Raw genomic sequence first — 104,283 nt, forward strand, 5'->3', positions numbered from 1 at the left:
GTTCGCGGCGCCGAGCCACGGAAGCAGGTCGTGCACCGCCGGCGGCGTCGGCAGCCGGCCGGACGGCGGGTCCGGCAGGCACGCGGCGCCGAGGTCGAGCAGGTCCACCTCGGTGTCGTCGCCCCGGGCGTGGATCCGGCCGGTGAGCCATTCGGCCACCGCCCGGTCCGCGTGGTCGTCGGCGCCGGCGATGATGATCGCGATCCGTGTCATCGGTCCCTCCCTTCGAGAAGCACAGTGCGCGAACGCGCTCCAGAAGGACTCAGGGCGGACTCAGGACCGGCTCAGGGCGACTCTCGGATAGATTCCGTCCATGCGTTTCGGGGTGCTCGGTCCGCTCGCCGTGTGGACCGCCGAGGGCGGTCAGGTGCGGATCCCCGAGGTCAAGGTGCGTTCTCTGCTGATCCAGCTGCTCGTGGACCCGGGCCGGGTCGTGCCCGCCGACCGGTTGATCGACGTGCTGTGGGGCGGCAACCTGCCCGCCAACCCCGCGGCCTCGCTGCAGACGCGGGCGTCCCAGCTGCGGCGTGTCCTCGACGCCGCCGATCCGGGCGGGCGCAAGGCGCTGGTGTCACAGCCGCCCGGCTACCTGCTGGACGTGGCGCCGGACGCCGTGGACAGCGGCCGGTTCCGGCTCCTCGTGGAGAGGGCGCGCGCCACCGACGATCCCCAGGCACGCGCCGACCTGCTCGGCGAGGCGCTTGCGCTGTGGCGCGGACCGGCACTGCTCGACTTCGCCGACGAGGAGTTCGCCCGGGCCGAACGCACCCGGCTGGACGAGCTTCGCCTGACCGCGTGGGAGGAGCTCGCCGAGGCCAGGCTCGACCTCGGCGAGCACGGCATGCTCGCGGACGAGCTCGGTGATCTGGTGGCCCGCCATCCGCTGCGGGAACGGCTGCGCGCGGCCCACCTGCGGGCCCTCTACCGGGCCGGACGCCAGAGCGAGGCGCTGGACGGCTACCGCGAGCTCCGCGAACGCCTGGCCGACGAGCTGGGCGTGGACCCGGGCCGCGAGATCGCCGCGCTCTACCAGTCGATCCTCGAACAGGACGCGTCCCTGGGCTCGCCGCCCGCGCCCGCGCCGCGTACCAACCTGCCCGTTGCCCTCACCGACCTGGTCGGACGCGCCGAGGCGGTGCGGGAGATCGGCTCGCTCCTGCGCACCGGCCGGCTGGTGACGCTGACCGGTCCGGGCGGCGTCGGCAAGACCAGCCTCGCGCTGGAGACGGCCCGCCACGTCACCGGCGGTTTCCCCGACGGGGTGTGGGTCGTCGAGCTGGCCTCCGCGACGTGCGGGGACGACGTCGCGGAGCTGGTCGCGGCGGCCCTGGAGATCCGGGACGAGAGCGCCGACGGCCTCCCGGCGCGGCTCGCCGCGGCGTTGCGGGACAAGCGGACGCTTCTCATCCTGGACAACTGCGAGCAGGTCGTCACCGAGGCCGCCGAGCTGACCGCGGCACTGCTGCGTACCGCTCCCGGCCTGCACGTCCTCGCCACGAGCCAGCGTCCCCTCGGCACCACGGGCGAGCTGCTGTGGAACGTGCCGCCCCTCACCGAGCCCGGCGCCGTGGAGCTCTTCGCCTCCCGGGCCGCGGCGGGCAGTCCCGGCTTCCGCGTGACTCCCGAGAACGAGGCCGCCGTCGCCGCGATCTGCCGGCGGCTCGACGGCCTCCCGCTCGCCCTCGAACTGGCGGCCACCCGCGTCCGCGTCCTCGGCGTTCACGAGCTCGCGGCCCGGCTCGGCGACCGGTTCCGGGTGCTGGGCCGTGGCTACGGCGACGCGCCCGCGCGGCAGCGCACGCTGCGCGCGATGATCGACTGGAGCTGGGAGCCGCTCGCCGAGGACGAGCGCACCGTGTTGCGGCGGCTGGCCGTGCACGCGGACGGCTGCACGCTCGACGCGGCCGAACGGGTCAGCGGCGAGGACGGGCTCGACGTGCTGGACCTGCTGGCCGGGCTGGTCGACCGTTCCCTGGTCGTGGTCTCCGCCGGTCCGGACGGGACGCGGTACCGCCTGCTGGAGTCGGTCGCCGCGTACTGCTACGAGCGGTTGCGGGAGACCGGCGAGGTCGAGGAGATCGAGCGCCGGCACCGGCGGTACTACACCGAGCTGGCGGCGCTCGCCGACTCCTACCTGCGCGGCCCCACGCAACTCGAATGGCTGCGCCGGCTGGACGCCGAGACGGCCAACCTGCGGCTCGCGCAGGAACGCGGCGGCGGCCTTCCGCTGGTCAACTCGCTGGCCTGGTACTGGGTGCTGCGCGGCCGGCTCGGTGAGGGCCTGCGTGCCCTTACCGCCGCGCTGGCGGCGGCTGACGGCACCGATGACGACGAGGCGGGAACGGCTCGGGTCTGGCGCGCCGCGTTCAACCTGCGCATGGGCCAGAGCCAGGACCCCGCTCAACCGGCCGTGCCGCCGTCGCGGCCGGACGGCCTGGAGGCGCTCACCCGCCGGGTCCGTGCCGAGGTGTTCCGGACCGTCGCCCACCTCGCCATCGGTGAACGGGCGGCCGAGGAACGGCTGGCCATCGAGCTGCTGGAGGTGACGCGGGCCATCGGTGACAGGTGGGGAACGGCCGCCGCCCTCAGCTCGCTGGCCAGGCAGGCACTGGTACGCGGCGACCTGACGGCGCTCGCCGAGCACGGCCGGCGCAGCATGGAACTCTTCACCGAGCTGGGCGACCAGTGGGGACGGCTGCACGCCACGTTCGCGCTCGGCTTCCATGCGGAGATCACGGGCGACTACGCCGAGGCGGGGCGCCTGCACCGGGACGGGCTGCGGATGGCCGAGGAACTCGGCGTCTGGACCGAGGTCAGCGACCGGCTGTCGCTGCTGGGCCGGATCGCGCTGCTCACCGGCGACCATGCCCGAGCCGACGAACTGCACGAACAGGCCCGTGACCGCGCCGCCGAACAGGGCTACACGGTCGGCCGGGAGTTCGCCGACCTCGGGCTGGCACTGAGCTACCGGCGGCAGGGACGGCTCGACGAGGCCGGCTCCCTCCTGCGGCACTGGCTGGACTGGAACCGCGAGCTCGGCTCCCCGCTCGCGCAGGCGCTGATCCTCGCCGAGCTCGGCTTCGTCGCCGAGCTGCGCGGCGACGCGGAGGCCGCCCGCTCCCTGCACGAGCAGAGCCTGGAGTCGGCCCGCGACGCCGGTGATCCCCGTTCGGTGGCGCTCGCGTACGAGGGACTGGCCGGCGCCGCCGCCATCGCGGGCGACGCTTCCCTCGGCGCGCGGCACCTGGGCACCGCGGCAGCGCTCCGGGACGGCGTCGGCGCGCCGCTCCCGCCCGCCGAACGCGGCGACGTCGACCGCGTCACGGCGGCGCTCCGCACGGCTCTGGGCGACGCGGCGTTCGACGCGGGGTTCGCGGCGGGCCGCGCCGCGGCCGACGGCGCGACCCCGGCCGGCCTGGCGGATGCCTGAGCCCGGTCGGCAGTACGCTCGGCTCGTCGGCGCGCGGGGAGGCATGTTGATCACTGATGACGTCCGGGAACGGGCGGTCGCGCTCATCGAGGACGAGGGGCTGCCCGCGTTCGTCTACGACCTGCGGACGCTGCGGTCGCACGCGGCGGCGATCCGGGAGGCGCTGTCGGTGCCCGGCGCGCCGGAGCTCTACTACGCGGCCAAGGCGAACGCCGAAGCGCCCGTCCTGCGGACGCTGGCGCCGTACGTCGACGGCATCGAGGTCGCCTCGGGCGGCGAGCTGGAGCACGTGCGCCGAGTGCTGCCGGACGCGAGGCTGGCCTTCGGCGGCCCGGGCAAGACCGACCCCGAGCTGGCCTCGATCCTGCGGCTGGGCGTCGACCGTGTCCACGTGGAGAGCCCCTACGAGCTGGCCCGCCTCGCGACGCTCGCCCGCGAGACCGGACGCGAGGTCGACGTCCTGCTGCGGGTCAATCTGGCGAGACGGCGTGACGGCGTGGCGCTGGCGATGTCCGGCCCGTTCGGCATGGACCCCGAGGCGATCGAGGACTGCCGCGCGACCCTGGCCGCCGCGCCCTGGGTCCGCCTGAAGGGTTTCCACGCGCACCTGGCGTCGGGGCTGGAGGCCCCCGGCATGCTCCGGCAGTCCGAGGAGATCGTGACCTGGGCGCGCGGCCGGTTCGGCCTGACGGCTCCAGAGATCAACCTCGGCGGCGGGATGGCCGTGGACTACGCCGATCCCGGACGCCTCTTCGACTGGGACGCGTACGCGAAGGGCGTCGCGGAGCTGGGACTGCCGGGCGAGACGCTCCGGATCGAGCCGGGCCGCGCGGTCAGCGTCTACTGCGGCTGGTACGTGACCGACGTGCTCGATGTGAAACGGGCCCACGGCGCCTGGTACGCGATCCTGCGCGGCGGGACGATGCACCTGCGCACACCGGTCACCAAGGGCCATGACCAGCCGTTCGTCGTGATCCCGCAGGGCGGGCCGGGGCCCGCGACCGACGAGCCCGTGACACTGGTCGGGCAGCTGTGCACGCCCAAGGACGTGTTCGCGCGGACGGCCCCGGCCGGACGGATCGCAGTGGGCGACGTGGTGGCGTTCGCCATGGCGGGCGCGTACGCCTGGAACATCTCGCACCACGACTTCCTGATGCACCCCAAGCCGGGCTTCCACTACCTGAACGGCTGACGCTCAGTTCTCGTCGCGGGTCAGCGGGCTCGGGTCAGCGGGCTCGGGTTTCGGCGCGCTGGAAGAGGATGTAGAGCCACGTCATGGAGGGCACGAGGATGAGGGCGCCCACGGCCAGCGCCACGAAGACGACCTGGAGCGCGGCGTCGTGGGCGGCGGCCGAGTCCAGATCGAGGTCGGCCATCTCGGCTGCGCCCCAGAGGACGGTGACGACGGCGAGCGCGCCCGTGACCCGTACGGCCAGGTAGTTACGGCGCAGCACGAGGGCCAGGGAGACGATGCCCGCCGCGGCGGAGACCAGGATGAGCGGGGAGCGCACGCCCAGCGCGGCGGCGCCGGGCAGGGCGAGGAGGCCGACGACGACCCCGGCGAGGACGGCGTAGCCGCGGAAGCGCAGCGTCGCGTCCGCGTCGGCCAGGCGCCGGGCGTCCCAGATCAGGTACACGGCGGCCAGGTACGCGCAGAGCGCGGTCGTGAGGACGCCTCCGTAAAGACCCGGCGGGCTGAGCCAGGTGGATTCGCCGGTGGCGACCGTGGTCGCGACGGCGCCCAGGCAGAACGGGGTCACGATCGATGAGACGCCGAAGAGCCAGGCGTAGGCGGGCTGGTCGGGCACCGCCTTGCTGAAGACGAACGTGCTGCCGCGGGCGACGATGCCGAGGACGGCGAGCGACAGCGGCACCCAGTGCACGGCCATGATGTCGGCGAAGACGGGCGGGAACGCGGTCCAGGTCATCACCATGACGAAGATGAGCCAGACGTGGTTGGCCTCCCACAGCGGACCCATGGCGTGCTCGATGACGTCCTTGTCGGAACGCCGCGGGGAGATCAGATGCCACAGGCCGGCGCCGAAGTCGGCGCCGCCGAACAGCAGATAGGCGGAGAGGCCCAGCAGGATCAGGCCCAGGGCGATGTCCGGATGGCTCATCGGACTCCGGCCTCCTCACGGTCGTCGTCGCGCGGTGCGGGAGCGTCCGCGGCGGTCTCGGTCTCGGGTGGGCGGCGGCGCATGCGCCGCAGGACGCTGATGGTGGCGATCGCGAGGACGGCGTAGACGACGAGCACGATGTAGAGGCCGAAGCGCAGTCCGGGGTTGGGATTGACGGCCTCTTCGGTGCGCATCACCCCGTACACGATCCACGGCTGCCGGCCGACCTCGGTGGTCGTCCAGCCCGCCTCCATCGCGATCGCCGCGCCGACCCCGGCGAGGGTCGCGGCGCGCAGGAACCAGGGCTGCCAGGGCAGGTCACGGTGCTTGGCGAGCGCTCCCGGCCGGGCCGCGGCGCGGCGCCGCAGCCACCAGGCGAACCCCCACCAGGCGGCGAGCGCCAGCAGGGCCATGCCGATCGCGATCATGATCTCGAACGAGGTCTTCACGACCTCGGCGGGCGGGTGCACGTCCTCGGGGAACGTGTCGAGCCCGCGCAGGGTGGCCTTGGAGTCGAACTTCAGCATGAGCGAGAGCGCGTTCGGGATCTCGATGAACGCGAACTTGAACGGCACCCCGTCCTGGGTGTGCTCGATGCCCTCCATCGCCGCGAACTTGATCGGCTGGTTGTCGGCGACGAAGCGGGACGCCCAGTCGCCGACCGCGACCTGCAGCGGCGCGCAGACCGCGCCGAGCGTGAACGGGATCGCGAAGCCGAGCCGGTGGTAACGGTCGACGCGGCCCGCCCGGTGGTCGCGGAGCAGGGCGACGGCGTAGACGGAGGCGACGATGAAGCCGCAGACCATGAGCGAGGCCAGGATCAGGTGGACGGCCTGGACGGGCGTCGCCGGATTGAACATCGCCGCCAGCGGGTCCACGTCCGTGACCTCGCCGTTGACCAGCTTGAAGCCGCGCGGCTGGTTCATCCAGGAGTTGACGGTGACCACGAACGAGGCGGAGAGCAGGCCCGCGATCACGACGGGGATGCCGGTGATGAAGTGGGCGCGCGGCGAGAGCCGGTCCCAGCCGTACAGGTAGACGCCCATGAAGATCGCCTCGATGAAGAACGCGATGCCCTCCAGGGCGAAGGCCGCGCCGAACACCTGGCCGTACTTGTCCATGAAGCCCGGCCACAGCGTGCCCATCTCGAACGACAACACGGTCCCGGACACCGCGCCGACCGCGAAGAGCACGCCCGCGGCCTTCATCCAGCGCCGCGCCAGCTCGGCGTAGACGGCGTCGCCCGTACGCAGCGACCGCCATTCAGCGAGGAGGGTCAGCGCCGGGAGGCCGATCCCGATGCTGGCCAGGATGATGTGGAAGCCCAGGGTGAAGGCCATCTGCTGGCGGGCGGCCATGAAGTCGGCCGGCGTCGCGGCGCCGTGCGCCGGGTCGGCCAAGGGCACGGCCGTGTCCACGGCGGAGGCGGCGAGGAGCGCTACGGAGCTCATACGACCGAATGTAGTACTACAAGCTGTAGTACTTAAGTCCGTAGTACTACCTACCGTGGTGAGATGCCTCTCAGTCGGTTAACCTGAATGCCGTGAAGGGTCTGGGAGAGCTTGAACGCACGGTCATGGAGATTCTCTGGGCGCGGGAGGACACCGGTCACGGGGCCGCCACCGCACGCGACGTGAGCCGTGCCCTGGCGGGCGACCGCGACCTCGCGCACACCACGGTCATGACGGTCCTCGACAGGCTCGCCAAGAAGGGGTTCCTGGAGCGCGAGCGCGACGGCCGCGCCTGGCGCTACAGCCCGTCCGAGAGCCGTGAGGTCTATGTAGCCGAGCTGATGCTGGGGGCCCTCAACGAGACCGGTGACCGCGACGCCGCCCTGGCCCACTTCGTCCGTTCGGTCTCCGACGACGAGGCCGCCGTGATCCGCGAGGCCCTGCTCGGCCTCACGCGCAGGGAGCCACCGGCATGACCGGCACCGCCCTGCTCGCACTGACGTCAATGGGGACCGTCGGCGGGGCGCACCTGTTGTCCAAGGCGCGCTGGACCTGGCGCGCTCCCCGTACCGCGATCGTCCTCTGGCAGGCCCTCGGCCTGAGCTGGGGCATCGCCACGATCGGCACCCTGCTCGGCATGGCGCTGCTGCCCTACGAGAAGGGCATCGCGGGCGGCCTGCCCGCGCTGTTCGCCGACCAGGCCGGCAGCCTGGACGCGGCCCACGCGACCGCGCTGTTCGCGGCGGTGAGCCTCACCGCGGTGCTGCTGGCCATGCTGATGTACGCGGTGTTCCGCGTGGTCCGGGCCCGGCGGCGGCACCGCGCGCTGCTGGCGCTGGTCTCGCGCCGCGACTCCGCCGTTCCCGGCACCCTCGTCCTCGACCACCCCGAGGCCGCCGCCTACTGCGTGCCCGGCGTGCGTTCCTCCAAGGTGGTCGTGAGCGCCGGCACCCTTGAGCTGCTCGACCCGGCCGAGCTGGCCGCCGTGCTCGCGCACGAGCGCGCCCACGCCCGCGAGCGCCACGACCTGGTGCTGCTGCCGTTCGCCTCGCTCCGCCAGGTGTTCCCGCAGATCCGGCTGGTCGGGCGATGTCTCGACGCGGTGGAGCTGCTGATCGAGATGGCCGCCGACGACCGGGCCAAACTCCACCGGGCCCCGCGCGAGCTGGCCACCGCCCTGCTCCGATTCGCCGCGGCCCGCCCCCCGGCGGCGCCGTCGGGCACCCTGGGCGCCGCGACCACCGACGGCATCCCGGTCATGGCGCGGGTGAACCGGCTGCTGGAGCCGGAGGCCCCGCGCCGGTCCACCCGGGTGGCGGCGATGGTGGCGGTGCCGATCATCGCCGGTGTCCCCATCCTGCTGTACGCGCTGCCGCACTGAGCCGCCGCCCTGGTCAGTCCTCAGCTGGGATGTCCAGGGCCGTCCCGTACAGCCGCGACACCTTGATGCTGATCACCACGCGCCCCGGGCCGTCCTCGGGCGCCGAGATGATCTCGGCGTCTCCCTCGGCCACCGCGAACGACCACACGTTCTCCCCGTTCACGTGCAGGGCGGTCCGGGGGTCGTTGCGCAGTTGCCGCACCTTCAACCGGTCCTCCGTCGAGGAGATCCGGATGACGCGCTCCTCGGGGTCCCAGGCGTAGAGGACGGTCGACAGGTGCGGATGGCCGCTGCGCTTGACCGCCGCCAGGGCCCCGAACCGCTGCTCGCCGAGGATGCGCGACAACTCCTGGTCGGTGAGGGTGCGCGGGGCGGGGCCGGTGTTCTCGTTCTCGTTCATCTCTGTCTGCCTTTCGGAGTTGTGTGCGGAGATTTCAGGCGGTCACGACGGGCTGGGCCTGGGCCGGAGTCCCGGCGGAATCGGTCGCCTTGGGCTGGCGCAGCACGATCAGGGCCACGACGAGGGCCGCGACCAGGAGGCCCGCCGAGGTGGTGAAGGCGAGGTGGTAGCCGCCGGTCAGTGCCTCGGCCTGGCTCTTGCCCTCGCTGAGCAGCCGCTCGGTCTTGGCCGCCGCCAGGGTCGACAGGACCGCGACGCCGAGGGCCATGCCGATCTGCTGGGTGGTGTTGAAGAGGCCGGAGGCCAGCCCGGCGTCGTCGGCCCTCGCGGCCGACATGCCCAGGTTGGCCAGGGCCGGGAGGACGAGGCCGCCGCCCGCGATGAGCAGCATGACCGGAAGCAGGTCGGTGACGTAGCCGGCGTTCACCGGGATGCGGGTCAGCCAGGCCATCGCGGCGAACAGCAGCACCAGTCCGGTGACGAGGACGGCGCGGGTGCCGAAGCGGGCGATGAGCCGCGCCGAGACGAAGAGCGAGATCCCGCCGATGGCGACGGCGGCGGGCAGCATGGCCAGGCCCGTCTCCAGGGCGCTGTAGCCGAGGACCTTCTGCATGTAGAGCGCGACGATGATCTGGAAGGCGAACATCGCGGACAGCGCCAGCATCTGCACCACGTTGGCGCCCGAGACGTTGCGTGAACGGAAGACGCGCAGCGGCATCAGCGGGGTCGTGGCCCGGGCCTGCCGGACGGCGAACGCGGCGAGCAGGGCGAGCGACACCGCGCCGAGCCCCAGGGTGTGGCCGGCCAGCCAGCCGTGCTCCTCGACCTTGACGACCGTGTAGATCCCGAGCATGAGCCCGGCCGTGACGAGCAGGGCACCGGCGACGTCGGCCCCGGCGGCCAGGCCGATGCCGCGGTCGCGGGGCAGTGCCCGGACCGCCAGGCCGACGGTGACGAGGCCGATCGGCAGGTTGATCAGGAAGATCCAGTGCCAGTTGAGGAGGTCGGTGAGCACGCCGCCCAGTACCTGGCCGATCGAGGCGCCCGCGGCACCGGTGAAGCTGAAGACGCCGATCGCCTTCGCGCGTTCCCTCGGCTCGGTGAACAGCGTCACCAGGATGCCGAGCACCACCGCCGAGGCCATGGCGCTGCCGACGCCCTGCAGGAACCGGGCCGCGATCAGCACTTCGGGGGTGGTGGCGGCTCCGGCCAGCACCGAGGCGGCGGTGAACACCACGTTCCCGGCCAGGAACATCGTCCTGCGGCCGATCATGTCGCCCAGCCGTCCGGCCAGGAGCAGCAGCCCGCCGAACGCGATCAGGTAGGCGTTGACGGTCCAGCTCAGCCCGGCGGGCGAGAAACCGAGGTCGTGCTGGATGGCCGGCATCGCCACGGTCACGATGCTGCCGTCGAGGATCGTCATCAGCCCGGCGGCGGACAGCACACCGAGCGCCAGGCCGCGTGAGTCGGTCGACATGGTCTCTCCCTTCAGCGCCGGCGGACGCCGACAAGAGAGACCGTAATAGATAGTTCCGTTGCAGACAATCCCTCAGGGACTTATTTGTGACGCTCCCGGGCCCGGCGGGCCTGGCCGGTCGTCTCGGCGGGCGTGGCCAGATGCCCGGTGACCAGCAGGTTCAGGGCCTTGAGCAGCGCCTTGCGGTCGCCGTCCGGCAGCGAGGCGAGCGCGGCCTCGTGCACGCCGTCGACGATCCGCTGGCTCTGGGCGGCGACCTCGGCGCCCTTCTCGGTCACCGCGATGATCCGCGCCCGGCGGTCGGTGCTGGACGGCCGCCGTTCGGCGAGACCGGCCTTCTCCAGCGCGTCGACCGTCACGACCATCGTGGTCTTGTCCATGTCGCCGATCTCGGCGAGCTGGATCTGGGTGCGCTCCTCTTCGAGGGCGTGCACCAGGACGCAGTGCATGCGCGCGGTCAGGCCGATCTCGGCGAGCGCCGCCGCCATCTTCGTCCGCAGCACATGGCTGGTGTGGTCCAGCAGGAACGACAGGTCAGGCACGGTGCGGGCGGGGGCCATGGCAGTCATGCAGCCAGTGTAACAAGATGATTTCTTACTGGATTATCTACGTAACAACGATCCCGTGCAGGATGACGTGCAGGAGGTCGTCCACCGCCTCCGGAGACGGTCCGGGCACGGTCGCCGGACCGCCGAACAGCGCCGAGATCACCGTTTCGTGGCAGAAACCGACGATCAGCGTGGCCGCCGCGTCCACCCGGGCCGCGGCGGGCAGCCGTCCCAGGTCACGTTCCGCCCGCAGATAGCCGAGCAGGCGGTCGCGCCAGTCCGCCCCGGGCTCGCTGATCTCGGCGAACCGGGCGAGGACCTTCGGCTGCGAGAAGAACCCGGTGAACGCGGGGAGCACCGACTTGTGCATGGCCAGGCCGTACGCGACGTACGCCCGCAGGTTGGCGGCGACCGTCCCGTCCCCCGCGACCGGCAGGCCGCTCAACGTCCGCTCCACCGAACGCACGTAGGCGCGCAGCGCGTAGGCGAGCAGCTCCTCCTTGTCGGCGAAGTGGTTGTAGAGCACGCCGTCGGCGACCCCGGCCTCGCGGGCGATCGCCCGCACGGTGAGCCCGACGGTGCCGCGTTCGGCGATGAGACGCGCGGCGGTGGCGATCAGGTGGTCGCGCAGACTCCGCCCGTCGCCGGCGTCCCGCAGCACGGCCGCTTTCCTGGGTGACATCACCCCGCATCGTAGTGAGCGGTACCCGCTCCCAGCTCCGCGACCTCGGCCAGGAACGCGGCGGGCTCCACGAGTTCGTCCAGATGCCGCACACCCGCCGGAAACTCGCCAGCCGCCGGACGACGAGGGCCGCGACGACGCCCGTGGCGCGACTCTGCCGCCGCCCGGTGAACGACGCGACGCGTTCTCCCGACACGGCGGTGACCGCGAAGCCGTCCTTGCCGATGTGCACCTTGCCCAGCCACGCCCTGACCCGCGGCACGGCGAGCAGCCGTGCGGCACCCGGCAGGCGCGCGGCGGCCAGGACGGCGGTCATGGCCCGGGAGTCGAGGCAGAGACCGGTCTCCGCCCGTGTCACCCCGGCCGTCCTGGGCAGCGTGTGCTGGTCGGAGAACGGGAATCCGTACACCGTGCGCGTCCCGTACGGCGCCGGAAAGGGCATCCGCCAGGACGAGCCCATCACGCGGAGCCCGTCGAGCGTCCAGCCGAGCGCCGCCGGGCCGTGCGCCTCGCCTGAGCCGATCAGCACGCCGATCCGCACGTCGGGCCCGCCGGTCATCCGGGCCAGCAGGTTCGTGATGCCGGGTGCCAGCCCGACGCTGAGCACGGCGGTCGCCCCGCGCTCGGTGCCGAGGCCGTCCAGGCGTTCGACGCCCGAGAGCAGCTCATGCGAGGCCGACACGTCGACGTAATGGACACCGCGTTCCAGGCAGGCGCGTGCGACCCGCTCGTTGTCCTGGTCGACGCACATGAGCACGGCGTCGGCGCCCTCGATCGCCCGCTCCAGATCAGCGGGTACCCGCAGGTCCGCGCGCAGCGGTGTCGTCCCCGGGACGGGGCGTGCCCGGCCGGGATCGCGACCGGCGACGACCACCGCTCCCGGGTACCACTCCGCCAGCGGCGCGGCCGCCTCGCGCCCGACCGCGCCGTAGCCGCCGACGATCACGATCCGTCTCATCGGGCCGCTTCGACCAGCAGGGCGTTCGATCGCAGGCACACGCCGTCGGCGCGCTCGAAGGGGAGGAACGCGGCTTCGAGCGCGGCGCGGACCGGGACCGGGTCGTCGTCCGCCAGGTGGAACCTGACCGGCCCCCAGCCGGCCAGGAACCGGGCGGCGTCGGCGGCGTCCCGGCCCCACCTCGACTCGCCGCCGATCAGGGTCGTACCGACGTCGTGGAAGCCCGCGGCGGTGAGGACGTCGCGCACGTGCGCGGGATCGGCCAGGGACAACGGACCCGCTCCGCCCGGCTCGGGCGGCCAGCCCGGCAGGTGCTCGGCGAGGGCTCCGACGACCGTTCCCAGATCGGTGCCGTCAAGATCGGACATGCTCAGGAAGGCCAGCCTCCCGCCGGGACGGAGGGCGCGCGCGACGTTGGCGAACGCGGCGACCGGATCGGCGAAGAACATGACCGCGAACCGGCTGATCGCCACGTCGAAGCCGCCGCCCGGGAACGGATGCACCTGTACGTCGCCCTGCTCGAACCGCACGTTCGCGACGCCCTCCGCGGCGGCCGTCGCGCGTGCCCGGGTGAGCATCGGCAGCGAGAGGTCCACGCCGACGGCCGACCCGAGCCGGGCCTGCCGCGCGGCCCGCCTGGTGGTCTGCCCGTTGCCGCAGCCGAGGTCGAGCACCCGGTCCCGTTCGCCGATCCGGGCGGCCTCCATGAGGTGGTCGTTGAACGTGCTGTTCATGGCGTCGTAACGCTCGTGGTTGTCCGCCCAGTGGCGCCCCTCGTACCCGTTCCAGGCCTCGGCTTGCTCGGTGTTGACGATCTCGGCCATCGTTCCTCCTCATTATGAACACATGTTCATGAACACTAGTTCATAATGTTGCCCGGCAGTCCGGATGTCAATGGGGGATCGATCAGAGCGGTCGCTGCGGAGAGATCGTCTGGCGGTGGACGATCGCGTCGAACCACTGCGCCGGCGAGCCACCGGTCATCGTGGACGACTCCTGCCAGACGAGACCGCGCGTGGTGGCGGGCGCCGTCAGCCACCTCCGCACGGCGGACGGGGCGTCGGTGCGCAGGTCCAGCATGAACTGGTCGGACCCGACGCGGCCGAACGGGTACTCGAACCAGTGGCGCCGCGCAGGCGGGGCCTGGAGGGGTGGACCGCCCGGTTCGCCGCTGATCGCACCATGGTCGAAGGTGAAGCCGATCGACCGGTAGCGCTGCCCGTACCAGCGGCGGAGGTACGAACCGGTGCTGGCGAACGTCATGTCCGGGCCAGGGGGAAGGGTGATCCGGAGTTTCGGGGCGTTGACGGTGTGCGGGCTCGCGGCCCAGTAGACCACCTTGTCCCGGCTGAAGGTGCGCCACCAGCGGAGGTTCTCCGCGGCCCGGACTTCGCGGTAGTTGTAGCCGTCGTTGTCCGGCAGGCTGAAGTGTTCATGGAACGACACGATCTGCCGGGCGTGGTGGAGCGTCACCTCGTGGGCACGGTCGCCGGGCCGGTGGGGGAGCCGTTCGACCAGCGAGCGGAGTCGGCGGGCGCGGCGGATGTAGGGCCGCTTGTCGTCGACCTCCTTCCAGTACCACTGGACGTACCGTCCCATGTCGGAGGTGAACGGGCGGAGCGCTCTCAGGTGCTTACGGATCGCCGGGAGCCGTTCGGGCGCGACCTTCGCGGTGTAAGCGGCTATCGCGTCGTAGGCGACGGGCCGCGTAGCGAAGTACTCGACACCGAAGAACCGCACCTTGTCGTGGTGGGAGGCGTTGTAGGCGCGCAGCCACTTCAGGAGGTCGAGCATCTCGCGTGACTGCCAGCCCGTCTCCCGCAGGATCGCCTCGGGGTCGCCCTTGCCTGTGAGGATGTAGTCGTTCAGCTGGAGACCCAGCGTCCAGTCGTCCTCCCAGGCGATGGACCGGAATCCCATTTGCTCGACGAGCAGGCGCACCACCCGGTGCTTGAGCTTGGCCTGTTCGCTCGCCCCGTGGGTGGATTCGCCGAGCCCCACGATCGTGGCGCCGCCGACCGTACGGCGCAGCGGAGCGAGGTCGCCCAGCGGAGCCCGCGGATCGACGGTGGTGAGCCGCGTCGCGTTCCGCTCGATCCAGGCGGTGACCGGCTCCGGCGGCCCGGCCGTGGCCGCCCGCGCCGTGCCGGTGAAGCCGGCCACGGCCGCGGCCGACAGCGTGAACGCCAGAAGTTTTGACGATCGCATCAGCACATCTCCCTCGTATCGATGGATGCGAGAACCGTCTCTGGCGGGTCTGTGCCGACGCGTCCCCCAGCGGGCGGCTCGTCGATTACGCCGTGCGCGGTACGGCGCCTCCGGCAGCCGGGCGTCACCACCTGGTTTGCTCGCCGCCTTCAGAGACGACCGGGCGGAACGCCGCCAGCTGCTCCAGGAGCACGGATCGCACGTCGTCGCATGTGCCGTCCCCGGCGGTGGCCGGAGGCGGCGGATCTCCTTCCGAAGTGACCGCCTGGGTCGTGCCGGCAAGGCAGACCACGGCGACGACCGGCAGGGTGAACGTCAGGAACGTCAACGATCGCATCAGCACATCTCCCCTTCGCATCGATGGATGCGAGAACCGTCTCCGGCGGGTTCGTGCCGACGCGTCCACCGATGGAAGGCAGCCGGCTTACTCCGTGCGTCGTACGGCCCCTCGCGGCAGGACCGCCGAGGGGCCGTACGACCGGTGAGCTGCCGTCAGGAGCCGTCGGCGCCGACGTACTCGCGCAGGTGCCGGGCGGTGAGCGTGTCCGCCTTGGCGACCAGGTCGGCGGGCGTGCCGGTGAAGACGATCTGGCCGCCGTCGTGGCCCGCGCCGGGACCGAGGTCGATGATCCAGTCGGCGTGCGCCATCACGGCCTGGTGGTGCTCGATCACGACGACCGTGTTGCCGTCGTCGACGAGCCGGTCGAGCAGCGCCAGGAGCTGGTCGACGTCGGCCAGGTGCAGACCGGTGGTCGGCTCGTCCAGGATGTAGGTCGCCGCCTTCTCGGCCATGCGGATCGCCAGCTTGAGCCGCTGGCGTTCGCCACCGGACAGGGTGTTGAGCGGCTGGCCGAGGCTGAGGTAGCCGAGGCCGACGTCGACGAGCCGGTCGAGGATCGCGCGGGCCTGGCGTTCGGTGAAGAAGTCGCGGGCCTCGGTCACCGGCATGGCGAGGACGTCGGCGATGTTCTTGCCGCGCAGCTCGTACGTGAGCACCTCCGGGGTGAAGCGCTTGCCCTCGCACTCCTCGCAGACCGACGCCACGCCGGCCATCATCGCCAGGTCGGTGTAGACCAGCCCGATGCCCTTGCAGTTGGGGCAGGCGCCCTCGGAGTTGGCGCTGAAGAGCGCGGCCTTGACGCCGTTGGCCTTGGCGAACGCCGTGCGGATCGCGTCGAGCAGCCCGGTGTAGGTGGCCGGGTTGCTGCGCCGGGAACCGCGGATCGCCGACTGGTCGACCACATTGACGCCGTCCCGGGTGGAGAGCGAGCCGTGGATCAGCGAGCTCTTGCCGGACCCGGCGACGCCGGTGACCACGGTCAGCACGCCGGTCGGGACGTCGACGCTCACGTCCCGCAGGTTGTGCAGCGTGGCGCCCTCGATCGGGATGTGGCCGGTCGGCTGCCGGACCTCGTCGCGCAGCCGGGCCCGATGGTCCAGATGGCGGCCGGTGAGGGTGCCGGACGCGCGGAGCCCGGCCACGTCGCCGGTGAAGCAGATCTGACCGCCGCCGGTGCCCGCTCCAGGACCGAGGTCGACGACGTGGTCGGCGATCGCGATCGTCTCCGGCTTGTGCTCGACGACCAGCACGGTGTTGCCCTTGTCGCGCAGGCGGCGCAGCAGGCCGTTCATCCGCTGGATGTCGTGGGGGTGCAGGCCGACCGTCGGCTCGTCGAAGACGTAGGTGATGTCGGTCAGCGGGGAGCCGAGGTGGCGGACCATCTTGACCCGCTGGGCCTCACCGCCGGACAGCGTGCCGGACTCACGGTCCAGGCTCAGGTAGCCGAGCCCGATCTCGACCAGCGAGTCCAGCGTCTCGCCCAGGGCGCTGAGCACCGGCGCGGCCGACGGGGCGTCGATGTCCCGGACGAACGCGGCCAGGTCGCTGATCTCCATCGCCGCGCAGTCGGCGATGGAACGGCCATTGATCTTGGAGGCGAGGGCGGCCGGGTTGAGCCGGGCGCCGCCGCACGCGCGGCAGGTCGTGAACGTCACGGCCCGGTCGACGAACGCGCGGATGTGCGGCTGCATCGCCTCCTTGTCCTTGGACAGGTAGAGCCGCTGCACCTTGACCACGAGGCCCTCGTAGTTGGTGTTCATCCCGCCGAGCTTCATCTTGGTGGCGGGCTTGTACAGGAAGTCCTCCCACTGCTGCTCGGTGTAGTCCTTCAGCTTGGCGTCGGGGTCGACGAACCCCGAGTCGGCCAGGGCCTTCCAGTACCACGAGCCCACCGCGAAGTTGGGCACGGTGATCGCGCCCTCGTTCAGCGACAGCTCCCGGTCCACCAGCTCGTCGACGTCGATGTCGGACTTGCGGCCGAGGCCCTCGCACTCGGGGCACATGCCCGCCGCGTTGTTGAAGCTGAACGCGAAGGCGGGGCCGACGTGGGGCTCGCCGAGCCGGCTGAAGATGATCCGCAGCAGCGTGAACGCGTCGGTCGCGGTGCCGAGCGTGGAGCGCGCGTTCGCGCCCATCCGCTCCTGGTCGACGACGATCGCGGCGCTCAGGTTGTGCAGCGCGTCGACGTCCGGCCGGCCCAGGCTCGGCATGAACGACTGGAGGAACGCCGAGTACGTCTCGTTGATCAGACGCTGCGACTCGGCCGCTATGGTGCCGAACACGAGCGAGGACTTGCCCGAGCCGGACACCCCCGTGAAGACCGTGAGCCGGCGCTTGGGGATGTCGAGCGACACGTCGGCGAGGTTGTTCTCGCGGGCGCCGCGCACCTTGATCACATCGTGGCTGTCCGCGGGATGCCGGTGCCCTGCGTCGTTCATCGAGTTCGACCTTTCCGCTGGGAGGCAGTAATATCCGTACAGCGTACAGAGAAAATCTCCCGGCAGCAATATAGAACGGAATGGTTCGTTCCCATACTATGAGGAACATGGAGACCAAGACGCAAGCCCCCATGAGCGGCCGGAAGGCCCAGGCGGCCAGGAACGACGAGCTGATCCGGGACGCCGCGCGAGCGGTGTTCACCGCCGACCCGGGGGCTCCCATCTCGGCGGTGGCCGAATACGCCGGTGTCGGCATCAGCGCCCTCTACCGCCGCTACAAGAGCAAGGAAGAGCTGCTCCAGCGGCTGGCCGACGACGGGATGGACCGTTATCTCGCGCAGGTCCAGACGGCGCTGGACGACGATCGCGACGCCTGGACCGCGTTCGCCGACTTCATGCGCAGCTGCCTGGACATCGGCGCCGGCTCGCTGACCATGCGGCTGGCCGGCAGCTTCCCCGTCACCGACGAGATGGCGCAGAAGGGGCGGGACATCCATATGGCGACCCAGCGCCTGCTCGATCGCACCAAGGAGGCCGGTGCCCTGCGGCGCGACATCGAGGTCGGTGACATCTCCGTGCTCCTGGAACACCTGCACACCATACGCATCGGGGACGACGAACGGATGAACCGCCTGCAACACCGCTATCTGGAGCTGTATCTGGACGCGCTCCGCATGGCGGACGCGGAGGAGCTGCCCGGCCCCCCTCCGAACTGGCAGGAGCTGAGAGGACGGTATGACGACTGAGGCGGCCGGATCGATGACGACCACCCCCGCGACCGCCGGTCCGGTGCTCGACCGGCGGTCGCTGAACCGCGCCCTCCTGGCCCGTCAGCTGCTGCTCGACCGGCACGAGCTGCCCGTCCTCGACGCCATCGAGCACCTGACCGGGATGCAGGCGCAGGCCCCCACGCCGCCGTACATCGGCCTGTGGAGCCGGCTGGCGGGCTTCGAGTTCGGCGAGCTCGCCAGGCTGCTCACCGAACGCGAGGTCGTGCGCACGGTCCTCATGCGCGGCACCCTCCACCTGGTCAGCGCGCGCGACGCGCTGGCCCTGCGGCCCCTCACCCAGGTCATCATGGACCGCAACCTCAGAACGGCGAACGGGCGTGACCTGAGCGGGCTCGATCTGCCCGCCGTCGAGGCCGCCGCGCGCGAGCTCTTCACAGAGCCCCGCACCGACAAGGAGATGCGGGCGCTCCTGGCCGCACGATTCCCCGGCGGCGAACCCGAGCTGCTCAACTGGGCCGCCCGCACCGTGATCCCGCTCGCCCAAATCCCGCCGCGCGGCATCTGGGGCAAGAGCGGCCTGGCCACCCACACCACCCTCGAAACCTGGCTGGGCCGCGCGCTGGACACCGAACCGTCCCTGGAACGCCTGGTGCTGCGCTATCTCGCCGCGTTCGGCCCGGCCACCGTCCAGGACGTGCAGCACTGGTCGGGCCTGACCGGCCTCGGCCAGGTCGTCGAACGGCTCGCGCCGCGGCTCGTCACGTTCGCCGACGAGAACGGCAGGGTGCTCTATGACCTCCCGGACGCGCCGCGTCCCGATCCCGGGACCCCGGCTCCGGTCCGCCTGGTGCCGGACTTCGACAACCTCACGCTGTCGCACGCCGACCGGACGAGGATCGTCTCCGAGGAGCATCGCAAACGCCTCTTCACCGTCAACGGCATCATCCGTGCCGCCGTCCTCGTCGACGGCTTCGTCCACGGCATGTGGAAACACGAGAAGAAGCGCGGCGTCGCCACCGTCCGCGTCGAGCTGTTCGAGCCCGTGTCCGAGAACGACCGCACGGCCCTCGTAGACGAGGCGGAACGGCTCCTCGCCGCCGCGTACCCCGAGGCCGGGTCCCGCGAGGTGGAGTTCGTCTGAGGGCGGCGTTCACGATGAAGCCGGTGGTTTCTTGACCGGCCGGAGAAGCGCCTGTGACCTGGCGCGACGTTCACTGGTGCCATGACCGCGAAGACCACTCGCCTGCCGATCCATCCGGTCGTGCGAAAGTTCGCCGAGGCCATCAACACCGGAGACCGGGCGTCCTTCCGGGAACTGCTCGCCAGGGACGCCGTCATGACCGACGACGGAAATCCCCACGACCCGGCGGCCTGGGCCGACCGGGAGATCTTCAACGCGAACGGGCACTTCGACGTGTGCCGTGAGGATCCCGGCGGCCTGGGCATGATCGTGACCTACCGCAACGACACCTGGGGCACGATGAGCACCCGCTGGGACTTCACGGTGCGGGGCGGCAAGATCAGCCGCTTCGACACCGGTCAGGTCTGATCGGCCGACTCCATCGCGGCGAATCCGAGGCGCCAGGACGGGATCTGCGGCTTCCAGCCGAGGTCGAGCGCCTTGCGGTTGGACACGGGGCGGCCCGTCGCGGCGGCGTGCCGCGCGGTGCCCGGGAGCGGAACGCCCAGCGCCGCGCTGTAGACCGGCAGCCAGTCGGCGGTGGTCGCGGGCTCGTCGTCGACGATGTTGACCGGCCCGGCGGGCCAGTCGAGCGCCGTCAGCGCGGCCGCGGCGGCGTCGTCGGCGTGCACGAACGAGGTCCACGCCGGTGACGGCCGCAGGCTTCCCGCCCGGACCCGGTCGGCGATCGCCCCGTCCGGCGCGTACCAGGTGCCCGGCCCGTAGAGCGCGCCGTACCGCAGGATGACGCCGCGCGGCAGCTCCGCGACGGCCTCCTCAAGCGCGGCGACGCCCTCGTAGGGCGGCAGCGTCGGGTCGAGGGCGTCGTCCTCGACCGCGGGCGCGTCGCCCGGCACGTACAGCCAGCCGATGCTCTGCGCGATCATCACCTCGACGTTGGCCGCCTTCGCGGCCGACACCAGGTTGCGGGTGCCTTCGATCCGCAGCCGTGAGTTGGCCTCGAAATCCTCCCCGCTGAGATCGGTGAGCTGGTGGACGATGACGTCCGGCCGCACCGCGAGGACCGCGTCGTGCACGGCCGGGGAGTCGAACGCGTCCAGGACGAGGGGCTTGGCCTGCTGCGCGGCGATGGCGTCGGCACGTTCGGCGGACCGGGTCGTCCCGGTCACCTCGTGGCCCGCCTGCACGAGCAGGGGGACCAGCCGACTGCCGACGACACCGGTCGCGCCGGCGACGAGAATCTTCAAGGGGGGTACCTCCACGACTGCACGCCTTTGTGGCCGCCTCCCAGGCAGGATAGGCAGAGACTCCTTCCAGGTCACGCCCGGCACGGCGAAACACCGCTCACCCGTGGTATTCCACCCGGCTACGCTCGGCCATCGTCGTGCTGCCTCGCGTCCCGGAGGGGCAACCGGATCCGGAAGAGCGCTCCTCCCCCTGGTGCGGCTTCCACGGTGAGCGTACCGCCCTGGACCCGCACCAGGTCACGGGCTATCGCCAGGCCGAGCCCCGCGCCGCCGTCGTCGCGGCTGCGGGCGTCGTCGAGACGGACGAAGCGCTCGAAGATCCGCTCCCGGTCGGCCGGCGGCACCCCGGGACCGTCGTCGGTGATTTCCATCACTGCCCAGCGGTCGTCCTCTACCCGCAATGTGACGTTCACCTCGGAGGAAGCGTGCCGTTGCGCGTTGTCCAACAGGTTGGTCAGCACCCGCGCGAGCCGGTCGCGGGAACCCAGGACCCGCGGAGCGGCCTGGAGGTCGAGCCCGATGGGCGGCCCGCCGGCCGGGCCGCGGCGCGCGACCTCCTCCCGGAGCAGGTCGGCGAGCGCGACCGGCCGCGGCGCGACGGCCCGCTCGCCCGCGTCGAGCCGGGCGAGCAGCAGCAGGTCGGCGGCCAGGCGCTGGAGCCGGACGACCTCCTCGGTGAGCCCGTCCAGGTCCAGCAGTTCGGGATGCGCCGCGGCGACCTCCAGCTCGGTCCGGAGCGAGGCGATCGGGTTGCGCAGTTCGTGTGAGGCGTCCGCGACGAAGCCGCGCTGCCGTTCCACGGACCGTTCGAGCGCGGTGAGCGTCTCGTTCGTGGCCGTGGCCAGCCCCGCGACCTCGTCCCGCGAGGCGGGCACCGGTACGCGGCGCGTCAGGTCGCTGGAGGCCGTGATCTCGGCGAGCTCGTGCCGGATCGCCGCCACCGGCCGCAGCGCCCGCCGGGTGACCAGCCAGGTCACGCCCGCCACGACGGCCAGCAGCAGCGGCAGTCCGGCGAGCATGGCCTTGGTGACCGTGCCCACGGCCTCGCGCGCGGTGGCCAGGTCGGTGCCGGCGTGCACGGTGTACGTCTCGCCGCCGGGCGCGGTGACGCTGACCGACGCGAACCTGTAGCCGGCGGTCTCGCCGTCCACGGTGGCGCTGCCGGTGCTGTGGCGGACGTCGCCGGAGACCTCGCCGGGCCGCGGTGCGTCCTCGTCCCGGTCGTCGTCCTCGTCCCGCTCAGGGACGGGCGAGGCGGCGGGCCGCACGGCCGGGGGGTCGGTGCCGCTAATCGCGTCCAGGTCCTCGCTCGCCGCCACCACCCGGCCGGACGAGTCCACGACCTGGACGGGACGCTCGTCGCCTTCGGGCAGGTCGAGCCGCGCGCGCTCGACGCCCGCGGCCAGCTGCGAGGCGACCTCGCGCGCGGACACCTCGGACTGGAGGCCGCTCTGCCGGTCCAGGCTGGTCCGCAGGAGCAGCACGACGGCGAGCCCCGCGACCACCAGCGCGACGGCGACGACGACGGTGGCGGTGGCGGTCGTGCGCGCCCGCACCGAGGCGAACGGCCTGTACATCGCGGGCATGTCAGCCCCCGTCGGTGGCGAGCCGGTAGCCGGCTCCGCGCACCGTGACGATCGACTTGCGGCCGAAGGGGGCATCGAGCTTGCGGCGCAGCGCGCTCACGTACACCTCGACGATGTTGGGATCGCCGTCGTAGGCGAAGCCCCAGACGTGTTCGAGGATCTGGCCCTTGGACACGACGAGGCCCGCGTTGACGGCGAGGTGCTCCAGGACGGCGAACTCCTTGGCCGTGACCTCCACCTCGGTGTCGCCGCGCAGCACCACCTTGGCCGCCGGGTCGACGGTCAGGTCACCGAGGACGATCGTGGGCGAGCCGCCCCGCGTCCGGCGGCGCAGCAGGGCGCGGATGCGGGCGAGCAGCACCACGTAGGAGAACGGCTTGGTGAGGTAGTCGTCGGCGCCGGTGTCCAGGCCCTCCGCCTCGTCGTACTCGCCGTCCTTAGCGGTGAGCATGAGGATGGGCGTCTCGTCGCCGGCCGCGCGCAGGGCCGAGCAGACCCGGTAGCCGTTCATGCCGGGCAGCATGATGTCCAGCACGACCAGGTCGTAGTCGTGGTCGGCCGCGCGCCGCAGTCCCACCGCGCCGTCGTGGACGACGTCCACCACGAAGCCCTCGGCCGTCAGCCCCTTGGCCAGGGACGCGGCCAGGCGTCGTTCGTCCTCCACGATCAGCAGGCGCATGCCTCCAGGCTGCCAGACGCACCTGAAGCGGGCTTCAGGTTGCTTCAGCCGCGCCTCAGGTCCGTCGGCCACGGTGGTGTCCACATGAGAAACCAACCAGGAGGAATCCGATGAACCTTGACGTACGCCGCCTGATGACGGGCCGCAGGCTGCTGGTGACCGTCCTCGCCGGGGGCCTGATCGCCGCCGGTGGCACCGCGACCGCCTTCGCAGCGGGTGGCGGTGACGACGACCCCGCCGAGCAGGCGGCCGAGGCCAAGGCGGTGCAGACGGCCAAGGTCAGCGCCACCGACGCCGTGGCCACCGCGCTGCGGACCGTGCCGGGCCACGTGGCCTCGGTGGACCTCGACCAGGAGAAGGGCTCGGCCGTCTGGGAGGTCGAGGTGATCGGCAAGGACGGCACGGAGCGCGAGCTGACGGTCGACACCGCCACGGGCAAGGTCCTGTCGAACGCGGTGGCCGACCAGGACACCGATGGCGCCGACGACGACGCCGACGATGACGGCGCCGACGACTGACGCCTCAGGCGGTGATGCGTTCCGGCTCGGCGGCGCCGGCCGGATCGCCCTCGCCGGTGGCGTCCACCCGCCGGAGCGTGACCACCGCGATGACCGTGACGGCGGCGACGAGTGCCGCGCCGACGGCGGCGGTGGTGTTCAGCCCGGCCGTGAACGCCTCGCGGGCGGAGTCGAGCAGGTCGCCGCCGGCCCCGGCGGCGACCGCTCCGGCGAGGGTGTCGCGGACCCCGTCCGGAGCGTCCGCCGGGAGTCCCGACGCGATCTCCTCGCGGTAGACGGCGGTGCCGACGCTGCCGAGGCCCGCGACGCCCAGCGCCACGCCCAGCTCGGTGCTCGTCTCGCCCAGCGCCGAGGCGGCGCCCGCCTTCTCCGGCGGCGCGGCGCCGACGACCAGTTCGGTGCCGAGCGCCATGGTCGGGCCGCCGCCCGCGTACACCAGGATGAACCCGGCGACCAGCAGCGGCAGTCCGGACCGGGCGTCGACCTGCGCGAGCAGCAGGTAGCCGGCCGTCGCGGCCGCCAGCGAGCCGCCGATCACGTACGCGGGACGCACGTGGCGCGCGGCGATCGGCGCCAGCAGGGACGAGACCACCAGCGCGAGCGCGGCGGGAAGCAGCCACAACCCCGCCTTCAGCGGTGACATGCCCTGGACCAGCTGCAGGTACTGCGTGACGAACAGGTAGACGCCGCCGACCGCGCCGATGCTGATCATGAGGCTCAGCAGCGCACCGGAGAAGGCCCGGTCGCGGAACAGCCGCAGGTCCAGCAGCGGATCGGCGAGGCGCCGCTGCCGGCGGACGAACAACACACCCGCCACGACGCCGACCACGGCGGCGAGGGCGGGTACGGGCTCGACACCGTGCTTGGGCAGCTCCTTGAGGCCGTAGGTGACCGGCAGCATCGTCGCGAGTGACAACAGAACGCTGACCAGGTCGGGACGGCCCGCCCGCACGTCCCGGAACTCCGGCAGCAGGAACGGGGCGGTCACCAGCAGCAACGCCATGATCGGCGTGCCGATCAGGAACACCGAGCCCCACCAGAAGTGCTCCAGCATCAGCCCGCCCACCACAGGGCCGAGGGCGATGCCCACCGAGAACATCGTCGCCCACAACCCGATGGCCAGCCCGCGCTGTCGCGGGTCGCGGAACAGGTTGCTGATGAGGGACAACGTGGAGGGCATCAGCGTCGCGCCGGCGATGCCGAGGAGCGTCCGTGCGGCGATCAGCATCTCGGTGGACGTGGCGTACGCGGCGGCGGCCGAGGCGGCGCCGAACGCGGCGGCGCCCGTCATCAGGAGCCGCCGGCGCCCGATCCGGTCGCCGAGCGTGCCCATCGTGACCAGGAACCCGGCGATCATGAAGCCGTAGATGTCGATGATCCATAGCGTCTGGGTACCGCTCGGATCCAGGTCCGCGCTCAGTTCGGGCACCGCGAGGTGGAGCACGGTGACGTCCAGGGCGAGCAGCAGGGTGGGCAGGGCCAGCACGGCCAGCCCGGTCCACTCCTTGAGCCCGGCGCGCGGCCGGGGGTCATGCGCGTTCGTCTCGTCAATGGCCATGCGGTGATGATCGGAGTGACCGCTCTCGGTGCGGTGATGGCCGGCTGATGGTCCGCCGACGGTCGGTTACGGTGATCGGCATGCGTTTCGGCGTTCTTGGGCCGCTCGCCGTGTGGACGGCCGACGGCGATCCGGTCCAGGTACCCGAGGCGAAGGTCCGCGCGCTCCTGGCCGATCTGCTCGTCGATCCGGGCCGTCCCGTCCCGGTGGACCGGCTGGCCCACGACCTCTGGGGCGACGACCTCCCGGCCAATCCGGCCAACTCCCTTCAGAACAAGGTCTCGCAGTTGCGGCGCGCCCTGGAGAAGGCGGAGGCCGGTGCACGTTCCCTGGTCGCCTTCAGCCCGGCCGGTTACCGGCTGCGGATCGAGCCCGGCGACGTCGATTCCGGGCGTTTCGCCGCGCTGCTCGACGAGGCCCGCCGGACAGACGATCTCCGCGCGAGGGCAGGACTGTTCGCGGCGGCGCTTGAGCTCTGGCGTGGCCCCGCGTTCGCCGACTTCACCGACGCCCCGTTCGCCACGGCCGCGATCACCCGGCTCGACGAGCAGCGGCTGACGGCGCTGGAGGAGCGGGCCGAGGCCCGGCTCGGGCTGGGGGAGCACGGTTCGCTGGCGGACGAGCTGGGCGACCTGGTCGCCAGGCACCCCTTCCGCGAACGGCTGCGTGCCGTTCAGCTGCGGGCCCTGTACCGCGCGGGCAGGCAGGGCGAGGCGCTGGACGGCTATGCCGACCTGCGCAGGCGCCTCGCGGACGAGCTGGGCCTGGATCCCGGCCCCGAGCTGGCCGCACTCCACCAGGCGATCCTCGAACAGGCCCCGGTGCTGGACGCGCCACCCGTGCGTGTGCCCGCGCCGACCAGCTTGCCGGAGTCACGTCTCCCTGTTCCGGCGACCGGTCTCGTCGGGCGTGAGGACGAGGTGGCCGGAACGTGCGAAGCGCTCGGTACCGCGCGGCTGGTGACGCTCACTGGCCCCGGCGGAGTCGGCAAGACCCGCGTGGCCCTGGAGGTCGCGAGGCGGCTGGCCGACGCCGGCGGCTTCCCCGACGGTGTCTGGTTCGTCGAACTCGCCGGTCGCCGGCTCCCCGACGAGGTGGCCGAGGCCGTCGGCAGGGCGTTGGGCATCCGCGACGACGCCTCGGCGGGCCCGGCCGACCGGCTCGTCGGGGCTCTGCGCGACCGCCGGCTGCTCCTCGTCCTCGACAACTGCGAGCATCTCGTCGAGCCGGTCGCCAAGCTGGTGGAGACACTGCTCCGGGACGGCTCCGGCCTGCGCGTCCTGACGACGAGCCAGGAGCCGCTGGCCATCGCCGGCGAAGTGGTGCGGGCCGTGCCGCCGCTTCCCGAGCCCAGCGCGGCGCGGCTGTTCGTCGAGCGTGCCTCCGCGGCGGCGCCGGGAGCCGATCTGGACGGGTCCGGCGCGGCCGAGGTGATCGCGACGATCTGCCGGCGGCTGGACGGGATCCCGCTGGCCCTGGAGCTGGCGGCCACGCGCGTGCGGACGCTGGGCGTACGCGGGCTCGCGGACCGGCTGGACGACAGGTTCCGGCTCCTGGCGGCCGGGCGGCGGGACGCCCCCGCGCGCCAGCGCACGCTCCGGGCGATGATCGACTGGAGCTGGGAGCTGCTTCCCGAGCCCGCGCGGATCGTGCTGCGGCGGCTGGCCGTGCAGGTCGACGGCTGCACGCTGGAGGCGGTGGAGACGGTCTGTTCGGGCGCGGGGATCGACGCCGCGGACGTCCTCGACGTGCTGGCCCGGCTCGTGGACCGGTCGCTGGTCGTCGCCGTGGACGGACCCGGCGGGCCGCGCTATCGCCTGCTCGAATCGGTCGCGGCCTACAGCCTGGAGCAGCTCGACGCGGCGGGCGAGACCGAGCGCGTGCGGCGCCGCCATCTCGCCTACTACCTCGCGCTCGCGCGCCAGGCCGAACCGCGGCTGTACGGCTCCGACCAGCGCACCTGGCTGGACCGGCTCGACGCCGAGACCGGCAACCTGCGGGCCGCCCTCGAAAGCGCGGCCGAGTACGGCGCGGCGGAGGACGCCCTGCTGCTGGCCAACGCGCTGACCTGGTACTGGTTCCTGCGCGGCCGGTACCGCGAGGCCCACCGTTCGCTGACGGTGGTGCTCGCGGCGCACCGGGGGCGTGACCATCCGGGCGTGCGCCGGGCCGCCGCGTGGCGGGCCGGGCTGGCGATGATGATCGTCGATGGGCACGCCGACCGCATCCGCACGGGAAGGGCTCTGGCGGCTCTCGGGCTTGAGGAAGGCGGAACGTCCGGCACCTGGCCCGAGGGCGACCGCGCCCGCGCCGTCTGGTTCCTCGGGCTGGCGCATCTGAACTACGGCGACGTGGCCACCAGCGAACGGCTCGTGGCGAGCGCGCTGGCGGACTTCCGGGCCGCGGGCGACCGCTGGGGGCTGGCGGCCGCGCTGGGGGTCAAGGCCGGCCACGCGACGTTCCAGGGTGATCTGGAGACGCTCCACCGCGCCGGCACCGAGAGCGCCGAGATCTTCGCCGAGCTCGGTGATCATTGGGGCCGGCTCCTGGCGATCGAGAACCTCGGCGCGTACGCCGAGATCGTCGGTGACTACGAACGGGCCGTGCGGCTGAACGAGGAGGGCGTGCGCCTCGCCGAGGAGCTCCGGTTGTGGCCGGAGGTCTCGTACCGTCTGGCAGGCCTTGGCCGGATCGTCATGCTGCAGGGTGACTTCGAGCGGGCCCGGGAGCTCCATGAGCGGGCACTGCGCCTCGCGGAGGAGCAGTCCCACACGTACGGGCGGCTGTACGCCGACGTCGGGCTCGCGCTGGTGGCGCGCCGCTCGGGACGGCTCGACGAGGCCGAAGGCCATCTGCTCCCGTGGCTCGACTGGAGCCGTCGGCTGGGGAAACACTCGGGGCTCGTGCTGATCCTGGCCGAGCTGGGCTTCGTCGCCGAAATGCGCGGAGACGCCGAGCGGGCGCTGAAGTGGCAGCGCGAGGCGGCCGAGACGGCGCGGCACGCGGGTGATCCGCGGGCGACCGCTCTGGCGCTGGAGGGCATGGCGGGGGCGCTGTCACTCGCTGGGGAGCACGAGCGTGCGGCGTCGTCGCTGGCCGAGGCCGCCCGGCTCCGGGAGTCGGTAGGGGTGCCGTTGCCGCGGGCCGAGCGTGGAGACGTCGACCGCATCGAATCACGTCTGCGGCGAGGGCTTGACGAGACGAGACGGTTCGTCTAGTTTACGTCCATGATGTTCCTGTTCCTCTGATCGCGCCCCGGCGCCCACCGCCGCGCCGCGATCCACGGCCTTCCCATCGGCTCGATGCGGCCCCGCCTTCTCCGGCGGGCCGGGAACAGGAGCGTTCTCTTGCGTACCCCATCCGCTGATTCCGCCGCCCAGCTCACCCTGCGCGAGGTGACGAAGCGCTATGGCGACCGGGTCGTCCTCGACCGGGTCTCCTTCACCGTCAAGCCCGGCGAGAAGATCGGGATCATCGGTGAGAACGGCTCGGGCAAGTCGACGTTGCTGAAGCTCATGGCGGGGCGGGAGGAAGCCGACAACGGAGATCTCACCGTCCTTGCCCCCGGCGGCGTCGCCTACCTCCCGCAGAACTTGGAGGGCCTGCTCCAGGACGCCGGTGACGTCGCCGACGTCATCGACTTGGCGCTCGCCGAGCTGAGGCGCATGGAAGCGGACCTCAGGGCCGCCGAGGCCGTGCTGGGCTCGGCCGACGAGCAGCGGCTCGCCGCCTACGGCGACCTGCTCGCGGAGTTCGAGCGGCGCGGCGGGTACGACGCCGACGCCAGGGTGGACATCGCCCTGCACGGCCTCGGGCTTCCCGGTCTCGACCGGGCGCGGCCGATCGCGACGTTGTCGGGCGGGCAGCTCTCCAGGCTCGTCCTGGCGGCGACGCTCGCGGCGGCGCCGGAACTCCTGCTGCTCGACGAGCCGAGCAACGACCTCGACGACGCGGCGATGGCCTGGCTTGAGGACTACATCCGGACCCACCACGGCACCGTCGTCGCCGTCACGCACGACCGTGTCCTCCTGGAAAGGATCACCACCACGATTCTCGACGTGGACGACCGCGGTGTGCGGCGTTACGGCGACGGCTACGCCGGCTATCTCCGGGCGAAGGCCGCGGCGCGTGCCCGCTGGGAGCGCGAGCACGAGGAGTGGAAGGCCGAGGTCGAGCGGCAGGCCCGGCTGGTGGAGACCGGTGGTGCCTGGCTCGCGTCCATCGGGCGCAAGGCCCTGCTCGCCAACACCGGCAACGGCGCGCACCGCGCCAGGTCGTCGTCGCACGGCACGGCCAACCGGGTGCGCATCGCCAACGAACGCCTGGCCGTGCTGCGGGAGAACGCCGTCCCCGCGCCGCCCGAGCCGCTCCGGTTCGCGGCGCGGATCCCGGGCGGGACGCCGGAGGGACGGGCGGTCGAGCTCTCGGAGATCACGGTGGGCGACCGGCTCGCGGTGGCCGGGCTGAGCCTCGACGCGGGCGAGCGGCTGCTGGTCACCGGTCCGAACGGGGCCGGAAAGACGACCTTGCTGCGCGTACTGGCGGGCGAGCTCTCGCCGGACACGGGTTCGGTACGGCGCCCCGAACGGGTCGGATATCTGCGGCAACAGGGCGTCGCCGGGCCGCCGATGCGGAGCGTTCTGGCGGCGTACGCGGCGGGCCGCCCCGGCAGGCCGGAGGAGTACGCCGACGAGCTGCTCGGCCTGGGACTCTTCCGTCCGGATGACCTGCGGCTGCCGCTGGGAGCCCTGTCGGTCGGGCAGCGGCGCCGGGTGGAGCTGGCCCGGCTCGTGAGCCGCCCGGTCGACCTGCTCCTGCTCGACGAGCCGACCAACCACCTGTCCCCGATGCTGGTGGAGGAGCTCGACGAGGCACTGGCGGCCTACGCGGGCACCCTCGTCCTGGTCACCCACGACCGGCTCCTGCGGCGGCGTTTCACGGGCAGCGCCCTGGAGCTCCGCGGCGGCAGGGTCCTGGAGGCGTCGACTCACTGAAAGGAGGGTGAAAGGGTTACCGGGGAGGTGAGCTCGATGCGGATCGTGTCAGTGCGGGGCGACATCACCGAGCAGGAGGTGGACGCCGTCGTGAACGCGGCGAACTCCTCCCTGCTCGGCGGCGGTGGCGTGGACGGGGCCATCCACCGCCGGGGCGGTCCGGCGATCCTGGACGAGTGCCGCAAGCTGCGGGCCTCCCAGTACGGGGGAGGGCTGCCCACCGGTCAGGCGGTGGCGACCACGGCGGGGCGGCTGCCCGCCCGCTGGGTGATCCATACGGTCGGCCCGGTCTACTCCACGTCGGAGGACCGTTCCGACCTGCTGGCCTCGTGCTACCGGGAGTCGCTGCGGGTGGCCGACGACCTGGGCGTGCGGTCGGTCGCGTTCCCCGCCGTGTCGGCCGGGACCTACGGGTGGCCGGTCGACGACGCGGCGCGCATCGCGGTCGGCACGGTGCGCGCGACGGTCACCAAGGTCACGGACGTGCGGTTCGTGTTGTTCACCGAGGACGCGTACGAGGCGTTCGAGCGGGCGCTGGCGTCCTGACCGGCCCGCGCCCCGGTCAGCCGCCGGTGTCCCCGGTGTCCCCGGCCTCGGCGGTCACGTGCGGCACGATCAGCACCGGGCGCTTGACGTGGTGCAGGACGCGGTCCGACACGCTCCCGAGCAGCACGGACCTGGCCCGCGCCAGCCCGCGCGAACCGGTGACGACGAGCGAGGCGTCGAGCTCGTCGGCGACGTCCACGATGGTCGCCCAGATCGGCCCGGTGCTCGCCTCGGCCCGCGGGGTGACCTCGGTCAGCCCCGCCTGCCGGGCGAGCTCGGCGCCGTCGGCGGCGAACCGCTCGGCCTCCTCGCGCTGCTGCCGTTCGGCCTCGGTGTCGTCGCGGACGAACGCGCCGGGCGTGGCGATCGAGGATCTGGCGAGCTGGACGAGCAGCGGCTCCCAGACGACGAGCACCACGGCCGGTGCCCGGCTCAGGTGCCGGCCCGCGAAGCCGATCGCGGCCTTGGCGTCGTCCGACCCGTCGTAGGCGATGAGGATGGTCATGATGACGTCATGTCCCGATCAGGCGAATCGAACACCCCGAACCGCGCCAGGGAGTGGCGAACCTTCAGCCCGAGGCGGCCGGACGGCCGGGTCCGGGCGGCCCGGCGAACGCCTGCGCCACGTCCAGCCACCGGTCGGCGTCCGGGCCGTCGGCGGTCACGGCGAGGTCGGCGCGGTTGCGCCGCTGCGTTACCAGCAGGCAGAAGTCCAGCGCCGGGCCGGTCACCGACTGCGCGGCGTCCTCCGGACCCCACGTCCACTCCTCGCCGTCCGGTGACGTGAGGGTGACCCGGAACTCGGCGTCAGGTGGCGTGAGCCCACGGACGTTGAACGCGAAGTTCCGCGTCCGCACGCCGATGTGGGCGACGTGGCGGAGCCTGCCGGTCGGCTCGCGCCGTAGTCCCAGCGCGTCGGCGACGTCCTGGCCGTGCGCCCAGGTTTCCATCAGGCGCGCCGTGGCCATCGAGGCCGCGCCCATCGGCGGCCCGAACCACGGCAGCCGCGTGCCCGCGGGCACCGCCGCCAGGGCCTCCACGATCCGGCGCCTGCCCGCCCGCCACCGTTCGAGAAGGCGGTCAGGATCGTCCGTGGCGCCCTTCGCCGCCCCCGCCTCCACGAACCCGTCCGGATCCGCCAGCGCCTCGGCGATGATCCCGTTGAACGCCTCCTCGTCCGTGGCCGCCGCGATCGACTGGTCGTCGGTCCAGGCGAGATGGGCGATCTGGTGCGCGATCGTCCAGCCTTCGGCGGGTGTCGGTGTGGCCCAGGCCGAGGCGGGCAGCGGCGCCACCAGCGCGTCGAGCGCGTCGCCCTCGGCGGTGAGGTCCGCGAGAAGTGAGGTGAGATCCGGCATCCCGCCAGGATTCACCCTCGCACCCCGTCGCGTACAGAGCCGGACCGAATCTCATTCTGTGACGGTGGCGACGTCTGTGGTGTCGGCGGCGACGACGGCGCGTGCGGCGGCGTAGTCGGCCTTGCCGTTGGGCAGCCGCAGGCCGCGCCCGGTCCGCAGGAACGCCTTGGGGATCTTGTACCGGGCGAGCCGCGCGGCACAACCGCCGCGGAGATCGTCGTCCGTCGGCGCCGCACCCGGGGCGGTGCGCACGACCGCGACGATCTCGGTGCCCCAGCGCTCGCTCGGCCGGCCGACGACCAGCGCGTCCGCGATCCCGGGAAGATCGCGCAGCACGGTCTCGACCTCCTCGGCGAAGACCTTCTCGCCGCCGGTGTTGATCGTGGTCGCCTCGCGGCCGTGCACCTCGACCGTGCCGTCCGCGCGGAGCCGCGCCCGGTCGCCCGCCACCACGAGCCGCTCGCCGTCGACGGCGATGAACGTCGCGGCGGTCTTGGCGGGATCGTTCAGGTAGCCGAGCGGCAGCCGGTCGCCGCCCTTGGCCAGCCAGCCCAGCTCCTCCTCACCGGGCGCGAGCCTGCGCCGGCGGTCGGCGCTCAGCACGGCCGTACCCGGCGCCGGGACGAACGTGCGGTCCGCCGCGCCGCGCCGCGTCACCGCGAAGCCGCTCTCGGAGGAGCCCAGCACGTCATGGACGCGCACGTCCGGCAGGTGGCCGAGAAGGCGGCGCTTGACCTCCGGGCTGATGCCGGCGGCCGAGTTGAGCAGCGTGCGCAGCGCGGACAGGTCGTACGAGCCGCGGTCGAGCTCCTCGACGATCGGGCGGGCGAACGCGTCGCCGACGATGGGCATGCGCGTCACCCGTTCGCGTTCCGCGGTGGCGAGCAGGTCGGCGGCGTCCAGCCCGTCCGTCCGGCCGGGAAAGACCACGCAGGCGCCGCCGCACCAGCCGCCGAGCGCCGACCACGTGCCCGCCCCGTGCATGAGCGGCGGGCCGATCAGCACGCGGTGCCGGCCGCGGGCGGCGCGTTCGACGGCCTCGTCCAGGTCGGTGATGGGGCTGCCGTCGCGGTGGGCCAGCCCGAGCGGCCCGGCCATGAGGTCGCCGATGCGCCACAGCACGCCCTTGGGGAGCCCGGTCGTCCCGCCGGTGTAGAGGATGTGCAGGTCGCCCGCGTCCGGCCGTACGTCCAGCGGATCGGGGGAGGCCGCCGCCAGCGCGGCCTCGTAGCCGAGGGCGCCGGGCAGCAGCTCTTCGCCGGAGTCGTCGGCGACCTGGAGCAGGAGCGGAGCGGCGTCCAGGCGCTTGACCACGCGGCCGATGACGGCGGCGAAGCGCGCGTGGAACAGGATCGCGGCCGGGCGGGCGTCGGTGAAGAGCTGGGCCAGCTCGTCGTCCACGTACCGGTAGTTGACGTTGAACGGCGCCACCCGGGCCTTGTGGGCGCCGAGCAGGCCCTCCAGGTATTCGGGCCCGTTGTGGAGGTAGAGCGCCAGGTGGTCGTGCGGAGACTCCCACGGCTCGGTGGCTCGCCCGTGCCGGCCCAGGCCGTGCTCGAACAGGACACGCGCCAGCCGCCCGCTCCGTTCGCCGACCTCGCGCCAGGTCGACCTGCCGCCGGGCCAGACCACGCACTCGCGGTCGGGGACGGCGGACGCGACGGCCTCGTGCAGGGTGGCCAGGTCGAGCAGGGGCATCGGCACTCTCCCTCGGATCGGCATCGTGGGATCACCGTAAACGAATACTTACCGAATCACATTCAGTGGACGCCTCCATGGAGAATCTCAGCGTGGCCCGAACGCACAAGCCCGAGGGGGAGATCACTCGCGGCACCACCGCGCCGAACCGGCTGCGGCGCGTCGACCGCTGGATCGCCGCGACCCAGGCCGGCGCGCTCCGTTCGGCCGAGTCTCCCCTGGCGGTCGACCTCGGCTACGGCGCCTCGCCGGTGACGACGGTCGAGCTCTACACGCGGCTGCGCGCGGTGTCGCCCCGGCTCGACGTCGTGGGGATCGAGATCGAACCCGATCGGGTGGCCGCCGGTCTGGCGTACCTGGCCGAACGCCCGCTGCCGGGGCTGTCGTTCCGGCGCGGCGGTTTCGAACTGCCCGTCGACCGCCCGCCCGTGCTGGTCCGCGCGCTCAACGTCCTCCGGCAGTACGACGAGGACGCCGCCTGGCGGGCCTGGGACGGGCTGCGGGCGAAGCTTGCCCCGCACGGCGTTCTCGTCGAGGGCACGTGCAACGAGATCGGCCGGCGTGCGGTCTGGGTGACGCTGACGCGCTCGGGACCAGAGACGATCACGTTCGCGGCGCATCTCGGCTCGCTGGGGCGGCCGTCGGAACTGGCCGAGCGGCTGCCGAAGACACTGATCCACCGGAACGTCCCCGGCGAACGGATTCACGCGCTGCTCAAAGACCTCGACCGCTGCTGGGCGGTCGCGGCCCCGCATTCGGCGTTCGGCCCCCGCGCCCGCTGGATCGAGGCGGTCTCGCTGCTGGCGCGCACCCATCCGGTGCTCACGCGTCCGCCGTACGGTGGCCGGGCACGCTGGCGGCTGGGCGAGGTGACGCTTCCCTGGTCGGCCGTGGCGCCGCGCCGGTGACCATCGAACGAGCCGTTCCGGCGGGCGTCAGACGCGGTGGAGTTTGTACGGGGCCGCCTGGACGCGCGGCTGCACGTCGATCCGGTCGATGTTGACGTGTGCGGGACGGGTGACCGCCCAGGCGACGCAGTCGGCGACGTCGTCGGCCACCAGCGGCTCGGGCACGCCTTCGTAGGGCTTCCCGGCCTTGGCCGCGTCGCCGCGGAACCGCACCAGGCCGAACTCCTCCGTCTTGACGAGCCCCGGCGCGATCTCGGTGACGCGGACGGGCTCGGCCACCAGTTCCAGCCGCAGGACCTCGTTCACCGCGTACGCGGCGTGCTTGGCCGCGTTGTAGCCGGCGCCGCCCTCGTAGTTGACGTGGGCGGCGAGCGAGGTGATGTTCACGATGTGGCCCGCGCCGCCGGAGATCAGCTTGGGCAGCAGGGCCTTGGTGACCCGCAGGAGGCCGAGCACGTTGGTGTCGTACATCGCCTGCCAGTCGGCGGGGTCGGCGGCGGCGACCGGCTCCAGGCCGAGCGCGCCGCCGGCGTTGTTGACCAGGACGTGGCACTCGGCGAGCCCGGCGGCGAGGGAGTCCACCGACTCCTGGTCGGTCACGTCCAGGGGCACCACCGCGACCTTGCCGGCGCCGGGCACCCCGTCGGTGATCTCCTTGGCCAGGTCTTCCAGCCGGTCACGCCGTCGCGCCGCCAGCACGACGTTGAATCCCTCCGCCGCGAGCCTTCTGGCCGTGGCCGCGCCGATTCCACTGCTTGCTCCGGTGACAACCGCCGTCTTGCGCATGCGCCTAGCGTCCCAGGCGATCGGGCGGGAGCGGAAACCGGGTGATCAAAACAAAGAACTTACTGACTGGCGGTAGGAAATGTTGTGACTACTGCCACATTGTTCATTTTGGTCACTTTCGTCTCGCATGGACGGCACCCGGCGGGAACACATGTCCCGACCGGTAGGTTGCACAACCGGAGGTGGTGTCCGTGTCGTCTCGTCGTATCAACCGGGTCGCGACGATCACTGTTCACACCTCGCCCCTCGACCAGCCGGGCACCGGCGACGCGGGCGGGATGAACGTCTACGTCGTCGAGGTGGCCAAACGGCTGGCCGCCAAGGGGATCGAGGTCGACATCTTCACCCGCGCCACCTGCCGGGCGCTGCCGCCGATCGTCGAGCTGGCCCCCGGCGTACTGGTGCGCAACATCGTCGCCGGTCCCTTCGAGGAGCTCGACAAGTCCGAGCTGCCGGCGGAGCTGTGCGGCTTCACGTCCGGGGTGCTGCGCGCCGAGGCCTCCTACGAGCCCGGTCACTATGACCTCCTGCACACCCATTACTGGCTTTCCGGCCAGGCGGGCTGGGCCGCCAAGCGACGCTGGGGCGTGCCGCTCGTCCACTCGATGCACACCATGGCCAAGGTCAAGAACGCCGCGCTCGCCGCGGGCGACACCCCCGAGCCGCAGGCGCGCGTGCTCGGGGAGCAGCAGGTCGTCGAATCCGCCGACCAGCTCGTCGCCAACACCGCCAAGGAAGCCCGGGAACTGATCGACCTGTACGGCGCCGACCCCGAACGCGTCGCGACCGTCAACCCCGGCGTCGACCTCTCGCTGTTCCGGCCCGAGTCCGCGCTGCTCTCCCGCAGCACCGGGCTGCTGCCCCATCGCACCGGCCCCGCCCGGCGCCGCCTCGGCCTCCCGCGCGACGCGTACGTGCTGCTCTTCGTCGGCCGCATCCAGCCGCTCAAGGCGCCCGACGTACTGCTGCGCGCCGCGGCCCGGATGCTCGACGACGACCCGTCGCTGCGTTCGAAACTCGTCGTGGCCGTCGTCGGCGGCCCCAGCGGCAGCGGGCGTTCGCGACCCGAGGGCCTGCAGGCGCTGGCAGCCGAGCTCGGCATCTCCGACGTCGTGCGGTTCGAGCCGCCCTGTCCGCAGGGCGAGCTCGCCGACTGGTACCGGGCCTCCGACGTCACCGTCGTCCCCTCCCACAACGAGTCGTTCGGGCTCGTCGCCGTCGAGTCGCAGGCCTGCGGCACTCCCGTGGTCGCCGCCGCCGTGGGCGGCCTGTGCACCGCCGTCAACGACGGCGAGTCCGGCATCCTGATCAGCGGGCACCGGCCGGACGACTACGCCCGCGTCCTGCGGCGCTTGTACGCCGAGCCCGGGCTGCACGCCCGGCTCGCCCGCGGCGCCGTGCGACACGCCCAGTCCTTCGGCTGGGACACCACGGTCGACCGGCTCCTTGAGGTGTATACAGGCGCCCTGACCATGTTCCCGGCCGGTCGCCACCGCCTCGCTCCGGAGGTGCCGGTCTTGTCCGCCGCTTCGCCCGCTCCGTCGCCCGCCGCCGCCCTTCCGACCGCTTCCGCCGAGGTGTCCGCATGACCACGACCGATCCCGTCGCCGTCATCGAGAAGACGCTGCGGGCGGCCGAGCTGGAGTACGAGGTGCCGCGGCCCGGCGCGTTCTTCGTCAAGCTCCCCGGCCAGCACAAGCTGGCGACCATGACCTGGCTGATCGTCGGTGACCACAGCCTGCACGTCGAGGCGTTCTTCTGCCGCCGCCCCGACGAGAACCACGCCGAGTTCTACCGGTTCCTGCTGGAGAAGAACGGGCGGATGTACGGGATGGGATTCGCACTCGACGAGATCGGCGACGTCTACATCGTGGGCAAGCTCCCGTTGCAGTCGGTCAGCACCGACGAGATCGACCGGATTCTCGGCTGCGTGCTCACCTACTCCGACGAGAACTTCGACAAGGCGCTCGAACGCGGCTTCAAAACGTCGATCCAGCGGGAGTGGGACTGGCGGGTCAAGCGCGGCGAGAGCCTGGCCAATCTGCGGGCGTTCGCCTCGTTCGCCGACCCTGACCGTCGCTGACGCCGCCTTCACCCACCCCCGATAAGCTCTGGTGCCATGGCGACCCTGGTATTGCTCCGGCATGGCGAAAGTGTGTGGAACGCGGAGGGCCTCTTCACCGGCTGGGTGGACGTGGACCTGTCCGCGAAGGGAGAGGGCGAGGCCACCAAGGGTGGCGACCTGCTCCTCGACAACGACCTCACCCCCGATGTGGTCCACACCTCGCTGCTGAAGCGCGCGATCCGCACCGCCAACATCGCGCTGGACGTCGCCGACCTGCTGTGGATTCCGGTGTGCCGCTCGTGGCGCCTCAACGAGCGGCACTACGGCGCGCTGCAGGGCAAGAACAAGGCGCAGACGCGCGAGGAGTTCGGCGAGGAGCAGTTCAAGATCTGGCGCCGCTCGTACGACACCCCGCCGCCGCCGATCAAGGACAATGACCCGCTGTCGCAGGTCAACGATCTGCGCTACGCGGGCCTGCCGTCCGAGCTGATCCCGCGTACCGAGTGCCTCGCCGACGTGGTCGACCGGCTCCTGCCGTACTGGTACGACGCGATCGTGCCCGACCTGGCCGCCGGCCGCACCGTGCTGGTCGCCGCGCACGGAAACTCCCTGCGCGCCATGGTCAAGCACCTGGACGACGTCTCCGACGAGGCCATCACCGAGCTCAACATCCCCACCGGCATCCCCCTGGTGTACGAGCTGGACGACGACTTCGCGCCGCTCAAGCGCGGCGGCGAGTACCTCGACCCGGAGGCCGCCAAGGCCGCCATCGAGGCCGTCAAGAACCAGGGCGCCGGGGCAGGGGCCAAGGCCGCCGCGCCCAAGGCACCCGTCCCGCCCGTTCCGCCCGCGCAGCCGGTTCCGCCGGTCCCGCCCGCTCCGCCCGCCCCGTCCGGCGGTCGCAGGGGCAAGCGGAAGAAGTAGGCCTCACGGACAACACGAGGGGCGCCTTCCGGTGAGGAAGGCGCCCCTTTCAGTCGTGCGGTGCCCGTCTGGCTTCGTCAGGACGCGTCATGGCTTCGCCAGCGCGCTATGGCTTCGTCAGGACGGGCCCTGGCCGGGTCCGGTCTGGGCCTCGGAGGAGTCGATGATCTCCTCAGGGCGCTGGCCGGTGACCATGTAGACCACGTCCTCGGCGACGTGCACCGCGTGGTCGGCGAAACGTTCGAAGTAGCGGCCCGCCAGGGTGATGTCGACGGCGGGCTCGACGCCGTACTTCCACTTCGGCGACAGCAGGATGTCGAAGAGCTTGCGGTGGAGCCGGTCCATGCGGTCGTCGTCGGCGTCCAGCTCCAGGCCCATCTCGACGTCCTGGGAGGCGATGACGCTGCCCGTCTTGGCGATCATGCGTTCCGCGATCTGGCCCATCTCCAGGACGGTGGCCTGCAGCACCGGCGGCACGGCCGACTCGGGATGCCGGCGTCGCGCGGTCTTGGCGATGTGCACAGCCAGGTCGCCCATGCGCTCCAGGTCGCCGCTCATCCGCAGCGCGGTGATCAGCGTGCGCAGATCGCCCGCCACCGGCTGCTGGCGCGCCATCAGGTCGAAGACCGTCTCCTCGATCTCAGTGTCGATCTTGTTGACGTGCTCGTCCGCGCTGATGACCTCCTCGGAGAGCCGCAGGTCGGCGTCCAGGAGGGCGGTTACCGCGCGGGCCATGGCGGACCGGACCAGCCGGGTCATCTCCACCAGTTTGTCGGAGAGGGCGTCGAGTTCCTCGTGGTAGGCGTCGCGCAATTGAACATCCTTGGTGCGTATGGGGTCGGGGGACGGCTCCAGGCCTCGCCGCCGGACGTACCGGTCCACGCCACAGCCTGCCTGACCTGCATGAACGAACTCACATGAAGAGGTGAACTTTACGCTAACGACACCGTGTCGGATGGCCTGTTGGTGCAGGAACGGCCCGAATGGCACTTACGATCCGATGTGTGGAGGTCGAGATAGTCGCAGGCCTGACCGGGCTTGCCGGGCTCGCGATCGGGCTCGCTACGGGATTGGCGGTGCGCGTGAGCGAGCGAGCCCAGCAGGTCACGGCCCCGGCCGCGCCCCAGAGTGGGCTGCCGCCGGGCGTCGCGTCGGTGCTGAGCGTCCTGCGGTCCTCGGCCGTCGTGGTCGACGGTGAGGACCGGGTCCTGCGTGCCAGCTCGGCCGCGCGGGCGTTCGGACTGGTCAGCGGCGACCGGCTGGTGGTCGACGAGTTGCTCGCGATGGCCCGGCTGGCCCGCCGGGACGGAGAGATCCGCGAGACCGAGATCCAGGTGGCCCCGTCCAAGGGCCGCAAGCGGGCCGAAGGGCGCTGGTTCGCCGTCCGGGTGGCGCCGCTCGGCTCCCACGGGCAGGTGCTCGTGCTGGCCGAGGACCTCACCGAGATGCGCCGGGTCGAGGCCATCCGCCGCGACTTCGTCGCCAACGTCAGCCATGAGCTCAAGACCCCGGTGGGCGCGCTGTCGCTGCTGGCCGAGACGGTGGAGAGCGCCGCCGACGACCCCGAGGCCGTGCGCCGGTTCGCCGGCCGCATGCAGCACGAGTCCGTCCGGCTGACCAATCTCGTCCAGGACCTGATGACGCTGTCGCGCATCCAGGGCGACGAGCCCCTGCCCGAACTGCACCCGGTCGCGCTCGACGAGGTGATCGTCGAGGCGCTGGACCGCTGCCAGATCAAGGCGGGCGCCAAGAACATCGAGCTGACCGGCGGAGGCCAGGACGGCCTGAAGGTCCGCGGCGACGAGGAGCTGCTGACCACCGCCATCCGCAACCTGATCGACAACGCCGTCGCCTACAGCCCCGACAACACCCGCGTGGTGGTCGCCATCCGGCAGTGCGACGAGCACCACGTCGAGATCAACGTGACCGACCAGGGCATCGGCATCCCCGAGGTCGACCTGGAACGCATCTTCGAACGCTTCTACCGGGTCGATCCGGCCCGTTCCCGCCAGACCGGCGGCACCGGCCTCGGTCTGGCCATCGTCAAGCACGTCACCACCAAGCACGGCGGCGAGGTCGTGGTCTGGAGCAAGGAGGGCTCCGGCTCGACCTTCACCATCCGCCTGCCGCTGCTCAACCCGTCCGCCCGCGAGGCGCGGGCGGAGGCGGGCACCGGCGAGGAGTCCGCCGCGCGCGCCCGGCACCCCGGCGGCGACGCGTCGATCGTTTACCCGACCCCACCCAGCCCCTGAACGGGCCGCGCCAGCTGATGACGGTCGGCCCGCAACTGACCCGTCGATGGGACCGAATTGGAAACCGCCCGGGAGGCAACACCGTGACCCGTGTGCTCGTCGTCGAGGACGAAGAGTCGTTCAGCGACGCACTTTCGTACAACCTGCGCAAGGAGGGCTTCGAGGTCGCCGTGGCGGCCACGGGCCCCGACGCGCTGGACATCTTCGACCGCAACGGTGCCGACCTCGTGCTGCTCGACCTGATGCTGCCCGGCCTGCCCGGCACCGAGGTGTGCCGCGAGCTGCGCGCCAAGTCGAACGTCCCCGTGATCATGCTGACCGCCAAGGACAGCGAGGTCGACAAGGTCGTGGGCCTCGAACTGGGCGCCGACGACTACGTGACCAAGCCGTTCTCCACCCGCGAGCTGATCGCCCGCATGCGCGCCGTGCTGCGGCGCCAGGGCGAGGTCGAGGAGCTGGCCCCCGCCACCCTGGAGGCCGGCCCGGTCCGCATGGACGTCGAACGCCACGTGGTCAGCGTCAACGGTGACGCCGTCCAGCTGCCGCTCAAGGAGTTCGAGCTCCTCGAAGTGCTGCTCCGCAACGCAGGGCGCGTGCTCACCCGCATGCAGCTCATCGACCGCGTGTGGGGCGCCGACTACGTGGGCGACACCAAGACCCTCGACGTCCACATCAAACGGCTTCGCGCCAAGATCGAGGCGGCACCCTCCACCCCCCGCTACATCGTCACCGTCCGCGGCCTGGGCTACAAGTTCGAGCCGTAAACCCCCACCTGAGCTTCCCGAACGGCCCGCCCGGCATCCGCCGCGCGGGCCGTTCGGCGTTCCGGGTGGCCCCTTGAACGGCGAACGGCCTGCCTCGGGATGAGGCAGGCCGGCCGGTCGGGTTCGGGCCGGGGCTAAGGCCAGCTCGGTCGGGTCGGGACTGGGTCAGCCGTGCGTGGCCGGGCTTTCGCTGGCGGTCGGCGGCACCGAGCCGGACGGGCTGGTCGTGCCGTGGCCGCCGCCCTGGGTCGGGGTGCCGTGCTCGGAACCGCCGTGCTCGGTTCCGCCGCTGGGCGTGGTCGCCGGGGTGCTGGCGGCTCCGGGCACCGGGACGCCGGTGGAGATCGGGGCGTACGTGGCGAATTCGCCCTGCTGCGGGACCACCGGCACCGGGATCTCGACGGAACCGGCGTTCTCGAACTGGAGCTTCACCTTGATGGTCTCGCCGCCGCGCACTTCGCGGGTGAGGCCGGACAGGACGACCAGCGGGGCCTTGCCGGTCGGCGAGGTGGCGGCGCCCGAGGCCGGGGCGGACGGCGTGCCGCTTGCCGGCGCGGAGGGCGTGTTGGAGGACGCCTGGCTCGGGCTGCTGGAGGCCCCCTGGCCGCCGGTGGCGCCGGGAGCGCCCGAGGGTGCCTGGCTGGCGGTCGCGCCCGGCGAGGCGCTGGTCTCGCCGCTGGGCGTGGACGCCGGCTTGGTGGCGTCGCCCGAGGGCTTGCCGCTCGGCTTGCCGGACGGCTTGGTGCTCGGGGACGCCGCGGCGGAGGCCGGGCCGAACAGCGACACGGCGGTGCCGATGCCGTTCGGCTGCGCGGGCGCCAGCGTCACGGCGCCGCCGGAGACCTTCGCCTGGGCGAAGTCGGGCGCGGTGACCGAGACCAGCCGGTCCTGCGCCTTGACCTGGTTGACCAGAATCCCGTAGAGCGGCAGCGAGCTCCCCTGGGGCAGCACCTTGTCGGGCTCCGGGCCCAGCAGGAACATGTTGCGGATGTCGATCTTCGACACCTTGTCGCCCTGGGGCACCGAGGCGTTGACGGCCTCGGTCAGCTGGGTCGGGGCGGCCGACTGCGGGGTCTCGCCGGCGCCGCAGCCGGTGATCACCGGCGCGATGGCGACGGCGCCCGCGACGGCGAACGCGACCACTCGACGGCTGTTACGGATCACGGCGTCGATCTCCTCGCGAAAAAGGTGTAGTCGAAGAAGGAAGAAAGGGGCGGCGCGCAGCGCCAGGTGAAGCCTAGCGAGGGTGGGCCGCCGATCCGGTATCGGGGGTGGGTTTCGCAAGGCGAGCCGCCGGGTAGCGGCAGCGGCTGAGCCGCGGGTAGCGGCAGCGGCCGAGCCGCGGGTCACTGGAGCCGCTTGACCTTCTCGGTCAGCTCCTTGCCAGGCTGCGGATCGTCCACGATGTCGCTCACCAGCCCGTCCGAGCCTACGAGGACGGCGGCGGGCTTGCCCCCGGCCCGCACGTACGTCCTGGCCATGTGCGCCTGATCGTCTTCGATGAGGCCGACCTGTCCGTCGTGGACCTTGCCCTTCAAGGCGCGCAACTTCTTGATGGAGTCGTCGCTTGAGGTGGTGTCGCCTCTGCGGTCGAACATGAGCCAGAACCGGAGCCGGTTTTCGCCGGTCATGCTCGAAAGCTCCTCGACCAGGCCGGTGCAGGCGCACGACGGCGGCACGACCGCGAAGACGCCCGGCCCCAGTGCCTGGAGGCGCTGGCGCCTGCGCTGGGCGGTCACCACGGTCACCTCGACGTCGGGCAGGGTGCCGCCGACCTGGCCGACGGGCGCGGTGGGGTGCGGCGTGACCATCGAGGTGGTGGGACGGGGCGCGGGCCGTGGGCCGAACGCCGTCATCAGGGTCCCGCTGAGGAGGGCCACCAGCAGGGCACCGACGATGATCGGTACGGCGATGCCGAAACGGGTGAGGGGGCGCAGCAGGCGGCTCGCGCGTGCCCGGCGGCGGCGCTGGCGTTCCTCGCGGCGATAGGCGACGACGTCGCGTTCGAGCTCTCGTGCGTCATCCGGCACCACCACGTCGACGCGTGGCAGGCCGTAGTCGTCTGGCTCGGGGTCGCCGTCTGGCCTCACGCCGCACCTCGCTGTCCTGAGCTCTGCGGAGCCGTCCTCTGGTCCCGCGGACCTTGTCGCGTACCCCTTTCGCCCTTTACGGGCGCTTCGTACCCGCGCGGCCCGCCGTGTGCACCTCCCAGTATGGGCCGCTTCCCGCATACTGGGAGGAGGATGTTCGGAGGTGTTCTCGGCGCCGCCACGGCGGCCTGGGCGCACCCGTTTCCGCTGCGAAATCTGGGCGGAATGCACCGTTCAAGGGCTTTGTCAAGACCCCAATTAGGGGGTTGACCTGCGGATTTGTCTTTAAGGTCGGTACAGCCATCGCCGGGTCCGTGCTACCCTGGTTGTAGCGGAAGGGGTACTTGTCACATGACTTTCCAGGTCGGCGACACCGTCGTCTACCCCCACCATGGGGCTGCTCGGATCGAGGCCATCGAGACTCGCACCATCAAGGGTGAGGAAAGGACCTATCTGGTCCTGAAGGTCGACAAGGGCGACCTGACAGTCCAGGTTCCTGTCGAGAACGTGGAGGACGTGGGCGTCCGCGACGTTGTCGGCCAGGAGGGTCTGGAAAAGGTGTTCGAGGTGCTTCGCGCACCCTACACCGAGGAGCCGACCAACTGGTCGCGTCGCTACAAGGCCAATCTTGAGAAGCTGGCCTCCGGCGACGTCAACAAGGTCGCCGAGGTCGTTCGCGACCTCTGGCGGCGCGACAAGGAGCGCGGCCTGTCCGCGGGCGAGAAGCGCATGCTCGCCAAGGCGCGCCAGATCCTGGTCAGCGAGCTCGCGCTCGCCGAGAAGACCAACGAGGACAAGGCCGAGGCCCTCCTCGACGAGGTTCTCGCGACCTGAGCGTGAGCACACGGATTCCACGGGTGGGCGTCGGTACCGACGTCCACCCGTTCGCTTCCGCCGACGCCGAGCCCCGTCCCCTGTGGGTGGCCGGTCTCGAATGGCCCGGCCAGGGCCTCGCCGGTCACTCCGACGGCGACGTGGCCGCCCACGCCGCCTGCGACGCGCTCCTGTCGGCCACCGGCCTGGGAGATCTCGGCGCCGTCTTCGGCACCGACGATCCGCGCTGGGCCGGCGCCTCCGGCGTCACGCTCCTGCGCGAGGTGGCCCGCCGCGTTCGCGAGGCCGGATTCGTCATCGGCAACGTCGCCATCCAGGTCATCGGCAACCGCCCGCGCATCGGCAAGCGCCGGGCCGAGGCCGAAAAGACCCTCAGCGAGGCCCTGGACGGCGCCCTCGTCTCCATCTCCGGCACCACGACAGACGGCCTGGGTCTCACCGGCCGAGGTGAAGGCATCGCCGCGATAGCCACCGCCATCGTCTTCCCGCGGCTCTGACCTCTTCTTGCCGCGTTAGGGAGTGGCCGGGTAGATCGTTCCCGAGACCTCGCCGAGGCTGATCCGTGAACCGGAGGCGCCGGGGGCCGTGGCGCGCATGGTGACGGTGTCGCCGTCTTCGAGGAACAAGCGCTCGGAGCCGTCGGGCAGCTCAAGGTGGTCCCTGCCGTTCCAGGTCAGCTCCAGGAGACAGCCGCGCTGGTCGCGTTCGGGGCCCGAGACCGTCCCGGAGGCGAACAGGTCTCCCGTGCGCAGAGGCGCGCCGTTCACCGTCGCGTGCGCGAGCTGCTGCGGTGAGCTCCAGTACATGGTGGCGAACGGCGGCCGGGAGATCACCTGCTCGTTGATCAGAACTTCGAGGTCGAGGTCCAGCCCCCACGGCTCGTCCACCCGGAGATAGGGGAGCGGAGCCGGATCCTGGGCGGGCTGGGGCACGCGTGCGGCCTCCAGCGCGGCGAGCGGTGTCACCCAGTGGGAGACGGACGTCGCGAACGACTTGCCGAGGAACGGGCCCAGCGGCTGTGATTCCCAGAACTGGATGTCCCGCGCGCTCCAGTCGTTCACCAGGACGAAGCCGAAGACGTGGTCGGCGAAGGCGCCGGTGGGGACGCGGGTGCCGGGGGCCGAGGGCACTCCGGCCACGAAGCCCACCTCGGCCTCGAAGTCGAGCTTGAGGCAGGGGCCGTAGGCGGGCCGCCGGTCAGGGTCCGTACGGCGTTGGCCGCAGGGCCGGACGATCGGCGTGCCGGAGGGGAAGACGGTGCCGGAACGGCCGTGATAGGCGACCGGCAGGTGCTTCCAGTTGGGCGGCAGCGGGTCGCCGGAGGGACGGAAGATCTTTCCTGTGGTGGTGGCGTGGTCGAGCGACGAGTAGAAGTCGACGTAGTCGGCCACGTCGATCGGGCGCAGGAGATCGACGTCCGCGACCGGGATCAGCCGCGGCTCGACGGCGGCGCGGTGGCCCTCGTCGGTGAGGAGCTCGGTGAGGCGAGCCCGGTTGGCCTGCCAGGCGGTGCGTCCCGCGACCATGAAGCCGTTGAGCGAGCCGGAGGCGAACCAGTGGCGGTCCTCGATCAGCCCCGCGGCGGACAGGGCGGCGAGGTCCAGCACGTACGCCCCGATGGCGACGCCCACCCGGGGCAGCTCGCCGGGTCTGGAGAAGACTCCGTACGGCAGATGATCGACGCCGAAGCCGCTGTCCGCGCTGTCCTCAACCCACGAAACCGTCGTCATGGGGATCAATGTTCCCCGTATCGCCCGATTGGACCAGGCCCAGCCCGGTGAGCTCCGTACGCGGCGAGTCGATGTCACACGAGCTGATGGAGGTCAGGAGACGGCGAACGGCCTCGGGTGGCGGGGCGGTACCGGCCACGGCGGCTGCTACGGCGGCGGCGTCGGAGGCTATGGCGGCGGTGTCGGTGCGGTCGAGGATTTGCTGGAGCGTGTGTTCGAGGGGCGTCATGAAGTGGTCGTACGCGGGGGTCGCGGCACGTGACACGGCCAGAAGGACGTTGAGGAAGCCGTGGTGGGTCAGGCCGGTGGCCGGATCGGTGTGGCGTACGGCGTGATGGAGCCCGGCGGCGCACTTGAACGGCATGTCCCGTTCGGCACAGGCGGCGATGAAGGCCGCGAGCTCGGCGGTGGAGGGGAACGCCTCAGCGGCCAGCCCGCCCGTGCGCAGCTTGGCACCGAGCGGTGCGCCGCGTGCGCGGGCGGCGGCCAGGCGGTCGAGGATGTCCCGCCAGCCCGGCGCGCGCCGTACCTCGATGTACGTGGGGACGTCCGAAGGCAGCCGGGCGATCGTCACGGCGGCGGCCCGGGCCTGGTCGGCCTCCTCGGGAAGCGTGATCTCCACCGACCCGAGGCGTACTCGGGGTTCGGAACGCGCGGCGTCAAGGGCCTTGGGCAGCTCGGCCACGCCGGTGTCGGCGATCAGGCCGAGGTCCAGCAGATCCTCGGGGATCAGATGCGTGCGCAACTCGGCGATCCGGGACGCCGGGCACAGGAACCGGCCCACGACCGGGTCGGTGGTGGTCGCCGCGGCGCGGTAGGCCGGGAGCGCTTCCTCCATGGGCGCACACGCGGGTGGGAACAGCGCGGCGGCGTCGACGAACCGGGTGAAGAGGCGCATGCCCGGTGTCTACCCGAAGGCCTTGTGATGACTCGCGGTGGGCGGCGGCGTGCGGCGGCGGCGTGCGGCGGCGGCGTGCGGCGGCGGCGTGCGGCGGCGGCCGCATGCGGCGGCGGTGGCGTGCGTCAGTCGGCGGGTGGGGTGGGCGAGCTGCGGAACCTGCTCGACGGCGGGTGCCAATCCCAGATCCGCTCGTCATCCGCGTCGGGGTCCTCGGCACGGTCGACTGCGGGCAGCTCGGTGTCGTCCTCGGTCTCGTTCTTGGTCTTCGCCTCGGCGTCGTCGAGGGTGGCGGGCAGGACGATGTCGGGACGTGTGGTCTTCGTCAGCTGAACGTGGTTGGTCTCCGCGTGTGGTCGCGTTCGTACGAGTTCGACGTCCGTGGCCAGGAGCGCAGGCACGGGCGGACGAGGAGAGGTCTCCTCCGGCTCGTCGTCGTCGCTGTGCGCATCGGATTCAACGTCGCGTTCGGGTGCAGCGTCGCGTTCGGGTGCAGCGTCGGGCGTGGGGGCGGGGGGACGGTCGTGGGCTCCGGCCTCTTCGGACTCGGACTTGCGCTCCGGCCCTGCTGGTGAGGCGGTCTCCAGGAACGGAATCAGGTCTGGGCTGGTGTGCGCGGTCTCGGGTCCGGTGGGCTCGTTCGCAGGTCGCTCCGGGCGTTCCGAAGGCCCCGGGCGTTCTTCGGACGAGGCCGTACGAACCTGCTTGAACATCGTCAGCCACAGCCACACTGCGATCACGAGCATGACGTGGGGCGCCACGGCGATGCCCGCCTTGACCGGCTTGTCAGGCAGAGACTCATAACCCCAGAGCGAGTGTTGTACCCCGATCGCGGCGGCGCCGCCGACCAGGACGAGCAGGAGCGCCCACCGGAGCCATCGAAACCACCACCTGGCCTGCCGCGCGACCACCAAGGAGAGGATCGTCATCACCATCAGCGCGTCCGCCATGACCGGGTAGATGGGCGCCCAGCGCCTGCTGGCCCGGCCCGCTAGGGCGAGCTCCCGCAGGACGTCGTACGTCAGGACGAACGCGCCGGCCAGGAGCACGGCGACGCCGAGCCCGGCGGACACGGTGAGAAGCCGGCGCTGTGCGGTGGTGGAACGATCGGAGGGCATCTTCTCAACTCGTCTCGGGGGAGAGCGGATGGGCGTGCCATCGGGCCGTACGGGGAGTCGCGCGGGTGTCGGGCAGGGGGTTCGCGGTCGGTGCGGGCTCTTTCACGGGAGATCAACCAGCTCGGGAGGTGGTCACCCCTAATCTTCACGTTGATCATCGTGGCGCGCGTGCGACACGCGGAGGGCCGGTCGTTATGGGCGGCGAAGGAGCCCACGCGGGACGTGACAAGTGCGTAGGGCGGGCCGCGGGGCTCGGAGACCGTGGCCGAAAACAGTGATTTTCTCCCTCGATAGCGGGGTAGTCGCTTATTTATGTCCTTCCCCCGGGACGTACTCGACCAGGCGGAGGCACGGCGGCTCGGCGACCCGGTCCGGGCCTTCGACGCCCGTACCGGACGGCGTCGTGCCCTGGCATGGATTGCCCTGCTCGGCCTCGCCGGACTGGGCCTCGTACCGGCGGCGCTCATATACCTCGCCGACGGCGAGCTCTGGCTCGGCGTCCCGGCGGCCGTTCTGGCGTTGGGCTACTGGGGAGGGGTGGCATGGATTCTGTGGCGAGCGGTCTCGCGCGGAGCGCTGCGCGGTGACCGGCTAGCGAGCGTCCATCTCTTCTCGTACGGCCTAGTGGTGGCAAGCGGGGGCAGAGCCGGTACGTACGTCGCGTACCGCTGGGACGATCTCGCAACCGTCACCACGTCGGGTGTACAGCGAGTCGCGCGCGGGCCTACGCATTGGCAGTTCACCGTCATCGCCACGGACGGCCGCCGGATCGTCCTGGGAGAGGACCTGCCCGGTGTACGCGAACTCGGCGAGACCGTGGCCGCCGAGATCACCGCACGGATCGTGCCACAGGCACTCAGCGTGGTCCAGGCGGGTGACACCGTACGGCTCGGGCCGTTCGCCGTCAGCGCCGAAGGGATCGAGAAGGAGGGCGAACGTCTCGCATGGCCGGCCGTACGGGACGTGGGCATCGACAACGGGATCGTCTTCGTCCGTACGCTCGACGGGCTCGTCCAATTGGCATCTGTGGCAGCCCATACGCCCAACGCCGTCGCGTTCGTCGAGCTCTGCCACCATCTCCAGGCACTCCAGGCGGCGGAAGACGTCGGCGCCTCCGGCGGACCGCCGGACAACCGTGTCCCGCCGAGCCGGCGCTGATCTCCTCCATGCGAAGATCGAGTTCGACAGAACCGAGACCAGACGACCGGGGGCGGATCATGACGCTGAACGAGAAGGCGCGCGCGCTCTTCGACACGACCAACTTCGTCACGATCGCCACCATCAATCCGGACGGGGCGCCGCAGGCCAGCATCGTCTGGGCCAAGGTCGACGGGGACCACATCCTCGTCTCGACCGCCAAGGGCCGCCGCAAGCACGCCAACATCCTGCGGGACCCGCGGGTCAACCTGACCACCTACGACCTGGCCGATCCGTACGTGTACGCCGAGGTCAGGGGCACCGCGACCGTCGAGGACGACCCGAGCGGCACGCTCATCCAGGAACTGTCACGGCGCTACACCGGCCAGCCTTGGCAGGAGCACGGCCCGGTCGACCGCGTGATCATCCGCGTGGCACCGGATCACGTCTACACCCGTTGAAACACCGGCGACAGCCGCGCGGGCGGGTGCCTATCCAATAACCTGACCGTGTGAGCTTGCGCCTTTACGACACCGGTACCCGTACCATCCGCACGTTCGAGCCCCTCGAAGAGGGCCGCGTGGGGATGTACGTGTGTGGTGCCACGCCGCAGGCCGCTCCGCATATCGGCCACCTCCGTTCGGGCGTCATCTACGACGTGCTGCTGCGCTGGCTGCTCCGTTCGGGCTACGAGGTGACCTTCGCCCGCAACGTCACCGACATCGACGACAAGATCCTCGACGTCGCCGCGAGGACGGGCGTGCCATGGTTCGCGGTGGCCGAGGGCAACCAGCGCGTCTTCGGCAAGGGCTACGACCTGCTCGGCTGCCTGCCGCCCACGATCGAGCCGCGGGCGACCGGTCACGTGCCCGAGATGATCGTGCTGATGCGCCGCCTGATCGAGAAGGGCCACGCGTACGCCTCGGGCGGCGACGTCTACTTCGACGTGGAGTCCTGGGCCGACCGCTACGGCGCGCTGTCCAACCAGAAGCTGGACCACATGCTCGTCCCGAACGACACCGACACCCCGGACTGCAAGCGCGACCCGCGGGACTTCGCGCTCTGGAAGGGCGTCAAGCCGGGCGAGCCGTACTGGGAGACTCCGTGGGGCGACGGCCGTCCCGGCTGGCACCTGGAGTGCTCGGCCATGGCGACCAAGTACCTCGGCGCCACGTTCGACATCCACGGCGGCGGCGTCGACCTGATCTTCCCGCACCACGAGAACGAGATCGCGCAGTCCCAGGCCGCCGGTGACGGCTTCGCCCGCTACTGGATGCACAACGGCCTGCTCACCGTCAACGGCGAAAAGATGAGCAAGTCGATCGGCAACGTGGTCCTCCTCCCCGACCTCCTGGCCAAGGCCCGCCCCGCCGAGATCCGCTACTACCTCACCGCCGCGCACTACCGGTCGCTGATGGACTACACCGACGCGGCTCTCACCGAGGCCGTCACCGCGTACCAGCGCATCGAGGGCTTCGCGATACGCGCCGCCGAGCTGGTGGGCAAGGCCGCGCCCGCCGACCTGCCCGCCCCGTTCGTCGCGGCCATGAACGACGACCTGGGCGTCCCGCAGGCCCTCGCGGTCGTCCACGAGACCGTCCGCGAAGGCAACAACGCCCTCGCCGCCAACGACGAGGCGGGGGCCCGCCGCCACCTGGCGGCCGTCCGGGCGATGACCGACGTCCTGGGTCTGGACCCGTTCTCGGAGACATGGTCCCGCAAGAGCGACGACGACCTGCGCCCGGTGGTCGACGCCTTGATCAAGGTGGCCCTGGAGCAGCGCCAGGCCGCCCGTGCCCGCAAGGACTACGCCGCCGCCGACACCATCCGCGACAGCCTCACCGAGGCGGGCATCGTCGTGGAGGACACGCCCCACGGCCCTCGCTGGGAACTGAAGCGCGACTAATCCCAGGTAAAATCGGATATTTGGGGGGCGTCCGGCCCCGCGGGGAGAGCAAGGGGCGAACGATGGCGAAGCGCAAGGGGAAGGGACCTACCCCCAAAGCCGAGGACCGGCACTGGCACGGCAGGCGGCAGAAGGCCAGGGCCGCCAAGAACGCCAAGCGCACCGGCACCCCGACCATGGGCCAGGGCAGCCGCGAGACCCGTCCCACGACCCGCCCCACCGGGCGCCGGCCCGAAGCTGACAGCCCCGAGCTCGTCACCGGCCGCAACCCAGTGGTCGAGGCCCTCCGCGCCGGCGTCCCCGGCACCGCCCTCTACGTGATGTCGGGCACCGACGAACGCATCCGCGAGTCGATCCAGATCGCGGCCGACCGCCGCATCCCCCTCCTGGAGTCCGGCAAGAACGAGCTGGACCGCCTCACCGACAACGCCGTCCACCAGGGCATAGCCCTGCAGGTCCGCCCCTACCGCTACGCCCACCCCGACGACCTCCTCAAGGGCACCGCACCCCTGATCGTCGCCCTGGACGGCATCACCGACCCCCGCAACCTGGGGGCGATCGTCCGTTCCGCCGCCGCCTTCGGCGCCACAGGCGTAGTGGTCCCCGAACGCCGCGCCGCCGGCGTCACCGCGGGCGCCTGGAAGACCTCAGCGGGCACCCTGGCGTCCGTCCCCGTGGCCCAGGTCACCAACCTCACCCGCCAGCTGAAGGCCTACCAGCAGGCAGGCTGCTTCGTAGCGGGCCTCGACGCCCGAGGCAGCACCCCCATCTCGAACCTGGAAGTCGCCACCAACCCCTTCGTCCTGGTGGTCGGCTCAGAAGGCAAGGGCCTCGGCCGCCTGGTGGCCGACACCTGCGACATGCTGGTCACCATCCCGATGCCAGGCAGGGCGGAGTCCCTCAACGCCGGAGTGGCCGCAGGCATCGCCCTCTACGAGGTCTCCCGCCTCCGCACCTGATACCAGCAAGCGCCCGACCCGCAGAGTCGACTACGATGCGGGACGAGCAAGCCGGCGTAGCTCAATTGGCAGAGCATCTGTCTTGTAAACAGAAGGTTAGGGGTTCAAGTCCCCTCGCCGGCTCCCAGCTCAAAGGCCCCTTCCTATCACCGGAAGGGGCCTCTTGTTAGCGCCCTCGCAAACAGCAAGGCCCTCGCTGGCGCTCGGACAGCCTCATCGGGGTTGGACTCCGCCCCGACCCCTTCTGGACCTTGCAACCGCCTCCAGCTCCCCGGCGAGCGCCTAGCGGGCTGACCACCGAGGTGACGCGTACTGGTTGGACGGCGGCGCGGCAATCGCTGGCCGATCGGCTTCGCGAACTGCGTCTTGACGCGGGCCTGACCGGTCGCGCCCTTGCGGCGGCCGGTCATGCTCGCACCAAGGTCATAAGATCGAACATGCCTCCCGCGCTCCGAGCGCCCAAGACATCCAAACGCGGTGTCGCGGGACCAGACGGGCGACCTCATAGCGAGTCTGCGCGCCGTAGAAGGCGCGTTTGCGGAGTGGAAACGCCGCCAGCGCTACCGCGACCCAAGGCGTTGACCGAACATCGAGGCACAGACCCCCTGAACGGGGCCGCCGGGATGCCGGTCCTGACGACCCCAGCTGGGTTGCATCGTCGGTGATCGCTACCGGCACCCTGGCGAGGGTACCGAAGCGTCAGCTCGGGCAGTACAGCCGTGCCGCTTCACTCTGCGACCGCCGCATATCCCCCAGCTGGTAATTGTGGACTGCCTCGGTTCGATAGGTCTCCCAGCCAGGCGCCTTCGAGCACGGAATGGACACCTTGAACTGGAAATGAGTACCCTTCTTCTTGGCGACGTACTTGCTCTGCTTGCTGTGCCGCGTGCAGGACCAGGCGCCGAGGGCCTTGTGCTTGCAGAGCATCACTTCGAAGAAGATGTACTGACGTTTCTTGCAGCTGATGCTTCCATAACCGACGACCTTTGCCTTCTTTCCCTTTCCGGAGAGCGCAGGCCGCCAGGTACGGAGCGTGCACGACTTCTTCGCGGCTGCCGCGGAGAGCGTCGCGTTCTGTTCCAGCGTTTGCGTCGTCGCCGCGACCGAGGTCCCCGCGACATGGTTGCGCTGGCCGCCGTCCCCGCTGATCGCGGAAGTGGCCAGGACCCCCGCCGCTATCGCCGTGCAGGCCGCCCCCGAGGCGCTGACCGCCATCATCTTTCGTCTCACCTTGTAAGCCCCTTCCAGTCGCCTTCCCTACCTGACGAAGAAAATAGAAAAGCCCGATCACCGTCCCTAGGGCCCTAGGACCCCGCTCGGCCCAGTCCGGGACCTCAAAACACGCTCGGGTCTCGCCGTCTGCAAGAGTCCCGCGCAGTCCTCTATGAACGGACGCGCCAGAGCCGCGCGGGCAGGCAGGGAGCTGCGGGGGAGGTCACCGACACCGCGCCCGCCGCATGTCCGGCGTCCTCCAGCAGGTCCAAGGTGGCCCAGGTTGGTGGTGACGTGGCGGATCCGGTCGGGCCGTCAAAGCGGATGACAGCGTGGAAGTGCACGACGCCGCGTCGTTGGTATTCGGCGACTTTGGCGAACGAAACGGTCAGCGCTTCACAGGGTCGATCGATCTTGGGGCGTCGTCACCTCGCGGGTTCCCGACGAATTCATTGCCAACCGGGTGAACGAGTTCAAGCCAGAGGGCTTCGCGGCCCTTTGGACTCCCTCGTCGCGGAGCGCTCCTTCACGCGGAACGATCTCGGCGTTCGTGCTACTCCCCATCGGGGGCGAGGGTGCGGGGACGTGCCAAGGCGGGTGCTACCAAGAGCTCTGGATGGTGTGCCGGATGTCGCGGGGCTGCCGCGTCTCAAACGCGCGGTTGACCTGGTGGGGGTTGATAGGGCGTCCCGACGGGTGGTGAACGTGGCGACTGGCGATACGGGCTGCCCTCTTTGCTGAGGTTCGATCCCACTGCGGCTTTGTGGCGCCCAGTCGTTCATGGATGCCTCGGTGGTCAGGCAGCTAGCTTTCGCGATGATGCGTGCATCACCCGAAGGGCCGGCTCCTTGTGGGGAGTCGGCCCTTCGTCGTTCTTGGGCAATCCACTTCTGGGCATCTCAGGTAGTGGGAGTCGTCGCTGAGCCTATTTGTCCTTCTGGTATTTGGGGTGGTGCTTGAGTGATTTATGTGGTGCTGTGGATTTGCGTTGCAGGGCTTGCTGGTTGCAGGTGTTTTTAGTGGAGGGTTTTGTGTAGTTCGGTGGCGAACTTTTCGGGGTGGATGATGTAGCCGGTGTGGCCGCCTGGGAAGGTCAGTGGTGGTTTGGTGCCTAGGGCTTGGGTCAGTGCGTGGACTTCGCGCTTCATGCCCTTGCCCGCGTACTTTCCGTGGATGGGGACGATTTTCGAGTTGACGGCCCGCAGTTTGGCCAGCGGGATGTGGTATCCGAGGATCTCGCGGATCTCATGGCCTAGGAAGAATCCGTCGTTCTTCTTGAGCCGGGCCGCTCGTTCGGGAGTGAGTGGGGGTGCGGGCGGGGCGCCGGGCTCCACCTCGTCATCGTCGTTGGTCCCGGCGATGAAGGTGAGCATGGCCAGGTCGCTGTTGCGGGTGATGCGGTACACGGCGTTTGCCGCTTTCCCGACTTTGCGTACTCTCGCGCATTCCTTGGCGCCGCCCATCTCGCAGACGGCGGGTTCATGGGGGACGACCGTCTTGAGCAGTTCGGGATGGCGGGCGGTCAGCTCCAGCAGTACGGTGCCGCCGCCGCTGCTGCCGAGTGCGTGTGCGGGGCCGCCCCCTACGTGCTTGAGCAGTGCGGCGGCGTCTTCGGCGTGCCGGCGGATGGTGATCCATCCGGCGGGCTTGGTGAGCCTGCTGCGGGAGCTGCCGCGGCGGTCGTAGGTGACGACGCGGAAGGAGCGGGTGAGATGGGCCCGGAGGCGGTGCCAGTCGTCGGCCTCGCCGGTCCCGGCGTGGATCATCAGGAGCGTCGGCCCGGTGCCTGCGACCTCGTAGTACAGCCGTGCGCCGGGGACCGCCAGGTAGCCGCTGGGCGCCACCGTGGTCTCGGCGATCGCGTTGCCGCCGGGTGTGGTCAGAACGAGGCACACCGCCGCGGTTCTAAGAAACCGAAGGGATCTGGTCATGAGGTCCATTGCAGTTCCTGATGCTGGGGCGGAGGTAGTCCTATAGGTCATACGCGTCATGACTTTCGTCATGACTTCACTGGCTCGGCGTACGTGTTAGGCGCCACGGCCTTACGGTTCATCACAATGAGGCATGTCTTTTCCGGGTCTACGCGCGATGTGGCCTTCGACGTTGTGGTGGTTTGCACTGCGGGGACGTTCGTAGGCGCTTCACTGCTGGGTCCGCCTCCGGTAGCGGAACTGGACTACAGCGGGGTGGCCGCCTTAGGCGAGGTCGCTCTCGTCCTGGCCCTGCTGTGGCGGCGGCAGGCTCCGCTGGCGGTCGCCTGGGCCGTGATGGCCGGTACGGCCGCCGTGGCGATCGTGGAGGTCACCGCCCCGGGAACACTGGTTCGCGCGATCGTGGGTGCCGACCCGGCTCTGTGGGTGCCGGCGGCTGCTCCGTTCGCCGCCTATGCCTCTCTGGCGTTCGGCCGCAATCGGGTCGCGTGGGTGCCGGTGGTCGTCCTGACGGTCATCGCGACCCAGCCGTGGGATCCCGACGGTGCCCGGATCACCAGCGCCGTCCTGCTCGTCGCGGGGCCGGCGCTTGTCGGGGCCCACACCGCCGCGCGCAGACGGCTGCTCCAAGGCCGCATCAAGGAGGCGCTGGCCGACGAACGGGCACGGCTGGCCGCCGAGATGCATGACGTGGTCACTCACCGGGTGAGTCTCATGGTGCTGCAGGCCGGCACGATGAGCCTGTGCTCGGAGGACGAGACCACGCGGGCGAACGCCGAGCAACTGCGCGCTCTCGGCTGTCACGCTCTTGAGGAGTTGCGCGATCTCTTAGGGGTCCTCCGCGGCCCGGAGGTCCCCGATTTCGGCGGAACGGAGACGCAACGGGCGCCTGTCCCTCGGCTCGAACCGCTGATCGTCGCGTCGCGGTCGATCGGCACATCGGTGGAGCTGATCGAGGAGGGCGATCCATCGCTGGCCGCCCCGGTGATCGCCCGAACCGCCTACCGGATCGTCGAGGAAGCACTGACGAACGTTCACAAGCACGCGCCCGGTGCTCGCGTTCGTGCGCAGGTACGGTACGGCGCCCAGACCGTTCGGCTGACCGTCCACAACAGCCCGCCACCAGATGGCGAGCACGCCACGCTCGCCGCGACCGGATCTGGCACTGGGCTGCCGGCGCTACGGCGACGAGTCGAGCTGGTCGGAGGCAGCCTGCAAGCCGGCTCGGCCCCGGACGGCGGGTTCAGCGTCGACGCGACTCTTCCGTCCCATGTCCCGACCCGGGAAGGACCCGAGCGTGGATAAGGCGACCCGAATCCTGATCGTCGACGACGAACCCATGGTGTGCGTCTACCTGGGCACGATCCTCAACACAGCGGACGACCTGGAGGTCGTCGACACCGTGCACGACGGCGCCGCCGCGGTCGAATCTGCCGTCCGCCACCGGCCGGACATCGTGCTCATGGATCTGCGGATGCCCGGGGTGGACGGATTCACGGCGATCGAGCACATCACCGCGATGCGCAGGCCCCCGACGGTGGTCGCGCTCACCACATTCGACGCCGACCACTATGTGCTGCGTGCGCTGCATGCGGGAGCGGCCGGATTCCTGCTCAAGTCCATCCCGCCGAAGGACCTGATCGACCTCATGCGGGTGGCCGCCAAGGGGCACACGGTGCTCTCCACTCCGGCCACCAGCCGGCTGCTGGCCGCCACGGGCCGGCACCGGACCATGCGGGACGGTGCGCAGACTCTGATCGACAAGCTGACCGGCCGAGAGGCCGAAGTGCTGGCCTGTCTGGGCGAAGGACTGACCAACGCGCAAATCGCCAGACGCCTTTGCCTGACCGAGGGCACCGTGAAAAACCACATCTCGCGAGTACTGGACAAGCTCCAGTGCACCAACCGCACCCAGGCCGGTCTCCTCGCCCACCAGGCCGGCATGTACCCCCGCTGACGCATCACGACGACAAGCCCTCGGTGAGAGCGCGATGGCGACGTCCGTCCCGATGTGTCTGAGGGGCGGTTGTTTGATGTGCGTCGGACGGTTCGTTTTGGCTTCTCCGGGGTGCAGGAGGTCCGTCTGGTGAGCATGGACGGTGGCGGGTGAGACCGTGCACCGGGGCGGTTAGCGGCCTGTGAGGTTGACCCTGCCGATGGGTGGCTTCGGTGACGTGAACGCGATCGATTCGGATGCGTTCGGGTGTCAGGCGCGGGCAGTCACTCGTTCTGTCAGGCCTGGACCGTGCCGCCGTCAGCGGGGACGAGTTATGGCCGGGTGAAACTTCAATTACGTCTTACAGTAAGAAAAGAGCATATTGACTCGATATAAAGTGCATCGCATACTCGACAGCAGTCAGTTGATCTCCTGAGGAGCATACGCGGAACGCCCTTTGTGCTGCCCGGACGGCGGCATGCCTTTCTGGTAATTCCGCGTATGCCGCGTTGCCTGCCATCGAGGAGCGGTCAATGGAACGGCTTGCCTAATGTCCGACGGAATGGTCCGGAGGACGGATTGACACCGCCCGCGATGAAGCTGAACAGCTTCGATGAATGGTCGCCGCTTCGTGAAGTCGTCCTCGGCTCGGCGGTCAACTACACCTCGCACGAGGTCGAGCTCTCCTTCGAGCTCTTCTTCCACGATCACATGCCGTTCGACCAGATGTACTACCCGCGCCATGTGCCGCGCGACGACGCGGGTCAGGGACCGCGCGACGACGCGGGTCAGGGACCGCGCGACGACGGGGGTCAGGGACCGGGTGCGTCCGGCGCCTCAAAGATCAAGCAGCAGTACGTGGACGAGCTGAACGAGGACGTCGAGGGCATCGCCGAGCTGCTGGCGTCCATGTCGATCGTGGTGCACCGGCCGCTGCCGCTCGCCGATCCCTGCACTGTACGGACCCCGGCCTGGTCGGCGGCCGTGGTCCCGCCGCTGAACCTGCGGGACAACACCCTGATCATCGGGGACGAGATCATCGAGACCCCGCCGCTGATCCGCGCCCGCTACTTCGAGACCCAGTTCCTCACGCCGGTGTTCGCCGAGTACTTCCGCAGGGGCGCGCGATGGACGGTGATGCCCCGGCCGATGATGACCGACATGTCGTTCGACCTGTCCTACGCCACCCGCGAGCCCGTCGTGGAACCGATCGCCGACCCGTGGCCGTCGCCGTACGACACCGGCCACGAGATGATGTTCGACGGCGCGCAGTGCCTGCGGCTCGGCCGGGACCTCATCGCGAACGTCGCCACCGCCAACCATGCTCTGGCCTGCGACTGGCTCGAACGGCATCTGGAGGGCCGCGTCCGCGTACACCGCGTCGGCCTGGTGGACAGCCATATCGACAGCGCGGTCCTGGCGCTGCGTCCCGGACTGCTGCTGGTGCGCTCGCCCGATCTGGCGGGGAAACTGCCCGAGCCGCTGCGCCGCTGGGACATGATCTTCCCGCCGGAGCCGGACGAGAACAACTTCCCGGCCTACGACGCGGACGATCTCGTCCTCACCACGCGCTACATCGACCTCAACGTGCTGTCCATCGACCCGGAGACGGTCATGGTCAACTCGGCGTGCCCGGAGCTGATGCGGACGCTGGAGAAGCACCGTTTCACCGTCGTCCCCTTCCGCCACCGGCACCGCCGGCTGTTCGGGGGCGGCCTTCACTGCTTCACGCTCGACACGGTCCGCGAGGGCTCCGGGCCCGAGGACTACCTCTATGGCTGAGACGAGACCGGGCGGCCTGACGGACCCGTCCCTGGGGGAGCACATGGACATCGAGGAAACGATCAAGAAGGTTCTCGTGGCGGACCTGTTCGTGGACGCTCCGCTGACCGACATCGACGACCAGGAGAGCCTGCGCAACATCTACGGGCTCGACTCGATCGGCTTCACGGAGCTGCGCGTCCAGTGCGAGGACCTCTTCCAGATCGAGATCTCGGACGAGGACTTCGCGCCCGAGCATTTCCGGACGGTGGCCAGCCTTGCCGCGCTGATCCGGCGACTGCGGACGGAGCAGGCATGAGCGGGCCGTCTGGGCAGGCAGGCGTGAGTGGGCCGTCCGCGGAAGCAGGCGTGGGCGGGCCTTCCGGGGAGGCAGGCGTGGGCGGTGCAGCTGGTTGTGAGCTGCATCTTGATCATTACGGCGGCCGGAGGCTGCCGTTCGAGCAGCTGGGCGGCCGTGGTGTGCGGATGCGCCTGGCCGAGACCTCGGGGGAACGAGCGGGCACGCCCTTCGAGGTGATCGACGCGAGCGGCGGCTATGCCAGCGCCTGCCTGGGGGCCGGACACGCGGTGGTGCGCCGGGCTCTCACCCGGGCGGCCGACGATCTCGGGTACACGACCGACGAGATCGCGGCATCGGAACGGACACTGCTGCTCGCTGAGACGTTGGGTGCTCGTGGGTTGTGGCGCGACCATTTCCCACCCGGCGACTACCACGTGAGCGGCCGTAACTCCGGTTCGGAAGGGATGGAACTGGCGCTGCGACTCGTTCTGGAGACCCGTTTCGACAGGCGGACGCTGCGCCCTGGCCGAGGCATGGGCAGGGACGTGATTCTGGCTTTCGAGGGAGCCTGGCATGGCTGGACGGGGACGCTGACGACCCTGCTGAACCGCCGGCACTACCGCGTCGGGCTTCCGGCACCGGCCGTGGACGGCCCGTACGGCCTGCGGGTGCAGTTCGTGCCGTTCGGCCTGGCGGAGGCCGTACGTACCTTCTTCGCCGAGAACGGGCACCGGGTGCTCGCCGTCGTCGTCGAGCCGGTGCAGGGGGACGCCGGAGTGCTGCTTCCCCCGGCGGGTTACCTCCGGGAACTGGCGGACCTGGCGCGGGAACACGGGGCGCTGCTGGTGGCCGACGAGGTGCTGACCTTCGCCAAGACGGGCCGCTTCTTCGCCATGGCCGACGAACTGGGGCCGATCCCGACCGACGTCACGGTGATCGGCAAGAGCCTGGGCATGGGGGTGCTGTCGACGTCGATGGTCATCGCGCGCCGTGCGCTGTCCGTTCGCCCCTCGGGCGCGGTCGCCACGTCCGATCTGCGGCCGCTGACCTGCGCCGTGATCCGCGACGGCCTGCGTTTCATCGTGGTCAGGCAATTGCTGGAGCGGTCGGCCGCGCTCGGGGACGCGCTGGAGAGGCTGTTGCGGCGGGAGGTGCTCGACGAGTTCCCCGATCTGTATCGGGACCTACGGGGCACCGGTGTGCTGTACGGGCTGGAGCTGACGGAACGCGCCGCCGAACACCTCGACGAACTGCGGCGCTCGCTGATCCGCGCGGGCACCTACGTGGAGTTCATGGCGGGGGCCGGACGCCGGTCGCACGGGCTGCCGTACGTGTTCCCGACCATGCGGGTCGCGCCGCCGCTGGTCACGAGGCCGGACGACCTGGAGCGCCTGGTGGCCGGCATCCGCGCGGGCTCGGCGAAGTTCCAGAACGCGCTGTCGGACCACTACGCGGGCGACCACAGGTGACGTGAGGATGGGCTCGCTGCGGATCGCACGGTACAGGGTCGAGCACGTCGACACGGACGCCGCCGGCGTCGTGCACTTCACCCGTTACGCGTCGTGGTTCGAGTCGGCGGTCCTGGAGAACCTCGACGGCCTCGGCCTCGGCCTCGGAGTCGCACCGCTCGCCGAACGTGACCTCGTCCCGGCCGTGACGGAACTAACGATGAAGTACGTACGCTCCGCCCGCTTCATGGACCGGATCGAGGTGCGGGTACGAGTCGCACATGTCGGCGGGGCGTCGTTCCGGTTCGCGGGAGAGGTACGGCACGGCGACGAGCCACTGATCGCCGGAGCCGAAAGCCGGACCGGCGGCGACGACGCCCCCGGCCCGTTCATCGAGGACCGGACGTTGCTGGCCGCCGGGACGCTCGCGTGGTGCCTCGTCAACGGCACCGGCGGGGCGGCGGCCAGGCTGCCCGGCCCCTTCCGGGAGAAGCTGCGGGACCACATGGAGGAGAGCGCCCGATGACCGACGCCACCGCCCCGGCGAGCAACGACGCAACCGCGGCGAGCGACACCACCTCCGCGGCGAGCGACGCCACCTCCGCGACGAGCAGCGACGCATCCGCGGCCGCCGACACCGACACCACCCTCGGATTCACCGAGATCAAGGGATGGCTCCGCCATCGCCATCCGATGATTTACATCGACCGGGTGCTCGACCACCGGCCGGGCGAGTACCTGCGCAGCATGCTCGCGGTTTCGGGGACGATGGACAGCATCGCCGGTCACTTCCCGGAGCGGGCGATCTACCCCGGCAGCCACCTGATCCAGGCGTTCGCCCAGTCGGGCATCATCCTCTACCAGATGAGCACGTCGGTTCTCCGGGACGACGAGCTGACGCTCATCGGCTCCGTGCACTGCAAGTTCCACAAGATCGTCGTGGTCGGCGACCAGGTGATCTTCGATGTGCGCTGCGACCGGATCATCGGCAACACCTTCCACTTCTCCTGCCGTGCCACCGTCGAGGACAAGCCGGCCGCGGCGTTCCGTGGATCGCTCATCCGCGTCACCGTCGAGCAGTTGGGCCGGCAGCTGTGGTGAACGTCTGCGTCACCGGGATGGCTTGGTCGACCGCCTTGGGCACCGGCATGACGGAAGTGTGGCGCCGTCTACTGAACGGAGAGACCGGCATCACCGAGGTGCCGTCGGAACACCGGCTGCGCAGCGTCCTGGCGGCACCGGTGACGGTGTCCACCGAGACTCCGAATCCATCCGCCCGGCAGCGTGCGCTGGCGTACGACACGATGACGCGAGCCTGGGCCGACGCCGGATTCCAAACCCCCGATGTCCCCCCAGGCGATGACCGCCGACGCGGTGACCGCCGACGCGGTGACCGCCTAGGCGGTCACCGCCTGGACGACGAGCCGTACGTGGTCGTCGGTACGAGCTTCGGCGCTCATCTCGACGACGAGGATGCACCCCTGGACCGGTGGGCCGTAGAGGTGGCCCGCGACATGGGGATGAGCCGGCCGCCGGTCGTGGTCAGCACGGCGTGCTCGTCCGGTTCGGACGCCATCGCCGTCGGGGCGGCGCTGCTCAGGTCCGGCGCCGCGAACGTCTGTTGCTGTGCCGGTGTGGACGTGCTGTCCCCGGCCAAACGGCTAGGGCACAGCGCTCTGGGAACGATGTCGCCTACCCTGCTGCGCGCCTTCGACCGGCGGGCCGACGGGACGGTGCTGGGGGAGGGCGGCGGCTGTCTGGTCTTGGAGACCGAACAGTCCGCGCGGTTGCGCGGCGCCGTTCCGTACGCCGTCGTGCTCGGAGCGGGAGCGGCCAACGACGGCGCGGGCATGACCGCACCGGACCCGTCAGGCGACAGCGTGGTGCGCGCCGTCCGGCGGTCACTGACCGGCACAGGCTTCGGCCTGGGCGATGTGACCGTCGTCAACGCCCACGCAACGGGCACGCCCGCCAACGACGCCGTGGAGACCGCGAGCCTGGCCCGGCTCTTCACCGCGAAGGACCGTCCTGTCGTCTTCGCGACAAAGGGGGCCTTCGGTCACAGCCTCGGCGCCACGGGCGCGGTCGAGGCCATCGCCGTCATCCTCGCTCTCCGGGACGGCTGCGCGCCGCCCGTGAACGGACTGCGGCACGGGCCGGACGGATTCGCCCCGCCGATCCCGACCGGCCGTCCGGCCTCGGTGGAACGGGGCGTAGGCCTCAGCCTGAGCCTCGGCTTCGGGGGCTTCATCACCTGCCTCGCGTTCGGTCCGGCCGCCTGGAATCGCAATGATCACCTGGGATGACGCCAAGGAGATGCAGGTGCTCGGCGACGGACTGGCCGAAACAGCGGACCTCGCCTCTGCAAGCCGTGCCCGGACCTCCTTCTACGCCGACCCGGTTGCATGGCTTGTGGTGGACGCGCTTGAACGCGCACTGGAGCAGGCGGACAAACGGGCCCAGGCGGCCTGTGCCGAGACAGGGGTGCTGGCCGTCAGCGCGTACGGCACGCGGCACACAATGGGAACGATCGCCCGGCAGGTCCCACGTGGCAGGGTGTCGCCGCTGCGGTTCGCCGGAGCGAGTCCCGGTTCGCTCGCCGGCCTCGCGTGCATCGTTCTCGGTTTCCGCGGCCCGAGTCTCCTTCTCTGCATGCCACCCGAGACGGCACGACCGGTCGCCCTATCAATCGCGTCGAACTGGATGACGACCGGCCTATGCGAGTACGTCGCCGTGGCCGAGCACACCGTGACCAAGAACGTCCACACCGCGACCGAGGACGTAGGCGGGGCCGTTCATGCTGTGCGTGGGTGGATCGTCCAGTGGCGTGGGGGTCGGGCTTCCGGGGCGGGCGGCTTCTGATGGAGGGAGCCGGCCTGCCGTTCAAGAGTGAGGAGGCGGAGGCCTACTTTTCGGAACGCGCCATCGACCTGGAGCCATGGCCTGAGCCGCAGGCCACCGTTCCCGAGATCGCGGACTTGTTCACCGAAGTGCTGCCTCGGCCGGGCGCTGTCGTGCTGCTCGCTCTGCCGAGCGGAACGATGCTGCTGCGGCACCTGCTCGGCGCGGTGTACGGCGGGGCGGTGCCGGTTCCCATTCCTGTGGGGACGCCTCCGGCTCGGGTGCGCGGGCTCGCCCATCGTTTCGGCGCGAGCCTGCTGGTCACGCCGCGTAGGCGCGCGGGGCAGGATGCCGGTTCGCGGATCGTGGGCGGCGCCCAGATCACGCCGCTGCGCGCGCCTCATGCCCATCACCCCTCCGGCGGCGTGATCATCCTGACCTCGGGCACGTCGGGAATCTTCAGCGGCTGCCTGCACCGTTCCTCGTCCCTGCTGGGCAACGCGGCGATGCATGCCGCGTCGGTCGGGCTCGGCCAGGCGGACACGATCCTCGTCATGCTGCCCCTGCATTTCTCGTACGCACTCGTGGCCCAGGCGCTGGCGGGGCTGGTGACCGGAGCCCGCTTGATCATCTGTGGTCCGCCGCACACGAGCGCACGGTTCGCCGACGCGGTTCGCCGCCACCGGGTGACCAGTACGTCGCTGACACCCTTCTTCATGCGACGGCTGATCGGAGGACACGAGCCAGAGACACTGCGCATGCTGACGATCGGAGGCGACGCGCTGCCTGCGACCGACGTCGCGCGCCTGCTGGAGCTGCGGCCCGGCCGCGAGCTCTACATCACCTACGGGCTGACGGAGGCGGGGCCGAGAGTCGCCACCCTCGCCGCGCACGCGGAGCCGCCCCACCGCTACGCCTCCGTCGGCCGTCCAATGGACGGGGTGAAGGTCGCGTTGCGCAAGGTGCGCGGCCAACCCGACGCGGTCGGAGAACTGCTCGTCAGCTCCGACACGGTGCTGGTGCGCAAGGTCGGAGTGCCCCAGGGACGGCCCGCCGACTGTTTCGCCGGACCCGGAACGATCGCGACCGGCGACCTGTTCCGCATCGACTCCGACGGTTACCTCTACTTCGCCGGCAGGCTGACCGACCCTCTCGTCGTCGACGGAGTCAAGGTGTCGCTGGAGTCGGTGAGGTCGCTCGCGGCGGCCCAGCCCGGAGTCGCGAGAGCCACGATCAGCGTGCGCCGGGACGCGCCTGACGAGGGGTACTTCGACCTCGAACTCGAAATGGACGACCCCACCCGGGAGTCCGCGCACCGCGTCCGGGACGCCCTCTACCGCCGACTGCTTCGTGCGGAACGCCCCCGCCGGATCACCGTCGTTCCCGTCCGCGAAGACGTCCCCAAGTGACCCGGTGCGTGGTCAGGGTTGTCTTGGTGGTTCGGTGGTCTCGTCGATGTGGGCGGCCAGTTCGGAGACGGTGGGGTACTCGAAGACCGCGCGCACCGGGATCTCCACGCCGAACTCCTCGATGATGGCGGCCGTGATGCGTACGGCGAGGAGCGAGTGGCCCTTGAGGGCGAAGAAGTCGTCGTCGGGGCCCAGTTCGTCGATTTTGAGGACCCGTCGCCAGATGTCGGCCAGGCCTCGTTCGGTTTCGGTGGTGAACGCGTCCGGGCCGTCGAGCGGCACGGTCCGCTTGGCATCCGTGGCCGGGACGCCCAGGTACGGCCTGGGGTCGGGGAGGCGTTTCCGGTCGACCTTTCCTGTGGTCGTCGTCGGCAGACCGTCGATGAGGATGTAGGCGGCCGGTACCATGTACGCGGGCAACGTGGTGGTCAGCTTGCGGTGCAAGGGCCCGACCTCGACGGTGGCACCGGGCCGGGGTTCGAGGTAGGCGACCGGATGCGTGGTGCCGGACTCGTCGGTGAAGACGCCGACGCAGGCCTGCGCCACGTTCGGCTCGTCGAACAGGGCCGCTTCGATCTCGGCGAGCTCCACCCGCGCGCCGCGGATCTTCACCTGGTGGTCGCGGCGGCCGAGGAACAGCAGCGTCCCGTCGGGCAGCCGCCGGGCCAGGTCGCCGGTCCGGTAGATCCGTTCCGGGCGATCCCCCGCGTCCGGGAGCGCCGCCTCCGGAGGAAGGAACGCGGCTTGGGTCTCCTCGGGCCGTCCCACATAGCCGTGTGCGAGGAACCGGCTGCGCAGCCAGACCTCGCCTTCCTGGCCGTCCGGCACCGGCCTGCCGTCCCGGTCTCGCAGCAGCGTCTGGATGCCCTCGATGTCGGCGCCGATGGGCACTTCACCGTCGCAGTCGCCAGGAACGGGATGGAACGTCGCGACCGCCGACTCGGCGGGGCCGTACAGGTTGTAGACCTGCGCGGCGGGAAAGTGGGCACGTACGCGGGACACCAGCGAACTGTGCAGAGGCTCCCCGTACAGGCTGACGGCCTCTACGTGCTCGGCGGGCTTGTCGGCGGCCTCTTCCCGCGCGAGCAGCAGGCGGCGGATCAGCGTCGGAACGGTGAAGATGTGGCTGACCGCGTGGTCGGTGACCCACTCGCGGACCCGCGTTCCGTCCGGCTTGTCCCTCGGGGGCGGGATGACCAGGGCGGCTCCCGCTTCCAGGACGCCCAGGATCTCCAGGTAGCTGGCGTCGTAGCTGAGCCTTGCCCATTGCAGCATCCGGGATGTGGGCCCGATCCCGGTGTGCCGGGCCAGCCAGTGCGCGAAGTGCATGAGGTTGCCGCTGCGCTGGGCGATGCCCTTCGGCTTGCCCGTGGAGCCGGAGGTGTAGATCAGGCAACTGGTGTCCGGGGGGACGGTCGGGGAACGGTCGGCGCCGACCTCAGCCCTGACCTCGGCGGTGTCTCCTGCCACGGCTACGGCGACGGGGCAACCCGCCATTGCCAGACCGGTGCCGTGGGTGATGAGGCCAACCGGGCAGCAATCACGCAGGATCAGCTGGTGGCGGGCTTCGGGCTGGTCCTCGTCCAGCCAGACGAAGGCCAGGCCCGCGCTGAACGCGGCGACCAGCGCGGCGATCGCGTCGGGTCCGTCCGGGAGGGTCAGGGCGACGACGTCTCCGCGGCGCAGGCCGGCGGAGTCCATCGCTTGCCGGTAGCGCTCGGCACGCGCGGACAGGCCGCCGTAGGTCAACGTGCCCTCCGGCGAGATGACCGCGGGCCGGTCAGGCGCCAGGTCGGCGTGCCGTACGAGGATGCGGCCGATTTCCGAGTCAGGTGTCATCGTTCCTCCCGGGGACGATCCGTGTGCACGCTCGTGGCGCCACGCCACGCCGCGAGGGCTCGGACGATCTGACGGACGACCTCCGGCAGCGCGGTCTGGAGCATGAAATGACCGGTGTCCAGAGTGGTCACGGTGACCGGACCGGTCGTATGGCGCTCCCACAGCGCCATGTCCACACCTTGGGCGGACGGGTCGTCCGCGCCGACCAGCGCGTGCACGGGACACTCCAGGCGGGGAACGGCGGCCGGCCGGTAGCCCCGGAAGAGCGTGACGTCGGCCCAGATGTCGCGGATCACGATCCGCCGCACCATCGGATCGTCGAGGGCGGCCTTCATCTCCGGGTCGCTGTCTTCGACATAGGACAGCAGGAACTGGAGAGGACCCGGTGCGGCGCCGTCGGCCGAGGGCCGTCCCGCCGCGAGCATCTCCTCAAGCACCGACGCGAACCGCTGAGGAGGCTGCGTCGACAGCGTCACGAACGCGACCGGCGACCGTGGCGCCGCGGTGATCCGCGCCGTCTCAAAGGCGATCAGTCCGCCGAGACTCTGCCCGAGTACCGCGTACGGAGGCTCGACGTTCGCCAACGCCGCGGCGGCCCCGGCCGTGAGACCGGCGAGAGTCGGGCTTGTGCGCACGGTGCCCCGCGTCGGCATGCGCAGTGCCCGTACCTCGATGTCGTCCGGGAGGCCGTCGGCGAGTGCGAGGAAGGCGGGTGCGTCCGCACCGGCGTGGGGAAAGCACATCACGCGCAGCGCGGCCCCGGGGCGTCGCCGAGGCGTCCAGAACCACTCCGATTCCCGAGCCGTCACGAGCAGTCGTCCCGGAACTCGTCCTGAGTGACGACGATGACGACCGGCTCGGGCGCCTGCTGGCCGTCGTCGGCTCGTTCGCGCGCCTGCCCGAAGTCGTCGGCCCGGTCGCGCGCCTGCTCGAAGTCGTTGCGCTCCCACTCGTACGACGTGGGGATCAGGAAGGCCGGCAGCAGCTTCCGGAGCCGCCGGCGCATCTCGGCGTCACTCGGCAACGCCTGCTCCGGGCTCCTCGGCGCCGGGACCAGCTTGGCGGCGAGACCGGAGCCGGACGGGTCGTTGCGCACCCGGGCGGAGGCCACTTCGGGAACGCTGCTCAGCACGTCCTCGATGACGCGAGCCGCGACACGGCAGCCGCGCACTCGTAGTTCGCTCTCGTACGGCCCATGGTGCTCCACCGTGCCGTCCGGACGTATCCGGGCCAGATGACCGGTATCGATTCCGGCGTCGTCCAGCCAAAGCCGGCCGAGCGCGCCCCGGGGCAACGGAACGCCGTCATCGTCGCGTATCGACACGCGCGTCCGGCCCTGCGGCCCCGCCACACGAGCGGTCAGCTCCGAAACAGAACGCCCGGGCGCTCCGCATACGGCACGCAGCAACGAGACGTAGTCGTCCACGACACCACGGACGGTGTCGTGATCGAACAGGTCCACGTTGTAGCAGACCTCAAGGCCGAAGCCCTCGCTGCCGTCCTCCATCAGGTGCAGCTCAAGGTCGAAGCGCGTCGATTTCTGGGTGACGCCCTCTCCCCAGCGCGTCACGTCGAGGTCGTGCCAGCGCGTCGTGCTCCCGAGCGGCGGCAGGTAGAGGAGCTGGAAGATCACCTGAACGAGCGGGGTGTAGGAGAGGTCGCGTTCGAGCCGCAAGTGATCGACGAGCATGTCGAACGAGAGCAGGTCGTGTTCGTACGCGCCGAACAGCGCCTCGCGGGTGCCGGCGAGCGCGTCCAGGAAACTCGGATCGCCCGACAGGTCCAGCCGGATGGGCAGCGTCTGCACGAAGAACCCCACCGTGGACGCGAACTCCGGTCGCGACCGCCCGGCCTCGACGACGCCGACGACGACGTCATCGGCGCGCGCGTAGCGGGCCAGCAGCACGGTGAAAGCGGTCAGGGCGACCATGAACGGGGTCGCGCGGTTGGCGCGGGCCAGATCGCCTATCGAGGCGGCCACGTCGTCGGGCAACCGAACGGAAAAATCCGCTCCCCGGAACCGCTGAACGGGAGGCCGGGGCCGATCGGCTGGCAGGGTGGCCAGTGGCGGGGCACCCGACAGTCGTTCTCGCCAATAGGCCAGGTGACGCTCCGCCTCTGGTGAGCGGAGCTTCTCGTTCTGCCAGCGCGCGTAGTCGGCGTAGCCGGACTTCAACGGCGGCAGCTCGGCGCGGTGGCCGGCGGCCTCCGCGGCGTAGAGCACGCTCAGCTCCTCGTCGATGATCGGTGCGGACCATCCGTCGATGATGATGTGGTGGAAGCCCAGCATCAGGATGTGCCGGTCCGGGCTGAGGCGCACCAGGTGAGCGCGCATGAGCCGGTCCCGCGCGAGGTCGTAGGGCCGCTGCGACCACTGGGAGGCGAGCTCGGCAAGGCTCTGCTCCGCCGCGTCCGCGCTCTGCTCCGCCGCGTCGGCCCCGTCCGCCGCGTCCTGCGTCTCCGGCGTGTCCGCCACGTCCTGCGCCTGCGCCTGCGGCGTGTGCGGCTTCGTGAGGTCCGTACGTTCCAGGTGGAAGGTGATGGGCGGCTCATCGAGCCTGACCGCGGGGCTCCCGGCCTCGGCGGGGAAGGTCATGCGGAGCGCGTCGTGCCGGTCGGCGAGCGCGCCGAGCGCTCTGCGAAGGGCGTCGGCGTCCAGCGGCCCGGACAGTTCGTAGGCTTGGAAGACGTTGTACTGCGTGCCTCCGGGAGCCAGTTGCTCAAGAAACCAGAGACGTTGCTGGGCCGGAGAAAGAGGCAGTTCCCGATTTTCCCGCACGAGCGCATTTCCCGCCGGAGAGCAAGCCGCGTGTCTTTCTGATCAACCTGACCGTACCCCGATAGTGACACCTGTCAAGAGTCGCTTTACGGCCGGATCGCGCCGCCACCTGGCGCCTTATGGACGCGGAACGAACAAGGAGGCCACCGCTTCGGCCGCCTGTTCCGCGGTCGCGCGGGCGGGGGCGCCGGCGATGACCGCGGCCTGCGCCCGTCCCGTGATCCGCCAGACCCGTTCCATCTCCGGGAACGTCGGCATGATCATGCCCGTGTCGCACAGTCGGCGGTAGTACTCGATCCAGGCGTCGTGAGCCGCGTTCGTCCGGATGGCCACAGGGCTCACGAGATTCCTGGCGAGGGAATCCAGAACGCGCGGCTGGGTGAGGTAGTCGGCGAAGAGGTCGTGAGCGATGGTCTTGTTCGGGCCGCTTCTGGTCATGAGGAGACCGCGGACGAGCGAGAACGTGGTCGCGTCGATCCCGTCCGCGAACGGCGGTACGGGGCTGACCGCGAACGGGACACCGGCCTGCCGGGCGGCCAGCAACCCGTCGGTCGTGGTGATCAGAAAGGCGGTCCGGCAGGAGGTGAACAGTTTGAACGAGTCTTCGCGTCCGGTCGCCCGCCGCAGGATCCCGGCACCCGCCTCGCCCAGCTCACGCAGCCGTTCGAACGCGGCGACCGATCCCTCGTCGGCCAGGGCCACCTCGCCGCGATCCCATTCGCCGTCCTGGTCACGGCCGAAGAGCCGTCCGCCGGCGCTGGCGAAGAGCGGCCAGAGCTGAAAGGGGTCGCCACCTTCGCCGACGCGGAGGGAGCACACGTGGGTCGCGCGTCCGCCGGCGCGGAGCGCTTCCCCGGCGGAGATCAGTTCGTCCAGGGTCGCGGGCTCGGCCGGTGCCAGGTCGGTGTTGCGGATCAGCGCGACCGTGTCGACGGTCATGGGAAGCCCGTAGAGCCGACCGTGCATGGTCAGCGCCTTCAACGTCCAGTCGGGGAAGGCCGAGCGGTGGTCGGCGGACAGGGTGGTCGGCTCGATGATGCCTCTGCGGGCCAGGTCGCCGATCCAGTCGTTCGGAGCGATCAGCGCGTCGGCGGCGCCCGATGCCTGCGCCTCCCTGGTGTAGTCCTGCTGGGAGTACCCGGCCGGCGTCACGGCGTAGTCGACGTGGACCCCATAGGTGGCCTGGAAGTCCTCATCGAATTGCGAGAAGGTGTCCGCGCGCAGCTGGTCGGCCATGATGCGCAGGCTCGGGCCCAGCTTGGTCAGCTGCCCGAACTGGTTGCGCATCCAGCGCACGCCCGCGGCGTCGGTGAAGCAGAGCCGCACGCGGTAGGCGCTCTGATGGCCGGGCGTCCGTCCACCGCTGATCATGGCAGGGTCGACGGGGAAGAACCGAGGGTGCTCCCCAGGTGGCAGGACGTGGGCGTGCAGCTTGACGCCCTCGGAGTCGCCATCGCGCTCCATGACGGTGAGATAGGCCTGGTAGACGGGGGCGTTGGAGGCGTTGCGGACGAAGGCTCCGAGCCTTCCGTCCCGATCGTTCTCGCCCCACCACGCCGAGACGAGCGCGGCTTGCGCGCGGTGGTCGAACTCGGCCGCCGCCCGGCGGGCCTCCTCGTTGACACGGTCGCGGTCGGACTCGATCTGGTACGTCCGGCGCGAGACCACAACCGCGACCGCGGCGAACAGCAAGGCGAAAAGAGTGCCCACCGCCGACAGCCACGCGGGTACATTGCCCCAGTCGGTCGTGAAGGCGGGAAAGAGCACGATCACGGATCGGTGTCCGAGGTACGGAGCCACACGGCCGTGTCCGCGGGCAGCATGCCCCCGGCCAGCGGTCCGCTCGCGATCAGCACGGTCGTGTGCGCGGGCAACGCCATCGGTTCTGAGGAGAAGTTGACCGCACATGCGAAACCCGTTCCACGCGCGAAGACCAATGCGTCCTGGGGAGCCGTGAGCCATTCGACCGGGCTTTCGCTGAGCTCCGGGAGGGTTCGTCTGAGTTTGAGCAGCGACCGGTAAAGGCTCAGGTGGGAACGGGGGTCGGCGTTCTGCTCGGCGACGGTGAGGCTCCGCCATTCCGCCGGCTGCGGAAGCCAGGAGGCCGTGGAATCGGAGAAACCAAAAGGGGGGACTGACCCCTCCCAGGGAAGGGGGACCCGCGAACCGTCTCGCCCAGGGTCGGCTCCGCTGGTACCGCGCAAGGTCGGATCCTGTCGCAGGGCAAGTGGGATGTCTTCTACCTCCCAAAGCCCGAGCTCGTCCCCCTGGTAGACGTAGACCCCACCGGGAAGAGCGCACAGCAGCAGAATCGCGGCACGTGCCCGTCGCGTTCCCAATTCCAAATCAACGGGCAGGCCAAGGAGCCGCTGCTCGCCGTATCGCGTGTCATCCCGTCCATAGCGGGTCACATGGCGGATCACGTCATGGTTGGACAGAACCCACGTGGGAGGAGCACCCACCAGCGAATGCGTGGACAAGGTGCTGTCGATGACCGAACGCATCTCGGCCGGGCCCCATCCACAGCGCAGGAAATTGAAATTGAACGCCGTGTGGAGCTCGTCCGCCCGCAGATAGTCGGTGAACCGGTCAGGGTCGGCGACCCAGACCTCGCCCACGAAGAGCCGCTCGCCGGGATAGGAGTCCAGGATCGCCCGCCACGAGCGATAGATTTCATGGACTCCCGGCTGATCGCGGTCAGGTGGCCGTGCCGGGTCGGGCCAGCCGCTCAGGTCCGGCAAGTCCGGATTCTTGACGAGGAGATCCGCCACATCGATGCGGAAGCCGTCGACCCCGCGGTCGAGCCAGAAACGCAGAATGGACTCGAACTCCGCTCTGACGTCCGGATGGTTCCAGTTCCAGTCGGGCTGGGATGGATCGAACAAGTGCAGATACCACTCGCCGGGCGTCCCGTCGGGCTCGGTCGTTCTGGTCCACGCGGGGCCGCCGAACGTCGCTCGCCAATCGTTCGGCGGCTCCGCCCCGCCGGGGCCGCGTCCGGGCCGGAACCAGAAGCGCTCCCGCTCCGGGGAGCCGGGCCCCGCGGCGAGGGCCGCCGTGAACCATGGATGTGCCGACGAGCAGTGATTGGGAACGACGTCGATGATCACGCGCAGCCCCGCGGCATGCGCCTCCCCGATGAAGGCCTCGGCCTCGGGCAACGTGCCGAGCGAGGGATCGATGTCGCGGTAGTCGGCGATGTCATAGCCGCCGTCGATCATCGGCGAGACGTACCAGGGGTTGATCCACAACGCGTCCACGCCGAGGTCGCGCAGATATCCGAGCCGGTTGCGCAGTCCCCGCAGGTCTCCGAGCCCGTCCCCGTCACCGTCGGCGAAACTCCGGATGTACACCTGGTAGAACACGGCGCTCCGCCACCAGGGACGATGATCGGCCGCCGCGCGCACCGCACCGGTTCGCTCTTCCAAGGATCTCCGCATGCGCGCCACTGATCCCGCCGTGAGCCATGGATGAATGCGAAGAAGAATCTATATGCAAGCGCCCAGCGTGCGCGTTATTTGTGATTACGGTCGCCTGCGCAAAGGGCGGTTTCGACGGTGGCCTTTATGTCGTTGCTCTGCGCGTCCGGTCCGCCTGGGCCGAGGTTCACCATGACCGCCGCCTGCCTGCCGTCGGTTGTGGCGCCGCCCATGGTTTCGAATCCGATGAAGTCGCCGGTGTGACCCCAGTAGAGGCCGCCGCAGGGGAGTGGCCTGCTCTCCAGGCCCAGGCCGTACGCGCGGCCGTCCCGGTCGCCGGTCGGGTGGGTCCTCATCATCTCCCGGAGCTGGGCCGGGCGCAGCAGCCTGCCGCGGACGAGCGCGCCCAGGAACCGGTTGAGGTCGCTGCCGCTGGAGATGACCTCGCCCGCCGGGCCCGCGACCGAGGGGTTGACCGCGGTGATGTCCATGAGCGGCGCGTCCTTGCCCGGTCGTGCGTACCCGCGCGGATGCGGTCCGGGGATCACCGGGGAGTCGCCTGGCATGGAGGTCTCGCGCAGGCCGAGCGGCCTGATGACGCGCCGGCGGATCTCCTCGCCGTAGGTGTGGCCGGTCACCTTCTCGATGAGCATGCCCGCCAGCAGGTAGCCGGTGTTGGAGTAGCGCCAGCCGGTGCCGGGTTTGAACGTCGGAGGGTGCGCGAGCGCGATCTTCACCAGGTCGCGGATGTCGTGGTGGGCCAGCGCGTCCTTGAGCACGTCCTGAGGCTTGAGGTAGGTGAGGAAGTCGGGCAGGCCGCTGGTGTGCTGGAGCAGCTGGCGGACGGTGATCATGCGTCCGTCGTTGTGGCCGCGGACGACGCCGGGCAGATAGCGCTCCACCGGGGCGTCGAGGACGACACGGCGCTCTCCCACCAGCTGGAGCACGACCGTCGCCACGAACGGCTTGGTCATGCTGCCGATCCGGAACCTGCTGTCGGGACGTATCGGAGCTCGGCTCTTCACATCCGCGACCCCGCTGGTCAGCGCCAGGGTGCGGTGCCTGTTCCGCGTTTCGACCAGCGCTCCCGGCCCGCCGTCGACCGTGGTCAGCCGGTGCAGGAGTTCGCGCAGCCGGGGGTGGTCGGTGGTGGCGTGCGCGTTGCCCGGCAGCCCGCCCGTCATCGTGACGCCCGCCGCCACGGCCAGCGCGCCGCCCAGCGCACGCTTGTGCTCGATCACGTGTACTCCCTTGATCGTGGAACCACGACGCTAGGGATCGCGGTGTCGAACGCGCTTCACCCGCGAGAGCCACCGTTCACCTCGTACCGCGGACGGACGCTGAGGTGAGCCGAGCTGCCGTCACCATGGCGCCCCTGGTGGATGTCGTTCGCTCGCGATCGGTCGGGTGAACCAAACGTTCGGGGTCGTGCGTACGACAGGCCGACGACCGGCTAGGACCGAGCCGACCGGTTCGGGCTGAGCCAAGACCGCGCATACCCCCGGAACCTCGCGGAGGATCGTGTGCAAGCAGGAAATACGGTCCCCACCACCGCCACCGAGACGTACGGCGCCAATTGGGACCAGCGCCAGACCGCCGTACGTGCTGCCCCCGAACCACCATGGCCCATGGGCACGCCGGATGGCGACCGGGATGACAAGGCGTCCGCCGGCCGGGCCTCGGGCATGCCGGTTCCGGGCATGCCGGTTCCGGAGATGCCGGTTCCGGAGCAACGGTTCGGAACGCCGGCTACGAAGACCGCCGGCAACAAGCTTCTGGTGGTGCTGCTGTTCTGGGCGACGCTGGCCACCAGCGTCGCGCTGTGGATGTTCGGTACGCCGCGCAGCACACTCAGTGGCACGCCCGAGCTCGTCACGGCCGGCGGGCGGGTCACCGGACTGATCGGCGGGTACCTGCTCCTGGCGCAGGTCCTGATGATGAGCCGCGTCGCCTGGCTGGAGAACTGGATCGGCGGCCACGACCTGATGCGCTGGCATCGCCAGGTGGGCGTCTACCTGCTGCTGTCGGTGCTGGCGCACGCCGCGTACATCACGGTCGGGTACGCGATGAGCGCCGGCGTCACGGTCGTCGACCAGACGGTCACGCTGTTCAACACCGTCGACGGGATGGTCGGTGCGTACGCGGCCACGGGAATCATGGTGGCCGTCAGCATGCTGGCGATCCGGTCCGTTCGCCGTCGCATGCCGTACGAGCTGTGGCACTGGCTGCACCTGACCACGTACGCGGTGCTGATCCTGGGTTACGGGCACCAGTTCGCCGGGGCCGAGCTCGCCGAGGGAGGGTTCGCGCGCTGGTACTGGATGAGCCTGTACGCCTTGGTCATCGCTTGTCTCTTCTGGGGCCGCGTGGTCGAGCCGCTGTGGCTGAACGTGCGGCACCGCTTCGAGGTCATCGATGTCGTGCCCGAATCGGAGACGATGTTCTCGGTCTACATAGGCGGGCGTCGCCTAGACCGGCTTGAGGCAGAGGCCGGGCAGTACTTCCGCTGGCGGTTCCTGGCCGGCGGGGGTTGGTGGCAGTCCCATCCGTTCTCACTGTCGGCCAGCCCTAACGACCAGTGGCTGCGGCTAACCGTCAACGCAGTCGGCCGCCACACGACAGAGATGCGCTACCTGCGGCCGGGCACCCGGGTACTCGCCTCCGGCCCGTCCGGGACGTTCACCGCCGGGCACCGCACGCGTCAACGCGCATTGCTGATCGCAGGCGGGAGCGGCATCGCCCCGATCCGCGCGCTGCTGGAGGAACTGCCGAACGGCAGCGTGGTCATCTACCGGGCCTCGGACGCCGACGACATCGTCTTCCGCGACGAACTGCGCAGCCTGGCGCAGCGGCACGGGCACGACCTGCGCTACGTGCTGGGTTCTCGGCACGAACCCGGCCCGCAGAGCCTCTTCACGCCCGGAGGGCTTCGGGAGCTGGTCCCCGACGTTCGTCACCGGGACGTGTACGTGTGCGGCCCGCCCGGGATGGTCGAAGCGGCGGTCGCGACCCTGCGCCGCCTCCGGGTGCGCCGCCGCCAGATCCACCTTGACCCGTTCGAGTTCTGAAACGAGGAACGTGATGCGTCGAACCACCGCGGCCATCGCCGGCACACTGAGCGGCGCCGCCCTGCTCCTCGCCGCCAAGTACGGAGCGGACGCCCGTTCCGCGGCGACCGGCCAGACCGCCGGCGAGACGGGGGACCTCGCGCCCGCCGGCTCGTCGGCCTCCAGCTCGCCCGGACCGGACGCCGGCGGCAGCGCCCCACCCAAGAACGGCAACGGCTCCTCTGGCAACGGTCCAGCCCGAGCCGCCAACGGCCTGAGGGACGGCGTGTTCCGTGGCAACACCGTGCGCAACCAGTACGGCCCCATCCAGGTCACCATCCGCGTGGCCGGAGGGCGAATCACGGACCTCGCCGCCAAGCACGCCACGACCCCGGCCATGACGGCGCAGGTCAACGGGCGTGCCATCCCGTTGCTACGGCAAGCGGCTCTGAGCGCTCAGAGCGCGCGCGTCGACGCGGTCTCGGGCGCGACGTTCACCAGCGGTTCGTTCGCCGCGTCGCTGCAGTCGGCGGTCACCGCGGCAAGGGCCTGACCATGCGGCACGTCGAGGAGGTCATGGGCACGGCGGTCAGCATCGACATCGCCGACGCTCTCCCGCGCCACACCCTCACCCGGCTGATCGACGAGACGTGCGCCTGGCTGCACGAAGTCGACCGGCGCTTCAGCACCTACAAAGCCGACAGCGAGGTCAACCGGCTCGACCGAGGCGAACTGACCATCGGCCAGTGCTCGGCCGACATGCGCGCCGTGTTGGACGCCTGCGCGTCCCTTCGGCGCGAGACCGACGGCTACTTCGACGACAGGGCCGCCGGGCGCCTCGACCCTTCCGGCTACGTCAAGGGCTGGTCGGTAGAGGTCGCGTCGGCGCGCCTAACGCAGGCGGGCTCTCACAACCACTGCATTAACGCGGGCGGTGACATCCGCAGCCGCGGCAACCCCGAACCCGGCCGTCCGTGGCGTTTCGGGATTCGCCATCCCTGGGAGCCCGACAAGGTGGCCTGGGTGCTGAGCGGCACCGATCTGGCCGTCGCCACGTCCGGGACTTACGAACGCGGCCTCCACGTGTTCGACCCGCATTCCGGCGAACCCGTACAGGCCCTTCGTTCGGTCACCGTTACCGGCCCCGACCTCTCCCTGGCCGACGCGTACGCCACCTCAGCCATGGCGATGGGGGCGAAGGGGCTTCTCTGGCTGGCCCGCCTCGCCGAGGCCGGCTACGAGTCCGCCGCCATAACCCGCGACGGCCACGCCTATCACTCCGATCATCTCCCCATCGCCACAGCGGCGCGGCCGCCGACAAAAAAGTTTGTCTTGACAAGTTGAGCTGTCCGCTGGCAGAGTCTGGGTATCGCACGAACCCGGCACGGCCACTTGGAAGGACTCCAGCTCATGCGCAAGTTCAAGCTTCAGGTTCAGACCACCGTCGACGGCTACATGGCCGGCCCGAACGGTGAGATGGACTGGATGACGTTCCCCTGGACCGACGACATCAGCGCGCACATCGGCGCGCTCACCGCTCCCGTCGACTGCATCGTGCTCGGGCGCAGGCTCGCCGAGGGCTTCATTCCGGCGTGGGCGTCGGGGCCGGAGGGCGAGACGCAGGAGTCGATCGACTGGATGAACAACACGCCCAAGGTCGTGGTCTCCAACACGCTCACCGAATCGCCCTGGGAGAACGCCGTCGTCGCCAACGGCGATCTTGCCGAGACGGTGAACAGGCTCAAGGCCGAGCCGGGCGGGGACATGATCGCTTACGGCGGCGGCACGTTCGTGTCGAATCTGATCGCCGAGGGACTGCTCGACGAGCTTCACCTCTTCGTGAACCCGACCGCGATCGGCGCCGGGATGCCCGTCTTCCCCAAGGGTGCCTACCAGCGGCTTCAGCTCGTCGGGGCTCGCGGCTTCGACTGCGGCATCACCGGACTGCACTTCGAGCCGAAGCGCTCCTGAATTCCGCGCCACCGCGGGAGCCGGCGTGCGGCTGTCAGGATCAGGTTACTCACGAGTAGGGCATCCTGGTGACCATGAAGTCGAAGTCCATGCTCGCCGTCGCCGGAGCCGTCGGCGGTACGGCGCTCGCCACCGCGGGCGTCGCCGCGTTCCTCATGACCGGCGACGACGGCGGGGCGTCGGCCCGTCCGACCGCGAGCGCCCGCGCCTACGGCGACACCAAGGAGATCGCGGCCGCCCTCCAGGAGCGAGGAGCCGCCGATTGCCGGGTCGACCGGTCGCGGGTCGAGTGCAGGTTCGCCGGTCGTTATGTCGCCGGAACGGTACTGGGCCCGGGCGGTGGTTCGGGCGGCGGTTCGGGGCTGACCATGGACACGGCCCTGGAGAGCTGGAAGACCGGCGTCGGGCAGAGCGCCCTCGGCGAGCAGGGCGCGTTCGCGATCTTGCACGGACCGAACTGGCTCGTCACCGGCCCGGACGCGCTCATCGACAAGGTCCGGCCGGCCCTCGGCGGCCAGGTGCTCCACTGTGACCGCCCCTTCGGCACCTGCGCCTGAGCCCCGGCCGCACCGGCGCCTGATCCGCGGCCCGCGCAGCGCCTGGTCCACAGGCCCGCGCCGGCGCCTGATCCGCGGCCCGCGCCTGGCTCCGGGACGCGAGTCGCCAGGGCGTCCGGGTTAGGGCAGGTCGGGCGTGGAGAGTGGTAGATCCGTAAGAGCAGCGGGCTGTCCTGGACCGTGCCTGAATGTGCCGAGTGACCGAGCCGTACTGCCGCGTCATGGCAGAATGAGGCCTCGCGCCCCAAGGGTTCGGTGGGGCGGGATGAAGGGCTGTGCCGACGCCGGGAGGAGGTTCGGTGGGCGTGTCGCATGCCGGCCGACGCCGCTCTGGACGTGCCCGACCTGTCGGCCGACCTGGGGCACGAACGACCGCGAGCCTGACCGCGCTGACCCTCGCCGCGGCGGTCGCCGTGCCGGTGGCACTCGTCCCGGACGGCTCGGGCGAGCGCACGACCGGCCGAGCCGACCAGGCACGCCAGGCGCGCGTCGCCGCACGCGGGGCCGTGAAGTCCGCGCCCGACCAGATCCGCCAGCGCGAGTGGCATCTCGACGCGATGCACATCCCCCGCGCGTGGAAGTGGTCCAAGGGCCTCGGGGTCACCGTCGCGGTGCTCGACACCGGTGTCGACAAGCGCCATCCCGACCTGGTCGGCCGGGTCACCAGCGGGCCTGACCTCACCGGCGGCATGCGGCGTCCCGGCGGCAAGTACTGGGGCCTGCACGGCACCTCGATGGCGAGCATCATCGCCGGACACGGCAACGGGCCGGGCTTCCAGCGCGGCGTCATCGGTGTCGCGCCGCAGAGCCGCATCCTGTCGGTCCGCGTGACCTGGGAAAACGACGACCCCCTCCGCGGCAACGGCGGAACGAGCGGACGCAACCGCGACGCCGTGGCGCAGGGCATCCGCTATGCCGTCGACCACGGCGCCGACGTCATCAACATGTCGCTCGGCGGCGGCAGGTTGTTCTATGACGGCGACAAGACCGAGGAAGAGGCGGTCCGGTACGCGCTCAGCAAGGGTGTCGTGCTCATCGCCTCGGCGGGCAACGATGGAGCCGGTGCCAACCGCCGCAACTATCCCGCCGCCTACAGCGGAGTGATCGCCGTCGGCGCCCTCGACAACCGCGGGCGGATCTGGAAAGACAGCAACAGGCGTTCGTACGTGGCGGTCTGCGCGCCCGGGGTCGAGATCGTCAGCGCGGACGCCAGCAACGGCTACGTGGTCGGTACGGGCACCAGCCCGTCCTCGGCGATCGCCGCCGGAGTGGCCGCGCTCGTCCGGGCCCGCTACCCGAAGCTGACTCCGAGCGAGATCCGCCAGGCGCTCGTCCAGGGCTCGGTGCCGCGCCGGGAGACCAGCGACTCGTCCAGCTGCCCGGGCATGCTCGACGCGACGCGCGCGCTCCTGGCCGCCAACAAGATCAACAAGGCCGCGCACGGCCCCGGCGCCGCGCCGAGGAACGCCGTGCAGTCCTCCCCGGCCGCCGGAGTCCAGCCCGACGAGGGCACGGGCACCCTGGTGACGGCCGTCGTCGCGGGCGGCGCCGTCCTCGTGATCGTCGGTCTGGTGCTGGGCTGGCGGCAGCGGCGCCGACCCGATGACGACTTCGAGGACGACGACTACCTGCGGCACTCGAACGGCGAGCGCCCGCGTGAGCCCGTCGGCGCCATGACGGGCGGAGGCTCGTCGGGCGGTCCTGACGCCGGGCCCGTTCATGTTCCGTTGTGGCAGAGCGGCGAGGTCTTTCCCGGCGGCGTGCCGTCCGCGGCGTCGCCGTCACCCCACCAGACGGATCGTCCGCTCTGGCCGCCGTCTGGCGCCACCGCCGAGGGGAACGGCCAAGGCCATGGCCAGGAGCCCGCGTACGGCTCAGGCCTCGCCCACCCGCAGGCGAGCCAGTACGGCTCGGGAAGCGGAAGCGGCTACGACCAGGAGACTCCTTACGGCCTGGGCAATGGCCACCAAGGGCGCGACCAGGGCGACAACGACGAGCGCGCCTACGGCCACGACCTTGGGCGTGGATTCGGTCCGGTAGGACGACAGCGGCCTCCGTTCAGTCTGGGCGACCTTCGCCCTTACCAGCCGGATGAAGCCGGGGTCTCGGACAATGGCCGAGGCCAGAACGGCAGCGCCCTGAACGGATTCGGCACGCCCCACAGCCAAGGACAAGGCCACGGCCACGGCCTCGGCCTCGGCCTCGGCCACGGTCTCAACGGTCGTTCCGCTCTGAACGGCGACGCTATGCCTTCCCACGAAGGAGCCTTCAGCGGACCTCCCGCGCAGGACCCTGTACCCCGGCAGGAGGACGACGCGGAAAGCCCAACGGGAACGATGCCCGTCCTACCCCTCCAAGATGACTTCGCCGACGAACGGCCCACAGCGGCCTTGCCCGCGGTGCCGCCCGCGGGCTTGGGTGACGACGACCCCTACGGCGGTCCCTTCTCCGAACCCGGCTTGCCGCAGGACGACCAGCCAGAGGGCCGCATCAGGCGCCAGCGCCCGGCCGATGACGACGACTACCGCCCGCCCTGGTGGTGAACGCGGCGCCGCACCGGTAGACCACCAGGCTGCTCCGTTGCGCGCCGTGGGCCTGGGGCGCTACTCCACCGGGCGTAGCGGAGAAGCCTCCGGCCGTACGATGCCGTGGCCCTGACCTGTCGCCGAGCATCGACTCATCCGAAACAAGGAGGTCGATGACCATGTTGATGACGATGGCGACGCAGCTCCACCCGGGCCCCTGGCACGAGGACGGCGCCACGGACGCGCCCGCCTGGTGGCCGGTGTTCCCGATCACGTTCGGGCTGTTCTGGGTGGCCGTGGTGGTAGCCGGGTTCTACCTGGTGCGCCGCCGTATCGCGGCCGGTGCCGCGCAGGCCGACCCGATGACCCGCGCCCAGTCGGTGCTCGCGGAACGCTTCGCCCGAGGCGAGATCGACGAGGACGAGTACCACACCCGCCTGTCGACGCTGCGTCACGGTGCCTGACGTCCGTAACCCGACCGCCGTGCCCGCGTGGATCACAAAGGCGCGGCGGCCGGGGCGGGGCGTCAGTCGGCCTGGGCGGGACGTCAGTCGGCCTGGGCCTCTTCAAAGATCTTGTCGATGCCGTCGAAGTCCATGGGGCACCGGGCGGCGGCCTCGGCGAACCGGGTGAGGAGGCGCGCGAAGTCCGCGCGTTCCGTCTCGGACCAGTCCGTCATGAGCTCGTCCAGGTAGGCGCGGCGGAAGCGGTCGGCGACCTGCTTGACGCGCATCCCCGCGTCGGTCAGCCCCAGGTTGGCGCGGCGCGCGTCCACGGGCGAGGGGCGGCGGGAGACCAGGCCCGCGTCGATCGCGTGGCCGACGAGCCTGCTCGCCGTGGACGGGTCGATCTCCAGTCGTTCGGCGACCGCCCCGACCGTGACCTCGGCACTCGGCTTGGGCTGGCGTTCGTCCTCCGGCTCGAAGCTCAGGGCGGCGACGGCGTGGACGACCATGAGATTCGAGAGCTGGAGGGGCCTGCCGCCGGGCCCGCTGGACGTCTGCGCCCGGATGCGCTTCATGAGGTCGGGCTTGGCCCAGACCCGGCGGAGATGGAAGAGCGCGAGGGCGATGTCGGACAGCGCCGGGTCAGGTGGGCTCCCGGCGTGCTCGCCCAGGGAGGCGTGCTCGGTTCCCATGGGGGCCTCCGCTCCACTCGTGGCGTCTCCGGGTCATCCCGTACAGATGCACGATACATACTTTACGCGTGCCGGGAGTGATCGGCGCGCCTCCCAGGCGGTGATCAGGGGTGATCAGGGGTGATCAGGGGGTGGGGGAGATGCGGATGCGGGCGCCCGGCGGCAGGCCGAGGCGCTGGGCGGCGTCGCCAGAATTGACGGCCAGGGCCAGGCACCCGACCGAATCGGCGTAGGCGACCAGGTCTCCGGGCGGAACGGAACCGAAGGTCTCCCTGTAGGGAACGCTGAAGGTGCGGCGATGCTGCGGCTCGTGGCCCTGGAGGCGTGCGGTGACCCCGAGGGTGACCGTGAGGGACTCGCCCGTACGCGCGCCGAGCTCGTCCAGGTCGGCTCTGGTCAACGAGAGCTGGATGTTGCCGAAGCGGTCGACCGTGAGCACCTCGCCCTCCGCCCCGCCGTTCTGGACGCGCCGCGTCGGAGCGGGGAGCGTGAGAATGCCCTCGGGATCCAGGGGGCGGCCGACGGCCGAGATGTCGAGCCCGCTCGCCAGCTGAGCGGCGACGGGCGTGAAGATGTCGCGGCCATGGAACGTGGGGGAGACCGGCTGCAGCCAGAGCTCGGAATTGGTGAGTTCGAACGCGCGGAGCTCGTTCGGCGTCGGTGTGGTCTCGCCGCCCGGGCTGCGCCACGGTGCGACCGGGTACGTTCCACCGGGTGCCAGACCGCGTGCGGCCCACGACAACAACCCGTTGTCAGGACCTACGAAAATCCGGTCGCCGGTCTGGATCGCGATGCCTCGCCGGCTCGTTCCCACGCCGGGGTCGACGACCGCGACGTGCACGCCGGGCGGCAGGTACGGAACGGTCTGCGCCAGCACCGCGGCACCGCGCCGCACGTCACCCGCCGGGACGAGATGGGTGATGTCGATGATCCGGACGTCCGGGGCGATCCGGGCCGCCACACCGTGACATGACGCGACGAAACCATCTTCGAGCCCGTAGTCGGTCAGGAATGTGATGCACTGATGCGCCGTGGCGCTCGTATCGTCACTCAACGGAACCCACCTCCGTTGCCTGAGCGTAACGTTGCGCCGTTCCGTCAGAACACCCGGAAGTTGTCGGCGGGGACGCGTAGCATGGCACCGGCCGAACCCGGACGACCCGGGATTAGTGACCACAGAGGGGACCTCATGCGCGAGGCCAACGCCCCTGGTGACGGCCCCCATCAGGACGGAAGCATGAACGATGGCTCAGCCCTGCACCCAACCGTGACCGACGGCCTGGAAGACGACGGAGCCTTCCCGGCCGACCTCCTCTCCGAGCGCGACCGCCAGATCCTCGCCTTCGAGCGACGGTGGTGGAAGTACGCCGGAGCCAAGGAGCAGGCCATCCGCGAGCTGTTCGAGATGTCGGCGACGCGGTACTACCAGCTCCTCAACATCCTCATCGACCGACCCGAGGCGCTCGCACACGACCCGATGCTGGTCAAGCGCCTCCGCCGGATGCGCTCACAGCGTCAACGGCAACGCGCCGCGCGCCGACTCGGCATCCGGCCGTAGTGTGACCAAAACTGGTCACGTGAACCTTCCTCTCACCACCGTCGGTACGGACGGCCTCGACGCGATCCGCAACCGACCCGCCGGAGCCGTGCTCGGCTTCGATTTCGACGGCACACTGGCGCCGATCGTGGACGATCCCGAGGCGGCGCGAGCGCACCCCCGGGCGGCAGCGACCCTGGCCCGCCTGGCCCCGCTCGTGGGCTGCCTGGTGATCGTCACCGGCCGTCCCGCGGCCACCGCGGTGGAGTACGGCGGCTTCGAGGGCATCGACGGCCTCGTGGTGCTCGGGCAGTACGGCCTGGAGCGCTGGGAGTCGGGCACGGTGACGGTGCCCGAGCCGCATCCCGGCGTCGCCGAGGCACGCGCCAAGCTGCCCGATGTCCTCGCGGCCGCCGGTGCCCCGGACGGCACGTTCGTGGAAGACAAGGGCCAGGCGCTCGCCGTGCACACCCGCCGCACCGCCGAGCCCGAGGTGGCCCTCGAACGCCTGCGCGGCATCATGGACGCCCTCGCCGAACGCACCGGCCTCGTCGTCGAGCCCGGCCGTCTCGTACTGGAGTTGCGCCCGCCCGGCATGGACAAGGGCCTGGCCCTCCGGGGCTTCATCGACTCCCTGGACGACGGCCCGCCGTCCGCCGTCCTCTTCGCGGGCGACGACCTGGGCGACCTGACCGCCTTCGACACCGTCGACGCCCTCCGCGCCGACGGCGTCCCGGGCCTCAAGCTGTGCAGCGGCTCCACCGAGGTCACCGCCTTGGCCGAACGCGCCGACCTGATCGTGGACGGCCCCCAGGGCGTGGTCGAGTTCCTCGAAACCCTCCTGCCCTGACCACCGCCCTCGAACGGTCAGCGGCGGCGCAGTGCGGGGTCGAGAAGCGCCGGAGGGGTGTCGTACTTCTCGTCCGCGGCAAGGTCGACGCCCGGGGCCACGATTTCGTCGATCGCATCGAGGACGTCGGCGGACAGGACCGTGTCCGCGGCGGCGAGTTGCGAGCGCAGGTGCTCCAGCGTCCGGGGACCGATGATCGCGCTGGTCACCGCGGGGTGCGCGGTCACGAATCCGAGGGCGAGCTGGATCAACGTCAGGCCCGCCTCGTCGGCGACCCCGGCCAGCCGTTCGACCGCGTCGAGCCTGGCGCGGTTGGCCGGAAGGGAGAGGTCGAAGCGCTGCGGCATGAACGTCGCGCGGTTGGTGGCGATCTCCCGGCCCGCGCGGACCGCGCCGGACAGCCAGCCCGAGGCCAGCGGGCTCCACACCAGCACACCGAGCCCGTACTCCTCGGTGACGGGCAGCACGTGGGCCTCGATCCCGCGCTGCAAGATCGAGTAGCTGGGCTGTTCGGTGACGTAACGGCCCAGGTGGTGCTCGCGGGAGGCCCACTGCGCCTGCACGATGCGGTACGCGGGGAAGGTCGAGGAGCCGAAGTACCGGATCTTCCCCGCGCGCTGCAGATCGGTCAGGGCCGACAGCGTCTCCTCATCGCTGGTGGTCGGGTCCCACCGGTGGATCTGGTAGAGATCCACGTGGTCGACACCGAGGCGACGCAGGCTGTCGTCCAGCGCGGTGACCAGCCAGCGGCGCGAACTGCCCTGATGATTGCGCTCCTCGCCCATCGGCATGTTCGCCTTCGTGGCCAGCACGAGGTCGTCGCGGCGGCCGGCGATGGCCTTGCCGACCAGCTCCTCCGACTCGCCGCCGCTGTACATGTCGGCGGTGTCGATGACGTTGATCCCGCCCTCCAGAGCGGCGTCGACGATGGCGGTGACCTCGTCCTGCGTGGTGCCTCCGATCTTGCCGAAGTTCATCGCGCCGAGTGACAGGGAGCTGACCTGCACACCTGTGCGGCCCAACGTGCGGTATCGCATAACCGTTTTCCTCCGTTAGGGGTGAAGCGTGACTTGGCCGTCCGCCCACCGCTCTGACATCATGATTAAGCGGAACGGCGTCCCGTTTGAACGATACGGAACACTGTCCCGTTTAGCAAGTTCGGCGGCGGAGGGAACGACGCGGTGCACGACAACGACCGGCGCCCGGGGCAAGAAGCCCGGCCCAAGCGGGCGGACGCCCGGCGCAACGAGGACACCCTGCTCGACGCGGCCGCCGCGATCTTCGTCGCGTCCGGCGTCGAAGCGCCGGTGCGCGACATCGCGGCCAAGGCCGGCGTCGGGACGGCCACGATCTACCGCCACTTCCCGACCCGGGCGGATCTCATCATCGCCGTCTACCGGCACCAGGTGGAGGCCTGCGCCGAGGCAGGTCCGGCCCTCCTGGAGGCCGGCCCGACCCCCTACGCCGCGCTCGGGCACTGGATCGACCGCTTCGTCGACTTCCTGGTCACCAAGCACGGACTCGCCGCCGTACTGCGCTCCGACAGCGCCGGCTTCGAGACGCTGCACGCCTACTTCCTCGACCGCCTCGTGCCCGTGTGCGCCCGGCTGCTCGACGCCGCCGCGGCCGCCGGTGAGATCCGTTCTGACATCGACGCCTACGAACTCATGCGCGGCGTCGGAAACCTCTGCATCGGGGCGGACAGTGACACCCGCTACGACGCGCGCAGGCTGGTCGGGCTCCTCGTCGCGGGACTGCGCTGACGATCCCAGGTGGGTTTTGCCTGTGTCCATAAGTGACAACAGGGGCCTGACTGATTAGCGTCTTTTGTGTTATTCGGGGGTCACGCGTTGATGGCGCGTCCAACTGCGCCAAACTATGGGCGGCATCTCGGTGAACACAGGGGGACGGGGAGCGTTGGACATGCAGCCAGGAACACCGCGAAGACCCGGCGAGGGCGGCCAGGAGCCGTTCCACCAGCAGGACGGCGTCACGACCGGGCCGATCGGCGTGCGCGAGCCGAGCGGCGTCGAGGTGCGGCTCGGTACGCGGACCGCCCGGAGCCGTGCGCGGGCGGAACGGCGCAGGCGGGCGGGACGGCGCACGGTCGTCGTCGTGGCCTCGGTCGTCACGGGGGTGGTGGCGATGGTCACGGGCGGGGTGCTGGTCGCGATCGGGTCCGGGGACCAAGAGGGAGCCGGTGACTCCCCGCCGGCCTCACAGGCCGAGGCTCAGGGGCCCGCGCCGAGGAGCGGAAAGCCGGTCACCATCATCGCGGCCGACGGCGCCCGGTACCGCGTCGCGGCCGTGACCGGGGGAGTCAGCGCCGGCGGCGAGCCGATCGTGCAGTCGTCGCCGCTGCCCTCGGGGTCGGCGGTCGCCTACATCGACTACGTGTTGAGCAACCCGTCGGACCAGAAGGTCCTGTTCGACCCTCCCGGCGACGTGTTCGTGAAGCGCGCCCTCATCGCCAGGCAGGCCCGTGGCCGGTGCATGTGGCAGGCGGGCGTGCCCGAGAGCATGTGCACTCCGCCGACGCAGAGCGAGGTCATGCGCCGCATCGCCGGTGGCGAGCTGGAGGCGGGTGACGGCGGCGACAAGTACATGCCGCCCCGCTCGTCCTACCTCGTCCGCGCGATGGTCGAGGTGCCCGTCGACAAGCGCCTCAAGCGGAACGATCTGCGGCTCTACATCTGGCAGAAGCGTTTCGTCTCCGGACAGTACGCCCAGCCGGCTCCGTTCCCCGGCTGAAGGCCGCACCGTGATCGGATCACGGTGCGGCCTGGGCGCGGTCACTCGGCCGCGGGGTCATCGGCGAGGATTCCGTAGAGGCGGCGGCGGGCGTCGTTGACGACGTCCAATGCCCGTGCCTTCTGGCTCTCGCTGCCGACGTTCATGACCTGGTGCAGCGCGCCCATGAACTGCCCGATGGCCTCGCGACCGCGCAGCGCGTTCTCGCCCGCGGCCTCGGTGACCTCGTCCCATGGGGCGACGGTCTGCTGGGAGGCCTCCTCGCGCCCGGTGTCGGTCAGCGAGAACAGGCGCTTGCCGCCCTGCTCCTCGCTGGTGACCAGGCCCTCGTCCTCCAGCAGCTGGAGCGTCGGATAGACCGAGCCGGGGCTGGGGCGCCAGACCCCGCCGGTTCGGCCGTCCAGCTCCTGGATCATCTCGTATCCGTGCATCGGCCGCTCGGCCAGCAGGGCGAGCAGCGCCGTCCGCACGTTGCCGCGCCGGGTGCGCCGCCCACGTCCGCGTCCGCCGCCGTGCCGGCCAGGGCCGAATCCGGGTCCGCCGAAGCCCTGTCCCCAGGGTCCGAACGAATCGCCGCGCCGCGGGCGCTCATCGGGATTGGTAAATCGTCCGTGTCGGGTATGCATCGCTGTCTCCTTCGTTAGTGATCGGTTGCGATGCATTAACGATATATCGGAAACCAGTCGCGATGCAACTACTAGTCGGCCAGACTTATAACATCATGCGTTGAATTAAACGTGCCATGCCCTGGCGTGGGTGACCTCAACCGGTGATGCGCACAGCTACAACCAGAACGCCGCACGCGGATATGCGGCGACTACATGCGGTGCAGACAGGCTCACATCCGTGTAGCCATGCCCACATGCGGTGTGCGGCGTACATGCGAGGCGTGCGTGCATTGGGTGTCTGCGGGCGTGCATCGAAGATGTGCGGCACGCAGGGGAGATGCGCGGCGTGCATGCGGTGTGTGCGGGCGCGTATGCAAGGTGTGTGGTGCGCATTGGTTGCGGGCGCGCGGCCGAGATATGCAGCCTGCATTGTGTTTGCGGTGCAGGCGAGATGTACGGAGCGCATGTGGGTGCGGATGTGCGGGTGCGTAGGGCAGATGTGGGGCGTGCATTGGTGCGCAGGCGCGCAGGGCAGATGTGCGACGCGGATTGGTGTGCAGACGCGTAGGAGAGATGTGTGGCGTGCAGTGGTGTGTGCGGGCGCGCATCCGAGATGTGCGGCCTGCATGCGTGTGCGTGCAGGCGGGATGTAGGGCGTGCATGTGGGTGCGGGGTGTGCGGGCGCGCAGCGGAAGTGCGTGGCGTGCATGCGAGGTGTGCGCGTGTATAGGTGTCTGCGGGCGTGCATGGAAGATGTGCGGCGCGCAGGGGAGATGCGCGGCTTTGGTCACGTCCAGCGGGGTGGTGTATGAATCGGCCTCCGCGTGATCCTGTTTGTGCAGGTTAAGCGGTCAGTGCTGCTGGTTGCTGGCTTTGGTGTTGCGACTCGCCGGGAACGATGTGGAGGCGGGATTTGGTGAGGATTTCTGGGCCCATGTAGCGGCGGGCCTCGGTCCATTCGTCTGTCTGTTCCATCAGTACCGCGCCGACGAGGCGCATGATGGCAGGACGGTCGGGGAAGATGCCGACGACGTCGGTGCGGCGCCGGATTTCTTTGTGGCGCAGGCGAGATGTGCGGCGCACATTGGTGTGCGGACGCGCATCCGAGGTGTGCGGCGTGCATTGGTGTGTGTGCGGGCGCGCATGCGAGGTTAGGGCGCATGCGGGTGCTACCTCAGGTGTTGGCGCATCCGCCTTCCGCTCGTACGCCCTCGACCTTCGTTGTCAGGCGGGTGGTCTGGAGCATGCCAGACACGCAGGCGTTTCGCCCCGGGTATGCCGCGAAGGTCACGGCCTGTGACGATCCGACGGACTGTGCACTGGTGGTGTCGGCTGAGAAGCCCAGGCCCAGGAGTGCCGCTCGCACCGAATCTGCGGTGAAGCCGCCCTGGGTGCGGAGACGTTCGAGGGCGGGGTAGATCTTTCTGGCGGCCAGCTCGCCGACGAGACGTTCGGCCGGCTTCAGGGGGACGCGCTCGCCCGGGACCTGGCCGGTCCCAGGACGGGGGCCGCTGGTGCCCGCCTGGCGGACCTTCTCCCACGGCCCGACGCCCACCTTGCGGGTGGTGCCCAGGTCGATTCCGACGCCGGGGAGGCGGTCGGCCGGTCGGCCCGGCAGCGGCGCGATCTCCAGGTACTCGGCGGTGACGGCACGCTGTGGATCTTCGGTCACCAGGTTGCGCCACAGGATTCCGGCCGAGGCCACCTGGCCCGGCTTCAACGTCACCCTGCGCGGCGGGCGGTCGTAGGAGTCGACCGTCGCCACGGACGACGACCCGTGGCCGACCGCCACCTTGATCGGTTCGCGGTCGGCGCCGAGGAGCCGGATCTGCGGATAGCCCTTGAGTACGTGGTCACGTTCACCGCAGTTGTAGAGCTCTACGCTCATCGACCTCAGGCCCATGGCCGCGGAGACCTCACCGACCCACAGCGCGACGCCCGTGTCAGGGCATGTCGACTGGTCGAGCGGTGTCGCGGAGGTCGTCGGGCGCACGGACGGCGCGGCCGCGGTCTCTCCACCGCAGGCGGTCAAGGCCAGCGGCAGGAGCAGGACCGCGGCGACGCGCGGCGGTTTGACGCCGATGTACAAACGAGCCTCTTCATGGCGATGTGCGACCGGTCATTCGGGGGCGGTCAGCTTGAGGCTGTCCAGGATAGTCCTGGTGAGGTTGCGGTTGTCCGTTTCCTTGATGCGGACCCAGGCGCCGAACGTGCCGTTCTTGTCCCGCAGACCGACCTCGGTGACGGACGGAGTGCCGATCTTGCAGGCGGTGAAGCGGATGATCGTGCCCGTGAGCGCCTTGTCGGGGGAGACGTAGTCCTCCCGGGCCCCCTTCGTGCACTGCGCGTGGCCGATGAGACCCGGGGGCGGGAGCTTTCCGGCGGCCAGGTCGGTGGTCAGGCCCACGAAGACGCCCGGGCTCTGGCCGTCGCCCTTGAACGCGGCGGCGTTCGGTGTCGCGCGCAGGACCGGCCGCGCCTTCGGGTCGGTCAGCGCGGCGATCGAGGTGCTCCAGGTCTTCTCGGCCGACTGGAGCGGCCAGGCGTTGGGCACCGCCAGCTTGATCTTGCCGGTGGAGTCGGCGACCTGCACGAAGTCCTGTGGGAGGGGAGACGGCTTGGGCGACTTCTTCCCGCCGCCGTCGTTGAAGAGCGTGCCCAGCAGAAGGCCGCCGATCAGTGCGATGGACAGGACCACGGCGGCGATGATCATCGGCGTCAGGAGCTTGTTTTTGCGGCCGTCGCCTCCGGGCTGGGCGCCGCCGGTTCGGCCTGCGCGCTTGAGCCTTCCCAGGGGGCCGCCGCCTTCCGTTCGCGGCTGCTGGCCGGGGCCGGGTTGGGGCGGCTGGAAACCTGTGGGCAACGGGCCCTGACCGTGCTGTGGGCCTCCGCCGCCGTACGGGGGCTGCTGAGTCGGAAGGACGGTCGTTTTGTCCTCGTCGGCAGGCTGCTGCTGCGGGCCCGGGCCAGGTGGTGCCTGGTAGGCGGCAGGTATCGGAACCGCCACTGTGCGGTCGTCATCGGGCGACCCAGGAAGCCCTCCAGGGCCATACTGCGGACCCGGAGGCCGCATCTGGCCGGGCTGGTCCACGATCGTCTTCTCGTCGTCGGCGCCTTCGCGGGGTCCGGGCCGGTCGCTCGGGAGCTGCATTTCGGACGTCCGGATGTCGTCGGACGCCGTTCGGTCCTCGCGCGTGGGCGGCTCCGGTTCCACCGCGAAACCGCCGCCGCGCTGATGCGCAGCCGGGTGGCCGTGGCCGCCGGGAGGGCCGTACTGCCCGGGCTGCTGGGCGGCGGCCGGCCGTGGACCGCCAGGCGCATGCCCGGGGTGAGGAACGCTGGGAGTATGGCCGGGCTGAGGCGCCTGGCCAGGTCCGGCCACTTGGCGCTTGGACTCGGCGGGCCCCGCGGGCTGCTGGGGACCCACGTACTGATCCTGAACGGTGGAGTCCAGATCGGGGGTTTCGGCCGCGTACATAGGGGCCTGCGTTCCGGGCGGCATGGTCGGCCGGAGAGTCGAGAGGGCTTCGGCGAAGGCTTCGGCGGTCGGCCACCGCTTCTCGCGTTCGACCTCCAGCGCCCGCAAGATCACCTGATCGAAACCGGGCGGCATGCCCTCGCGGAGCGCGCTGGGCGGAACCTTCACCGGGGCGGGCCCCGGAGGGCGGCCCGTGAGCATGTGGTAGGTGAGCGCGCCGAGCCCGTAGACGTCGGCCCGCACGTCCAGCCCGCCGCCGAACCGCGCCTGCTCGGGCGACATGTAGCCGGGCGTGCCCACCGGCAGGGTGAACGCGCCGGAGGCGTGGGCGAGGGCCTTGGCCAGGCCCAGGTCGGCGATCAGGAGCTTCTCACCGCCGTCCCGGGTGGACTGGAACAGCACGTTGGAGGGCTTGAGATCGCGGTGGATCACGCCGAGGGCGTTGATCACTTCGACCCCGTACGCGATTTCCTCGGCGAGGACAACGGCCTCGAAGACCGGAAGTGGCCGTTCCCTCATCCGGTCGGCGAGCGTGCCCCGGTCGGCGTACGACATCACGAAGTAGGGGCGTCCGTCCGGCAGCTCACCGATGTCGTGGACGCGAACGAGCCGTTCGGAGTCGGCGCGGCGCAGGATGCGCGCCTCCTCCAGGAAACGATTGCGCACGTCGAGGTCGTCGATGAGGCTTCCGGACAGCACCTTAATCGCGACGTGGGCATCCAGTGCGTCGTCGTGCCCCAGCCACACTGAGGCGAACGCCCCGGATCCCAGGACGCGATCGATTCGGTAACGGCCGACAGTAGGGGGGAAGGACACTCCCGTATCATGCCCAACAAACGGGGTGTGTGTGCGAACGAGCATGAGGCGCGGCGATGGCATTCGATGAGCGGACCGAAGAGCTGGCCGTCAAGGCGGCACAGGGGGATCAGGCGGCCCTCAACGAACTTCTGCGTTCGATCGAACCGGATGTACTGAGACACAGCTCACGTTTTCTGCCCTGCCGGCAGGACGCGGAGGAGGCCTGCCAGGACGCGCTCCTGCAGGTGGCTCGCAACATCCACCGGTTCGAAGGGCGGTCCAGGTTCAGCACCTGGCTCCATGTGGTGGTGGCCAACTCGGCGCGCTCGACCTACCGGTCGCTGAAGCGGCGTTCGGTGGAGCAGGCGGGCGAGCTGCCCCAGCAGCGCCCCGACCCGCGCCGTACCAGCGTCATCGCCGGATCGCGGGTCGACATCCTCGACGCGATGGAAGACCTGGAGGCCCGCAAGCCGGACCTCATCCAGGCCCTTGTCCTGCGCGACGTGTCACAGCTGGAGTACGCGGAGATCGCCGAGCAGCTCAAGCTGCCCCTCGGTACGGTCAAATCGCGTATCCATGAGGCCCGTAAGCAGGTCCGCCAGACGCTCGGCGAGTCCTACACCTGACGCGACGCCCCTAACCGGGGAGCATCCGGCCCCTCGTACATGGGTTGGTATGGGGGCGTTCGGGGGTCGTCAAGCATTGGTAATGCCTCGGCAAGCGTGCAGCTAGGCGCGAGGTGTCGTCTGGGCGGGTCGGCGAGCATTCCCTGCATGTCCTCAGACATGGCCTTCCAAGCCGACCGGCCCATCTTCGTCATCGGATGCCCTCGGTCCGGGACGACACTGCTGCAGTTGATGCTGCACTCGCATCAGCGGATCGCGATCCCGGCCGAGACGCGTTTCCTGCTCCCCGCGTACACGGCCCGGTGTGACTTCGGTGACCTCCGCGACAGCGACAACAGACGCGCGCTGGCGGAGTGGATCACCGGCCGCAAGGAGACCAAGTTCCGGGATCTCGGGCTCGACGCCGCGCAGGTCGTCGAGGAGATCGTGGCGGGTCCGCCGACGATGGGCTCGGCGCTGGGCATCGTGTTCCGCGCGTACGCCAGGAAGTTCGGCAAGCCGCGCTGGGGTGACAAGCGGCCCAGCTACTTCAAGCATGTGCCCACGCTCATGCGGATGTGGCCGGACGCCCAGTTCGTGCACCTCGTACGGGACGGCCGGGACTGCGTCGCCTCGCTCAAGGAGATGCCCTGGTACAAGCTCGACGTCCACCACGCCATCTCCGCTTGGCGCGAGGCGATCGACTACGGGCGGCGGTACGCGGCGAAGCTGGGACCCGACTCCTACTACGAACTGCAGTACGAGCGGCTTGTGGCCGACCCTGCCGACGAACTGTCCCGCCTCTGCACGTTCCTGGGCGAGGACTTCGATCCTGACATGACGCAGCCCCAGGACATCGCCCGGCTGACCGTTCCACCGCAGAAGAAATGGCACAACCTGACACAGACCGCCGTCACGGCGGGCCGGGTGGGTTCGTGGGCCACGCGCCTTGAACCGGCCGAGATCGGCCTGGCCGAGGCTGTGCTGGGGGAACGCCTGACCGAGTACGGCTACGAGCTCAGCGGTGCGCCGCGTCCCGGCCCGGCCCTGCTCGCGCGGTTCGCCAAGACGGCCGCGCACCGGCGGGTGGCGCAGCGGAAGTGCGATCTGCGCGACCGCTGGCAACGGCGGTACGAACCCGGCCCGGTGGAGTGCAGGCTCTCGACCCGGTCACCCGCACCGGCCTGAGTCAGTCGAGCGCGGCCAGCTGGTCGGCGAACCACTGCTGCGGGGTCAGCGAGGTGGCGATGGCCGCGAGCCGGGAGCAACGTTCGGCACGCTCGTCCTGCGGCATCAGGAGCGCCTGGTGCAGGGCCTCGGCGGTCTGCGACACGTCGTACGGATTGACGATCAGGGCGTGCTCGGCGAGCTCCGAGGCCGCGCCGGCCTCGCGGGACAGCACCAGCGCCGAGCCCCGTTCCGACAGCACGGGGCCCTCCTTGGCGACGAGGTTCATGCCGTCGCGGATCGGATTGACCACGAGCACGTCGGCCAGCCCGTAGGCCGCGAGCGAGCGCGGGAAGTCGTCGTTCACCTGCAGGATCAGCGGATCCCAGTCGGGCGTTCCGAACTCGTCGACGATCTGCCCCGCCATCCGCTGCACCGCCGCCGTGTACTCGCGGTACTCGGGCAGATCGTGGCGGGACGGGTAGGCGAAGGCCAGGTGCACCACGCGGCCGCGCCACTCGGGATGGTTGGTGAGCATCTCGCGGTACGCGGCGAGGCCGCGGACGATGTTCTTGGAGAGTTCGGTCCGGTCGACCCGCACGATGAGCCTCCGGTCGCCGACCTGCTCGCGCAGTGCCTCGGCGCGCGCCGTGACGTCGGGCTCGGCGGCCCGCCGGCGCAGCGATTCGCCGTCGATGCCGAGGCCGTGGACGCCGATGTGAGTGACACGCCCGGCCCTGGTGACGGTGCGGGCGGCGCGGTCGACGCGTGCGCCGGGCAGGAACCGCTCGCAGCAGTCGAGGAACGCCAGGGCCCAGCGTTCGGTCAGGAAGCCGGCGTGATCGGCGCCGAGGATGCCGTCCAGGACCTGCGCGCCGATGTCGTCGGGCAGCAGCCGGTAGTACTCCGGCGGTGCCCACGGCGTGTGCGAGAAGTGCACGATCTTCAGGTCGGGACGGCGGTCACGCAGCATCCGCGGGGCCAGCGACAGGTGGTAGTCCTGGATCGCGGCCTTCGCGCCCTGGGCGGCGTCACGGGCCAGCGCGTCGGCGAACGCGGCGTTGTACGCCTCGTACGACTGCCAGTCCCGCCGCGAACGAGCGTCGAAGTGCGGTGCGCTCGGGGTGTCGTACAGCAGGTGGTGGACGAACCACAGTGTCGAGTTGGCCACGGCGTTGTAAGCACGATGGAAGGTCGCCGCGGGGATGTCGAGCATCCGTACGGCCGCGCCACCCGTGTCGTGCCCCGCCTCGTCCAGACGCCCGTCCGGCGCCTGCCGCGCGGCCCTACGGTCGGCCTCGCCGAGCGCCGCGCACACCCACAGCACATCGGCCGCGGGCTCTCGCGCGGGCCGTCCCGGGCCACCGGTCACCGCGGCCAGTCCGGAGACGAGACCGCCACCGCCGCGGCGCATGCTCAGCGTGCCGTCGTCGGATAGGGAGAACGAGACCGGCCCACGGTTTGACGCCACCAGCACTTGGCTCATACCGGAAGGGTCTCAGTTGGTGCCCAGCCATATCAAAGTGACCCAGGTGAACCTGAACGCCATCTGGCCCGTTGTGCGGCATCTTGGAGGCGTTTGCGGGTAAGCGGTGCGAATGAGCAGGGCCGAGACGAAGAAGACGGTGCTCGTCGCGGGAGCGGCGAACCTCATCCTGGCCGTCACCAAGCTGATCGCGGGGACCCTCGCGGGTTCGGCGGCGATGCTGGCGGAAGGGGCGCACTCGGTCGGCGACACCCTCAACGAGCTCTTCCTGCTGACCTCGCTGCGGCGCAGCGCGCGTCCGCCGGACCGGCGGCATCCCTTCGGATACGGGAACGAGCGCTATTTCTGGTCGCTGCTCGCCGCGTTCGGGATCTTCGTGGCGGGGGCGGGTTACTCGATCTTCGAGGGGATTCTGACGATCACCGGCCGCGGGCACGGCGGCGAGCAGGTCTGGCTCGCGTTCGCGGTGCTCGGGCTGGCGGCGGTGCTCGAAGGCGGCTCCTGGATCCGCGCCTACACGCAGGCGCGGCGGGAGGTCCGCGACAGCGACCGGGATCTCATGGAGCACGTACGGCACACGCCCGACATCACCTTCAAGGCGGCGCTGTTCGAGGACTCGGCGGCGATGGTCGGGCTCGCGCTGGCCGCCGCCGGCCTGACCCTGCGGGAGCTCACCGGCTCGTCGTTCTGGGACGGCCTCGCCTCGATCCTGATCGGGCTGCTGCTGGTCGTGGTCGCGTTCACCCTGGGCCGCGACAGCCGGTCCCTGCTCATCGGCCAGGCCGCGGACCCGGCCGACCAGCGCGCCATCCGCGACGAGATCAACTCGACGCCCGGTGTGGACGGCATCAGCGAGCTGCTGACCATGCACTTCGGCCCGGACGACCTGCTGGTGGCGGCCAAGGTGCACTTCTCGGACGACATCAGCGCCGACGAGGCCGAGGACATCGCCGGGGAGATCGACGGGCGTCTCCGGGACCGGCTGCCGATCGTCCGCCACGTCTTCCTCGACCCCACACAGGAGGAGTCAGGGCCGCGACGTCCCACGCCGGGTCCCGACCCGGTCGAGCAGGCGCCCGATCCGATCCGGAAAGGTTGACGTCTCCTGCCGGGGAGGGTGAGGTGGATGATGCACGGGTAATGTCTCATCCCGTGAGACCCGGCTGTCTGGCATCCGGCCGAATCAGGTAAAGTCACGCACGAAGCTCGAAACCACAACTGAATAACGCTCATCCAGAGGGGTGGAGGGACCGGCCCTGCGAAGCCCCGGCAACCACTCGGCTTGTGCGCGCTCGCGATCCTGCGAGGCCGGCCGGGAGATGGTGCCAACTCCGGCCTGTGACCAAGGCGGCACAGGGAAGATGGGGAGAAAGGCCTCGCTCTCATGGCACTTACGCCTGCCACCAACCTCGGACCCGCTACCGCTCTCGTGTGCCGCGAATGCGGCAACACCCGGGATCTCGGTCCGCACTACGCGTGCGAAGAGTGTTTCGGTCCTCTTGAGATCAAGTACGAGTTCGGTGCGGTGACCCGCGCCTCGATCGAGGCCGGTCCGCGCAACATCTGGCGTTACCGGGGGCTGCTGCCCGTTCCGGAGAACGTCGTGGAGACGCCCAACACCGAGCCCGGCCTGACCCGCCTGGTGCGCGCCGACCAGCTGGCCGAGTCGCTCGGGCTGCAACGGCTGTGGGTCAAGGACGACAGCGGCAACCCCACCCACTCGTTCAAGGACCGTGTCGTCGCGGTGGCGCTCGCCGCCGCCCGTGAGCTGGGCTTCAAGGTGCTGGCCTGCCCGTCCACCGGCAACCTGGCGAACGCGGTGGCCGCGGCCGCCGCGCGGGCGGGCATCCGCAGCGCCGTCTTCGTGCCCTCCAACCTGGAGTCGCAAAAGATCATCACGACCGCGGTCTACGGCGGCACGTTCGTGACGGTCGACGGCAACTACGACGACGTCAACCGACTCGCCTCCGAGATCGCCGGCGAGCAGGAGGACTGGGCGTTCGTCAACGTCAACGTGCGGCCCTACTACGCCGAGGGCTCCAAGACGCTGGGCTACGAGATCGCCGAGCAGCTCGGCTGGCGGCTGCCCGACCAGATCGTCGTCCCCATCGCGTCCGGCTCCCAGCTCACCAAGATCGACAAGGCGTTCCAGGAGTTCATCGCGCTCGGCCTCGTCGAGGACAAGCCGTACAAGGTCTTCGGCGCGCAGGCCACCGGCTGCGATCCGGTGGCCGCCGCGTTCAAGGCCGGGCACGACGTCGTCCGCCCGGTCAAGCCGGACACCATCGCCAAGTCGCTCGCCATCGGCAACCCCGCCGACGGCCCGTACGTGCTCGACATCGTCCGGCGCACCGGCGGCGCGATCGAGGACGTCACCGACGAGCAGGTCGTCGAGGGCATCCGGCTGCTGGCCCGCACCGAGGGCATCTTCGGCGAGACCGCGGGCGGCGTCACGGTCGGCTCGCTCAAGAAGCTCACCGAGAGCGGCGCGCTCGACCCGTCCGCGGAGACCGTCATCATCAACTCCGGCGACGGCCTGAAGACCCTGGACGCGGTCGCGCCGGTGGTCGCGCCGACCGCCAACATCGCCCCGTCCCTTGAGGCCTTCCGCGCCGCGGGCGTCGCCTGACGGCTCCGCACGCCATGGCGTCCCGGCGCCGCCGCCTCGGGGCTCCGGCCCCAGGGGGCCGCGCCGGGACGCGAGCCACCCCGATACCGATCGACCTGTTGAGGAGTTCCTGAGAATGAGCACGGTTTCTGTGCGGATTCCGACGATCCTGCGGACCTACACCGGCGGCGAGGCGGACGTGAAGGCCGAAGGCGAGACCCTCCGTGCCGTGGTCGCCGACCTGGACGCCGCCTACGCCGGGATCGCCGCCCGCATCCTCGACGACAACGGCAAGATCCGCCGCTTCGTCAACGTGTACGTGGGTGACGAGGACGTGCGCTTCGCCGAGGGACTGGACACCCCGACTCCCGAGGGCGCCCAGATCTCCATCATCCCCGCCGTGGCGGGCGGCTGACGGTCCACCGGCCGTCGGCGTGACCCGTCGTGCGGGTGACCTGGCGGCTCAGGCCGGTGCCATGGCGCCGGAACGTCCGGGCGTTCGGGATTCCCCGTTGGCCAGGGTCGGTCCTGGCCACACCCGAAGCGCTTTTGTGCTGATAGATCGGGTAAGAGGCCCGCATGGGGATAGCGGAGGACATTGCGGGTGTCGTGCTGGCCCATCCCAGCGTGCGTGAGGTGGAGCTGATCGGATCTCGGGCGCGCGGCCACGCGACCGAGTTGTCGGACTGGGACTTCCATGTCGCGGCCGAGGACTTCGGTCACGTGGCCGCGGACCTGCCGGACCTTGTCGCTCCGTACGACCCGATCGCCGCACAGTGGGATCCGCTCGGTGACTACGAGAGCTATCTGCTCATCTTCACCGGGCCCGCCAAGGTCGACCTGATCTTTCCCGATGTGCCGCGCAGCTGGAACCCACCGTGGCGGGTCGGCCCCGACACGCTCGCCGCCGTCGACGCGCATTTCTGGGACTGGTCCTTGTGGCTCGTCAGCAAGCGACGCCGCGGCATGACCGACCGGGTACGGGGCGAACTGCTCAAGATGAGCGGGCATCTCCTTGAGCCCCTCGGCATCGCGGCCGTTCCCCGTTCGCTTGAGGAGGCCGCGGCCCGGTACGTGCGGGCGCGGGACCGGCTGGAGAGGCGCTACGGGTTCCGTTTGTCGCGGCGTCTGGAAGAGGAAGTGCTGCCGCTCGTACGGGCTTCCGATGGTGACCATTACCGGCCGTCAGGACTTCCGTCGTAAGGGCTGCCGCCGATATCAGGTCGCCTATAAGGTCGACCCCGATCACGCCGGTCGAACCCCGCCGCGGCCCTGAGGGTCATGGAGACACGGACGCTGGTCGACGAGCCCCGCGGTAGAAGGGGTGGGGCCCGGAGCGTCAATCGTGGCCGGGGGCCACGGACGAGCGGCAGGTTTTCGGAATGGCTCAAGGCACAGTGAAGTGGTTCAACGCCGACAAGGGGTACGGCTTCATCGCGGTCGACGGCGACCGGGATGTGTTCGTTCACTACTCGGCGATCCAGATGGACGGCTACCGCAGCCTCGAACAGGGTCAGCGAGTGGAGTTCGAGATAACCCAGAGCGACAGAGGCCCGCAGGCGGACGCTGTCCGAGCCCTCTGAAGCCGAGCCCGCCACGGGCGCGCGTCGAGGGGAAGAGCTGGATCCCTCGGGTGGCTGACCAGGTGCCGTCCGTTCCGCGGTTGTTCCGTGAACGGCGGATGACCGTGACCTACAGCGGCTGTCAGGAGAGCGTGGCTCATCCGGGTTTGGACTGCCTTGCCCCAGGTGAGGCAGGTTCTGGGGCGGTAGATCGGCCTGACCCCGGCGGGGATGTTGGGCGCTTGCACTCGACAGGGTAGAGTGCTAAAAAACGGTTGGCACTCGCCTGTGGAGAGTGACAATCCCACAGTCTGGGTCGGGGCGATGAGGCCTTGGTCTCGGCGGCGGAATGGAAGCCGTCCGAGGTGGGGCCGTCCGTCGCGGGCGTCGGCTCGATCCGTCATAGCCACCTTGTTCCGGGAGGACTGGAGCCTATGGCTGCAAAGATGATCGCGTTCGACGAGGAGGCCCGTCGCGGCCTTGAGCGCGGCATGAACCAGCTCGCTGATGCCGTGAAGGTCACCCTTGGGCCCAAGGGCCGCAACGTCGTTCTGGAGAAGAAGTGGGGCGCTCCCACGATCACCAACGACGGTGTATCGATCGCCAAGGAGATCGAGCTCGAGGACCCGTGGGAGAAGATCGGGGCCGAGCTCGTCAAGGAAGTCGCCAAGAAGACCGACGACGTCGCCGGTGACGGCACGACGACGGCGACCGTCCTCGCCCAGGCGCTGGTCCGCGAGGGCCTGCGCAACGTGGCCGCCGGAGCCAACCCGATGTCCCTCAAGCGGGGCATCGAGGCCGCGGTGGAGCGCGTGAGCGAGGAGCTGTCCAAGCTCGCCAAGGACGTGGAGACCAAGGAGCAGATCGCTTCCACGGCCTCCATCTCCGCCGGCGACGCGCAGATCGGCGAGATGATCGCCGAGGCGATGGACAAGGTCGGCAAGGAAGGCGTCATCACCGTCGAGGAGAGCAACACCTTCGGGCTCGAACTCGAGCTCACCGAGGGCATGCGCTTCGACAAGGGCTACATCTCGCCGTACTTCGTGACCGACCCCGAGCGGATGGAAGCGGTCCTCGAGGACCCGTACATCCTGATCGTTCAGGGCAAGGCGTCGGCCAACAAGGACCTGCTGCCCGTTCTCGAAGGTGTCATGCAGTCCGGCAAGCCGCTGCTGATCATCGCCGAGGACGTCGAGGGCGAGGCCCTGGCCACGCTGGTCGTCAACAAGATCCGTGGCATCTTCAAGTCCGTGGCCGTCAAGGCCCCGGGCTTCGGTGACCGCCGCAAGGCCATGCTGGGCGACATCGCCACGCTGACCGGCGGCCAGGTCATCAGCGAGGACGTCGGCCTCAAGCTGGAGAGCACCACGCTCGACATGCTGGGCCGCGCCCGGAAGATCGTGGTCTCCAAGGACGAGACCACGATCGTGGACGGTGCCGGTGACGCCAACGAGATCGCGGGCCGGGTCAACCAGATCCGTACCGAGATCGACAACACCGACTCCGACTACGACCGCGAGAAGCTCCAGGAGCGCCTCGCCAAGCTGGCCGGCGGCGTCGCCGTCATCAAGGCCGGCGCGGCGACCGAGGTCGAGCTGAAGGAGCGCAAGCACCGCATCGAGGACGCCGTTCGCAACGCGAAGGCGGCCGTCGAAGAGGGCATCGTCCCCGGCGGTGGCGTGGCGCTGATTCAGGCCGGCGCCAAGGCGTTCGACAAGCTGGAGCTGCAGGGCGACGAGGCCACCGGTGCCGCGATCGTCAAGCGTGCGCTTGAGGAGCCCCTCAAGCAGATCGCGGTGAACGCCGGCCTTGAGGGCGGCGTCGTGGTGGAGAAGGTCCGCGGGCTGACCCCCGGCGAGGGCCTGAACGCCGCCACCGGCGAGTACGTGAACATGTTCGAGACCGGCATCCTCGACCCGGCCAAGGTGACCCGCTCGGCGCTGCAGAACGCGTCGTCGATCGCGGCTCTGTTCCTCACCACCGAGGCCGTCATCGCGGAGAAGCCGGAGAAGAACGCCGCTCCGGCCATGCCGGACGGCGCCGGCGGCATGGACTTCTGATCAAGTCCTGACTGTACGAACAGAGGGGCGGTTCCTGACGGGGCCGCCCCTCTAGTCGTCCCCGGGCGGCGGCAGGACGGCTGGTCGCGGGCAGGGGATGGCACACTCTTGATCGATGACAGCCTGCTTCCGGCGACACGGTTTCTTCGGGCCGGTCAGGCGCCGCCTCACCACAGAGCATGAGGACACGTGAGCGATCTCTTCAACTCCCCGGTCCTGAAGGTCGAACAGCCGCGCCGCATCCCCTCGGCCAAGTCGCAGTACACGATCTCCGACGGCGCCGGGATACCGCTGGCCACGGCAGCGGAACGGTCCGTCCCGCTGCGTCGCCAGGCGACGCGGGCGCTGTTCGGCGACGGTGACGACCGGCGCGTGGTCCAGGTGGAGCACGCGCGGGGCGGCGCGCCGTTGCTGGTCGTCGAACGGCCGAAGAGCACGCTGGGAAGCTGGGTCAGCGCACCGGACGGCACGCTGGTCGGCTCGATCCGGTCGGACCGCTTCAAGTGGCGGTATGTGCTGCTGGACGCGGCCGAACGTCCGGTCGGCAGGCTGGAGGGCAACAAGCTCGCCCGGAAGTTCAAGGTGCTGGACGGTGCGGGCGCGCACGTCGCGCAGGTCGACAAGAAGTGGAAGGGCGCGGCGACCGAGGTCCTCACGACCGCGGACCGCTATGCCGTCGAGTTCTTCCATCCGCTGCCGGACCCGCTGCGCGTGCTCGTCGTGGCGGCGCCGATCGCGCTGGACCTGATGCTGTACGAGGGCAAGGACCTGCCGGATCTCGGAGCCCTCGCCTGACTGTGGCCCTCGGGCCCTGTTGCGTGCCGCCGGGACTTTGGCAGGATCGCCGGGTGAGCGATCTCTTCAACTCCCCCGTGCTCAGGGTCGAGCAACCCCGCAAGGGTCTGTTCTCCAAGACGCAGTACAAGGTGCTGGACGGCGAGGGCACGCTCCTCGCGGTCGGCTCCGAGATCAAGGTCAGGTCGCGCGGAGAGTCGCTGAAGGCGGTCTTCCCGGGCAAATCCGAGATGGACGCGCGCGCCGTCGAACTGGCGACGCCCGAGGGTGAGCCGCTCCTGCACGTGGACAAGGCCATGGGCAGGATGCTCACGGCGGTGCGGCGCCCCGACGGCGAGGTCATCGGGTCGTTCCGCACCGAACGTGTGGGCAGGCTCTACTCGCTGCGCGACGTGGACGACAAACGGTTCGGCGAGGTCGTGGGCGACGTGCCGCGACGCAACTTCACCGTGAAGGACTCCGATGGCAACCAGGTGGCGCACGTCCAGAAGAAGTGGGCGGGCGTGGCGACCCATCTGCTGACCACCGCCGACCGGTACGCGGTGGAGATCTCCGATCCGGTGCCGGAACCGCTGCGCACGATGGCGGTGGTCACCGCGATCGCCATGGACCTGCTCCTGCACGAGTCCAAGGACATCACCTAGGCAGGTGGGCTTTCGGTAACGTCCACGGGCTTCCGGGCCGTCCGACCGCGAGGTACGGTCCGTTCGTGCAGGCCATGCCCGGACGCTCGAACGGCTGGTGGATCTCACCGGCCATTCCCACGATCGCCAACGCCGTGCTGGCCGCGCTGTGGGGCTTCTCCGCCCTGGGCGGCTGGGGCGACGCGGCCTTCTGCGGCGACGCGAACGAGTACGACGCGACCTGTGGCGCCGACTTCGACGTCGCCGTCCGGCTGTCGGCGGGCCCGGCGGGCCTGGCCGCGGTGACCGCCCTGACCGCGTGGGCCCTCCCGTCCGTTCGCCGCGACGACGACCGTCTCGACACCTTCCTGACGGTCGCGGCCTTCCTCTGGGTGTTCGCCGAAGGAGTGCTCTTCATAGGCGGCCTCGTAGCCAAGCCCTGACGGTGGCTCGGCTGGGCAGAGCTCTGGGGCGTGGTGCGAGGGACGGACGCGGGGTGTGGGTCGGTTGCTGCTCCATCCGAGGGGACAAAGCCTCCCACTTGGCTTGGAACTGCGATGGGCAGCGGGAATAGGGATGCCGCGCCTCGTCGTTACCAAATAGGGACAGAACGGGGATTCATGCCCCCTCTGACCTTGTGACCAGGCCGTTCACTGCACGCGAGCAGTGCTGCGGTGCCGGGCACCGCGACACGCCGCGACTTTGTGTGCCAGTCGGTTTGACGTTCGGTCCGAGTGGGCATACTGTTCTCTTCGCCCCACGGGGAGCAGGACGCCGATTGCCGGTGGCCGGCCCGGGGGAAACCACCAACGATGATCGGGCCTGGTTTTCCATGCCCGCGCTCCGCGGTGGGTCGGAATGGCTGATTTTGACAAGTCGGCTAGATCTGATGAAATAGCAACACCCGCCCGGAAAGAGGCCGCGCAAGCGGAATCACGAACGGCGGAATCGGAAAAGACCGGGAAATTGACAAGCCGGTCGGATCTGATAAAGTAAATGAGTCGCCTCCGAGCGGGAAACGCGAAAGCGGGACCCAACGGCGGGTGTCCGTTTCTTGAGAACTCAACAGCGTGTTAAAAGCCAGTGCCTTTATAGGCCAGCGCACTTTTGTGTGTCTGGTCTCCCCGTGGCCGCGATCCTTGTTTGGGGGTTGTGGTTGGGGATTTCTTTGAGGCAAAGCGGCCCCTTTTTGGGGGTTGCATTGCTGGGATTTGCTCTGAGGTTTGGCTCGCTCGGGTCTTTTGGTTCGGGTGGGTCGTGTGGCCTTGATGGAGAGTTTGATCCTGGCTCAGGACGAACGCTGGCGGCGTGCTTAACACATGCAAGTCGAGCGGAAAGGCCCCTTCGGGGGTACTCGAGCGGCGAACGGGTGAGTAACACG

Annotated in this window: 97 protein-coding genes, 1 tRNA gene, 1 rRNA gene, 2 pseudogenes and 1 riboswitch (1 of these 102 only partly in view); of the genes and pseudogenes, 58 read left to right on the plus strand and 43 right to left on the minus strand. The window is 70.4% G+C overall.

What is annotated here, in order from left to right:
* A protein-coding gene (locus ABD333_RS29275; RefSeq protein ID WP_344545740.1) for an NADPH-dependent FMN reductase crosses the window boundary here: on the minus strand, window positions 1-213 show its beginning. Its footprint begins 279 nt before the window's first position; 213 of the gene's 492 nt are visible here — the first part of the coding sequence; it begins with the start codon at window positions 211-213; the stop codon falls past the left edge of the window.
* A 100-nt stretch (window positions 214-313) separates the two neighbouring features.
* On the opposite strand from ABD333_RS29275, the gene ABD333_RS29280 reads away from it, so the two are divergent.
* The gene (locus ABD333_RS29280; RefSeq protein ID WP_344545741.1) at window positions 314-3,430 is read left to right on the plus strand and encodes an ATP-binding protein; all 3,117 of its coding nucleotides are present in this window, start codon (window positions 314-316) and stop codon (window positions 3,428-3,430) included.
* A 43-nt stretch (window positions 3,431-3,473) separates the two neighbouring features.
* The gene (locus ABD333_RS29285; protein WP_344545742.1) at window positions 3,474-4,622 is read left to right on the plus strand and encodes a type III PLP-dependent enzyme; all 1,149 of its coding nucleotides are present in this window, start codon (window positions 3,474-3,476) and stop codon (window positions 4,620-4,622) included.
* A gap of 34 nt (window positions 4,623-4,656) precedes the next feature.
* On the opposite strand, the gene ABD333_RS29290 is transcribed toward ABD333_RS29285, so the two are convergent.
* Both ABD333_RS29290 and ABD333_RS29295 read right to left on the minus strand, forming a co-directional pair.
* A complete protein-coding gene (locus tag ABD333_RS29290; protein WP_344545743.1) occupies window positions 4,657-5,550 on the minus strand; it encodes a cytochrome d ubiquinol oxidase subunit II in 894 nt (297 codons plus the stop codon).
* Window positions 5,547-7,001, minus strand: coding sequence for a cytochrome ubiquinol oxidase subunit I (locus ABD333_RS29295; RefSeq protein ID WP_344545744.1), 1,455 nt, complete (start codon window positions 6,999-7,001; stop codon window positions 5,547-5,549). Before ABD333_RS29295 ends, ABD333_RS29290 begins: the two co-directional genes overlap by 4 nt.
* A gap of 92 nt (window positions 7,002-7,093) precedes the next feature.
* Between ABD333_RS29295 and ABD333_RS29300 the strand changes: the two genes are divergently transcribed.
* Window positions 7,094-7,477 (plus strand): BlaI/MecI/CopY family transcriptional regulator, encoded by a 384-nt coding sequence (locus ABD333_RS29300; RefSeq protein ID WP_344545745.1) that lies wholly within the window; start codon window positions 7,094-7,096, stop codon window positions 7,475-7,477.
* Window positions 7,474-8,382: a M56 family metallopeptidase gene (locus ABD333_RS29305; RefSeq protein WP_344545746.1), complete on the plus strand. Its 909-nt coding sequence runs from the start codon at window positions 7,474-7,476 to the stop codon at window positions 8,380-8,382. Before ABD333_RS29300 ends, ABD333_RS29305 begins: the two co-directional genes overlap by 4 nt.
* Before the next feature lie 13 nt (window positions 8,383-8,395).
* Here ABD333_RS29305 and ABD333_RS29310 read toward each other — a convergent pair whose 3' ends face one another.
* The 4 genes from ABD333_RS29310 to ABD333_RS29325 form a co-directional block, all read right to left on the minus strand.
* Window positions 8,396-8,782 (minus strand): pyridoxamine 5'-phosphate oxidase family protein, encoded by a 387-nt coding sequence (locus tag ABD333_RS29310; RefSeq protein WP_344545747.1) that lies wholly within the window; start codon window positions 8,780-8,782, stop codon window positions 8,396-8,398.
* 34 nt (window positions 8,783-8,816) lie between these two features.
* Entirely contained in the window at window positions 8,817-10,259 is a 1,443-nt protein-coding gene (locus tag ABD333_RS29315) for an MFS transporter (protein WP_344545748.1), read from the minus strand.
* Between the two features lie 80 nt (window positions 10,260-10,339).
* Window positions 10,340-10,828, minus strand: coding sequence for a MarR family winged helix-turn-helix transcriptional regulator (locus ABD333_RS29320; RefSeq protein WP_344545749.1), 489 nt, complete (start codon window positions 10,826-10,828; stop codon window positions 10,340-10,342).
* A 37-nt stretch (window positions 10,829-10,865) separates the two neighbouring features.
* Window positions 10,866-11,489 (minus strand): TetR/AcrR family transcriptional regulator, encoded by a 624-nt coding sequence (locus tag ABD333_RS29325; RefSeq protein WP_344545750.1) that lies wholly within the window; start codon window positions 11,487-11,489, stop codon window positions 10,866-10,868.
* Between the two features lie 14 nt (window positions 11,490-11,503).
* Here ABD333_RS29325 and ABD333_RS29330 point away from each other — a divergent pair, with 14 nt between their 5' ends.
* Entirely contained in the window at window positions 11,504-12,181 is a 678-nt protein-coding gene (locus ABD333_RS29330; RefSeq protein WP_344545751.1) for a hypothetical protein, read from the plus strand.
* A gap of 41 nt (window positions 12,182-12,222) precedes the next feature.
* Here the strand turns inward: ABD333_RS29330 and ABD333_RS47620 are convergent.
* From ABD333_RS47620 to ABD333_RS29350, 5 genes and pseudogenes are all read right to left on the minus strand, one after another.
* Window positions 12,223-12,447 (minus strand): annotated as a pseudogene (locus ABD333_RS47620) (NAD(P)H-binding protein); the annotation flags it as partial.
* A complete protein-coding gene (locus ABD333_RS29335) occupies window positions 12,444-13,271 on the minus strand; it encodes a class I SAM-dependent methyltransferase (protein ID WP_344545752.1) in 828 nt (275 codons plus the stop codon). The gene ABD333_RS29335 and the pseudogene ABD333_RS47620, both read right to left, overlap by 4 nt.
* Window positions 13,272-13,353: 82 nt before the next feature.
* A complete protein-coding gene (locus tag ABD333_RS29340; RefSeq protein WP_344545753.1) occupies window positions 13,354-14,655 on the minus strand; it encodes an erythromycin esterase family protein in 1,302 nt (433 codons plus the stop codon).
* A 124-nt stretch (window positions 14,656-14,779) separates the two neighbouring features.
* Window positions 14,780-14,992 (minus strand): hypothetical protein, encoded by a 213-nt coding sequence (locus ABD333_RS29345; RefSeq protein WP_344545754.1) that lies wholly within the window; start codon window positions 14,990-14,992, stop codon window positions 14,780-14,782.
* A gap of 155 nt (window positions 14,993-15,147) precedes the next feature.
* A complete protein-coding gene (locus ABD333_RS29350) occupies window positions 15,148-17,433 on the minus strand; it encodes an ATP-binding cassette domain-containing protein (RefSeq protein WP_344545755.1) in 2,286 nt (761 codons plus the stop codon).
* 107 nt (window positions 17,434-17,540) lie between these two features.
* Between ABD333_RS29350 and ABD333_RS29355 the strand changes: the two genes are divergently transcribed.
* The 3 genes from ABD333_RS29355 to ABD333_RS29365 all read left to right on the plus strand — a co-directional run bounded on the left by ABD333_RS29355 (window position 17,541) and on the right by ABD333_RS29365 (window position 19,713).
* On the plus strand, window positions 17,541-18,179 hold the full coding sequence (locus ABD333_RS29355) for a TetR/AcrR family transcriptional regulator (protein ID WP_344545756.1): 639 nt from the start codon (window positions 17,541-17,543) through the stop codon (window positions 18,177-18,179).
* On the plus strand, window positions 18,169-19,305 hold the full coding sequence (locus ABD333_RS29360; protein ID WP_344545757.1) for a winged helix DNA-binding domain-containing protein: 1,137 nt from the start codon (window positions 18,169-18,171) through the stop codon (window positions 19,303-19,305). The genes ABD333_RS29355 and ABD333_RS29360 overlap by 11 nt, the downstream gene beginning before the upstream one ends.
* Before the next feature lie 81 nt (window positions 19,306-19,386).
* Window positions 19,387-19,713, plus strand: a complete 327-nt coding sequence (locus ABD333_RS29365; protein ID WP_344545758.1) for a nuclear transport factor 2 family protein — start codon at window positions 19,387-19,389, stop codon at window positions 19,711-19,713.
* Here ABD333_RS29365 and ABD333_RS29370 read toward each other — a convergent pair.
* From ABD333_RS29370 to ABD333_RS29380, 3 genes are all read right to left on the minus strand, one after another.
* A complete protein-coding gene (locus tag ABD333_RS29370) occupies window positions 19,704-20,552 on the minus strand; it encodes an NAD-dependent epimerase/dehydratase family protein (protein ID WP_344545759.1) in 849 nt (282 codons plus the stop codon). The two genes, ABD333_RS29365 and ABD333_RS29370, sit on opposite strands and share 10 nt — an antisense overlap.
* Window positions 20,553-20,671: 119 nt before the next feature.
* Window positions 20,672-22,138 (minus strand): sensor histidine kinase, encoded by a 1,467-nt coding sequence (locus ABD333_RS29375; protein WP_344545760.1) that lies wholly within the window; start codon window positions 22,136-22,138, stop codon window positions 20,672-20,674.
* Between the two features lies 1 nt (window position 22,139).
* The gene (locus tag ABD333_RS29380; protein ID WP_344545761.1) at window positions 22,140-22,817 is read right to left on the minus strand and encodes a response regulator transcription factor; all 678 of its coding nucleotides are present in this window, start codon (window positions 22,815-22,817) and stop codon (window positions 22,140-22,142) included.
* Window positions 22,818-22,927: 110 nt separating this feature from the next.
* Here ABD333_RS29380 and ABD333_RS29385 point away from each other — a divergent pair, with 110 nt between their 5' ends.
* Entirely contained in the window at window positions 22,928-23,335 is a 408-nt protein-coding gene (locus ABD333_RS29385; protein WP_344545762.1) for a PepSY domain-containing protein, read from the plus strand.
* Between the two features lie 4 nt (window positions 23,336-23,339).
* Here the strand turns inward: ABD333_RS29385 and ABD333_RS29390 are convergent, their stop codons facing one another.
* On the minus strand, window positions 23,340-24,893 hold the full coding sequence (locus ABD333_RS29390) for an MFS transporter (RefSeq protein WP_344545763.1): 1,554 nt from the start codon (window positions 24,891-24,893) through the stop codon (window positions 23,340-23,342).
* An 80-nt stretch (window positions 24,894-24,973) separates the two neighbouring features.
* Here ABD333_RS29390 and ABD333_RS29395 point away from each other — a divergent pair, with 80 nt between their 5' ends.
* The 3 genes from ABD333_RS29395 (at window position 24,974) to ABD333_RS29405 (ending at window position 30,433) form a co-directional block, all read left to right on the plus strand.
* Window positions 24,974-28,111 (plus strand): AfsR/SARP family transcriptional regulator, encoded by a 3,138-nt coding sequence (locus tag ABD333_RS29395; RefSeq protein WP_344545764.1) that lies wholly within the window; start codon window positions 24,974-24,976, stop codon window positions 28,109-28,111.
* Between the two features lie 129 nt (window positions 28,112-28,240).
* On the plus strand, window positions 28,241-29,887 hold the full coding sequence (gene abc-f, locus ABD333_RS29400; RefSeq protein WP_344545765.1) for a ribosomal protection-like ABC-F family protein: 1,647 nt from the start codon (window positions 28,241-28,243) through the stop codon (window positions 29,885-29,887).
* Between the two features lie 36 nt (window positions 29,888-29,923).
* Window positions 29,924-30,433 (plus strand): O-acetyl-ADP-ribose deacetylase, encoded by a 510-nt coding sequence (locus ABD333_RS29405; RefSeq protein WP_344545766.1) that lies wholly within the window; start codon window positions 29,924-29,926, stop codon window positions 30,431-30,433.
* A 16-nt stretch (window positions 30,434-30,449) separates the two neighbouring features.
* Here ABD333_RS29405 and ABD333_RS29410 read toward each other — a convergent pair whose 3' ends face one another.
* From ABD333_RS29410 to ABD333_RS29420, 3 genes are all read right to left on the minus strand, one after another.
* On the minus strand, window positions 30,450-30,938 hold the full coding sequence (locus ABD333_RS29410; RefSeq protein ID WP_344545767.1) for a universal stress protein: 489 nt from the start codon (window positions 30,936-30,938) through the stop codon (window positions 30,450-30,452).
* Between the two features lie 64 nt (window positions 30,939-31,002).
* Window positions 31,003-31,791 carry a TIGR03084 family metal-binding protein gene (locus tag ABD333_RS29415; RefSeq protein WP_344545768.1) on the minus strand — a complete coding sequence of 263 codons (789 nt, stop codon included), beginning with the start codon at window positions 31,789-31,791 and terminating at the stop codon, window positions 31,003-31,005.
* Window positions 31,792-31,842: 51 nt separating this feature from the next.
* Window positions 31,843-33,489 carry an AMP-binding protein gene (locus tag ABD333_RS29420; protein WP_344545769.1) on the minus strand — a complete coding sequence of 549 codons (1,647 nt, stop codon included), beginning with the start codon at window positions 33,487-33,489 and terminating at the stop codon, window positions 31,843-31,845.
* Between the two features lie 77 nt (window positions 33,490-33,566).
* Here ABD333_RS29420 and ABD333_RS29425 point away from each other — a divergent pair, with 77 nt between their 5' ends.
* Window positions 33,567-34,397, plus strand: coding sequence for a class I SAM-dependent methyltransferase (locus ABD333_RS29425; protein ID WP_344545770.1), 831 nt, complete (start codon window positions 33,567-33,569; stop codon window positions 34,395-34,397).
* A gap of 27 nt (window positions 34,398-34,424) precedes the next feature.
* On the opposite strand, the gene ABD333_RS29430 is transcribed toward ABD333_RS29425, so the two are convergent.
* Window positions 34,425-35,183 carry an SDR family NAD(P)-dependent oxidoreductase gene (locus tag ABD333_RS29430; RefSeq protein WP_344545771.1) on the minus strand — a complete coding sequence of 253 codons (759 nt, stop codon included), beginning with the start codon at window positions 35,181-35,183 and terminating at the stop codon, window positions 34,425-34,427.
* A gap of 185 nt (window positions 35,184-35,368) precedes the next feature.
* On the opposite strand from ABD333_RS29430, the gene mshA reads away from it, so the two are divergent.
* From mshA to ABD333_RS29445, 3 genes are read left to right on the plus strand one after another with little or no spacing between them, the layout of a single operon-like run.
* Window positions 35,369-36,772 carry a D-inositol-3-phosphate glycosyltransferase gene (mshA, locus tag ABD333_RS29435; RefSeq protein WP_344545772.1) on the plus strand — a complete coding sequence of 468 codons (1,404 nt, stop codon included), beginning with the start codon at window positions 35,369-35,371 and terminating at the stop codon, window positions 36,770-36,772.
* Window positions 36,769-37,266, plus strand: coding sequence for a type III secretion system chaperone family protein (locus ABD333_RS29440; RefSeq protein WP_344545773.1), 498 nt, complete (start codon window positions 36,769-36,771; stop codon window positions 37,264-37,266). Before mshA ends, ABD333_RS29440 begins: the two co-directional genes overlap by 4 nt.
* A gap of 36 nt (window positions 37,267-37,302) precedes the next feature.
* Complete coding sequence (locus ABD333_RS29445) at window positions 37,303-38,172, plus strand: phosphoglyceromutase (protein ID WP_344545774.1); 870 nt, start codon at window positions 37,303-37,305, stop codon at window positions 38,170-38,172.
* 117 nt (window positions 38,173-38,289) lie between these two features.
* Here the strand turns inward: ABD333_RS29445 and phoU are convergent, their stop codons facing one another.
* Window positions 38,290-38,985 (minus strand): phosphate signaling complex protein PhoU, encoded by a 696-nt coding sequence (gene phoU / locus ABD333_RS29450; RefSeq protein ID WP_344545775.1) that lies wholly within the window; start codon window positions 38,983-38,985, stop codon window positions 38,290-38,292.
* Window positions 38,986-39,176: 191 nt separating this feature from the next.
* On the opposite strand from phoU, the gene ABD333_RS29455 reads away from it, so the two are divergent.
* Both ABD333_RS29455 and ABD333_RS29460 read left to right on the plus strand, forming a co-directional pair.
* The gene (locus ABD333_RS29455) at window positions 39,177-40,424 is read left to right on the plus strand and encodes a sensor histidine kinase (protein ID WP_344545776.1); all 1,248 of its coding nucleotides are present in this window, start codon (window positions 39,177-39,179) and stop codon (window positions 40,422-40,424) included.
* A gap of 92 nt (window positions 40,425-40,516) precedes the next feature.
* Complete coding sequence (locus ABD333_RS29460) at window positions 40,517-41,188, plus strand: winged helix-turn-helix domain-containing protein (RefSeq protein WP_486303485.1); 672 nt, start codon at window positions 40,517-40,519, stop codon at window positions 41,186-41,188.
* Window positions 41,189-41,353: 165 nt separating this feature from the next.
* Here the strand turns inward: ABD333_RS29460 and ABD333_RS29465 are convergent, their stop codons facing one another.
* Entirely contained in the window at window positions 41,354-42,352 is a 999-nt protein-coding gene (locus ABD333_RS29465; protein WP_344545778.1) for a hypothetical protein, read from the minus strand.
* A gap of 182 nt (window positions 42,353-42,534) precedes the next feature.
* Window positions 42,535-43,278 (minus strand): hypothetical protein, encoded by a 744-nt coding sequence (locus ABD333_RS29470; RefSeq protein WP_344545779.1) that lies wholly within the window; start codon window positions 43,276-43,278, stop codon window positions 42,535-42,537.
* Between the two features lie 351 nt (window positions 43,279-43,629).
* On the opposite strand from ABD333_RS29470, the gene ABD333_RS29475 reads away from it, so the two are divergent.
* Complete coding sequence (locus ABD333_RS29475) at window positions 43,630-44,112, plus strand: CarD family transcriptional regulator (protein ID WP_151561586.1); 483 nt, start codon at window positions 43,630-43,632, stop codon at window positions 44,110-44,112.
* A gap of 23 nt (window positions 44,113-44,135) precedes the next feature.
* On the plus strand, window positions 44,136-44,609 hold the full coding sequence (gene ispF, locus ABD333_RS29480; RefSeq protein ID WP_344545780.1) for a 2-C-methyl-D-erythritol 2,4-cyclodiphosphate synthase: 474 nt from the start codon (window positions 44,136-44,138) through the stop codon (window positions 44,607-44,609).
* A gap of 15 nt (window positions 44,610-44,624) precedes the next feature.
* Here ispF and fahA read toward each other — a convergent pair whose 3' ends face one another.
* The 3 genes from fahA to ABD333_RS29495 all read right to left on the minus strand — a co-directional run bounded on the left by fahA (window position 44,625) and on the right by ABD333_RS29495 (window position 47,858).
* On the minus strand, window positions 44,625-45,842 hold the full coding sequence (gene fahA / locus ABD333_RS29485; protein ID WP_344545781.1) for a fumarylacetoacetase: 1,218 nt from the start codon (window positions 45,840-45,842) through the stop codon (window positions 44,625-44,627).
* Window positions 45,820-46,740, minus strand: a complete 921-nt coding sequence (locus ABD333_RS29490; protein ID WP_344545782.1) for a hypothetical protein — start codon at window positions 46,738-46,740, stop codon at window positions 45,820-45,822. The genes fahA and ABD333_RS29490 overlap by 23 nt, the downstream gene beginning before the upstream one ends.
* A gap of 125 nt (window positions 46,741-46,865) precedes the next feature.
* Entirely contained in the window at window positions 46,866-47,858 is a 993-nt protein-coding gene (locus ABD333_RS29495; protein ID WP_344545783.1) for a DUF2637 domain-containing protein, read from the minus strand.
* 312 nt (window positions 47,859-48,170) lie between these two features.
* Here ABD333_RS29495 and ABD333_RS29500 point away from each other — a divergent pair, with 312 nt between their 5' ends.
* The 5 genes from ABD333_RS29500 to ABD333_RS29520 all read left to right on the plus strand — a co-directional run bounded on the left by ABD333_RS29500 (window position 48,171) and on the right by ABD333_RS29520 (window position 51,983).
* Complete coding sequence (locus ABD333_RS29500; RefSeq protein WP_344545784.1) at window positions 48,171-49,016, plus strand: DUF6585 family protein; 846 nt, start codon at window positions 48,171-48,173, stop codon at window positions 49,014-49,016.
* Between the two features lie 59 nt (window positions 49,017-49,075).
* Window positions 49,076-49,456 (plus strand): PPOX class F420-dependent oxidoreductase, encoded by a 381-nt coding sequence (locus ABD333_RS29505; protein WP_344545785.1) that lies wholly within the window; start codon window positions 49,076-49,078, stop codon window positions 49,454-49,456.
* Window positions 49,457-49,506: 50 nt separating this feature from the next.
* Window positions 49,507-50,901, plus strand: a complete 1,395-nt coding sequence (gene cysS, locus ABD333_RS29510) for a cysteine--tRNA ligase (protein WP_344545786.1) — start codon at window positions 49,507-49,509, stop codon at window positions 50,899-50,901.
* A gap of 62 nt (window positions 50,902-50,963) precedes the next feature.
* Window positions 50,964-51,860, plus strand: a complete 897-nt coding sequence (gene rlmB / locus ABD333_RS29515; protein WP_344545787.1) for a 23S rRNA (guanosine(2251)-2'-O)-methyltransferase RlmB — start codon at window positions 50,964-50,966, stop codon at window positions 51,858-51,860.
* A 50-nt stretch (window positions 51,861-51,910) separates the two neighbouring features.
* Window positions 51,911-51,983: transfer RNA gene (locus ABD333_RS29520), tRNA-Thr, on the plus strand.
* Between the two features lie 576 nt (window positions 51,984-52,559).
* On the opposite strand, the gene ABD333_RS29525 is transcribed toward ABD333_RS29520, so the two are convergent.
* From ABD333_RS29525 to ABD333_RS29535, 3 genes are all read right to left on the minus strand, one after another.
* The gene (locus tag ABD333_RS29525; protein ID WP_344545788.1) at window positions 52,560-53,078 is read right to left on the minus strand and encodes a hypothetical protein; all 519 of its coding nucleotides are present in this window, start codon (window positions 53,076-53,078) and stop codon (window positions 52,560-52,562) included.
* A gap of 164 nt (window positions 53,079-53,242) precedes the next feature.
* Window positions 53,243-53,485: a replication initiator gene (locus ABD333_RS29530; protein WP_344545842.1), complete on the minus strand. Its 243-nt coding sequence runs from the start codon at window positions 53,483-53,485 to the stop codon at window positions 53,243-53,245.
* A gap of 603 nt (window positions 53,486-54,088) precedes the next feature.
* A complete protein-coding gene (locus ABD333_RS29535) occupies window positions 54,089-54,967 on the minus strand; it encodes an alpha/beta fold hydrolase (protein ID WP_344545789.1) in 879 nt (292 codons plus the stop codon).
* 291 nt (window positions 54,968-55,258) lie between these two features.
* On the opposite strand from ABD333_RS29535, the gene ABD333_RS29540 reads away from it, so the two are divergent.
* The 10 genes from ABD333_RS29540 (at window position 55,259) to ABD333_RS29585 (ending at window position 64,699) form a co-directional block, all read left to right on the plus strand.
* Entirely contained in the window at window positions 55,259-56,308 is a 1,050-nt protein-coding gene (locus ABD333_RS29540; RefSeq protein ID WP_344545790.1) for a sensor histidine kinase, read from the plus strand.
* On the plus strand, window positions 56,301-56,960 hold the full coding sequence (locus ABD333_RS29545; protein WP_344545791.1) for a response regulator: 660 nt from the start codon (window positions 56,301-56,303) through the stop codon (window positions 56,958-56,960). The genes ABD333_RS29540 and ABD333_RS29545 overlap by 8 nt, the downstream gene beginning before the upstream one ends.
* Window positions 56,961-57,533: 573 nt before the next feature.
* Window positions 57,534-58,721, plus strand: coding sequence for a glycine amidinotransferase (locus tag ABD333_RS29550; RefSeq protein WP_344545792.1), 1,188 nt, complete (start codon window positions 57,534-57,536; stop codon window positions 58,719-58,721).
* Window positions 58,714-59,019, plus strand: a complete 306-nt coding sequence (locus ABD333_RS29555; protein WP_344545793.1) for an acyl carrier protein — start codon at window positions 58,714-58,716, stop codon at window positions 59,017-59,019. The genes ABD333_RS29550 and ABD333_RS29555 overlap by 8 nt, the downstream gene beginning before the upstream one ends.
* Before the next feature lie 77 nt (window positions 59,020-59,096).
* Complete coding sequence (locus tag ABD333_RS29560; RefSeq protein ID WP_344545794.1) at window positions 59,097-60,470, plus strand: aminotransferase class III-fold pyridoxal phosphate-dependent enzyme; 1,374 nt, start codon at window positions 59,097-59,099, stop codon at window positions 60,468-60,470.
* Window positions 60,471-60,477: 7 nt separating this feature from the next.
* On the plus strand, window positions 60,478-60,975 hold the full coding sequence (locus ABD333_RS29565; protein WP_344545795.1) for an acyl-CoA thioesterase: 498 nt from the start codon (window positions 60,478-60,480) through the stop codon (window positions 60,973-60,975).
* Window positions 60,972-61,550 carry a 3-hydroxyacyl-ACP dehydratase FabZ family protein gene (locus ABD333_RS29570; RefSeq protein ID WP_344545796.1) on the plus strand — a complete coding sequence of 193 codons (579 nt, stop codon included), beginning with the start codon at window positions 60,972-60,974 and terminating at the stop codon, window positions 61,548-61,550. The genes ABD333_RS29565 and ABD333_RS29570 overlap by 4 nt, the downstream gene beginning before the upstream one ends.
* The gene (locus ABD333_RS29575) at window positions 61,547-62,755 is read left to right on the plus strand and encodes a beta-ketoacyl synthase N-terminal-like domain-containing protein (protein ID WP_344545797.1); all 1,209 of its coding nucleotides are present in this window, start codon (window positions 61,547-61,549) and stop codon (window positions 62,753-62,755) included. The genes ABD333_RS29570 and ABD333_RS29575 overlap by 4 nt, the downstream gene beginning before the upstream one ends.
* Window positions 62,739-63,311 (plus strand): beta-ketoacyl synthase N-terminal-like domain-containing protein, encoded by a 573-nt coding sequence (locus ABD333_RS29580; RefSeq protein ID WP_344545798.1) that lies wholly within the window; start codon window positions 62,739-62,741, stop codon window positions 63,309-63,311. The genes ABD333_RS29575 and ABD333_RS29580 overlap by 17 nt, the downstream gene beginning before the upstream one ends.
* Entirely contained in the window at window positions 63,260-64,699 is a 1,440-nt protein-coding gene (locus ABD333_RS29585) for a class I adenylate-forming enzyme family protein (RefSeq protein ID WP_344545799.1), read from the plus strand. Before ABD333_RS29580 ends, ABD333_RS29585 begins: the two co-directional genes overlap by 52 nt.
* Before the next feature lie 12 nt (window positions 64,700-64,711).
* Here ABD333_RS29585 and ABD333_RS29590 read toward each other — a convergent pair whose 3' ends face one another.
* The 6 genes from ABD333_RS29590 to ABD333_RS29615 all read right to left on the minus strand — a co-directional run bounded on the left by ABD333_RS29590 (window position 64,712) and on the right by ABD333_RS29615 (window position 73,977).
* A complete protein-coding gene (locus ABD333_RS29590) occupies window positions 64,712-66,538 on the minus strand; it encodes a non-ribosomal peptide synthetase (protein ID WP_344545800.1) in 1,827 nt (608 codons plus the stop codon).
* Entirely contained in the window at window positions 66,535-67,347 is an 813-nt protein-coding gene (locus ABD333_RS29595) for a thioesterase II family protein (protein WP_344545801.1), read from the minus strand. Before ABD333_RS29595 ends, ABD333_RS29590 begins: the two co-directional genes overlap by 4 nt.
* Window positions 67,344-69,317 (minus strand): condensation domain-containing protein, encoded by a 1,974-nt coding sequence (locus tag ABD333_RS29600; RefSeq protein ID WP_344545802.1) that lies wholly within the window; start codon window positions 69,315-69,317, stop codon window positions 67,344-67,346. Before ABD333_RS29600 ends, ABD333_RS29595 begins: the two co-directional genes overlap by 4 nt.
* 117 nt (window positions 69,318-69,434) lie before the next feature.
* On the minus strand, window positions 69,435-71,090 hold the full coding sequence (locus tag ABD333_RS29605; protein WP_344545803.1) for a sugar ABC transporter substrate-binding protein: 1,656 nt from the start codon (window positions 71,088-71,090) through the stop codon (window positions 69,435-69,437).
* Window positions 71,087-72,757 carry a glycoside hydrolase family 13 protein gene (locus ABD333_RS29610; protein ID WP_344545804.1) on the minus strand — a complete coding sequence of 557 codons (1,671 nt, stop codon included), beginning with the start codon at window positions 72,755-72,757 and terminating at the stop codon, window positions 71,087-71,089. Before ABD333_RS29610 ends, ABD333_RS29605 begins: the two co-directional genes overlap by 4 nt.
* 74 nt (window positions 72,758-72,831) lie before the next feature.
* Window positions 72,832-73,977 carry a serine hydrolase domain-containing protein gene (locus ABD333_RS29615; RefSeq protein WP_344545805.1) on the minus strand — a complete coding sequence of 382 codons (1,146 nt, stop codon included), beginning with the start codon at window positions 73,975-73,977 and terminating at the stop codon, window positions 72,832-72,834.
* Between the two features lie 387 nt (window positions 73,978-74,364).
* On the opposite strand from ABD333_RS29615, the gene ABD333_RS29620 reads away from it, so the two are divergent.
* From ABD333_RS29620 to ABD333_RS29650, 7 genes are all read left to right on the plus strand, one after another.
* On the plus strand, window positions 74,365-75,804 hold the full coding sequence (locus tag ABD333_RS29620; RefSeq protein ID WP_344545806.1) for a ferredoxin reductase family protein: 1,440 nt from the start codon (window positions 74,365-74,367) through the stop codon (window positions 75,802-75,804).
* A 13-nt stretch (window positions 75,805-75,817) separates the two neighbouring features.
* Window positions 75,818-76,336 (plus strand): FMN-binding protein, encoded by a 519-nt coding sequence (locus ABD333_RS29625; protein WP_344545807.1) that lies wholly within the window; start codon window positions 75,818-75,820, stop codon window positions 76,334-76,336.
* A gap of 23 nt (window positions 76,337-76,359) precedes the next feature.
* On the plus strand, window positions 76,360-77,127 hold the full coding sequence (locus ABD333_RS29630) for an FAD:protein FMN transferase (RefSeq protein ID WP_344545808.1): 768 nt from the start codon (window positions 76,360-76,362) through the stop codon (window positions 77,125-77,127).
* A 66-nt stretch (window positions 77,128-77,193) separates the two neighbouring features.
* Complete coding sequence (locus tag ABD333_RS29635; RefSeq protein WP_344545809.1) at window positions 77,194-77,754, plus strand: dihydrofolate reductase family protein; 561 nt, start codon at window positions 77,194-77,196, stop codon at window positions 77,752-77,754.
* A gap of 74 nt (window positions 77,755-77,828) precedes the next feature.
* A complete protein-coding gene (locus ABD333_RS29640; protein ID WP_344545810.1) occupies window positions 77,829-78,311 on the plus strand; it encodes a hypothetical protein in 483 nt (160 codons plus the stop codon).
* Window positions 78,312-78,610: 299 nt separating this feature from the next.
* Entirely contained in the window at window positions 78,611-80,854 is a 2,244-nt protein-coding gene (locus ABD333_RS29645; protein WP_344545811.1) for a S8 family peptidase, read from the plus strand.
* 155 nt (window positions 80,855-81,009) lie between these two features.
* Window positions 81,010-81,300 carry an SHOCT domain-containing protein gene (locus tag ABD333_RS29650; RefSeq protein WP_344545812.1) on the plus strand — a complete coding sequence of 97 codons (291 nt, stop codon included), beginning with the start codon at window positions 81,010-81,012 and terminating at the stop codon, window positions 81,298-81,300.
* A gap of 83 nt (window positions 81,301-81,383) precedes the next feature.
* Here the strand turns inward: ABD333_RS29650 and ABD333_RS29655 are convergent, their stop codons facing one another.
* Complete coding sequence (locus ABD333_RS29655; RefSeq protein ID WP_344545813.1) at window positions 81,384-81,974, minus strand: MarR family winged helix-turn-helix transcriptional regulator; 591 nt, start codon at window positions 81,972-81,974, stop codon at window positions 81,384-81,386.
* 124 nt (window positions 81,975-82,098) lie between these two features.
* Window positions 82,099-83,028 carry an SAM hydrolase/SAM-dependent halogenase family protein gene (locus ABD333_RS29660; protein WP_344545814.1) on the minus strand — a complete coding sequence of 310 codons (930 nt, stop codon included), beginning with the start codon at window positions 83,026-83,028 and terminating at the stop codon, window positions 82,099-82,101.
* A gap of 183 nt (window positions 83,029-83,211) precedes the next feature.
* Between ABD333_RS29660 and ABD333_RS29665 the strand changes: the two genes are divergently transcribed.
* Together ABD333_RS29665 and otsB are read left to right on the plus strand one after the other, a co-directional pair.
* Window positions 83,212-83,532: a DUF3263 domain-containing protein gene (locus ABD333_RS29665; protein ID WP_344545815.1), complete on the plus strand. Its 321-nt coding sequence runs from the start codon at window positions 83,212-83,214 to the stop codon at window positions 83,530-83,532.
* 19 nt (window positions 83,533-83,551) lie between these two features.
* Window positions 83,552-84,361, plus strand: coding sequence for a trehalose-phosphatase (gene otsB / locus ABD333_RS29670; RefSeq protein ID WP_344545816.1), 810 nt, complete (start codon window positions 83,552-83,554; stop codon window positions 84,359-84,361).
* A 17-nt stretch (window positions 84,362-84,378) separates the two neighbouring features.
* Here otsB and ABD333_RS29675 read toward each other — a convergent pair whose 3' ends face one another.
* A complete protein-coding gene (locus tag ABD333_RS29675) occupies window positions 84,379-85,398 on the minus strand; it encodes an aldo/keto reductase (RefSeq protein ID WP_344545817.1) in 1,020 nt (339 codons plus the stop codon).
* A 144-nt stretch (window positions 85,399-85,542) separates the two neighbouring features.
* Between ABD333_RS29675 and ABD333_RS29680 the strand changes: the two genes are divergently transcribed.
* Window positions 85,543-86,124 carry a TetR/AcrR family transcriptional regulator gene (locus ABD333_RS29680; RefSeq protein WP_344545818.1) on the plus strand — a complete coding sequence of 194 codons (582 nt, stop codon included), beginning with the start codon at window positions 85,543-85,545 and terminating at the stop codon, window positions 86,122-86,124.
* A gap of 160 nt (window positions 86,125-86,284) precedes the next feature.
* A complete protein-coding gene (locus ABD333_RS29685) occupies window positions 86,285-87,112 on the plus strand; it encodes a hypothetical protein (RefSeq protein ID WP_344545819.1) in 828 nt (275 codons plus the stop codon).
* A gap of 41 nt (window positions 87,113-87,153) precedes the next feature.
* Here ABD333_RS29685 and ABD333_RS29690 read toward each other — a convergent pair whose 3' ends face one another.
* The 4 genes and pseudogenes from ABD333_RS29690 to ABD333_RS29705 form a co-directional block, all read right to left on the minus strand.
* The gene (locus tag ABD333_RS29690) at window positions 87,154-87,738 is read right to left on the minus strand and encodes a PadR family transcriptional regulator (protein WP_344545820.1); all 585 of its coding nucleotides are present in this window, start codon (window positions 87,736-87,738) and stop codon (window positions 87,154-87,156) included.
* Between the two features lie 825 nt (window positions 87,739-88,563).
* Window positions 88,564-88,779 (minus strand): annotated as a pseudogene (locus ABD333_RS29695) (transposase); the annotation flags it as partial.
* A gap of 115 nt (window positions 88,780-88,894) precedes the next feature.
* Window positions 88,895-89,809, minus strand: a complete 915-nt coding sequence (locus tag ABD333_RS29700; protein WP_344545821.1) for a DUF4232 domain-containing protein — start codon at window positions 89,807-89,809, stop codon at window positions 88,895-88,897.
* Window positions 89,810-89,839: 30 nt separating this feature from the next.
* Window positions 89,840-92,059, minus strand: coding sequence for a serine/threonine-protein kinase (locus ABD333_RS29705; RefSeq protein ID WP_344545822.1), 2,220 nt, complete (start codon window positions 92,057-92,059; stop codon window positions 89,840-89,842).
* An 11-nt stretch (window positions 92,060-92,070) separates the two neighbouring features.
* Between ABD333_RS29705 and ABD333_RS29710 the strand changes: the two genes are divergently transcribed.
* Both ABD333_RS29710 and ABD333_RS29715 read left to right on the plus strand, forming a co-directional pair.
* Window positions 92,071-92,622, plus strand: coding sequence for an RNA polymerase sigma factor (locus ABD333_RS29710; RefSeq protein WP_344545823.1), 552 nt, complete (start codon window positions 92,071-92,073; stop codon window positions 92,620-92,622).
* Window positions 92,623-92,769: 147 nt separating this feature from the next.
* Window positions 92,770-93,789 (plus strand): sulfotransferase family protein, encoded by a 1,020-nt coding sequence (locus tag ABD333_RS29715; protein ID WP_344545824.1) that lies wholly within the window; start codon window positions 92,770-92,772, stop codon window positions 93,787-93,789.
* Between the two features lies 1 nt (window position 93,790).
* On the opposite strand, the gene ABD333_RS29720 is transcribed toward ABD333_RS29715, so the two are convergent.
* Window positions 93,791-95,254, minus strand: a complete 1,464-nt coding sequence (locus ABD333_RS29720) for an alpha,alpha-trehalose-phosphate synthase (UDP-forming) (protein WP_344545825.1) — start codon at window positions 95,252-95,254, stop codon at window positions 93,791-93,793.
* A gap of 112 nt (window positions 95,255-95,366) precedes the next feature.
* Here ABD333_RS29720 and ABD333_RS29725 point away from each other — a divergent pair, with 112 nt between their 5' ends.
* The 10 genes from ABD333_RS29725 to ABD333_RS29770 all read left to right on the plus strand — a co-directional run.
* Window positions 95,367-96,353 carry a cation diffusion facilitator family transporter gene (locus ABD333_RS29725; protein WP_344545826.1) on the plus strand — a complete coding sequence of 329 codons (987 nt, stop codon included), beginning with the start codon at window positions 95,367-95,369 and terminating at the stop codon, window positions 96,351-96,353.
* A 127-nt stretch (window positions 96,354-96,480) separates the two neighbouring features.
* A riboswitch (SAM riboswitch) is annotated at window positions 96,481-96,622 on the plus strand.
* Window positions 96,623-96,638: 16 nt separating this feature from the next.
* Window positions 96,639-97,883, plus strand: coding sequence for a threonine synthase (gene thrC / locus ABD333_RS29730; RefSeq protein ID WP_344545827.1), 1,245 nt, complete (start codon window positions 96,639-96,641; stop codon window positions 97,881-97,883).
* Window positions 97,884-97,998: 115 nt separating this feature from the next.
* Window positions 97,999-98,277, plus strand: a complete 279-nt coding sequence (locus ABD333_RS29735; RefSeq protein ID WP_344545828.1) for a MoaD/ThiS family protein — start codon at window positions 97,999-98,001, stop codon at window positions 98,275-98,277.
* A 164-nt stretch (window positions 98,278-98,441) separates the two neighbouring features.
* A complete protein-coding gene (locus ABD333_RS29740) occupies window positions 98,442-99,065 on the plus strand; it encodes a hypothetical protein (protein WP_344545829.1) in 624 nt (207 codons plus the stop codon).
* A gap of 179 nt (window positions 99,066-99,244) precedes the next feature.
* Window positions 99,245-99,445, plus strand: a complete 201-nt coding sequence (locus tag ABD333_RS29745; RefSeq protein ID WP_344545830.1) for a cold-shock protein — start codon at window positions 99,245-99,247, stop codon at window positions 99,443-99,445.
* Window positions 99,446-99,858: 413 nt separating this feature from the next.
* The gene (groL, locus tag ABD333_RS29750) at window positions 99,859-101,484 is read left to right on the plus strand and encodes a chaperonin GroEL (protein WP_344545831.1); all 1,626 of its coding nucleotides are present in this window, start codon (window positions 99,859-99,861) and stop codon (window positions 101,482-101,484) included.
* A 189-nt stretch (window positions 101,485-101,673) separates the two neighbouring features.
* Window positions 101,674-102,279: an LURP-one-related family protein gene (locus tag ABD333_RS29755; protein ID WP_344545832.1), complete on the plus strand. Its 606-nt coding sequence runs from the start codon at window positions 101,674-101,676 to the stop codon at window positions 102,277-102,279.
* Window positions 102,280-102,332: 53 nt separating this feature from the next.
* Window positions 102,333-102,923, plus strand: a complete 591-nt coding sequence (locus ABD333_RS29760; RefSeq protein ID WP_344545833.1) for an LURP-one-related family protein — start codon at window positions 102,333-102,335, stop codon at window positions 102,921-102,923.
* Between the two features lie 65 nt (window positions 102,924-102,988).
* A complete protein-coding gene (locus ABD333_RS29765) occupies window positions 102,989-103,345 on the plus strand; it encodes a hypothetical protein (RefSeq protein WP_344545834.1) in 357 nt (118 codons plus the stop codon).
* Window positions 103,346-104,167: 822 nt separating this feature from the next.
* A 16S ribosomal RNA gene (locus ABD333_RS29770) occupies window positions 104,168-104,283 on the plus strand; the annotation flags it as partial.

Source organism: Actinomadura fulvescens, assembly GCF_039533225.1.
Taxonomy (GTDB): Bacteria; Actinomycetota; Actinomycetes; order Streptosporangiales; family Streptosporangiaceae; genus Spirillospora; species Spirillospora fulvescens.

Excerpts from the sequence above, each read along its gene's own strand:
- ABD333_RS29555 (WP_344545793.1), top strand. The coding sequence starts at position 58,714 with ATGGCTGAGACGAGACCGGGCGGCCTGACGGACCCGTCCCTGGGGGAG.
- ABD333_RS29675 (WP_344545817.1), bottom strand. The coding sequence starts at position 85,398 with ATGCGATACCGCACGTTGGGCCGCACAGGTGTGCAGGTCAGCTCCCTG.
- ABD333_RS29640 (WP_344545810.1), top strand. The coding sequence starts at position 77,829 with ATGAAGTCGAAGTCCATGCTCGCCGTCGCCGGAGCCGTCGGCGGTACG.
- ABD333_RS29475 (WP_151561586.1), top strand. The coding sequence starts at position 43,630 with ATGACTTTCCAGGTCGGCGACACCGTCGTCTACCCCCACCATGGGGCT.
- ABD333_RS29740 (WP_344545829.1), top strand. The coding sequence starts at position 98,442 with ATGGGGATAGCGGAGGACATTGCGGGTGTCGTGCTGGCCCATCCCAGC.
- ABD333_RS29295 (WP_344545744.1), bottom strand. The coding sequence starts at position 7,001 with ATGAGCTCCGTAGCGCTCCTCGCCGCCTCCGCCGTGGACACGGCCGTG.
- ABD333_RS29590 (WP_344545800.1), bottom strand. The coding sequence starts at position 66,538 with ATGACACCTGACTCGGAAATCGGCCGCATCCTCGTACGGCACGCCGAC.
- thrC (WP_344545827.1), top strand. The coding sequence starts at position 96,639 with ATGGCACTTACGCCTGCCACCAACCTCGGACCCGCTACCGCTCTCGTG.
- ABD333_RS29405 (WP_344545766.1), top strand. The coding sequence starts at position 29,924 with ATGCGGATCGTGTCAGTGCGGGGCGACATCACCGAGCAGGAGGTGGAC.
- ABD333_RS29365 (WP_344545758.1), top strand. The coding sequence starts at position 19,387 with ATGACCGCGAAGACCACTCGCCTGCCGATCCATCCGGTCGTGCGAAAG.
- ABD333_RS29500 (WP_344545784.1), top strand. The coding sequence starts at position 48,171 with ATGTCCTTCCCCCGGGACGTACTCGACCAGGCGGAGGCACGGCGGCTC.
- rlmB (WP_344545787.1), top strand. The coding sequence starts at position 50,964 with ATGGCGAAGCGCAAGGGGAAGGGACCTACCCCCAAAGCCGAGGACCGG.
- ABD333_RS29705 (WP_344545822.1), bottom strand. The coding sequence starts at position 92,059 with ATGCTCGTTCGCACACACACCCCGTTTGTTGGGCATGATACGGGAGTG.
- ABD333_RS29565 (WP_344545795.1), top strand. The coding sequence starts at position 60,478 with ATGGGCTCGCTGCGGATCGCACGGTACAGGGTCGAGCACGTCGACACG.
- ABD333_RS29410 (WP_344545767.1), bottom strand. The coding sequence starts at position 30,938 with ATGACCATCCTCATCGCCTACGACGGGTCGGACGACGCCAAGGCCGCG.
- ABD333_RS29710 (WP_344545823.1), top strand. The coding sequence starts at position 92,071 with ATGGCATTCGATGAGCGGACCGAAGAGCTGGCCGTCAAGGCGGCACAG.
- ABD333_RS29320 (WP_344545749.1), bottom strand. The coding sequence starts at position 10,828 with ATGACTGCCATGGCCCCCGCCCGCACCGTGCCTGACCTGTCGTTCCTG.
- ABD333_RS29380 (WP_344545761.1), bottom strand. The coding sequence starts at position 22,817 with ATGCGCCTGCTGATCGTGGAGGACGAACGACGCCTGGCCGCGTCCCTG.
- ABD333_RS29610 (WP_344545804.1), bottom strand. The coding sequence starts at position 72,757 with ATGCGGAGATCCTTGGAAGAGCGAACCGGTGCGGTGCGCGCGGCGGCC.
- ABD333_RS29735 (WP_344545828.1), top strand. The coding sequence starts at position 97,999 with ATGAGCACGGTTTCTGTGCGGATTCCGACGATCCTGCGGACCTACACC.
- ABD333_RS29630 (WP_344545808.1), top strand. The coding sequence starts at position 76,360 with ATGGGCACGGCGGTCAGCATCGACATCGCCGACGCTCTCCCGCGCCAC.
- ABD333_RS29505 (WP_344545785.1), top strand. The coding sequence starts at position 49,076 with ATGACGCTGAACGAGAAGGCGCGCGCGCTCTTCGACACGACCAACTTC.
- ABD333_RS29360 (WP_344545757.1), top strand. The coding sequence starts at position 18,169 with ATGACGACTGAGGCGGCCGGATCGATGACGACCACCCCCGCGACCGCC.
- ABD333_RS29655 (WP_344545813.1), bottom strand. The coding sequence starts at position 81,974 with ATGGGAACCGAGCACGCCTCCCTGGGCGAGCACGCCGGGAGCCCACCT.
- ABD333_RS29440 (WP_344545773.1), top strand. The coding sequence starts at position 36,769 with ATGACCACGACCGATCCCGTCGCCGTCATCGAGAAGACGCTGCGGGCG.
- ABD333_RS29395 (WP_344545764.1), top strand. The coding sequence starts at position 24,974 with ATGCGTTTCGGCGTTCTTGGGCCGCTCGCCGTGTGGACGGCCGACGGC.
- ABD333_RS29625 (WP_344545807.1), top strand. The coding sequence starts at position 75,818 with ATGCGTCGAACCACCGCGGCCATCGCCGGCACACTGAGCGGCGCCGCC.
- ABD333_RS29425 (WP_344545770.1), top strand. The coding sequence starts at position 33,567 with ATGGAGAATCTCAGCGTGGCCCGAACGCACAAGCCCGAGGGGGAGATC.
- ABD333_RS29375 (WP_344545760.1), bottom strand. The coding sequence starts at position 22,138 with ATGCCCGCGATGTACAGGCCGTTCGCCTCGGTGCGGGCGCGCACGACC.
- ABD333_RS29685 (WP_344545819.1), top strand. The coding sequence starts at position 86,285 with ATGCAGCCAGGAACACCGCGAAGACCCGGCGAGGGCGGCCAGGAGCCG.
- ABD333_RS29495 (WP_344545783.1), bottom strand. The coding sequence starts at position 47,858 with ATGCCCTCCGATCGTTCCACCACCGCACAGCGCCGGCTTCTCACCGTG.
- ABD333_RS29620 (WP_344545806.1), top strand. The coding sequence starts at position 74,365 with ATGGGCACGCCGGATGGCGACCGGGATGACAAGGCGTCCGCCGGCCGG.
- ABD333_RS29390 (WP_344545763.1), bottom strand. The coding sequence starts at position 24,893 with ATGGCCATTGACGAGACGAACGCGCATGACCCCCGGCCGCGCGCCGGG.
- ABD333_RS29725 (WP_344545826.1), top strand. The coding sequence starts at position 95,367 with ATGAGCAGGGCCGAGACGAAGAAGACGGTGCTCGTCGCGGGAGCGGCG.
- ABD333_RS29290 (WP_344545743.1), bottom strand. The coding sequence starts at position 5,550 with ATGAGCCATCCGGACATCGCCCTGGGCCTGATCCTGCTGGGCCTCTCC.
- ABD333_RS29745 (WP_344545830.1), top strand. The coding sequence starts at position 99,245 with ATGGCTCAAGGCACAGTGAAGTGGTTCAACGCCGACAAGGGGTACGGC.
- ABD333_RS29445 (WP_344545774.1), top strand. The coding sequence starts at position 37,303 with ATGGCGACCCTGGTATTGCTCCGGCATGGCGAAAGTGTGTGGAACGCG.
- ABD333_RS29415 (WP_344545768.1), bottom strand. The coding sequence starts at position 31,791 with ATGCCGGATCTCACCTCACTTCTCGCGGACCTCACCGCCGAGGGCGAC.
- ABD333_RS29335 (WP_344545752.1), bottom strand. The coding sequence starts at position 13,271 with ATGGCCGAGATCGTCAACACCGAGCAAGCCGAGGCCTGGAACGGGTAC.
- ABD333_RS29420 (WP_344545769.1), bottom strand. The coding sequence starts at position 33,489 with ATGCCCCTGCTCGACCTGGCCACCCTGCACGAGGCCGTCGCGTCCGCC.
- ABD333_RS29385 (WP_344545762.1), top strand. The coding sequence starts at position 22,928 with ATGAACCTTGACGTACGCCGCCTGATGACGGGCCGCAGGCTGCTGGTG.
- ABD333_RS29525 (WP_344545788.1), bottom strand. The coding sequence starts at position 53,078 with ATGATGGCGGTCAGCGCCTCGGGGGCGGCCTGCACGGCGATAGCGGCG.
- ABD333_RS29570 (WP_344545796.1), top strand. The coding sequence starts at position 60,972 with ATGACCGACGCCACCGCCCCGGCGAGCAACGACGCAACCGCGGCGAGC.
- groL (WP_344545831.1), top strand. The coding sequence starts at position 99,859 with ATGGCTGCAAAGATGATCGCGTTCGACGAGGAGGCCCGTCGCGGCCTT.
- ABD333_RS29580 (WP_344545798.1), top strand. The coding sequence starts at position 62,739 with ATGATCACCTGGGATGACGCCAAGGAGATGCAGGTGCTCGGCGACGGA.
- ABD333_RS29430 (WP_344545771.1), bottom strand. The coding sequence starts at position 35,183 with ATGCGCAAGACGGCGGTTGTCACCGGAGCAAGCAGTGGAATCGGCGCG.
- ABD333_RS29310 (WP_344545747.1), bottom strand. The coding sequence starts at position 8,782 with ATGAACGAGAACGAGAACACCGGCCCCGCCCCGCGCACCCTCACCGAC.
- fahA (WP_344545781.1), bottom strand. The coding sequence starts at position 45,842 with ATGACGACGGTTTCGTGGGTTGAGGACAGCGCGGACAGCGGCTTCGGC.
- ABD333_RS29355 (WP_344545756.1), top strand. The coding sequence starts at position 17,541 with ATGGAGACCAAGACGCAAGCCCCCATGAGCGGCCGGAAGGCCCAGGCG.
- ABD333_RS29715 (WP_344545824.1), top strand. The coding sequence starts at position 92,770 with ATGTCCTCAGACATGGCCTTCCAAGCCGACCGGCCCATCTTCGTCATC.
- ABD333_RS29285 (WP_344545742.1), top strand. The coding sequence starts at position 3,474 with ATGTTGATCACTGATGACGTCCGGGAACGGGCGGTCGCGCTCATCGAG.
- ABD333_RS29635 (WP_344545809.1), top strand. The coding sequence starts at position 77,194 with ATGCGCAAGTTCAAGCTTCAGGTTCAGACCACCGTCGACGGCTACATG.
- ABD333_RS29280 (WP_344545741.1), top strand. The coding sequence starts at position 314 with ATGCGTTTCGGGGTGCTCGGTCCGCTCGCCGTGTGGACCGCCGAGGGC.
- ABD333_RS29720 (WP_344545825.1), bottom strand. The coding sequence starts at position 95,254 with ATGAGCCAAGTGCTGGTGGCGTCAAACCGTGGGCCGGTCTCGTTCTCC.
- ABD333_RS29325 (WP_344545750.1), bottom strand. The coding sequence starts at position 11,489 with ATGTCACCCAGGAAAGCGGCCGTGCTGCGGGACGCCGGCGACGGGCGG.
- ABD333_RS29550 (WP_344545792.1), top strand. The coding sequence starts at position 57,534 with ATGAAGCTGAACAGCTTCGATGAATGGTCGCCGCTTCGTGAAGTCGTC.
- ABD333_RS29490 (WP_344545782.1), bottom strand. The coding sequence starts at position 46,740 with ATGCGCCTCTTCACCCGGTTCGTCGACGCCGCCGCGCTGTTCCCACCC.
- ABD333_RS29350 (WP_344545755.1), bottom strand. The coding sequence starts at position 17,433 with ATGAACGACGCAGGGCACCGGCATCCCGCGGACAGCCACGATGTGATC.
- ABD333_RS29665 (WP_344545815.1), top strand. The coding sequence starts at position 83,212 with ATGAACGATGGCTCAGCCCTGCACCCAACCGTGACCGACGGCCTGGAA.
- ABD333_RS29340 (WP_344545753.1), bottom strand. The coding sequence starts at position 14,655 with ATGCGATCGTCAAAACTTCTGGCGTTCACGCTGTCGGCCGCGGCCGTG.
- ABD333_RS29345 (WP_344545754.1), bottom strand. The coding sequence starts at position 14,992 with ATGCGATCGTTGACGTTCCTGACGTTCACCCTGCCGGTCGTCGCCGTG.
- ABD333_RS29650 (WP_344545812.1), top strand. The coding sequence starts at position 81,010 with ATGACCATGTTGATGACGATGGCGACGCAGCTCCACCCGGGCCCCTGG.
- ABD333_RS29690 (WP_344545820.1), bottom strand. The coding sequence starts at position 87,738 with ATGCATACCCGACACGGACGATTTACCAATCCCGATGAGCGCCCGCGG.
- ABD333_RS29305 (WP_344545746.1), top strand. The coding sequence starts at position 7,474 with ATGACCGGCACCGCCCTGCTCGCACTGACGTCAATGGGGACCGTCGGC.
- ABD333_RS29315 (WP_344545748.1), bottom strand. The coding sequence starts at position 10,259 with ATGTCGACCGACTCACGCGGCCTGGCGCTCGGTGTGCTGTCCGCCGCC.